General features: G+C 58.2%; 89 protein-coding genes, 1 tRNA gene and 8 pseudogenes (1 of these 98 cut by a window edge). 40 read left to right on the forward strand and 58 right to left on the reverse strand.

Annotated features, from left to right (window positions below):
- The 4 genes from cydB to CUN63_RS27405 all read right to left on the reverse strand — a co-directional run.
- Window positions 1-232, reverse strand: partial view of a cytochrome d ubiquinol oxidase subunit II gene (gene cydB / locus CUN63_RS27395; RefSeq protein ID WP_129444035.1) — the start only. 770 nt of this gene lie to the left of the window's left edge; the window shows 232 of its 1,002 coding nt (coding positions 1-232); it begins with the start codon at window positions 230-232; the stop codon falls past the left edge of the window.
- A 12-nt stretch (window positions 233-244) separates the two neighbouring features.
- Window positions 245-469, reverse strand: a complete 225-nt coding sequence (locus tag CUN63_RS32450) for a cytochrome ubiquinol oxidase subunit I (RefSeq protein WP_306108938.1) — start codon at window positions 467-469, stop codon at window positions 245-247.
- A complete protein-coding gene (locus CUN63_RS27400) occupies window positions 423-1,463 on the reverse strand; it encodes a cytochrome ubiquinol oxidase subunit I (protein WP_256657608.1) in 1,041 nt (346 codons plus the stop codon). The genes CUN63_RS32450 and CUN63_RS27400 overlap by 47 nt, the downstream gene beginning before the upstream one ends.
- Window positions 1,464-1,560: 97 nt before the next feature.
- A complete protein-coding gene (locus tag CUN63_RS27405; RefSeq protein WP_256657609.1) occupies window positions 1,561-2,565 on the reverse strand; it encodes a GlxA family transcriptional regulator in 1,005 nt (334 codons plus the stop codon).
- A 55-nt stretch (window positions 2,566-2,620) separates the two neighbouring features.
- On the opposite strand from CUN63_RS27405, the gene CUN63_RS27410 reads away from it, so the two are divergent.
- The 4 genes and pseudogenes from CUN63_RS27410 to CUN63_RS27425 all read left to right on the forward strand — a co-directional run bounded on the left by CUN63_RS27410 (window position 2,621) and on the right by CUN63_RS27425 (window position 5,119).
- Window positions 2,621-3,400 (forward strand): MBL fold metallo-hydrolase, encoded by a 780-nt coding sequence (locus CUN63_RS27410; protein WP_129445175.1) that lies wholly within the window; start codon window positions 2,621-2,623, stop codon window positions 3,398-3,400.
- A 188-nt stretch (window positions 3,401-3,588) separates the two neighbouring features.
- A pseudogene (locus CUN63_RS32455) lies at window positions 3,589-3,708 on the forward strand (YkvA family protein); the annotation flags it as partial.
- Window positions 3,709-3,766: 58 nt separating this feature from the next.
- A complete protein-coding gene (locus CUN63_RS27420; RefSeq protein WP_129444037.1) occupies window positions 3,767-4,339 on the forward strand; it encodes a carboxymuconolactone decarboxylase family protein in 573 nt (190 codons plus the stop codon).
- A gap of 540 nt (window positions 4,340-4,879) precedes the next feature.
- On the forward strand, window positions 4,880-5,119 hold the full coding sequence (locus CUN63_RS27425; protein ID WP_129444040.1) for a hypothetical protein: 240 nt from the start codon (window positions 4,880-4,882) through the stop codon (window positions 5,117-5,119).
- Between the two features lie 76 nt (window positions 5,120-5,195).
- On the opposite strand, the gene CUN63_RS27430 is transcribed toward CUN63_RS27425, so the two are convergent.
- Genes CUN63_RS27430 through CUN63_RS27440 form a run of 3 tightly spaced genes read right to left on the reverse strand, consistent with a single transcriptional unit; the run spans window position 5,196 to window position 7,098 of the window.
- Entirely contained in the window at window positions 5,196-6,020 is an 825-nt protein-coding gene (locus CUN63_RS27430; protein WP_129444042.1) for a DUF3618 domain-containing protein, read from the reverse strand.
- Window positions 6,017-6,448: a phage holin family protein gene (locus CUN63_RS27435; RefSeq protein WP_129444044.1), complete on the reverse strand. Its 432-nt coding sequence runs from the start codon at window positions 6,446-6,448 to the stop codon at window positions 6,017-6,019. The genes CUN63_RS27430 and CUN63_RS27435 overlap by 4 nt, the downstream gene beginning before the upstream one ends.
- Window positions 6,448-7,098 (reverse strand): hypothetical protein, encoded by a 651-nt coding sequence (locus CUN63_RS27440; protein ID WP_129444046.1) that lies wholly within the window; start codon window positions 7,096-7,098, stop codon window positions 6,448-6,450. The genes CUN63_RS27435 and CUN63_RS27440 overlap by 1 nt, the downstream gene beginning before the upstream one ends.
- Window positions 7,099-7,351: 253 nt before the next feature.
- Between CUN63_RS27440 and CUN63_RS27445 the strand changes: the two genes are divergently transcribed.
- The gene (locus tag CUN63_RS27445; RefSeq protein WP_129444048.1) at window positions 7,352-8,692 is read left to right on the forward strand and encodes an SDR family oxidoreductase; all 1,341 of its coding nucleotides are present in this window, start codon (window positions 7,352-7,354) and stop codon (window positions 8,690-8,692) included.
- A gap of 235 nt (window positions 8,693-8,927) precedes the next feature.
- Here the strand turns inward: CUN63_RS27445 and CUN63_RS27450 are convergent.
- Window positions 8,928-10,510 (reverse strand): annotated as a pseudogene (locus CUN63_RS27450) (thiamine pyrophosphate-requiring protein).
- Between the two features lie 54 nt (window positions 10,511-10,564).
- Window positions 10,565-10,819: a hypothetical protein gene (locus CUN63_RS27455; protein WP_129444050.1), complete on the reverse strand. Its 255-nt coding sequence runs from the start codon at window positions 10,817-10,819 to the stop codon at window positions 10,565-10,567.
- 76 nt (window positions 10,820-10,895) lie between these two features.
- Between CUN63_RS27455 and CUN63_RS27460 the strand changes: the two genes are divergently transcribed.
- Complete coding sequence (locus tag CUN63_RS27460) at window positions 10,896-11,144, forward strand: LysR substrate-binding domain-containing protein (protein ID WP_256657612.1); 249 nt, start codon at window positions 10,896-10,898, stop codon at window positions 11,142-11,144.
- Between the two features lie 567 nt (window positions 11,145-11,711).
- On the opposite strand, the gene CUN63_RS27465 is transcribed toward CUN63_RS27460, so the two are convergent.
- The 3 genes from CUN63_RS27465 to CUN63_RS27475 form a co-directional block, all read right to left on the reverse strand.
- Window positions 11,712-12,302, reverse strand: coding sequence for a cyclodeaminase/cyclohydrolase family protein (locus tag CUN63_RS27465; RefSeq protein ID WP_129444054.1), 591 nt, complete (start codon window positions 12,300-12,302; stop codon window positions 11,712-11,714).
- 247 nt (window positions 12,303-12,549) lie between these two features.
- On the reverse strand, window positions 12,550-12,714 hold the full coding sequence (locus tag CUN63_RS27470; protein ID WP_129444056.1) for a general stress protein: 165 nt from the start codon (window positions 12,712-12,714) through the stop codon (window positions 12,550-12,552).
- A 135-nt stretch (window positions 12,715-12,849) separates the two neighbouring features.
- Window positions 12,850-13,152, reverse strand: coding sequence for a hypothetical protein (locus CUN63_RS27475; protein WP_129444058.1), 303 nt, complete (start codon window positions 13,150-13,152; stop codon window positions 12,850-12,852).
- 229 nt (window positions 13,153-13,381) lie between these two features.
- Here CUN63_RS27475 and CUN63_RS27480 point away from each other — a divergent pair, with 229 nt between their 5' ends.
- Window positions 13,382-14,359, forward strand: a complete 978-nt coding sequence (locus CUN63_RS27480) for a ribonuclease Z (protein WP_129444061.1) — start codon at window positions 13,382-13,384, stop codon at window positions 14,357-14,359.
- 829 nt (window positions 14,360-15,188) lie between these two features.
- Here the strand turns inward: CUN63_RS27480 and CUN63_RS27490 are convergent.
- On the reverse strand, window positions 15,189-15,554 hold the full coding sequence (locus CUN63_RS27490) for a histone-like nucleoid-structuring protein, MvaT/MvaU family (protein WP_129444065.1): 366 nt from the start codon (window positions 15,552-15,554) through the stop codon (window positions 15,189-15,191).
- A 450-nt stretch (window positions 15,555-16,004) separates the two neighbouring features.
- Between CUN63_RS27490 and CUN63_RS32460 the strand changes: the two genes are divergently transcribed.
- Entirely contained in the window at window positions 16,005-16,319 is a 315-nt protein-coding gene (locus CUN63_RS32460; protein ID WP_129444069.1) for a hypothetical protein, read from the forward strand.
- 57 nt (window positions 16,320-16,376) lie between these two features.
- Window positions 16,377-16,841: pseudogene (locus CUN63_RS27505) on the forward strand (transposase); the annotation flags it as partial.
- Between the two features lie 97 nt (window positions 16,842-16,938).
- Here the strand turns inward: CUN63_RS27505 and CUN63_RS27510 are convergent.
- From CUN63_RS27510 to CUN63_RS27525, 4 genes are all read right to left on the reverse strand, one after another.
- Entirely contained in the window at window positions 16,939-17,253 is a 315-nt protein-coding gene (locus CUN63_RS27510) for a hypothetical protein (protein ID WP_129444071.1), read from the reverse strand.
- Window positions 17,250-18,752 carry an IS66 family transposase gene (locus CUN63_RS27515; protein ID WP_129444073.1) on the reverse strand — a complete coding sequence of 501 codons (1,503 nt, stop codon included), beginning with the start codon at window positions 18,750-18,752 and terminating at the stop codon, window positions 17,250-17,252. Before CUN63_RS27515 ends, CUN63_RS27510 begins: the two co-directional genes overlap by 4 nt.
- 18 nt (window positions 18,753-18,770) lie before the next feature.
- Window positions 18,771-19,175 carry an IS66 family insertion sequence element accessory protein TnpB gene (gene tnpB, locus CUN63_RS27520; protein WP_256657613.1) on the reverse strand — a complete coding sequence of 135 codons (405 nt, stop codon included), beginning with the start codon at window positions 19,173-19,175 and terminating at the stop codon, window positions 18,771-18,773.
- Window positions 19,176-19,341: 166 nt separating this feature from the next.
- Window positions 19,342-19,992: a dTMP kinase gene (locus CUN63_RS27525; protein ID WP_129444075.1), complete on the reverse strand. Its 651-nt coding sequence runs from the start codon at window positions 19,990-19,992 to the stop codon at window positions 19,342-19,344.
- Between the two features lie 318 nt (window positions 19,993-20,310).
- Here CUN63_RS27525 and CUN63_RS27530 point away from each other — a divergent pair.
- Window positions 20,311-20,619: pseudogene (locus tag CUN63_RS27530) on the forward strand (GFA family protein); the annotation flags it as partial.
- Between the two features lie 494 nt (window positions 20,620-21,113).
- Here the strand turns inward: CUN63_RS27530 and CUN63_RS27535 are convergent.
- A complete protein-coding gene (locus CUN63_RS27535) occupies window positions 21,114-22,151 on the reverse strand; it encodes a GGDEF domain-containing protein (protein WP_178082682.1) in 1,038 nt (345 codons plus the stop codon).
- Between the two features lie 601 nt (window positions 22,152-22,752).
- On the opposite strand from CUN63_RS27535, the gene CUN63_RS27540 reads away from it, so the two are divergent.
- Window positions 22,753-23,064 carry a hypothetical protein gene (locus CUN63_RS27540; protein ID WP_129444079.1) on the forward strand — a complete coding sequence of 104 codons (312 nt, stop codon included), beginning with the start codon at window positions 22,753-22,755 and terminating at the stop codon, window positions 23,062-23,064.
- Between the two features lie 354 nt (window positions 23,065-23,418).
- Here the strand turns inward: CUN63_RS27540 and CUN63_RS27545 are convergent, their stop codons facing one another.
- The 10 genes and pseudogenes from CUN63_RS27545 to CUN63_RS27585 form a co-directional block, all read right to left on the reverse strand.
- Entirely contained in the window at window positions 23,419-24,831 is a 1,413-nt protein-coding gene (locus tag CUN63_RS27545) for an aldehyde dehydrogenase family protein (protein ID WP_256657614.1), read from the reverse strand.
- A 5-nt stretch (window positions 24,832-24,836) separates the two neighbouring features.
- The gene (locus tag CUN63_RS27550; RefSeq protein WP_129444081.1) at window positions 24,837-25,886 is read right to left on the reverse strand and encodes a homoserine dehydrogenase; all 1,050 of its coding nucleotides are present in this window, start codon (window positions 25,884-25,886) and stop codon (window positions 24,837-24,839) included.
- Between the two features lie 175 nt (window positions 25,887-26,061).
- Window positions 26,062-26,499 (reverse strand): Lrp/AsnC family transcriptional regulator, encoded by a 438-nt coding sequence (locus tag CUN63_RS27555; RefSeq protein WP_129444083.1) that lies wholly within the window; start codon window positions 26,497-26,499, stop codon window positions 26,062-26,064.
- A gap of 22 nt (window positions 26,500-26,521) precedes the next feature.
- The gene (thrC, locus tag CUN63_RS27560; RefSeq protein WP_129444085.1) at window positions 26,522-27,901 is read right to left on the reverse strand and encodes a threonine synthase; all 1,380 of its coding nucleotides are present in this window, start codon (window positions 27,899-27,901) and stop codon (window positions 26,522-26,524) included.
- Between the two features lie 16 nt (window positions 27,902-27,917).
- Window positions 27,918-28,808, reverse strand: a complete 891-nt coding sequence (locus CUN63_RS27565; RefSeq protein ID WP_129444087.1) for a LysR substrate-binding domain-containing protein — start codon at window positions 28,806-28,808, stop codon at window positions 27,918-27,920.
- 60 nt (window positions 28,809-28,868) lie between these two features.
- The gene (locus CUN63_RS27570) at window positions 28,869-30,299 is read right to left on the reverse strand and encodes an amino acid permease (RefSeq protein ID WP_129444089.1); all 1,431 of its coding nucleotides are present in this window, start codon (window positions 30,297-30,299) and stop codon (window positions 28,869-28,871) included.
- Window positions 30,300-30,449: 150 nt separating this feature from the next.
- Window positions 30,450-31,727, reverse strand: coding sequence for a cystathionine gamma-synthase family protein (locus tag CUN63_RS27575; protein ID WP_129444091.1), 1,278 nt, complete (start codon window positions 31,725-31,727; stop codon window positions 30,450-30,452).
- A 484-nt stretch (window positions 31,728-32,211) separates the two neighbouring features.
- Window positions 32,212-32,583, reverse strand: a pseudogene (locus CUN63_RS27580) (acyl-CoA thioesterase); the annotation flags it as partial.
- A gap of 118 nt (window positions 32,584-32,701) precedes the next feature.
- Window positions 32,702-32,779: pseudogene (locus CUN63_RS32820) on the reverse strand (hypothetical protein); the annotation flags it as partial.
- Window positions 32,780-32,912: 133 nt separating this feature from the next.
- A pseudogene (locus CUN63_RS27585) lies at window positions 32,913-33,356 on the reverse strand (IS21 family transposase); the annotation flags it as partial.
- 291 nt (window positions 33,357-33,647) lie between these two features.
- Between CUN63_RS27585 and CUN63_RS27590 the strand changes: the two are divergent.
- From CUN63_RS27590 to CUN63_RS27625, 8 genes are all read left to right on the forward strand, one after another.
- Complete coding sequence (locus CUN63_RS27590; RefSeq protein ID WP_129444095.1) at window positions 33,648-34,784, forward strand: sensor histidine kinase; 1,137 nt, start codon at window positions 33,648-33,650, stop codon at window positions 34,782-34,784.
- Between the two features lie 809 nt (window positions 34,785-35,593).
- Window positions 35,594-36,766, forward strand: coding sequence for a non-hydrolyzing UDP-N-acetylglucosamine 2-epimerase (gene wecB, locus CUN63_RS27595; RefSeq protein WP_371928196.1), 1,173 nt, complete (start codon window positions 35,594-35,596; stop codon window positions 36,764-36,766).
- A 41-nt stretch (window positions 36,767-36,807) separates the two neighbouring features.
- A complete protein-coding gene (locus tag CUN63_RS27600) occupies window positions 36,808-39,021 on the forward strand; it encodes a cellulose biosynthesis cyclic di-GMP-binding regulatory protein BcsB (protein ID WP_129444097.1) in 2,214 nt (737 codons plus the stop codon).
- 12 nt (window positions 39,022-39,033) lie between these two features.
- Window positions 39,034-41,148 (forward strand): glycosyl transferase family protein, encoded by a 2,115-nt coding sequence (locus tag CUN63_RS27605; protein ID WP_129444099.1) that lies wholly within the window; start codon window positions 39,034-39,036, stop codon window positions 41,146-41,148.
- Window positions 41,145-43,688, forward strand: a complete 2,544-nt coding sequence (locus tag CUN63_RS27610) for a bacteriophage N4 adsorption protein A (protein ID WP_129444101.1) — start codon at window positions 41,145-41,147, stop codon at window positions 43,686-43,688. Before CUN63_RS27605 ends, CUN63_RS27610 begins: the two co-directional genes overlap by 4 nt.
- Window positions 43,689-43,696: 8 nt before the next feature.
- Window positions 43,697-44,350 (forward strand): alginate O-acetyltransferase AlgF, encoded by a 654-nt coding sequence (locus CUN63_RS27615; protein ID WP_129444103.1) that lies wholly within the window; start codon window positions 43,697-43,699, stop codon window positions 44,348-44,350.
- A complete protein-coding gene (locus CUN63_RS27620; protein ID WP_129444105.1) occupies window positions 44,347-45,336 on the forward strand; it encodes a twin-arginine translocation pathway signal in 990 nt (329 codons plus the stop codon). The genes CUN63_RS27615 and CUN63_RS27620 overlap by 4 nt, the downstream gene beginning before the upstream one ends.
- Window positions 45,303-46,196 carry a hypothetical protein gene (locus CUN63_RS27625; protein ID WP_129444107.1) on the forward strand — a complete coding sequence of 298 codons (894 nt, stop codon included), beginning with the start codon at window positions 45,303-45,305 and terminating at the stop codon, window positions 46,194-46,196. The genes CUN63_RS27620 and CUN63_RS27625 overlap by 34 nt, the downstream gene beginning before the upstream one ends.
- A 19-nt stretch (window positions 46,197-46,215) precedes the next feature.
- Here the strand turns inward: CUN63_RS27625 and CUN63_RS27630 are convergent, their stop codons facing one another.
- Window positions 46,216-48,825 carry an EAL domain-containing protein gene (locus CUN63_RS27630; RefSeq protein WP_129444109.1) on the reverse strand — a complete coding sequence of 870 codons (2,610 nt, stop codon included), beginning with the start codon at window positions 48,823-48,825 and terminating at the stop codon, window positions 46,216-46,218.
- A gap of 550 nt (window positions 48,826-49,375) precedes the next feature.
- On the opposite strand from CUN63_RS27630, the gene CUN63_RS27635 reads away from it, so the two are divergent.
- Window positions 49,376-54,991, forward strand: coding sequence for a putative Ig domain-containing protein (locus CUN63_RS27635; RefSeq protein ID WP_129444111.1), 5,616 nt, complete (start codon window positions 49,376-49,378; stop codon window positions 54,989-54,991).
- A 359-nt stretch (window positions 54,992-55,350) separates the two neighbouring features.
- On the opposite strand, the gene CUN63_RS27640 is transcribed toward CUN63_RS27635, so the two are convergent.
- From CUN63_RS27640 to nspC, 4 genes are all read right to left on the reverse strand, one after another.
- On the reverse strand, window positions 55,351-56,721 hold the full coding sequence (locus tag CUN63_RS27640) for an HlyD family type I secretion periplasmic adaptor subunit (protein WP_129444113.1): 1,371 nt from the start codon (window positions 56,719-56,721) through the stop codon (window positions 55,351-55,353).
- The gene (locus tag CUN63_RS27645) at window positions 56,714-58,435 is read right to left on the reverse strand and encodes a type I secretion system permease/ATPase (protein ID WP_129444115.1); all 1,722 of its coding nucleotides are present in this window, start codon (window positions 58,433-58,435) and stop codon (window positions 56,714-56,716) included. Before CUN63_RS27645 ends, CUN63_RS27640 begins: the two co-directional genes overlap by 8 nt.
- Before the next feature lie 347 nt (window positions 58,436-58,782).
- A complete protein-coding gene (locus tag CUN63_RS27650) occupies window positions 58,783-60,018 on the reverse strand; it encodes a saccharopine dehydrogenase family protein (RefSeq protein WP_129444117.1) in 1,236 nt (411 codons plus the stop codon).
- Window positions 60,019-60,045: 27 nt separating this feature from the next.
- Window positions 60,046-61,143 (reverse strand): carboxynorspermidine decarboxylase, encoded by a 1,098-nt coding sequence (nspC, locus tag CUN63_RS27655; protein ID WP_129444119.1) that lies wholly within the window; start codon window positions 61,141-61,143, stop codon window positions 60,046-60,048.
- A gap of 239 nt (window positions 61,144-61,382) precedes the next feature.
- Here nspC and CUN63_RS27660 point away from each other — a divergent pair, with 239 nt between their 5' ends.
- On the forward strand, window positions 61,383-62,192 hold the full coding sequence (locus CUN63_RS27660; RefSeq protein WP_129444121.1) for a DeoR/GlpR family DNA-binding transcription regulator: 810 nt from the start codon (window positions 61,383-61,385) through the stop codon (window positions 62,190-62,192).
- 46 nt (window positions 62,193-62,238) lie between these two features.
- On the opposite strand, the gene otnI is transcribed toward CUN63_RS27660, so the two are convergent.
- The 6 genes from otnI to CUN63_RS31780 all read right to left on the reverse strand — a co-directional run bounded on the left by otnI (window position 62,239) and on the right by CUN63_RS31780 (window position 67,794).
- The gene (gene otnI / locus CUN63_RS27665) at window positions 62,239-63,021 is read right to left on the reverse strand and encodes a 2-oxo-tetronate isomerase (RefSeq protein WP_129444123.1); all 783 of its coding nucleotides are present in this window, start codon (window positions 63,019-63,021) and stop codon (window positions 62,239-62,241) included.
- A 102-nt stretch (window positions 63,022-63,123) separates the two neighbouring features.
- A complete protein-coding gene (locus tag CUN63_RS27670; protein ID WP_129444125.1) occupies window positions 63,124-64,584 on the reverse strand; it encodes an SLC13 family permease in 1,461 nt (486 codons plus the stop codon).
- A 189-nt stretch (window positions 64,585-64,773) separates the two neighbouring features.
- Window positions 64,774-65,412, reverse strand: a complete 639-nt coding sequence (locus tag CUN63_RS27675) for an aldolase (protein ID WP_129444127.1) — start codon at window positions 65,410-65,412, stop codon at window positions 64,774-64,776.
- Window positions 65,409-66,701, reverse strand: a complete 1,293-nt coding sequence (otnK, locus tag CUN63_RS27680; RefSeq protein WP_129444129.1) for a 3-oxo-tetronate kinase — start codon at window positions 66,699-66,701, stop codon at window positions 65,409-65,411. The genes CUN63_RS27675 and otnK overlap by 4 nt, the downstream gene beginning before the upstream one ends.
- A 27-nt stretch (window positions 66,702-66,728) precedes the next feature.
- On the reverse strand, window positions 66,729-67,634 hold the full coding sequence (gene ltnD, locus CUN63_RS27685) for an L-threonate dehydrogenase (RefSeq protein ID WP_129444131.1): 906 nt from the start codon (window positions 67,632-67,634) through the stop codon (window positions 66,729-66,731).
- The gene (locus CUN63_RS31780; protein WP_165353289.1) at window positions 67,627-67,794 is read right to left on the reverse strand and encodes a hypothetical protein; all 168 of its coding nucleotides are present in this window, start codon (window positions 67,792-67,794) and stop codon (window positions 67,627-67,629) included. Before CUN63_RS31780 ends, ltnD begins: the two co-directional genes overlap by 8 nt.
- A 241-nt stretch (window positions 67,795-68,035) precedes the next feature.
- On the opposite strand from CUN63_RS31780, the gene CUN63_RS27690 reads away from it, so the two are divergent.
- Window positions 68,036-68,683: an MliC family protein gene (locus tag CUN63_RS27690; protein ID WP_129444133.1), complete on the forward strand. Its 648-nt coding sequence runs from the start codon at window positions 68,036-68,038 to the stop codon at window positions 68,681-68,683.
- A gap of 261 nt (window positions 68,684-68,944) precedes the next feature.
- On the opposite strand, the gene CUN63_RS27695 is transcribed toward CUN63_RS27690, so the two are convergent.
- From CUN63_RS27695 to CUN63_RS27710, 4 genes are all read right to left on the reverse strand, one after another.
- Complete coding sequence (locus CUN63_RS27695; protein WP_129444135.1) at window positions 68,945-70,129, reverse strand: patatin-like phospholipase family protein; 1,185 nt, start codon at window positions 70,127-70,129, stop codon at window positions 68,945-68,947.
- A gap of 88 nt (window positions 70,130-70,217) precedes the next feature.
- Entirely contained in the window at window positions 70,218-71,318 is a 1,101-nt protein-coding gene (locus tag CUN63_RS27700; protein WP_129444137.1) for an AI-2E family transporter, read from the reverse strand.
- Window positions 71,319-71,396: 78 nt separating this feature from the next.
- Complete coding sequence (locus tag CUN63_RS27705) at window positions 71,397-72,032, reverse strand: response regulator transcription factor (RefSeq protein WP_046055223.1); 636 nt, start codon at window positions 72,030-72,032, stop codon at window positions 71,397-71,399.
- A 4-nt stretch (window positions 72,033-72,036) separates the two neighbouring features.
- Window positions 72,037-74,313 (reverse strand): PAS domain S-box protein, encoded by a 2,277-nt coding sequence (locus CUN63_RS27710; RefSeq protein WP_129444139.1) that lies wholly within the window; start codon window positions 74,311-74,313, stop codon window positions 72,037-72,039.
- A gap of 230 nt (window positions 74,314-74,543) precedes the next feature.
- Between CUN63_RS27710 and CUN63_RS27715 the strand changes: the two genes are divergently transcribed.
- From CUN63_RS27715 to phaR, 6 genes are all read left to right on the forward strand, one after another.
- Window positions 74,544-76,166: an acyl-CoA synthetase gene (locus CUN63_RS27715; RefSeq protein ID WP_129444141.1), complete on the forward strand. Its 1,623-nt coding sequence runs from the start codon at window positions 74,544-74,546 to the stop codon at window positions 76,164-76,166.
- A 132-nt stretch (window positions 76,167-76,298) separates the two neighbouring features.
- Window positions 76,299-76,625, forward strand: a complete 327-nt coding sequence (locus CUN63_RS27720) for a DUF485 domain-containing protein (protein WP_129444143.1) — start codon at window positions 76,299-76,301, stop codon at window positions 76,623-76,625.
- Entirely contained in the window at window positions 76,625-78,295 is a 1,671-nt protein-coding gene (locus CUN63_RS27725; protein WP_129444145.1) for a cation acetate symporter, read from the forward strand. Before CUN63_RS27720 ends, CUN63_RS27725 begins: the two co-directional genes overlap by 1 nt.
- A 64-nt stretch (window positions 78,296-78,359) precedes the next feature.
- Complete coding sequence (locus tag CUN63_RS27730; RefSeq protein WP_129444147.1) at window positions 78,360-80,132, forward strand: acyl-CoA dehydrogenase C-terminal domain-containing protein; 1,773 nt, start codon at window positions 78,360-78,362, stop codon at window positions 80,130-80,132.
- Between the two features lie 128 nt (window positions 80,133-80,260).
- A complete protein-coding gene (locus CUN63_RS27735; RefSeq protein ID WP_129444149.1) occupies window positions 80,261-81,529 on the forward strand; it encodes an OprD family porin in 1,269 nt (422 codons plus the stop codon).
- Window positions 81,530-81,688: 159 nt separating this feature from the next.
- A complete protein-coding gene (phaR, locus tag CUN63_RS27740) occupies window positions 81,689-82,237 on the forward strand; it encodes a polyhydroxyalkanoate synthesis repressor PhaR (RefSeq protein WP_129444151.1) in 549 nt (182 codons plus the stop codon).
- Between the two features lie 35 nt (window positions 82,238-82,272).
- On the opposite strand, the gene phaP is transcribed toward phaR, so the two are convergent.
- The gene (gene phaP, locus CUN63_RS27745; protein ID WP_129444153.1) at window positions 82,273-82,842 is read right to left on the reverse strand and encodes a TIGR01841 family phasin; all 570 of its coding nucleotides are present in this window, start codon (window positions 82,840-82,842) and stop codon (window positions 82,273-82,275) included.
- A 255-nt stretch (window positions 82,843-83,097) separates the two neighbouring features.
- Here phaP and CUN63_RS27750 point away from each other — a divergent pair, with 255 nt between their 5' ends.
- The gene (locus tag CUN63_RS27750) at window positions 83,098-85,707 is read left to right on the forward strand and encodes a DUF3141 domain-containing protein (RefSeq protein WP_129444156.1); all 2,610 of its coding nucleotides are present in this window, start codon (window positions 83,098-83,100) and stop codon (window positions 85,705-85,707) included.
- A 24-nt stretch (window positions 85,708-85,731) separates the two neighbouring features.
- Here the strand turns inward: CUN63_RS27750 and CUN63_RS27755 are convergent, their stop codons facing one another.
- Window positions 85,732-86,769 carry an AraC family transcriptional regulator gene (locus CUN63_RS27755; RefSeq protein ID WP_129444158.1) on the reverse strand — a complete coding sequence of 346 codons (1,038 nt, stop codon included), beginning with the start codon at window positions 86,767-86,769 and terminating at the stop codon, window positions 85,732-85,734.
- Window positions 86,770-87,263: 494 nt separating this feature from the next.
- On the opposite strand from CUN63_RS27755, the gene phbB reads away from it, so the two are divergent.
- The 5 genes from phbB to CUN63_RS27780 all read left to right on the forward strand — a co-directional run bounded on the left by phbB (window position 87,264) and on the right by CUN63_RS27780 (window position 92,573).
- A complete protein-coding gene (gene phbB / locus CUN63_RS27760) occupies window positions 87,264-88,010 on the forward strand; it encodes an acetoacetyl-CoA reductase (protein WP_129444160.1) in 747 nt (248 codons plus the stop codon).
- A 57-nt stretch (window positions 88,011-88,067) separates the two neighbouring features.
- A complete protein-coding gene (locus CUN63_RS27765) occupies window positions 88,068-89,246 on the forward strand; it encodes an acetyl-CoA C-acetyltransferase (protein WP_129444162.1) in 1,179 nt (392 codons plus the stop codon).
- Between the two features lie 96 nt (window positions 89,247-89,342).
- Window positions 89,343-91,046, forward strand: a complete 1,704-nt coding sequence (gene phaC / locus CUN63_RS27770) for a class I poly(R)-hydroxyalkanoic acid synthase (RefSeq protein ID WP_129444164.1) — start codon at window positions 89,343-89,345, stop codon at window positions 91,044-91,046.
- Window positions 91,047-91,578: 532 nt separating this feature from the next.
- A complete protein-coding gene (locus CUN63_RS27775; protein WP_129444166.1) occupies window positions 91,579-92,088 on the forward strand; it encodes an antitoxin Xre/MbcA/ParS toxin-binding domain-containing protein in 510 nt (169 codons plus the stop codon).
- Window positions 92,085-92,573, forward strand: coding sequence for an RES family NAD+ phosphorylase (locus CUN63_RS27780; RefSeq protein ID WP_129444168.1), 489 nt, complete (start codon window positions 92,085-92,087; stop codon window positions 92,571-92,573). Before CUN63_RS27775 ends, CUN63_RS27780 begins: the two co-directional genes overlap by 4 nt.
- 10 nt (window positions 92,574-92,583) lie before the next feature.
- On the opposite strand, the gene CUN63_RS27785 is transcribed toward CUN63_RS27780, so the two are convergent.
- The 7 genes from CUN63_RS27785 to fdnG form a co-directional block, all read right to left on the reverse strand.
- Window positions 92,584-92,679 (reverse strand) — tRNA-Sec (locus CUN63_RS27785).
- A 6-nt stretch (window positions 92,680-92,685) separates the two neighbouring features.
- The gene (selB, locus tag CUN63_RS27790; RefSeq protein ID WP_129444170.1) at window positions 92,686-94,593 is read right to left on the reverse strand and encodes a selenocysteine-specific translation elongation factor; all 1,908 of its coding nucleotides are present in this window, start codon (window positions 94,591-94,593) and stop codon (window positions 92,686-92,688) included.
- Window positions 94,590-96,014, reverse strand: coding sequence for an L-seryl-tRNA(Sec) selenium transferase (gene selA / locus CUN63_RS27795; RefSeq protein WP_129444172.1), 1,425 nt, complete (start codon window positions 96,012-96,014; stop codon window positions 94,590-94,592). The genes selB and selA overlap by 4 nt, the downstream gene beginning before the upstream one ends.
- 77 nt (window positions 96,015-96,091) lie before the next feature.
- Window positions 96,092-97,018 (reverse strand): formate dehydrogenase accessory protein FdhE, encoded by a 927-nt coding sequence (fdhE, locus tag CUN63_RS27800; protein ID WP_129444174.1) that lies wholly within the window; start codon window positions 97,016-97,018, stop codon window positions 96,092-96,094.
- Between the two features lie 6 nt (window positions 97,019-97,024).
- Entirely contained in the window at window positions 97,025-97,678 is a 654-nt protein-coding gene (locus tag CUN63_RS27805) for a formate dehydrogenase subunit gamma (RefSeq protein ID WP_129444176.1), read from the reverse strand.
- Window positions 97,675-98,610, reverse strand: coding sequence for a formate dehydrogenase subunit beta (gene fdxH, locus CUN63_RS27810; protein WP_129444178.1), 936 nt, complete (start codon window positions 98,608-98,610; stop codon window positions 97,675-97,677). The genes CUN63_RS27805 and fdxH overlap by 4 nt, the downstream gene beginning before the upstream one ends.
- Window positions 98,611-101,676, reverse strand: a complete 3,066-nt coding sequence (gene fdnG / locus CUN63_RS27815; protein WP_165353290.1) for a formate dehydrogenase-N subunit alpha — start codon at window positions 101,674-101,676, stop codon at window positions 98,611-98,613.
- Between the two features lie 289 nt (window positions 101,677-101,965).
- On the opposite strand from fdnG, the gene CUN63_RS27825 reads away from it, so the two are divergent.
- The 5 genes from CUN63_RS27825 to CUN63_RS27845 all read left to right on the forward strand — a co-directional run bounded on the left by CUN63_RS27825 (window position 101,966) and on the right by CUN63_RS27845 (window position 106,815).
- Window positions 101,966-103,120 carry a MalY/PatB family protein gene (locus CUN63_RS27825; RefSeq protein ID WP_129444184.1) on the forward strand — a complete coding sequence of 385 codons (1,155 nt, stop codon included), beginning with the start codon at window positions 101,966-101,968 and terminating at the stop codon, window positions 103,118-103,120.
- Between the two features lie 177 nt (window positions 103,121-103,297).
- On the forward strand, window positions 103,298-104,155 hold the full coding sequence (locus CUN63_RS27830; RefSeq protein WP_129444186.1) for an SDR family oxidoreductase: 858 nt from the start codon (window positions 103,298-103,300) through the stop codon (window positions 104,153-104,155).
- A gap of 99 nt (window positions 104,156-104,254) precedes the next feature.
- Window positions 104,255-105,598 (forward strand): sodium:proton antiporter, encoded by a 1,344-nt coding sequence (locus CUN63_RS27835; protein WP_129444188.1) that lies wholly within the window; start codon window positions 104,255-104,257, stop codon window positions 105,596-105,598.
- Window positions 105,599-105,785: 187 nt separating this feature from the next.
- Window positions 105,786-106,082: a hypothetical protein gene (locus CUN63_RS27840; protein ID WP_129444190.1), complete on the forward strand. Its 297-nt coding sequence runs from the start codon at window positions 105,786-105,788 to the stop codon at window positions 106,080-106,082.
- A gap of 256 nt (window positions 106,083-106,338) precedes the next feature.
- Window positions 106,339-106,815, forward strand: a complete 477-nt coding sequence (locus tag CUN63_RS27845; protein WP_046055244.1) for a hemerythrin domain-containing protein — start codon at window positions 106,339-106,341, stop codon at window positions 106,813-106,815.
- 159 nt (window positions 106,816-106,974) lie between these two features.
- On the opposite strand, the gene CUN63_RS27850 is transcribed toward CUN63_RS27845, so the two are convergent.
- A complete protein-coding gene (locus tag CUN63_RS27850; RefSeq protein ID WP_129445180.1) occupies window positions 106,975-107,511 on the reverse strand; it encodes a hypothetical protein in 537 nt (178 codons plus the stop codon).
- A 65-nt stretch (window positions 107,512-107,576) separates the two neighbouring features.
- A pseudogene (locus tag CUN63_RS27855) lies at window positions 107,577-107,792 on the reverse strand (cupin); the annotation flags it as partial.
- A gap of 151 nt (window positions 107,793-107,943) precedes the next feature.
- On the opposite strand from CUN63_RS27855, the gene CUN63_RS27860 reads away from it, so the two are divergent.
- A complete protein-coding gene (locus CUN63_RS27860) occupies window positions 107,944-108,189 on the forward strand; it encodes a hypothetical protein (RefSeq protein ID WP_129444192.1) in 246 nt (81 codons plus the stop codon).
- A 9-nt stretch (window positions 108,190-108,198) separates the two neighbouring features.
- Here CUN63_RS27860 and CUN63_RS27865 read toward each other — a convergent pair whose 3' ends face one another.
- The 4 genes from CUN63_RS27865 to CUN63_RS27880 form a co-directional block, all read right to left on the reverse strand.
- A complete protein-coding gene (locus CUN63_RS27865; RefSeq protein ID WP_129444194.1) occupies window positions 108,199-110,118 on the reverse strand; it encodes a PAS domain-containing sensor histidine kinase in 1,920 nt (639 codons plus the stop codon).
- 86 nt (window positions 110,119-110,204) lie between these two features.
- A complete protein-coding gene (locus tag CUN63_RS27870; RefSeq protein WP_129444196.1) occupies window positions 110,205-111,113 on the reverse strand; it encodes a zeta toxin family protein in 909 nt (302 codons plus the stop codon).
- 128 nt (window positions 111,114-111,241) lie between these two features.
- Complete coding sequence (locus CUN63_RS27875; protein ID WP_129444198.1) at window positions 111,242-113,521, reverse strand: ATP-dependent DNA helicase; 2,280 nt, start codon at window positions 113,519-113,521, stop codon at window positions 111,242-111,244.
- Window positions 113,518-115,170: a VRR-NUC domain-containing protein gene (locus CUN63_RS27880; protein WP_129444200.1), complete on the reverse strand. Its 1,653-nt coding sequence runs from the start codon at window positions 115,168-115,170 to the stop codon at window positions 113,518-113,520. Before CUN63_RS27880 ends, CUN63_RS27875 begins: the two co-directional genes overlap by 4 nt.
- Window positions 115,171-115,343 lie beyond the last annotated feature (173 nt).

Raw genomic sequence — 115,343 nt, forward strand, 5'->3', positions numbered from 1 at the left:
AGGCCAGCGGAAATAGTGCCAGGAGGCCGCCGCCACCTAGTACGAGCCACGTTTCATTGGCATCCCAAATCGGCAAAATAGTCACTGCCATGGCACGTCGCTGCTTGCTACAGCGGGTAAGACCAAGCAGTACGCCTACACCAAGATCAGTGCCATCCAGTAGCACATAGCTCATCACTGAGAACGCCAAGGCCGCCGCAGAAAGTAGTGTTATCCAGTCATTGTCCAACATGGATTCATGCCCTTAGGAATCACCTGTCTCGTCAGCCAGGGTTGACTGTGGCCCGGCCTCGTCTTCGTGCGGTGGTTCACGCAGTATTCGCAGAAGCACCCATAGGCCAACGCCGAATATCAACAGGTAAAACGACAGGATGAACCATGTTGACTTAATCACCTGCTGTCGAGACACCGACGAAAGACCGTCAGTGGTGCGCAGCAGGCCATAGACGGTAAAGGGTTGGCGACCCACCTTCGGTCACTACCCAGCCACTCAGCATCGCCACAAATCCAGCCGGGGTCATCAGCACACACCCTCGGAGCATCCAACGCGCTGCGTACAATCGTTGCCGCCGTCGCAATACCAAACCGGTCAGGCCCTGTCCCAGCATCAATAGGCCTAGACCGACCATGACGCGAAATGCAAAGAACACCGCAGGCACCGGCGGGATGTCCTCAGGAGGGAATTCGTCCAGCGCGGCGATAGTGCCACTCAGGTCGTGCCGCAAGTACAGCGACGCAATGCGCGGAATAGCCACTTCCCAATGGTTGCGCCGCGCGGTCATGTCAGGAATGGCAAACAAGCGTAAAGGTTCGCCCGCTCCTTCAGCTGGGGGAGTCCAGGAGCCTTCGATGGCGGCCACCTTCTGCGGCTGAACCTTAAAGCTGTGCTCACCATGAAGATCTCCCACGAGAATTTGTACTGGTATAAGCACCACAATCGCCCAAAGCGCCATTGAGTATGTAAGCCGAGCTCGCGGATTCTCAGGTGCACGTAACAGCTGCCAGGCGCTGATACCGGCTACCAGCGTGCCGCTGCTGAGCAGTGCCGCCAACGTCATATGCACGAGTCGATAAGGGAACGATGGATTGAAGATGATTGCCCACCAGTCGTCGGCTATGAAACGCCCATCTGTGGCAATGGCGTAACCAGCGGGTGTATGCATCCAGGAGTTGGCTGACAGAATCCAGAACGCACTGATCAGTGATCCGAGCGCCACCGCGCAAGTGGCGAAGAAATGAATACGAGGGCCGACCTTCTTCAACCCGAAGAGCATGATGCCAAGAAAACCAGCCTCTAAAAAAAAGGCGGCAAGCACTTCGTAGAACATCAAGGGGCCGAGGATATCTCCCGCCTGAGTCGACAACCGCGACCAGTTGAGACCGAACTGATACTCCAGAATCAGTCCCGAAGCAGTGCCCACCGCCACATTGACGGCTAATACCTTCAACCAGTAACGATACACATCCAGGTAGACTTTTTACGTTAAGGGAGCGACAGATTTCGAAACAGAATGCAGAAGCGAAACTTTGACTAGACACTTAATAAAGACCCTACTTAAATCAATAACGACCAAACTTCTGTCGGTATTCCGCTGGCGTTAAGCCAGTCAACTCTTTGAACATTCTCCGCAAATTGGAATCACTGCTGAAACCAAGCTCTAGGCTGATTGTGCTGACGGTTGATGACGTCAACGTGAGGCGTTCGCTGACCTGGTTTAATTTTATAAGACGGGCATAGGCTGCAACCGCTAGGCCGGTTTCTTTTTTGACCTTGCGCGCTAGAGTGCGCGCGGACATTCCGAGGTTATCCCCCAATTTGTCCACTGTAAGTTGTTCAGCCGGCAATTGCTCAACGAGGACAATTAGCTTACGCAATAACCTGTCGGGCTGTTCCATTAGGCTTATTGTCTGAAAGGCGGTGTGAACGACTGCCGGGCGTGGTAGCACCATCAACTTGATGAGGTCTCGAAAAATTTCAGAGCTGACATTCTTTTCGATTAGCGCCTGGGCAATGGGTAGATATCCGTTTACGCCTGAAGCTGTGGCCGTTCTCTGATTAATGATGCAGGTCTGCTCGCTTTGCCAGCGCACCTTTTTATAGCGTTGAGCCATTGTCTCCACGAGCCACCATGTAATCGTCGCCGCCTGATCATTTAACTGACCGCTCGCTGCAAGTAGACAAACCCCCGTGCAATAACTCAAAAGCGTGCATCTTTTGGCACGATTCGATAGCGCTGCCACCAAGGGCGAGTGAGCTACCAACACCGTTTCAACCTCCTGCGACGACTCTGCCCAGAAACCTGGAACTAGGATGGCGTCCAGCTCGTCGCTGTCGAGGGACTCTGTCGCCTGCAACGTTACGCCATGCGCACATTCAACTGACCCGATCTGCACCGCAACATAGACAGTCTCAAACAGATCATGACCTGTACGCCGATTCGCTGCGTACAGAAGGTCAGCGAATGCAAACAACCCCGCAGGCATGCAGTTGGAGAAAAGGAGCAGTCCAATTCGTAAGGTTCTGGGCATGGCTGAAAATGAATCGATTATGGCTAATTTCGCCATTATGGCCTCAGTATCGAATTGGCACCATGAGATCTCTTTCCAGGAGGGTTTTATGATGAAAATTCAACAAATTCGAAATGCCACAATCATTGTCGAAATTGGCCTCTATCGTATCCTTGTCGACCCAATGATGGCGCGAAAAGATGCGCTTCCGCCGTTACGATTATTCGGCGCCAGGCAGCGTAACCCAATCGTCGAATTGCCGGATTCAACCCCGGCTGTTCTCAATGCGGTAACCCACTGTCTAATCACCCACTGCCAAAAGGGGCACTTCGACCACTTGGATCGAGCAGCTAAAAAATGGCTTCGCGATAGACAAATTCCAGTGATCTGTTCACCGCACGACGCGCCTCATCTTGCAAAGCAAGGCCTAAACATCCAGCCGCTTCCTGAAAATCATGAGCAGCCTAATCTCTTTTTGGGCGGAACGATTCGTACAATCAAATGCACCCATGGGAAAGGCCTGATAGGCAAATTGATGGAGCACGGTGTCGGTTACTTTATCGAAATGCCAGGCGAACCCAGCCTATATCTGGCTGGCGATACAATTCTCACGCCGACCATAAGGGATTTCGTGCTACATCATCAGCCACAAGTCAGCGTAGTACCTGCTGGAGGCGCACAATTTGATTTTGGTGACGATATTATCATGGGGATTGACGAGGTCGTTGAATTCACCCGGTTGAAACGCGGAACGGTGGTAGCCAATCACATGGAGGCGGTCAGCCATTGCCCGGTAACTAGACCTGCGCTCGCTAAAGCAGGAAAACTAGCCGGTATTGACCAGCGCTTGCGGATCCCAGCAGATGGCGAAATTATGGAGTTCATGTTTTAACTAATAGCCATCGTGAGGTGTGTCCACTAGCTTGTATGCCGGCACGAATTTAGAAACTTCTTGCGGATGCTACGAAAATTGGCACTGATAGGGACGGTGTCAAAATGGACGGCATCCTCGAACACCTGCGGAGCCGGGCCAAGAATCTCAAGCGCCAAACCATTGTTCTCTGATTTTGTTATCAGGTTCCACTAACGCCTTGGCTGCCGAAGTGCATTTCCGTGTTAGTCGTGGCCTACTCGTTGAGTCCAATCGACCTTGTCCCCGATTTCATTCCTGTCCTCGGGTATCTGGATGAGGTTGTCATTTAAATACTCTGGCTACCAATTAAAAGACCAATCAGTCTATATTATGAGGAACATTTACATGCTTTCTGAATACCAAATGACGCTGCCAGCTATTGAACTGGAGGCCTCCGAAGGCCGAGCAAAGGACGTTTTGACCAAAGGTAAAGCACAAGCAGGCGTTCTCCCAAACATGTACTCCCACATGGCGAACTCGCCTGGCCTGCTGGAGACATACCTGGAAGGCTATTCAGCCTTCCGTAACGAGTCAGGTTTCACATCGGCGGAGCAGGAGTTGATTTTTTTGGTTATCAGTCGCGAAAACGGATGCGAATACTGTGTCTCGGCTCATAGCGCTATTGCCGATATGAAGTCAGGGCTCACCCCGCAAGCCACCAATGCGATTCGTGACAACACGGAGATAGAAGATAAAAAACTCTCGGCATTGGCCGCGTTCACGCGTGTGATGTTCCATACCCGGGGGTTGCCCTCTAAGTCAGACGTTGAAGCATTCCAGGGGGTCGGCTATGGCGAACGGCAAATCTTGGAGGTCGTTCTGGCGATTGCGATAAAGACGTTGAGTAATTATTCCAATCACCTCTTTCATACCCCTCTAGACAAGATCTTCGAGGGCAGGGCTTGGCAGCAGGAATAACCGCTTCCGGAAATTTGAGCTCGCTCTGCTTCTTGGCGATCATCCCAAGAGAGATGGTCGTAAGCACTGCACGCGGTCTCCCTGGCAGCTCAGACCGTGCTAAGTGGCCTTCTCAGGTACCTTCCTCATACGGTGATGAGGCTAGGCTGTAACAAACGAAATTCCAACGACGTCCATGTATACCTTGGCTTCATGCAGGATCGCAGATCGTCTGCACCGCTTCGCGCTTTCTGGCGATGCTAACGCGGTCAAGGTTGAAGATACCTGCAAATATGTTTCGACGTCGGACAGCTTGCACCAATTGTAAACCTTCAGCTCGGCAGTCTCTCGCCTCACTTTGTTGCCACTTTTTCGGCGGCATCAGTATTTTAATTTGGCGACACTGCCACCGACTCAGCAACGATAGTTGTTGTTCTCTTCATTCAATTGGTAATCGAGGTCAAAGCGAATGAACGACCGCCGACAGTCAATGTGAACGCCTAAAAAAGCTCGAACTCGCACCGTTGTATCCAATGTGTAGGTCTATGGAGGTAAAGCGACATGAATAATGATGACCGTGATAACGACTTCGAATCAGAACCAACGTCCGATGCCCCACCCACCGATACATCGGGAAAACCCGTGAATGTGGTCGAAAGAGATTTACAGGACGCGGACAGCGACACCAAAGGAGTCGATGAAACCATTACGCCATCTTCTACCCGAACCAAGGAACAAGAGGTTGAGGAACTCAATCGAAAAACAGCGGAGATAGAACGTAAGGTTGCGGATGGCAACTAGCAGCAGGCTTGAAGTATGTTTGACCAAATGAGAAGCGGGAGGTCAGTGTCAGACCTCCCGTCGTTCAGTCAACCTTTTATGAAGTACCCAATCCTCGAGATTGATCGGCCGGCGTCTCGGATGCTGCCCGGAGCTCCCCTTCCGGTTTCACGTCTACGTCTGAGTGATCAGTCGTTTTTGTCACCGTATCGCGCACCGCATCAAATCCCTCCCTCGCCTGTTGTTTTACCTTGTCGGCCAGGCCTGCGCTGGTCTTGCCCATATAGCGTTGCTCAGTCTCCGTCGAAGGCAATACCGCCCCCAACATCGCCCCTAACGCGATACCTGCAGCGGCTACCATCAGAGGCTGCTGCTTCAGCAACTGGCTGAATTGATTGCTCATCACTTGTGTACTGCGCACCAAACGGTCGCTGGCGTCATGAACGGCATGGCTGATGTTTTCGGTGGCAGCCTCCAGGTTGTCCCCCAGGCTCGCAGCTTTACCTTTGACGGCCTGGTACCCTTCCTTGAACGTGTCGGCGGTCTGGTGCAAATGGTCACGCGCGCTGTCGATGCCGTCGGCCAGCCCATCGGCCCATTCTCCGACTGTGTTCTGATCCGGGCCGGCGCGATAACCAGGGCGAGGGGTTGGCGGACGGTTCTGGCTCATCATCAACCACAACAATCCAACCGACGTCAGTACCGCAGGAAGGGGATTATTTCGAACGCTGGTGCCCAGGTTGGTCAGGAATGTCGTGCCGTTGCTCTGCATCAAAGACAACGCCTGATCGAACACCTGACCCGGCGTGAATTTGCTTTCTAGGGCATCAACGATGTTGCCGATACTCGCCCGCTGCGCATCGATTTCACGCTCGATAGCCTCTGGGCTTTTCTGCGACTCAGTTTCGAATTCACTGTTCATGAGACTTTCCTCCGCAGCGCTTCCTGGTCTTTGCTCAAGGCATCTAGCGTGCGATCAGGCTTGAAGTGGGACGGCTCGAATTGTTTTTTCCCGGACTGCAGCATGGCGAACCCTACGATCATCACCACGACACCGACAATCAGGGCTGCCAACCACGGGGCTAGGACAGTGCTCAGGCCATAGACGGCGGACATCAATAAGATGATGAACCCTGCCATCAGCACAATCACACCACCCGCGACACCGGCAATGCCTGCTTTGAGCGTCGTAAGGCTCGCCTGAAGCTCTGCTTTGGCCAAAGCGAGTTCCTTGGTGAACAGCGCAGGCACTTCACGGGATAGCTGCCGTATCAACCCGACGACCGAAGCGTCGGGATCAGGCACAGGCACTGGTCTTGAGCCCGGAAAATCTGGATCATCTCTGTTCATCACAGTGCTCCTTTGACGTTTGTTGAACCGGGTGTCGAGTTCGTTGCGAAGTCCAAAGGATGATCATGCTCATTCGGTGAAGGCGGGGTGATGCCAGTGGCCAGGCCGGGGCTTTGATCGGTGCGAGATGGAACGGAGGTTTCATAGGGTCGTTGAGCGCCAAAACCACCTGACGGAGGCATTGAGTTACCTGCTGCTGGATCGCTGGTATCAGTGAATGTCGCCGCAGGCGAGCTCCCTGCTTTCAGGAAGCGCGATAGACCAAAACCCAGCGCAACACTGCCGGCGATGAAGAGTGCAGGGTTGTTACGCGCGAGGTCGGCGGCGTCATGAAGCAGCTGTTCGGCACTTTTTCCACGCAGATTGCCCGCCAGGCCACTCATGGATTCAGCCATGTCTGCAAGGTAATCGGACATGCCGAGCGTGTCCTTGCTTTCGATCTCGGAAACGAAGGACTTCGCTCCTTGGGCCAGCGCCTCTATCTGGTCTGCTGCCGTGTCGCGGTATTGTCCAAACTGCGCGTCTGCTTGCTGCCTGGCGTCGCCAAGCGCCTCAGTAACGTTTTCTTTCAAGTGTTCGAAGTTCTGCTCTGTCCCTCCGGAGTTGGGTTTATCTGGCTGACTTCCGGTGGTGCTGTCTGAAGTATTCATGTCGTCCCTCGCCTTCTGGATGAAAAAGCGTTATCAGGGTTCGCCACGAAGTGCCCGCAGCCCCCCCTCATTTCAGATGACGGAGCAGCGTTATAGGGAGTTCCAATGAAATGATGAGCGATGCAACTTCTCCCTAGATGCCGAAGGATAGAAAGACTGCCCCATCAATCTGTACGCCTTTGGGTCATTTCGATGGAACATTGTTTACAACCCGTCCTCTATCGCAACACCAGCCGAACCTGAGGATGTCACCATGATTCACTCACTAACCGGTATGAAGCCAGGCGAGCGTTACGCCGTCGAAAGCCTCGAACGCACTCGTAATTTTTCAGGCTTCTTTCTCGATGGAAAGTATTACCTGGAGCCCGAGTTAATGACCGCCGTCGGGTGGCTGGAAGGTCAGCAATTTTTGTATGACGAACTTGACCCTTTAGGTGAACCAGTGTTTCCAAATCGGGTCGCTGGCACCATCGAAGACCTGACATTAACCTTGGCCGATGGTGCACGTCTGAAGTTGAACCAGGTGCGCTATACCGCCCAAGTGGATCCCCCCACACAAGGAATCAACGCCACCCCTGATCTTTACCGTCGCAAGGCGTCTGGGCCACTCTGCGACAAACTGGTGGTCATCACCGGGGCATCAAGCGGCATAGGTCGTGCGGCGGCACATGCGTTCGCCAGCGAGGGCGCCCGTCTGGTGCTTGGTGCTCGTGATGAAACGGCGCTTGCTGAAGTCGTCGAAGAATGTGTTTCACGCGGTGCGACGGCCCTGGCAGTTCGCACTGATGTGACAAACAGCGAACAGATGCGAACGTTGGCCGATCAGGCTGCCGCTTTTGGGGACGGTCGCATCGACATCTGGATCAACAATGCAGGTGTCGGTGCGGTGGGCAACTTCGAGGAAACACCTCTTGAGGCTCATGAGCAGGTGCTGCAAACGGATCTGCTCGGTTACCTGCGAGGAGCCTATGTGGCTTGGCCCTATTTCAAGGCGCAAAAACGGGGTATTTTGATCAATACCCTTTCACTCGGGAGCTGGGTCGCACACCCCTACGCAGCAGCTTACTCGGCCAGCAAATACGGTCTGCGGGGTTTGAGCGAAGCGTTACGTGGTGAGCTGAATGAGTATCCTGATATACATGTCTGCGATTTCTATCCAACCGTCATGGACACACCGGGATTTCGTGACGGGGGTAATTTCACCGGTCATGCCCTTAAGCCACCTCCACCCATTTATGATCCGCATCTCGTCGCCCAAGGTATGGTTGCCTGCGCGTTACGTCCAAGGCCGAGTACCACCGTGGGAGGAGCAGCCACGATGGCGCGACTAGCGCATTTTTTGGTGCCCGGCTTTCCCCTTCTATATGGATGGCTGACTCGTATGGGCCTGGAACACAGCCCACAGTCGGCATCGACATCAGGCAACCTTTTCGCGCCGCCAAGCGGTCAACGTCGCATTGAAGGTGGCTGGCGCGCAGCCAAGCGGAGACCTTCCATGCTATTGGCAGTCGGCGCAACGCTATTAATTGGCGGAGCTCTGTTTGCGCTTTATCGTCATGGACGGCGCGAACGTGCTCTCTACGAAAGAGCATGATTAGAGTCATGGAACCTGCTGGCATTATTTGAGAAACAGCAGGCCGCACGTTCACACCTGGATCCAATCGCGAGATGATTGGCTCACAAGCCTATGAGTCATCGGCATTTTGCGAGGATTTCCGAAATTCCAAGGTAAACAATCGACTCATCAAGTCTCGCGACATTTAGTGCTTCGCCCGATGTCTCCGAACGCAAAAACAGCTGGCAGGCATCCCTGACAGCTGGAGCGTTACTTACTTTTTGGAACCTCCAGTCATTACAGCCCCAAAAATCTGCTTGGCGGTTTGCACAATGACGCCAGCTTCATCCGGATCGCCTTGCAGCAAGGTCGAGGCAAATTTCTTCGCCTGCTCAAGTTTGATATGCGGCGGCAGTGGTGGGACATTCGGGTCAGTCTTGAATTCGATCAGATCCACTTCGGACTTTGCCACTGCCGCCAATATATGGCGACGGTAATCAACTCGGCCATGTTGCTCATCTGCATTGCGCCATCGCCGACCAGGGCAATCACTGTGCGTTTCGGGTGAGCGAATTTCGCTGCAATCGCATACGGCACGGCGGCGCCCATGGATGCCAGGCCGCCGGAAAGCGAACACATCATGCCGCGCCGAATCTTCAAGTCACGCGCGAACCAGTTAGCGCACGACCCTGAGTCGCTGGTGATGATGGCGTGTCCAGGAAGGCGTGGTGAGAGTTCGTAAACCACCCGTTGCGGGTTGATCGGATCAGCCTTGGCCAAGGCGCGTTTTTCCAACGTTTTCTCCCAGGTGGCGCGCCAGCCTTCGACCTTTTTACGCCACTTGCGTGGGGTCTTGTGTTCCAGCAATGGCAGCAGCGCCGCCAGGGTCTCGGCCGCATCGCCCACAAGGTTCACCTCCATCGGATAGCGCAGGCTCAACATGTCAGGTTGAAGATCAATCTGGACACCGCGCGCCTGGCCTTCTTTAGGCAGAAATTCGGAATAAGGGAAGCCTGAACCGATCATCAGCAAAGTGTCGCACTCAGTCATCAACTTGTAGCTGGGCTCGGTGCCGAACAGGCCGATGCTGCCGGTGACCCACGGTAAATCGTCGGGCAGTACCGCTTTACCGAGCAAGGCCTTGGCGACACCAGCGCCGAGCTTCTCGGCAACTGCAATGACTTGATCGGTCGCAGCCAACGCGCCAGCGCCAACGAGGATGGCGACTTTTTCGCCGGCATTCAGCACATCCGCTGCTCGCTGAAGATCCGCCTCATACGGAACAACCCTCGGTTTGCTATCACCGACGCCTGAATGAACGGTGCCGTGTTCCCTGGCGGGCGCCTTGTATTCGGCTTCCTGCAAGTCATTGGGCAAGATCAGCGCGGTCACCCGACGCTCGCTAATTGCGGTACGCACCGCCCGGTCGATCAAGTGCCGGACTTGCGATGGCGTCGAGGCTTGTTGCACGAATGCACCAGCTACATCCTTGAACATAGACAGCAAATCCAACTCTTGCTGATAGTGGCCCCCAAGTGCTGCACGCGCTTCCTGGCCGACGATGGCCAACACCGGCATGTGATCCATTCGCGCATCGTAAAGCCCCGTGATTAAATGCGAAGCGCCGGGGCCAGAGGTCGCAATGCATACGCCCAGCTCTCCCGTGAACTTGGCGTGAGCGGAGGCCATGAACGCAGCCATTTCTTCATGCCGTGCCTGAACGAATTCGATTTTGCCTTGGGCACGACTCAGCGCCCCAAAAACACCGTTGATACCGTCCCCCGGATAACCAAAAATCCGCGTTACGCCCCATTGGCTGAGTCGCTCAACCAGAAAATTGCTGACTGTCGTTGTCATTAATCCTCGCCTTTCGCCTATGCGTAGAGTCGCTGCTGGAACGACAGGTGAAGCTCAGCCAACCTTGTCGTTGTCCTGTTCGGGCGTTTCAATGCCAAGCTCTTCTTCGGGGGCTTCGTGCGGGTAACCAGGTAACCCCCGGGCCTCATTCGGCCCTTGACGATGGCCTGGCGAATTCCTTTTCTTATCCCTATCCGTGGTGGCATTCGGATCTTCATTACGGCCAGCCTGGCCTAGCACGCAGCCGTCGTCATTGGGGTTGTCCAGATCCTTGATGGGTTTGTCCTGAGTAGTAGATGGGGTTTTCATAGATGCCTCCAATGCAAGGTTATGAGACTCTTTGGAGACACGTTCGGCGCCAGAGTGCAGCTCAATCAGCAGTAGCTTGATAGCATTGCTTCATCTGGTGCATGACGGACGCGGTTTCGCTTGCGTGCCGGATTTTGCGGTCAAGGATGCCCTGGCTGATGGGAGCCTCAGATCTGTGTTGGATTCGTACATGACCCGCACCACTGTTTTCCAGATTCTTTGGCCTAGCAGTAAGCAAATGTCTCCGAAGGTGAGAGCGTTTGTAGACTTCTTTGTAGACTTCTTTGTAGAGCTCGGAAATCACCTCGTAACGAGTGAAACGTGAAACGTGAAACGTGAAAAATGATTCGCCCCTCCCCTGGGCTATCAAGCGGTTGAGTAGGATGCTGACAAGGTGCATGTCGTAGGTTTTTAGTATTTGCTGATGCCGGTTTCGACCGGGAAGATCGTGACCTAAAGTAATCCATCCAGCTTTTTTGACGGACTTCTGGTTGCTCTAAAATCAAAAGCCAGCCGCGACTACGTCGCAAAAAAACGATCCATCCTTGCCCTGCGGGCAAAGCCGCCTTCCGCCCTTCCCTGCCATTTACTTCCTTTTAAATTTCCTGAGACAACGACAGAGGCAAAAGCAACGGCGAAGCAATCGAGTCGATTGCCCTAAAGCCGTTGGCTATTGGAAAAAGCGGTGTGATGAAGATCCCTGCTTTTTGTTTGGAATCAAATATAATAACTCCGTCGCTTTTTTTTGATTTCAAGGGGGCTCGCAAACTATTTTTTCAGGGGCATGGCTTCTAAGCCTCCCCTAACAGTTCGTGACCTTCACCCTGCTCTCAACGATCTCGCTAGCCGTGGAGGCTCTGTATCGATTTGAACAGGCGTTTTGGCTACGTGCTCACGCCAAGAGCGGTTTGTCCTCACGCCAGACGCGAGCTAGCGCTTCATCGGCTTTTCGCTGAAGGTCGGATCGGCTATGAACAAGATCAGTTCTCCTAGCGGACGGTTTGAGCTGTTCAACGTCCGAATCGACATTCAGCAGTATTGCCGAGAGGCTTGCGTACATGGTTAAGACGGCGGCGACCACATCACAGTGCAAGAATGGCTTCACACAGGGTAAGCCTGTCTCCGCAAGTTCGATGCCTTGAAGGCAGCATCTCGCAGCAGCGAGTGCACCTAAGGTAATTTCCAGTGTTCGCTGTTGACTGTGACCTTGAGAGTCAACCGCAGGCTCTTTGATAAAAGCACTGAACGTTCGAATATCGTTGTCGGCGTGGGCCTTCATGACGTCCATCAGTTGCTCCACCTCATAGATGGTCTTTTTCCGCTCGTCCTCCAGGTTACAGGCAGCAGATTTTCGTAGCGCCATGAGGAGAAGCGCAAGCCCGAAGCTGGCACAGACGCATAACGTGGCACCGCAGCTTGGTACCGAAGTATCGGCCGCAATTTTGTCTCGAAAAGACTCGAGGCTTGATGACCAAATGCTCATCCGCAGCACATCCTTTAAGGCAGGGTATGACTAATTGGGTAGTCGCTCTTCATCTACTGGGCCCGGCGTAACCCTGTCTCTGTCACCCGCCGGTTCCTCTTCCCTACTGACGTGCTCTTCGTCCGTCCCCTCACCGAAGTCCTGCTCATTCAACTGATCTCGGTAGTTCTTCTCTGGTTCGTTGTCTCGCCCTGCTTTATGAGGATACCGACCTGCTGACATAGGCATGACAGCAGGTCAGCTGTTATCACCGTTCTCCGCGCGTCCCGCCATGACTATGTTGCCCGCCGATTCGAGCTTTCTCAGCCTTGTCAGTTGCGACATTGGCATTAGGCTCGCTTTTGCGCCCCGCCTCTTTGACTTTTTGAGGGTCATCGGAAAAGCCGTGATGCGGTTCTTGTCGTTTGGTCATGGCTGATCTCCTTAAAGCAAAAAATAGTTACCTTCATTTGAGGCGGCACCATAAGCCTTCGCCCAGTTGACACGACCAACGGGAATTAGCCGCCGCCATAATGAAAAAAGCCTCTTCAAATGCGACTACTGCGGCTCAATCAACGCGGTCATTGTTCTGTTTCGGTGTTTCAATAACCGTTTCCGTTTCACCGTTCGGTTGCCGCGCAGGCGGTATCGAGGGTGCCTGATCATTTTCTGAGTCACTTGGGTAGCCGGGCAAGCCGCGCGCATCTTCCGGAGTCAGAACATTGCCCGCAGAGTCGCTTTCGTGATCCCAGTCGGTAGTCGCATTTGGATCTTCGTCGCGACCGGCAGTGCCCAAAATGCAGCCATCATCATTCGGATGGCTCGAGTCATTTTCTGGCAAATTTTGAGTGCTGGTTGAATGCGGTTTCATAGGGGGGCTCCAATGCGGAGTAGTGGGTCTTCTTTGGAGTAACCCAGTGCATCCAAGTGCAGCGCAAGGGACAAACGGTGTGGGTATCCGCTTCAGTACCCACCGGAACTGAAGAACACAGAGCCAAATGCCCATTTCAGCCTGTCGAAGACATAAGAGTGGGAAAAAGGATTTTTTCGGCGCTTCACTCGCTGCCTGATTATCAGATCACTTTAAGAAAGGGTCGGCCATGGATCTCGTATTTCTCGGTACTTCAGCAGGCGTTCCGACCCGAAATCGAAATGTGAGCGGCACCGCTTTGCTCGAGTCCGCAGGCAGAGGTTGGTATCTGATCGATTGTGGTGAAGCCACTCAGCATCAACTGTTGCGTACTCCATTGTCTTTACACGAGCTTCGAGGATGCTTCATCACGCACGTTCACGGCGATCATTGCTTCGGCCTACCCGGCTTGCTGGCCAGCGCCGCCATGTCGGGACGTCTCGAACCACTACATATAGTGTTGCCGGTTGCCCTACATGCCTGGTTGCGTCTAAGCGTGACTGTAAGTGAGTCCTACCTACCCTTCGAGTTGCATCTGCATGCGAGCGAAACCTTTGAGGGCTGGCGAAATGGCAATGTTCAAGTCAACACCGTTGTCCTCTCCCACCGAGTCCCATGTCATGGCTATATATTTTCCGAGGCCACCCCTGACCCACGATTGGATGTGCAACGCCTCGAGACAGATGGTGTCCCCCGAGGCCCTCTTTGGGGAGAGCTGGCGCATGGACATGATGTTGAGCATGCTGGACAGATATTTCGTTCCAATCGTTATTTACGGCCTGCCCGACCAGACCAGCGCATCATCATTTGCGGCGATAACGATTCCCCCGAACTATTGACGGAGGTGGCGCCTGGCACAAACGTGCTCGTGCACGAGGCGACCTTCACTCAGCCTTTAATCGATCGCACGCGGACGACTTATGGACACAGTAGTGCCGCTGCTGTGGCGCGTTTTGCTGAGTCGGCACGCATCCCAAATCTAGTGCTTACCCACTTCAGCGCGCGCTATCAATCCAACCCCAAACTTAGCCCGTCCATTGATGATGTCCGCGAGGAAGCAGCGGCACACTTCACCGGCGAGTTGATCCTGGCGGATGACCTGCAACGCTACCACCTGGGTCGGGACGGTCGCCTGAAGCCTGCCATCGGCCGCTTGTCGCGATGCTGATTACTATTTGTAATCAGCGCCGCGCTTGCAAATCAAAATGAGGGGCCGTGCAATGAAGTGGAGCTCAAGCCTTCCGCCGGCACCCCGACCCCAGCCGAGCCCTGAGCGCTTTTGCTGAAGCAGTATGGAAGCAAAAAGCGGGTGAAATTCATCGAACGATAACCGCGTGCTCGTGCTCGTGCTCGCATTCACTGATGAGTCCAACCGAATTACGTTCCAGTCTCGGCCCTGAGAGATAGAGCCGCAATCTGCTGTCATAAATTGTCTCAGCTGAACCTTGCGCTGGTATTGAAATCGTCGTGCCTTGGCGGTACTTGTAGGACACCATTCGTTAGCAGGAAGCGCACCATGGGGCCCAGATTCAGAGTGATTGAAACCACCAGACTAGAGGATGGCAACAAGCGATATAGGGTTGTAGATCTGGTTGAGGGAGGCTCAGCGAGCAAACACGGTGTGTTTGAGGTTAGAGCTGAGGCAGAGACTGTTTGCTCGACATTGAACACCGAGCATAAATGGCCGACTGAGATAGGGATGCGTCGTGCCGCACCGGTTAGCTCTCAATGATCTACACGATTATCGAACCTGCTTTCCAACTCTATTACCCGGGGGCGCAGACGAATGCCTCCAGGTCTCCGAGAGCTTATTACCTCATTACGTGGCCTCGTCCTCCTAGAGGCAGAAAGGCTCTCTGAGAACTCAACATGCTGAAGACGTTTGACACGAACTCTGCTACCTCATGCAACAGATAACGCGTCAAGTCGCTGATTTGAAGCAATGAAAGTCCGCCAACAAAAAGGCCCTCGAAGGGCCCTTTTGTACTCAAATCAACTTACTTGGCCAGCCAAGACTCTACGGTGTCGGAGCCATACTGAGTTTTCCATTCCTTCAGTGTTTTGTGATTGCCGCCTTTGGTTTCTACGACTTCGCCGGACTCAGGATTCTTGTAAACCTTCACCTGGCGAGGCTTGCGAGTGCTGCTCTTCGACTCAGCAGTGGGTGCGCGACGACCTGCCTTTGGATCAAGTAGGTTGACGATGTCTTTTAAGCTGAAGCCGTACTTCGCCAATAAGGCACGGAGCTTTGTTTCGAATTCGATTTCAGCCTTCAAGCCCGCGTCACCTTTGAGGGCTTCGAGTGCTTGAAGCTGTTCAGCTAGGTGTTTTTCGAGCTGACGGAACTCTGCGAGCTTGGACATGGGAAATCTCTCCGTGATTGTTATTCTAACGTTACACCAAAAACTCCAATTTGCATGAAGCGAGGTGCGTTTACTTTACTCATTAAGTCGTCTCCGTTGCAGGATTCGCACTTGAGCAAACGTCCATTAATAGACATTTGGCGACGAGTGAAGGTTCGTAATATCGCAACAGAACATTGGTGTGATGGCGCCGCATCTGACTCTGATTTGCGGAACGGAATTGTCAGCGGTGGTGTCGTTTGTATTAGACACCTTGGTGTCGAAATCCCGTTCAGATAAAGAGGTAGTTTTCATGAACAATATCATCTACATCGTTGGGGCAGTGGTGATCGTCCTAGTCATCCTGTCGTTTGTCGGCCTTGTATAGCCTACCCCAGCTGAAACCCATTCTGGTGACGCCGCTAGCGGTTCAGTCCGAGCTAAACCACGGTACTCAGAGGAGTTTCAGACATGTATCCGACGACTCCTGACGGTCGCTACTTTGTGGTCAAAGGACAGCTGTGGCGTTGCACCAACCCATCGTTAAATGAAGATGTGCGACAGCGTCTTGTCGACGAACTCATGGAAGCGCGACGTGAGGTAAAGGCAGCGAAAGCCTCCGGCGATCCTGGGCAGCTAAAGTTGGCCAGGGCGAGCGTCCAAACAACTAAGGTGGCGCTCGGGGAGCGCGGGCCGGTTTGGTGGGACGACGGTAGCCCTGACTTCAATACATGTCAGGTCGCCAATACACCCTATGCCGACTGGTATCCCCCGGTGTCAGGATAGTTGTCGCCTCTCCGGTTTTTCCTGAAAAAGCATATCGGGGGCGGAAAGAGACTGGTCGTGCCGTACTATTCACCAGAACGCAGAGCCGCAGTAGTCAAAATACTGCTTCCCCCACTGAGCCTGTCGATGGCCGAGGTTTCGCGGCGCGAAGGGGTCAGCGAAATGTCTTTGTCCAACTGGCGCAAACAGCTCAGTTCTGAAGGAAGTGCAGTGTTCGAAAACAAGCCGTTGGCCGAGAACTGGTCAGCCGAAACCAAGTTTGCTGTCGTCCTTGAAACGGCCGGTTTGTCCGAGATCGACCTGGGCAAGTATTGCCGCCGCAAAGGCCTTTACACCGAGCAAATCACTGCCTGGCGACAAGCCTTTATCGCCGGCCAGAAGTCGGTAAAAGCCCAGCAAAAAGAAGACCGGGAACAGACTCGCAAAGAAAAGAAATGCATCCAGGAACTTGAGCGCGAACTGCGCCGAAAAGACGAGGCGCTCGCTGAAACAGCTGCGTTGTTGGTGCTGCAAAAAAGCTCAACGGTAACTGATCCATAAACCCCACCTATCCAAACAGGCGGCGTCTGAGGTGGGGAGGAATCAAATCATGCTGGCGCGGAGGCCATTCGCGGCGCAGCTACTTCATTTTTTGTGGCTTGATATCCACCACCGTGCCCGCTTGTACGTTTTTGATCGGTGAAAGCAAGTGCGGCGAAATATTCCAGCGTTGGCTGGTGTCGGTTACCACTGTGACGGTCTTGCGGTTGAACTTCATGACGGTACCGGACAGGCGCTCACCACTGGGTGAGTCGAAGCTTACCCGTGCTCCTGGATGGAACTGCATCATCGATTTATGAGCTTCCAACGACTCCAGCATCTTCAGCCGTTCGATAATGTGATGATTCAATGTCACTAACTCATCGACACTCAGATGATCAATATTGATACTCATGATGCCCTCCAATTCCAGGGTAGTAGCGCTTCAACGTCTTCAACCGACTCAGCCTGCGGTAATCGCTCCAGTACATGGCGCAGCCACGTATAGGGCTCCTGGCCGTTTGCCTTGGCGGTCTCGACCAGACTGTAAATCTGCGCACTGGCTGCGGCGCCCTTGAGCGTATCGCTGAATAGCCATGCTTTGCGACCGATCACAAACGGTTTGATTGCTCTTTCGGCGGCATTGTTGTCGATCGGTAAAAAGCCAGCCTCTATATAACGCTCCAGCCGGCTCCAGTTACTGGCCAAATAACCCACGGCCTTGCCCAAGGCACTTTGTGATGTGACCTGGGGATGAGTTTTCTCCAGCCAGTTTTTTAACTGGCTGAGCACCGGCAAGCTCTGTTCCTGGCGACCGGCAAAACGCTGTTCATCGGTCATCTCTTTCAACCCACGCTCGATGCCGTACAACTTGTTGATCATCGCCAGCGCAACATCGGCTCGACCGGTTTTGCCCTTGGGCTGCACTTTTTGCGCATCGACAAACTTGCGCCGTACATGGGCCATGCAGGCCAAACGCTCGATACCCGGCTGCGCGCCAAAAGCGTTATAGCCGGCGTAATCATCGGTCATCAGATAGCCGCGATAGTCGGCGAGCAGCCGCAACGGCACCTCCTGCGCTCGGATGGTGGTGTAGTCAAACAGGATGACTGGGCGCTCCGGTGGGCCACTGGCTTGTACCCACATCCAGGATTGGCTGGTCGGGTCTCGGTCTGGCTCTTTCAGCACCTGCACTCGCGTTTCATCGCAGTGAACAATCGGACTCTCCAGTAACCGATCACGCATCAGATTCAGCAGTGGCTGGAAGTGTTCGCAGCACTGGATCACCCAGCGCGCCAAGGTATGACGCGGAATATCGACACCGTGACGAGCGAGGACTTTTTCGAAACGGTGCAGCGGCAGGCCATCGACGTACTTGGTGGTCAGCAGCATCGCCAATACGCTGGGGCTGGCCATGCTTTTTTCGATCAGTTGCGCGGGTTTGTCGGCGGTGACCGGTGCTGTTTCGCAGCCTCGGCAGCCGTAGACCTTGCGGATATGTTTGATCACCCGGATCTGCATCGGCACGATCTCCAGCTGTTCGCTGGTTTCTTCACCGATGGCGTGTTTGCGGCAACCGCAAGCGCAGGTCAGTTCGTGCTCGGAGAGTTCGTGGATGACCTCGATGCATGGCAAGTCAGCCGACAGTGGCTTGCGTTTGCCACGGCGCTTGGTCGGGGCGACAACTTCTCCGTCAGCTTCAACGGGCGCTGGCGTGTCGATACTTTCGGCTTCATTAAACAGCAGCAGTTGTGGCGTCGCCGGATCAGCGGTTTGCTCTGACTTGCGCCCGAACAGGCGCTGACGAAGTAGCGCATTCTCTTCTTCAAGAAGAACGACCTTCGACTGCATCTGAGCAAGTAATTGCTTGAGCGCAGCCAGGTCATCGGGAAGGTTGTCGGGCATGGAAATCATGGCCCGGATTATACCCAATCAAGCAACGAATCGCGGCGTCAAAACCTGATGAGGACGATTGCGCCAGAGATCAAAACCGTCGAGCAGCCAGTTCAGTTCCTGAACCGTCAGCACGATGGCTTCGTCGGTGGCATCGGGCGAGGTTTTGAAACGCTCAGACTCCAGGCGCTTGAGCCAAAGGCAGAAGCCGTTGCGCTCCCAATAAAGGATTTTCACTCGATTACGAGGGCGATTCAGAAAGACGAAAAGCACGGGGTCGAATACCGCTACCTTGATATCCAGCTCGACCAGGGCCGCGAGGCCGTCGATGGATTTTCGGAAGTCCACGGGCTTGGGGTATAGGTACACTTTTTCGACTTCGGCGTCGGGACGCATCATGACGGACTGGCTCCAGAAAGAAATCGGGAGCACAGCATCGGACATCAGGTTTCGGCTTGGAATGTGGGCTTCATGGAGCGCTTACCCAAAATCGGCCACCGCAACCATTCAAACCGGATGAAAAAATAACTCTATAAATCATTAGCTTATCTAACTTTGCACTTTTCGTATTTTAGTTCGGTGGTTCTCTTGTACTCATGAAAAACGAAGCTCATGAACACAAACCGGCGCAGCGAACTTCGCCTACGGGGCATCGAAGGACTCTATAGATCTCAGAAATCACCTGCATCGTTGCGTCTTCGATCGTTCCTTCATTACGGCATAAAACCCAGCCGTGATCTGCAATCGCTCGCTCGAACGCCTTGGTACAAGCAACTTGTTCTTCCAGCGTATGGATCACGGTACTGCTCAGCCCACGCCGTCGTGCCGCTGCCCTCGCCCATGAAACATCAGGGGCGGTGACAACCCCGACATGCAGGTCTGGCACTCGCACATTTCGATCAATGTTCAACTGTAGAATCTCTGCAAACGGGACTATCCGGCGAAACGCGGCATCAGACGGGTACCAGCGATCGATCAAGATGATGCTGTCTGGTGGCTGTTTAGACAGCACGTGCCGGGAAATCCAGGTACGGCTATCAGCAAAGCGCTCACAAACCTCCAACTCCAAATCCCGGGTGGGATTTCTGACGAGTTTGTTAACGAGGGTCATTGTTTCACCCCTAAAGGGATCGCTTTTTCTCTCGCAAAGTCGGATCACCTTTTTGTTGTCTGCCCTCAGTACTTTCGTAACGGCTTCCAACAGTGTGGTTTTGCCGGCTCCTTTGGGCCCATCTAGAGAAACAAACAGCGGACGATTCATTCTTCACATAACGATTGATATACGGTTTTTTTGCCCGGTTCGTTCGCTGGAACCGCTTGGCGCGACTACGCGAATCGAGTGGAGGGTGCTTATAAACAGACATTGACGAACACTCTAACCTGATTTCTGACTGAAAGGTTTCAGAATCCAGGGTTACAGCCCCTTATGAACATCGGTCATCGCCCATCTGTTCAATTATGTGTCAGGGTGGAACTTCTCCACAGGAACATTTAGTGGCGCTCTACTTGACGGAGGCAACAGCTCGGCCCCAGGCACGTTCGTCTAGAACCCTGAAACGGAGAAGCCAACGTAAGCACCTTGAAACCTCACCCCGCACTGGACAACGGTATCTAACTTGCCGCCGCGAATTTCACAGGCGGCACCCTGCAATGCCTGTGTGCGACCGACAAGGTCGAGGTCAACATCGACGCACAAACCCTGCATAACCACGCGTGCGGCTGCAGCAAATGCTGGAAACCACAAAACGCGACATTCGCCGTCATCGCCGTGGTGCCTCGAGATAAGGTCAGCGTCATTGCCCACGGCGAAAAACTGGAAATTGTCGACGAAACCGCCACCATCCAGCGGCACGCCTGCAAGCAGTGCCACGCCCATCTCTTCGCAAAAAACAACGATATGCGCCCCCTACCTTGCCTAATTCCTGAGGTTTGAGTCCATTGCAGCTCAACAGCGCGGACGTAAACACCAGAATCACCGAATCGCCTAAAAGCGACTTTGCAATCATCCGCACAACCAACCCGGCTCGTTGGGGCTGTGACGTTCACGTCACCATTGCAGGATGATCAACACCATGAAATCAGGCTAATCCCGGCACCATCAAACGCCTACCGAATGCTCCAATCGTCCAATGAGATCAATGACGGCTTGGGTCTCTACACAGTGCAAGCGAACCGCTTGTAAAACACAAAAGGGGATACCTTGGTCGTGGAGGCCTGGCGCCGCGTGAAGGCCGCCCTATCGTTGCCCAAATATCTGTTTGAACAGTCTCGACGGGGTCATATTTTTTGATTGATGAGTCCATACCCACCTCAAGGGGCTTCAATTATCCAATGATGATCCTGTGGAGCTATGTGATTGCAGCAAGAGTCCGAACGCCAGTTTCAATTCACTCGGTTGCGCCCGCTGCGCTTGGCTTGGTAGAGGGCATCATCGGCACGAATCAGAAGGCTTTCCACATCGTCACCTGCTTTGGCGAGGGCGACACCAAAGGACGCAGTTACAGTGTCTAGCACCTCATTCGTGCCACGAACCTTGATCCGCAGTGCCTGAATTTTTAAGCGCAGCTGCTCAGCAAATGTATGAGCACTGGTGAGATCAAAACACTCGTGCAGGACTACACAGAACTCTTCGCCACCATAGCGTGCCGCCAAGGCCTGAGGCGGGATTGAGTTCCGTAACACCTGACCAACATGCTCAAGTACCCGGTCGCCCAAAGGATGGCCATACCGGTCATTGAACTGCTTGAAATGATCGATATCCAGCATGACCAATGCCACCCCGTGAGGCGTGTTGATCAATGCATGCTCCAGCAAGCGAGTGAAGGTAGCTCGGTTCAACACCTTAGTCAGCCCATCCAAAGATGCCGCCAGCTGGGCTCGCTCGAGCTTGTCTCTCAGACTCTTAATTTCATTTTGCGCTGTGTGCAGCTGGGAGAGGAAAAGCTCTTGCTGATCCTGCATGACCTGGGTGCTCTGTTGCAGCTCGCTCAGAATGGCAGGCAACCTCTTGTCGACCGGCTCCGCGAGCATTTCCATGCAATGACCAAGACTGGCTTGAAAGTTGGCACTGCCATTCACGCTACGCGAGACATTACGCTCCATGTCGTCAACCAGATTGATCGCTTGTTGTTGCCCTGCGCGCGCCTCCTCCAATTCGTTACGAATGATGTAGTCGCGGAAAAGCTTCGTAGCGGATTCTGGAGGGAAACAGTCGAAGTCTTTGACCACCCTGTCCAGATGGCGATTAAGCTCTGGCTCCTGACCTTTGCTGTAGGTGTACCAGAGAGCATAGTGCACGGGATTTGGTGGAATGTTGTGACGCACCATCAGTGGTACGGCCTGCTTCAGCAGAGCCGCCGCCTCGCGGGAGTCCTCTGGATACAGCGCTAGGGCAGTCGCACGCGTCTCTGATTGGCTCATAACGTCACTGTGGTTGGTTTTTATTGGCATATATGAATTCGGGGGGCAGCATATCCTTACGTACACCAAGCAGCCATACATAAGTTCATCTGCAAGATGTCCAGCGAGGCGACTGCGAGCGCGGACTATCCATCACCGTTATGCCTCTGGATAGCACCCAACTGACTTGTGAATACCATTTTTAGCCTTGTAACTAGCATAGTTAGCAAGGCGTGATAGTCGGAAACTCACGATCAAGGAGATATGGCTTTCAATCACCTTTATCACATTGCCATTCTTATGCGTTCAAGCCGATCCAGCCAGGGATACCCGCGTAGAGGCCAACCCCAATGATCAGCACCCTGAAAATCGAAAAAGGGTCGTAGCTTTGTACTCTCTCACTGCCTGCGTTCCCGTCGATTACGGAATCATCCCAGGCATGTTCCCAATTTGACACGATCGCCGTGTTGGAAGAAATTGATGATCCGCCTCCTCTCTTCGACCTTAAATCCTTTGGCTGTATCTGCAGCCCAAATTTTCGACACGATCGATTGGATGTTCCCCAACCGGCCACTGGCCCAGTCGATTACTGGGTGCCTGGTTTCCTAATAGGAGTGACAAATTGCTGAATCGGCCCGACAAAGATGCGCTACGTGCGATGCTGGAATCGCAAGTACAAGAAAAGCTACAGCACGACCCTGATGCGGTAACGACTTATGCAGCACAGCCTGAACCCGAACGAAAGCCATACACCAGTAAACCCACGGTTCAGGACAAGGCATTTCACAGGGAACTCGATCAGATGCGTGCGGATGCTGAAGCCGGAGTGATACATAAATCAGTGCGCGAGCCAATGGACGATGGTGAGTCTAGCCTTGCGCTCAATGATTACCCTGGCTTGAAAGAGGCAGGCTCTGCATCAAATCAGTGGTGATGTTTAGCGCCTGTGCTGCGGTAATCGGCGCCTAGCCGCCCTCCTCTTATGCAAGCTGTCGACGCATGGTCAGGATGGCTGGAAGCGCTCGCGGCGGGTCTACTTACGCTTGCCGGCATACTCGGCATCGGCGAAGGACATCTGTTTCATCTGGGCTCAACCGTTCTGTTCATGTGAGAAGCGTATTTCACCAAACCTGGAAGTCTTTTTCAGAGTTTCTCTTAGACTGCCTAATGAACTCCGCAGTAGGCTCTATTCTCATGCGAGTGAAGACTCCACATTCAGCAAAACGCATTGGGGCGGTGACAAAACCGACCCAACGCCATACGACCCGATACAGTTGCCGCGCATCGACTAGCGCAACGTGTTCAAGCACACCACCTTGGGCTGAGTCATTTCCTCATAGGCAAATCGCACGCCTTCCCGGCCCAGGCTACCGTACTTCGAACCGCCAAACGGCATCGCATCGAAGCGGTAGTCGGAAGAGTCGTTGATCATTACCCCTCCGGCTTCGATCCTTCGTGCGGCGCTCATCGCCGTTGCCAGATCATTGGTGAAGATCCCCGCATGCAGGCTGTATTCGGGTTCATTGGCCAAATCGATGGCTTCGTCGAAAGACTCAAAGCACTGCAATACCACCACCGGAGCGAAGACTTCATTGCGCCAGAGTCGACTGGCGTGATCGACATTTTCCAATACGGTGGCGGCATAGCACGATCCTTCACGCCGATGGCCACAGAGCAACGTGGCGCCCTCTTGCATGGCGTCGTTCACCACTTGCTCGGCATTCTGCGCGGCTTGCGCAGTAATCATGGGGCCGATATCGGTATCGGCCAGTAATGGATTGCCGACCACAAGCGCACGGGCTCGACTGACAAAACGCTCTCGGAACGCTTCATAAATCGACGCCTGAATCAGCAAGCGCTGGGTGCCTACGCAGTTCTGCCCCGCGGCCCAAAACGCTCCGGACACACAACTCTCGACAGCCGCCTCAAGGTCGCAATCGCCCATGACGATTACCGGCGCATTGCCGCCCAGATCCATAGCCAGTTTCTTCAACCCAGCCGTGCGGGCGATCTGCTCTGCGGTGACGAAACCGCCGGTGAAGGAAATCATCCGTACCTCACGGGCGGCGACTAACGCCTTGCCCAGTTCCGCGCCGCCGGTGGCCACTGTAACCACTGATTCAGGCAAGCCCGCTGCGACCAGATAAGACACCAGTTTAATCGCCGACAATGGCGCGAGCTCGGATGGTTTGAGAATCACCGCGTTACCGCCCGCAATGGCCGGTCCGAGTTTATGCGCCACCAGGTTCAACGGATCGTTGTACGGCGTGATCGCAACAATAAGACCCAGAGGTTCACGGGAAAACCAGCCCTGACGCGATTCGGAACCTTCATAAGCGTCAAAAGGCACCACCTCCCCGGCGTTGCGCCTGGCCTCCTCGGCCGACAGCTTGAGGGTGTTGACGCAACGCTTGACCTCCTTTTCCGCCTGTTTGAGGGTCTTCCCGGCCTCGTCGACGATCAGCCTGGCAAACACATCGGCATCACGTTCGATGTTGATTGCGGCTTGCTCCAGAATTCGAGCCCGACGATGACGCGCTAACGCGGCGCACGCTAGTGCACCGCTGCGTCCCGTCTCCAACAACTGCGGAACTTGCGACGCACAGACATTTGTTACGCTGCCGATGACGGAACCGTCATAGGCGTTAAAGACTTCAATGGGCGGCTCCATGACATTTAGAACCAGGCGCGATAATTTCACAGGCGTTACTCCTGGTTGCGTGCAATGGATTGATGAATGCTGATGATGTCGGAGAGCAGCGCAAACGCCGTTTCCGTACGCCCGGCTCCCGGCCCCGAAATTGTCACCGCACCGAGCAGTTCGCTGGTAAACGACACCGCATTGGTCGCACCGCCAACACTGGCCAGCGGATGGTCATTGTTCAACAGCCGCGGTTCGACATTGGCACTGATCGAGCCGTCGGCATGGCGCACTGCCGACCCGATCAGCTTCCAGCGAGCGCCGTCCTGCCGGGCTTTTTCGATGTCGCCAAGGCTGAGGGATGAAATGCCGCTGCACGTGACGTCGCTGACAGTGAGCTTGGCATCCAGCAGTTCGTTGGCCAGGATCACCACCTTGAGGCGCACGTCATGCCCCTCGACATCGGCTGTCGGGTCGGCTTCGGCGTAGCCCAGTTCCTGAGCCTTGACGACGGCCTCGGCAAACCTAAGGCCGCCTTCCATACTGGTGAGCACGAAGTTGGACGTGCCATTGAGAATGCCTTCAAAACCGACAATGGAACTACCGGCCAGCGCCTGCTTGGCCAGACGAATGACTGGCGTGCCACTCATCACCGAACCTTCGTACTCAAACGCGACGTTGTTGCGTCGAGCCAGTGATTTGAGCTCGCTACCGTGCAAGGCAATGGGTCCCTTGTTGGTGGTGACGACATGCTGGCCACCCTCTAGCGCCCAACGGCAGAACGAAGTTGCCGGCTCACCGTCTACCGGGTTGGTAAAGGTGGCTTCAACAATGATGTCCGCTCCGGAATCCTTGATCACCGCTTCATTGAGGGCTATGACATCGCCACCCGACAGTTGCGCCATTGCACCTTTGACTGCCGGTAATTGGGCAAGCACATTGGCGTCCAGCCCTTCGCGGCCAATCACCGAACCAAGAAACAAGTCAGTCACACCGACAATTTTCAGGGTGAAACCCAATTCTGTCTTCCACTGTTCGTTACGTTCGGCAATCAGTTGAGCCAACGCCCGGTTAACACCGCCAAATCCAACCAGCGCCAATTTGTATTCAGTCATTTTGTTATGCCCCTGATCCAGGTGATGGGTTGTTGAGTACTAGGTTAGGGGTGAGGCCAGGGCAGTGAAATAGGCCAATTTGCTCTATTTTGTGGGCGTTTTGACCAGAGTCAGAGCAAAGCTTCAGGCGTAAAAAAAGCCAATACAGGTTGGCTTTTGGCTGCACTAAAAACGGCTACACGACAGACGACAATACGAAGGAAGTCACCGTGTTTTCCACGCCGGGCAATGCGGCAATTTCGGTCCAAACCTTGTGCACCCGCTGTGGGCTAGCCGCGCCGACCCGCAGCATCAGGTCGAACTCGCCGCTCATCACATCGCACTGGAGGACTTCTGGAATTTCCCGCAGCGCTTGCAGTACATCTGCGCCACGCATCCGGTCGTAGCGGTAAACGAAAATCACAGCGTTGATGTTCGAAGCGGCTTGTCGTCCCTCCCCGGTTTTCACCGTATATCCCTGTATTACCCCGTCGCGTTCAAGTCGTTCGATGCGCTGACGTACCGCATTGCGTGACAGGTTGACCTTGGCTGCCAGCTCGGCATGTGCAGCCCTGGCATTGAGCTGTAGTTCCGCGATGATGTGTTCATCGAGAGGGTCCAGAATTCGCTTCACTTGGCCTCCTGTTTCCGCGCCATCACAGCGCGCCGAGCAGCTCATGGATGGTGTCTAGGTCGTCCGGCTCAATCCGGTAAACCTGCGCCTGCCCTTGCGTCGCGACCCCAGGTTGCGGCCTCGCGACACTGATGCCCAACTCGCCAAGCAGTGCCGCCGACTTGACCGGTGAGATTTCCCCCAGAGTCACCATTGGCGCCACCAGGCTTCGACGATACAACCTGGCGGCGAGGACGCCGGTGGCAGTATGCGGATCAATCACGTATCCGGTGTCGCGATACAGCGAAGTAATCTCCGTCAGCGTCTGCTCATCACTGACCGCGTAGGAGTCGATGATCATCCGCGCCTGCAACCAGAACTCGTTGGCAATGACGATCTCGCCGCTGGACTCGAACCCCTCCATCAGGGCACACACCGCCTGGTCGTCACGCCCGTATAACTCCCAAAGGAACCGTTCCAGATTGGAAAAAATCGACAGGTCCATGGCCGGTGACAACGTCTTGTTGGCTCGTGACCTGCTGTAGTAGTTCTTCTGAAACAACTGATGCAACGCATCATTCTGGTTGGTTGCAACAATCATCTGGGTAATCGGCAGGCCCATTTTTTGTGCGATGTAGCCTGCATACACCTCGGCAAAACTCGCCGCTGGTACGCTGAAACCGATCGGACGTTGACCACCGCCCAGTTGCAACACGGCGTGGAAGTAAAACACCAGTTGCGCCAACACACTGACCCAATTACTGGAGTTGAAACCGATCACCTCGTACTGCGCATACGGCCATTGTCGCAGCAGCCGGGTGACAATGGTCTGGCATTCGTCGAAGCTGCCATTCACTGCGAACTGATGAACCCTTGGGTGCGCGGCTGCTTGCAGATGCTGGAGTTGGTCCCGAGGCACGCCCGCCTCCGGGTAAAACACCATCACCAGGGTGTCCTCGCAGTGCTTGAACGCCTCAATGGCGGCCAGCCCGGTATCGCCGTTGGTGGCGCCGATCACCACCCCGCGACGCCCACGCTTGCGCAGAAAATACGGCACCAGCCGCGCCTGCAACTGAGCGGCAAAATCCTTCGAGGAGCGAGTCGGCCCGTGGAACAGCTCCAGCACCCACTCGTTACGATCGACCTGATGCAAAGGTGCAAGGGAACGATGGCTGAATTGGCTGCCAGCTTCTTTGAGCAAGCGCTTGAGGTCTGTCTCGGGGATCGACTCACCCACAAACGGACTGATCACCCTGTAAGCCAGTTCGTCATAGGGCAGGGTCGACCAGTTGGCGATGTCATTCGATTCAAACAGCGGCAGTTCGAGCGGTACGAACAGCCCACCGTCGTCGGCAATTCCAGACAATACGACCTGTTCGAAGTCGACCTGCACAGTCGAATTTCGGGTACTCACATAACGCATGGTTGGCTCCGGCCATTCATTTGAAACGATGTGCCTGCTCGACAAGCCAGGTGGAAAATTTCACCGCGTCGGGGTGCTGCTCGGCCCCGGAACCGCGCACAAGGTAAAAAGACTCGCTGGCTTCAATACGCAGGGTAAAGGGTTCGACCAACCGTCCGTCCTGAAGCATCTCCTCCACCATCGAGGACCGCGCCAGGGCAATCCCCTGCCCTAGCTCGGCCATGCGCAAAGTGGAGATCAATGTGTCGAACTGCATACCCGTCGAGGAGTCGACGGTATCCGCACCGACCATGTTCAACCAGTAACCCCAACCCTCTTCGTAACCCAAAACATGCAACAGCGGATGGTGCGACACATCAGCGGGTACCGTCAGCGGTGACATCGCCATCAGGTCCGGCGAGCAGACCGGGAACAGCGTGTCCCAGCTCAGGCGCTGCGACACAAGGCCGGGCCATTGACCGTGGCCCCAGCGAATTTCCATGTCATCCTCACCGTCCAGTTCCTTTACCCAGATATTGCTTATATATCGGATATCGACATGCGGATGCGCCTGGCTAAACCCCGCCAGCTTGGGCGCCAGCCAATGCACGAAAAACGCCAGGCTGCCGCGCACCTTGATCGGCCGACGTTTGTGCTGGCCGAAAATTTCGTTGGTCCCCACTGCCAGTCGCGTGATCGCATCCTGCACCACTGGCAGATATGCCTGGCCTTCCTCGGTCAGTCCCAAGCCGCGTGGCAGGCGTTTGAAGAGCGCCACCCCAAGATGGCTCTCCAGTTGGCGGATCTGCTGACTGACCGCCCCCTGGGTCAAAAACAGCTCTTCGGCGGCATGGGTGAAGTTCAAACAGCGGGCAGACACCTCGAATGCCCGCAGCCAGTTCAATGGGGGTAGCGTCTTTTGCTTCATGGCTTGAACCTCTTGGACGCCCCCTCCACCGAGCACGCTTGCCCATCCCGTCGACGCTGACTAGATCGCGTCGGACGGTTGTGGCAAGGGGACAACCGACAAGCGTCGCTCGCGGCTTTTACGGGTAATGTAATACACGAAATAGCGCCAGGCGATGAATGGCAAACCGAAGTACAACGCCACTCGCTGCTCCGGATCGAACGCAATCCCCACACATGCCAGACTGCAGCAGACCAGCGCTCCCAACGGCACCCATGGATAACCCCGGACACGGAATTTCAAGTCGCGGATGTCACCGCCGTTGGCCACAAAGTGACGGCGAAAAGCAATCTGGCTCGCGGCTATGCTCATCCAGACCACAACGACCGCCAATCCGGAGATCGACACCAGCGCCAGATAGATAGTGTCGGCGGCAAACACGCTGCTGAGCAACGAGGCAGCACCACCCGCCATGCTGACGATAATGGCGTTGAGCGGCGTACCCATGCGAGTCAGGGCCGAGAACCGCTTGGGCAGATGACCCTGATCACTCAGCGTCCAGAGCATCCGTGACGCGGCATACAAACCGGAGTTGGCGGCTGACAGCAAGGCACTGATGATCACAAAGTTCATGATGTCTGCCGAATACGGAATCCCAATGTAAGTGAACACAGTGACGAATGGACTCTCGACGAGACCGGCCTGTTCTCGGGGCAATAGTGTCGCAAGGACGAAAATGGTCCCCACGAAAAAGATCGCCAGGCGCAGCACCGTCGTGCGAATGGCACGCGGTACGTTGCGCTGCGGGTCCTTGGTTTCCCCAGCGGCAATACCGATCAATTCAGTGCCGGAGAACGCAAAAGACACCGCCAGCAACGTCATTGCTATCGGCATGATTCCGGTAGGAAAAAGTCCTTCGCGAGTAAAGTTGCTCAACCCGATACTGTGGCCCTGCTCGATGTGCAGCAGACCGAGAATTGCGCCACCGCCGATCATCAGAAACACTATTACGGTCACCACCTTAACCAAAGATAACCAGAACTCGGTCTCAGCGAACAGACGCACCGAAATCACATTGGTCAGAAACACCAGGCCTGCAAACAAGGCACTCCAGATCCATACCGGTGTATCCGGGAACCAACGCGCCATTAAGATGCCAGCAGCGGTGAATTCAGAACCGATGGCCACCGTCCAGGTCAGCCAATACAACCAAGCCACGGTATAGCCGGTTCCAGGCCCGAGATAACGGGTGGCGTAAGTACTGAATGAACCGGTTTCCGGCATCTGCACCGCCAATTCGCCCAGGCACATCATCACCATATAAACCATGAGCGCGCCGATAATGTAAGCGATCACCGCTCCCAAGGGACCGGCCTGGTTAACCGTGTACCCGGACGTGAGAAACAGCCCGGTACCAATGACGCCGCCTAATGCCAACATGACAATATGCCGTGTCTGCATTTCCTGTTTAAAACCGGAATGTGTATTAAGTTGTTCTTCTTTTATGGACATGGTTGTTCTCATGAAAGTTATTAGGGCACGAATTAACGTCTGCGATGATTGACTCGGCAGAGTAAAAACAGATCGCCACTAAGTTTTATTATTATTCCACTTCATGAACGCCCCACTCACCTCCTTGCAGTGAGGTTTTACGCTAATGCTTCAGTTTGTAATTTCGGCGCAACCTTCATTGATTGAAAGCTGCGTATTTGATTGTGCGGGTTCGTTGCCAGACCCTCTGACAAATGCGAACGCCTGTTTCAGGTCGTCGAGCAGATCGTCGGTGTCTTCGATGCCGACAGATATCCGCACCAGCCCTTCTGAAATACCCAGGGCCAGTCGTTCCTCCTGCGTGTTCTCGACATGGCTGGTGGTTCGCGCGGGACCGTAGATGGTTTCCACCGCACCGAGATTGCCAGCGCAGTGGGCGAATCGCAGTCGTGGCAAGAGCACCTTCACCGTGTCCATGCCGCCCGCCACAACAAAGCTGACGATTGCACCGAAGCCGGACATTTGCGCGCACGCCACCGCATGATTCGGATGGCCGGGCAAACCGGGATAATTGACCGACTCCACCAACGGTTCGACGCAGAGGTACTCGGCCAGTACACGGGCACTGTTTTGCTGCTGACGCATGCGCAGCACCAGGGTTTTCATACCGCGAATGATCATGTAGGCAGAGAACGGGTCAAGCGCTGCACCGTTGATTTCCCGGTAATGACGAACCTTGGCCATCAGCGATTCACTACCGCACACCAGGCCGCCCAGCACGTCGCCATGGCCGCTGAGAAATTTGGTGGCACTGTGAATGACCACATCCACCCCCAGCCCCAGCGGGTTCTGATTCAACGGCGTGGCGACGGTGTTATCCGCCACCACCGTGGCACCGACACGCTTGGCTGCAGCCACCAGACGCTCGATATCGAGTATTTTCAGCGTCGGGTTGGTCGGCGTTTCCAGGTACACCAATTGGCAACCTTTGGCGATTTCACGTTCGATTTCTTCGTGATCGAACGTCTCGCACAACGTCACGTTCACACCGGTGCGTGGCAGGAATTCTTCGAAAATCTTGTTGGTGCCGCCGTAGCTGTCCTTGGTCGACACCACACGATCGCCATTGGCCAGGAAGGTGTAAAGCACACTGCTGATCGCCGCCATTCCGCTGCTGAAAGCCACGGCTGATTCGGCCAGCTCCAACTCGCGAATCTTTGCCTCGAGAGTCTCGACTGTCGGGTTGCTCATGCGGCTGTAAATAAATCCAGGGGCCTTGCCCAACGCCACGTCGTACCAGACATCAATGTCGTCATAACCGTAAGCGGCACTGACCACGATCGGCGTTTGAGTCGCATTGTAGGGATGCCTGACTTGCTCCCCGCCCCACACTGCGCGGGTTCCCGCACCGGCATTTACAAACCCTGCGTTGCCTGGTTTTTTATTCATTAAGACTACTCGCACTGAGGGTGGCGAATGTTGAGTCACTCACCGGATCTGACGGCCAATATAGTGAAAAGCAGCGCCTCCGAGAAACGATGTTATAGGTGCCAAAGGGCCGCTTTTTTTAATGGCTGTGATTGCGTGAGGGTTAAGCAAATTGCAGTCTTTCGACAGGTGCGCGAGATATAAACGTCACCTTGAGGCAATCAGCCAAGTTGTTTGCTGCGCAGAACCAGTGGCCCTCCAGGACGGCCAAGGAAGCTGAGAATCTGGAGGGTAGGAGAAGTTTCAGGGCATATCGCAGTGGACGAGTCTGGCTCCTTAATCGTTGATCTCATGAACGTGGTGCCAATGAATGATAAAAACGGGCAGAGGAAACCGATATTGAGTTTGACACGTCGAGTTCGTCGATGATGGAGTATCGCTGTCGAATGGAAAGCGGATTAATCGCTGACCATTGTTATTAACGCAACGTGCTGGGCATTGGTCATCAATCGATCTCTTCCACTTGGAGACCTGCCGGTGATCCGAGCAGCGGCTCACGCACAATCATTGCATTTCGTAGCGCCTGACACGGGATCGCCTTGGTGCCGGCCTGAACATCGTAAAACACACAGGTTACAGCCCCTTCGCCACACAGTTCGCCGTTCCATATTGCGTACTCTTGCACGAAGCTAGTACTCCCTATCCGCTTGAGACGAGTGGTTATCAGGGCCTGTTCACCCAGTAACATCGACTTGTGATAGGTGAACTCGACCGAGCGCACCACCAGTCCAATCCCGCCCTGTCCTGGAAAATGACCGGCCACCAGTGCGAAATGACGACTACGCGCCTCCTGACACCAGTCTAGGTAGATCAAGTTGTTGACATGGCAGACCCGACCACCACCTGAGTTGTCTTGTTAATCATCTTCTCTTCTCGAACTAACTCTTGAATGGCTCACCGGTAGGGCTGGCAAGAGGCCAGACCTTCACGCCAGCCGCGGTCCGCTTTTGTGACTGCAGCGCGTACGCGTCCTGTGCCTCCCGACTGATGTCATAACGACGCGCCACCAGCTGGTGGCATAACAAGAACTTTTTCCATGCATGTTCCGCAGTCTCTGCCGGCACCGCTCTCGAGCGTCGCCGCCATGTTCTAGGATACCGAGGGCTTAACCAAGTCCGTGACATGGCCCCGTCCAATATGCAGCTACATGTGGGACACCTGGATGCGTCGGAACAGGCCGCCAATCAGAAGACCTTCTTCGCTCCAGTCGAACTGAAAGGCCTCTGCGAGTGCGAACGTCAACGGTACAAAGGCGCGCAAAGACTTGCCTTGCTCACCTCGCCACGAGCGTACAAACGCTGTGAGCTGGCTGTAGCCGCCGTCGTAACCCTCGGCCTTGATCTGCTCAAAGAGTGCTGTGGCGCTCCTGCGGTTGTGCTTTGCCCGAAACGAATCGGCCTTGAGCGCCTGCTCCAGCGTCTCGTGAAATGGGCTGAGTTTGCTGAAGGCTGCGCACCGCTGGTACGCCGGCTGAGTAGCTTCGGGCGCTCTGACCCATTTCCGTATGGTGTTTCTCGACAGCCCGGTTCGCTTGGCTATCTGATGCAGCGACAGCATGTGGCGAAAATACATGCGCCGAATTTTGCCCATCATTTCCATGCTGATCACCCTGTGTTCTCCTGCTCAAAAATTGAGCAGAAGCAGTTGAACACCTGGGTCAGTTTTAAGTCGGCAGAACAGCCTTTACTGGGTCAGTTTTCGGTCAGCGGCAACACTTGATGCACTAGTAAAGCGCAGGGGGGCTGAGATTTTGCGTTGGTAGCGCAGGCTCTCGATGTAGACAAACCATGCCAGGCGGCCGAATCGATGCTCTAATTCAGCTTGTGCTGTTTCGTTCCCGTTTTCGACCTCGATTACGACTCCATAATCAGGATCACTGGCATGCGCCTATCTGACTTCATCATCAAGAACCTTGAGCCAATTCTCCAAGCTTGGGAAGACTTCGCAAGAACCATTGAGGTCCCCGGCGAAGCACTGAACCCCAAGGCTCTACGGGATCACGCCGAACAGATGCTGCGTGCAATAGCGATAGACCTGTGCACCTACCAGTCTGCGCAAGAGCAAATCGCCAAGGCCCAGGGTAATGCTCCTATGGAGGAGCTGGAAACCCCTGCGGAAACCCATGCAGTAACGCGTTTAATGGCGGGGTTCACGCTGGATCAAATGGTATCTGAATATCGAGCGCTGAGGACAAGCGTACTCAGTCAATGGCTGGGGCAGATGAAGGCAGGGACAGTTTTGGAAGTGGACGATATGATTCGCTTCAACGAAGCCATAGACCAGGCGCTCGCTGAGTCTATTGCTAGCTACTCGCGTGTAGTGGAGGCCTCACGCAACGTTTTTTTAGGCATCCTTGGCCATGATTTGCGCACGCCACTGGGGGCTATTTTACTGGGTGCCGATGTTTTGCGGCGCTCGGATGAGCTGGGGGCGCGGGAGACTAAAATTGCATCGGGGATATACACCAGCGTAAGTCGAGCTAGCCGGATCGTTGGCGACTTGCTGGATCTAACCCGCTGCCAAATGGGCCCTGGGATTCCCATCAAAAAGGAAGACATCGACCTAACGCCACTATGCATACGAATAGTTGAAGAGATCCGCACTTTTCATTCAAGCGCGGATATTGTCTTCAAAGTGGGGGCGTCGGCTCGCGGTGAATTCGATGGCGCCCGCATGGAACAGGTGTTTTCCAATCTGCTCAGCAATGCCGTGCAGCATGGTGATCTGCGTTTCCCGATTAAGGTTTCACTGGCGGTATCTGACAGCAGCGTCGTGTTCGTCGTCCATAATCTCGGCGAGCCTATCCCGGAGGACATTCTGCCCTTCATCTTTAACCCCATGGGACGTTTCTCTCAGCACGCGTCTCTTGATCTAGGTCCTAGCACTGGCCTTGGCCTAGGTCTGTACATCGCTTCCGAGATCGTGGCTGCGCACTTGGGGACTATAGATGTGACTTCCGACAGAGAGCGCGGAACCACTTTTCTCGTAAAAATGCCTATAGGGGGATTAACAACGTAAGCAGGGCAACCACACCAACTCGGTAGCAATTGGGATACTTCGATTGCTCTGCTGTATGTGTCAGTATCGGTCTACGCTATTTGGTGAGGACGACAATAAATACGGAGAGCACAATCTACGCACCGGCATTTGTCGGCCAAAAGCTGCGGTGCATCACGGATCCAATATGTCGGCGAAGTTTTTTCCAAATTGAATATCCCTAACGCTACTAATGCGCAGTGTCGCATGCGTAAAAAAGCTACTGCCCCACACAAGTCTTACTTCAAGACGACAATATTCAGGCGTCATTTTAGTGACCGCCACAACTATTACCCCGAGGGCGTGTCGATCTACTACGTAGACCGCGACCATTACCACCAATGAGTAATTCAATCGCACTGACGAACGGACTAAAATTATAAAATAACAAGAAAAAACAACAAGTTGGATATTAAATAATAATCTAAAAAAACCGCTCACAAATTACAAGAAACCAGAAAAGACCGACCACAAATATAAAAGTTCCAAGCTTGATTATTTAATTAAAAAACAGATATAACACTTTAAAATATTCGCCTTCGATGCTAATAATCCGGCCAGTTCCGGGTTTCCCCAGGCGACACATACCTCACATGAAGTGAACATCAGATCTCACACTGATTACCCGGCCTTTACTAAATTCAAACAACGCTAGCTTGCTCAAGTTTCAATAAAACTTGGGCCAGCTATTGTGCTGCGCACTAAAACTGCGCAAGGAAGACATCATCGTTCGCCATCATTCAAAGATTAAAATTCTTTCGATCTTCGGTACCCGTCCGGAAGCCATCAAGATGGCGCCTTTGGTCAAAGCCCTCGCTGCGGAACCTGGCATTCATTCGCAGATATGCATCACCGGCCAACATCAAAGCATGTTGAAACAGGTGCTGGATCTGTTTGACCTCAAGGCCGATTACACCCTTGATGTGATGACGCCGCACCAGACGCTCAACTCGTTGACCGCGGCGCTTTACGGGGCGATTGACCCCGTGCTGGAAATGACCCGCCCGGACCGGGTGCTGGTACATGGCGACACCACTTCGGCCATGGTTGCCTCAATGGCTGCGTTCCATCGACGCATTCCGGTCGGTCATGTCGAAGCCGGGCTGCGAACCGGTGATATCTACAGCCCCTGGCCGGAAGAAATGAACCGCCGCTGCATCGACCTCGGTGCGGACATGCTGTTTGCGCCGACCCACGAGTCGCGCCAGAACCTGCTCGACGAACGCCTGCAGGGTCGCACCTTCGTGACCGGCAATACGGTGATCGACGCGTTGCAGATGACAGCGCGACGTATCGAGCAGGACGCAGACCTGCGTGCAAGCCTGGACCGGCAGTTCTCGTTCCTGCAAACCGGCCGCAAGGTGCTGCTGGTCACCGGGCATCGCCGGGAAAACTTCGGCGAAGGATTCCTCGATATCTGCGAGGCCTTGAGCCACCTGGCCCGACGCGCTGATATCCAGATCGTCTATCCGGTGCATTTGAACCCCAACGTCCTGGGCCCGGTCACCGAGCAGTTGGGCGATCTGCCCAACGTGCACCTGATCAATCCGCTGGACTACCTGGCCTTTGTGCGCCTGATGCAACGGGCGCATGTGATCCTCACTGACTCCGGTGGCGTGCAGGAAGAAGCACCGTCCCTGGGCAAGCCGGTGCTGGTCATGCGTGATGTGACCGAACGCCCGGAAGCTGTCGCGGCGGGCACTGTGCGCCTGGTCGGCACCTCGCCGGACTCGATCATCGCTGGCGTCAACGCATTGTTCGATGACGACCTGCTGTGGCGCCGATGCTCCCAGGCGGCCAACCCTTACGGCGATGGCAAGGCCAGTGCGCGCATCGTCGATGCCCTGATGGGCCGCCCGGTCGATGATTTCGTCGTGGCCGGGCAACCCTTGCCCAAGTTTCTGCACTACCCGTCAGCGGTGCCTGTGCCCGAGAAAAACTACCCGGCTTTTACCTCTCAATAAATCAAACCGCTCCTCCCCTTATCAGCTCGAGATCTACCTGAATGAAGTCTTTCGTTGCCATCCATACGGGTGCGCTCAGCGCCCTTGCCTGTGGTGTGAGCCTGCTCGCGCTCATGCCGACCTTTGCCTTGGCCGCGGACAGCCCGCTCACCCAGGCGATCAACCGGCTCAACGCCGACACCCGACAAGAGCGTGAGATCCGCTTGAGCGATCTGGGGATCGATGCACCGATCATCCTCGGCTCCACCGATGCCCGCCGCGAATTGTATTTGCCAGTGCCGGCGGGTGTGCCGTTGACGGATGCCACACTGAATTTCGACGCCAGCTACCTGAATGGTGAAGGCGGTCGCAACACATTGCTGCTGTCGCTGGACGGCTATCCCGTGCGCGCCGAAGGGCTCATCGAACCACAGGGCAACGCAAGCGCCACACTGGGCGTGGACAAGAAAGCGCGTGACAACGGCTCGCTGCGTCTGGGCATTGCCTGGTCGTCAGTCGTGTCCCGTGTGTTGTGCGAAGACGAACGCGCGATCGGCAATGTATTGCGTATCGAACCGGACACTCGCCTCAATTACAGCTATGACGCCAGCCAGTTACAGGACGTCGGTGCTGCCTGGACGGCATTGCCTGGCAAACCGGGGATCATGGTCGCGCCGGGCACCTTGTCCGCCGACAGCTACGATGCGGCCTGGCGTCTCGGTGTGGCACTGGAGCGGATTGGCAAGCACAGCCGCGTTCTGCCCTTCCCCGCCGTACAAGACACTGTCGACCTGACCGGCCTGCGCATCCCGGCCGAACTGCAGACTATTCCAGCGTTCGCCAGCCTTAACGGCAAAGGCTCGCACGTTCTGGCGAACCCAGCGCAAATCGGTGCGCTGTTGATGTTGGGGCAGACGCCGAACGTCCAGGCGGATCTGGCAATCAACGACCCGCAACTGCTCAAAGCCGTCAATGAATCGCTGGACGCGCTGCAGAGCCAGATTCAAGGCCTCGATGCCACAGCCGCCAACGCCTTCGCGCAATGGCGTGAGCGGCATATCAATGCAGGTCTGGCCGCCACCGGCACTGACAACGTGCGCCTGGCATTGCTGGGCACCCGCCCGGTGCTGATGATCGCGCCGCAAGCAACCGGCAAGGCGCTGGCGCTGTTCAGCACTGCCTGGAACGCACTGGCACGCAGCCGCCAATTGACGGTCAGCGAAGCACAAATGCCATTGAGCGCCGACGGTCGTGTGGCCTTGTCGCGCCTGGGCGGAAACCCCGACGCCATTGAAGTGCTGGCCAAATCCGATTGGAGCACCTCGTTCCCTCTGGGTAGCGTGGCCTACGACGGTCGCCTGCCGGTGAAGGCGGTGGTCGATGTGTCTGCCGCCCCCGGTGCCTCTGACACCGCGCCGGTGGCCTCGCTGTTTCTCAACGATTACCTGATTGGCGCGCAACAGCTCGTGGCCAACGGTGAACAGCAACGCATCGAAGCACGTATCCCGCGTTACGCCCTGGGTTCGAAGAACGTGCTGCGCGTGTCGTTCCAGCGTCAGCCGGTCAGCGATCGTTGCCTGGAAACGCCACAGGCCTTCCCGGTCTCGGTGCTGCCGACCAGCCACATCGTGCTGGAAAAAACCGCGCTGGCTGATGACTTCTCCGGCATGGCCGCGCGCTTTGCCATGGACACGCAAATTCTCGTACCACAGGCCTACCTCGATCATCCGGCGAGCAGCTTGCCGCAGGTGATTTCGGTGGCTGACGCCGCCGGTGTTTCGCCGCTGCGGGCGCAACTGAACGTCAGCGCCGACCCAAAGGTTTCGGTCACGCCGGACAAAGCCTTTCTCGCCTTCGAGCTGCCGGTCAAGGACAGCAAGGAATCGGTGCAGGTCGATGAGCAGGGTCGCCTGCGCATCAATCACAAGGAACAGGTGTTATTGGACGTGCATCCCCTCAACCACCTGGCCTCGTTGCAAGTGGTGGATGCCGGCGGCCAGCATGGTCTGGTCTATCGCGCCCTGGGCAATGACGCGCCACGCTTCGCCAAACAGATTCTGCTGACCCGCGGCGACGTGGCCATCCTCGGTGACAACGGTGCACTGACCACCTTCGACACCCAGGACCCAAGTGGCAGCCAATTGATCGACAACGAAGAACCCAAGGGCCTCGACGCCTGGCGCAAGCCGTCGCTGTTGTGGCTGATTCCGGGTGGCATCCTGTTGGTCCTCATCCTGTTGCTGGCTGGCCGTAGCGCCCGTCGCAATCGCCAGTAACGGAAACTTTCGATGACGTCGCTTTATTGGCCCTACTGGCTGGCCCACTACTACAGCTTCCTGGAGATCTCGACCATCGTGGTCGCGGTGCTGATCCTGATCTCCAGCCTGGACGATCTGTTCATTGACCTGTGGTACTGGTCTCGCCGCCTGTTTCGCAAGTTCACCGTGGATCGCAAATACCGGCCACTGACCGCCGAGCAGTTAATGGCCCGGGATGAACAGCCGTTGGCGATCATGGTCCCAGCCTGGCTGGAATATGACGTCATCGCACCGATGATCGAGAACATGGTGTCGACTCTGGATTACCAGAACTATGTGGTCTTCGTCGGCACCTATATCAATGACCAACGCACCATCGATGAAGTGGAACGCATGCGTCGGCGCTACAAGCAGCTGCATCGCGTGGAAGTCCCGCATGCCGGGCCGACCTGCAAGGCCGACTGCCTGAACTGGGTGATCCAGGCGATCTTTCTGCACGAGAAAACCCACGGCATGACCTTCGCCGGCGTGGTGCTGCACGACAGCGAAGACGTACTGCACCCGATGGAGTTACGCCTGTTCAACTACTTGCTGCCGCGCAAGGACATGATCCAGTTACCCGTGGTTTCACTGGAGCGCAACTGGTACGAATGGGTGGCCGGCACCTACATGGACGAATTCGCCGAATGGCATGGCAAGGATTTGGTGGTACGTGAAAGCATGACCGACACGGTGCCGTCTGCCGGGGTCGGCACCTGTTTCTCCCATCGTGCCTTGCGCGTACTGGCCGGGGAAACCCAGAACCAGCCGTTTAACACTGACAGCCTCACCGAGGACTACGACGTCGGCGCACGCCTGGCCAAGGTCGGCATGAACGCAATCTTCGTGCGCTTCCCGGTGCAGTTTCGCGTGTTGCGTAAATCATGGTTTCGCAAACCTTACGAATCGACCCTGAAGATGCCGTTGTGCGTGCGGGAATTCTTTCCCGATACCTTCCGTACCGCGTTCCGCCAGAAAGCCCGCTGGACGCTGGGCATTGGCCTGCAAGGGTGGGAGCAAATGGGCTGGAACGGCTCGCTGGCCAACCGTTATCTGCTGTTTCGTGATCGCAAGGGCGTGGTGACGGCGTTCGTCAGCATCATCGCCTACGTGATTCTGGTGCAGCTGCTGGGCCTGATCATCCTGCGCCAGAGTGGCCTGTGGGACGTGAGTTTCCCGACACCCTTTGAAACCAATGGCTTTATCCGTTACCTGCTACTGGCCAACGGTATCGCGCTGGCCTGGCGGATCGCGCACCGCTGCTATTTCACCACCGTACTGTACGGCTGGCAGCATGGTTTGCTGTCCATCCCGCGCATGGTGGTGGGCAACTTCGTCAACTTCATGGCCGCATCACGCGCCTGGCGCATGTTCCTGGTCGGCAAGGCGCTGAACCGCAAACTGGTGTGGGACAAGACCATGCACGACTTCCCGTCCACCGACCTGGTGGCTGCCGCACCGCGCAAGCTGGGCAGCGTGTTGCTGTCCTGGCAGGCGATCAACGATGCTGACCTGCAAAGCGCCCTCGCCGAACAGAAAAACCGGCACATGCCCTTGGGGCGGATTTTGCTCAGCAACGGCTGGCTGGACGACGAGACGCTGGCTGAAGCCATCGCCTTCCAGAACGATCTGCCACGGGTATTCGATGTGGCCGCCAAGGCACGGGACTCGATCCTGACGCTGGACGATGAGTTCGCCCTGCGCTGGCGCGTGGTGCCGCTTGGCTTGAATGCCGACGGCCGCGCGCAAGTCGCCGTCGCCAGCCCTCTTCCGGCCGAAGGTCTGCAACAGGTCAGCGATGAACTGGGCAGCGAACCGGTGCAGCTGATTGCCCGTGAAAGCGAAATCGTCGCGCAATTGCGTCAACTGAATGTGCGTGAAGGCCAATCCGTGCCAGATGCCCGCGCGCCACTGCTGGGTGACTTGTTGATCGAAATGGGCCTGCTGGATCGCGACGTATTCAATCGCACCATGTTGCAGTACCGCCCGCAGCGTCACGGACGCATCGGCGACTATCTGGTCGACAGCGGCGTGCTGCCCCGCTCCACCATCGAAAAGGCCGTGGCGCGTCAGCACAGCCACTACCCTGCGGAGCTTCCGGCATGAACCGCCCCTTCCTGACCCTGATGGCCACGGGGCTAAGCCTGTTACCTGGGCTTGTTCATGCCGAGACGCTGCCCCTGCCGTTGACCGGCCCGGCCTTTGAAACTGCCAACGAGGCGTACAGCGCGTACGAGCGTAAAGATTACGACCTGGCCATCGCCAAGGCCCGCGAAGCGTTGCGTCAGCGGGCTGATATCACTCGCTTGAACACCTTGATTGCACTGGCACAACGCGACAAGGAACAGCGAGACCATCCCAAGCGCTACCCGCAATCACGTCAGGCCCCAGGCTTCGGCGCCGCGGCCCAGGCGTTCAAGGCCTATGATCGCGATGACTTCGGCGTGGCTGCCCAAGCGGCACGCAAAGCCATCGCCCAAGCGCCCAAACGCATGGATTATCGACTGCTGCTGATCGAGTCGTTGCAACGCCAACAACATCTACAGGAAGCGGATCAAGCCACCACCCAGGCCCTCGCGGTGTTCCCGGACGACGATACGTTATTGATGCGTCGCGAAGCGATTCGTCGTCAACTGGCGGCGCCGCTGGCGGTTCAGGGCTATCGCGCCCTGGACCAAGGCAATGCGACCCTCGCCATTGACGAAGCCCAAAAAGCCGTCGCCCTGTCCCCGGAAATCGGCGCCAATCAGCAATTGCTGATCAGTGCCCTGCTCGCTGCCAGGGATTACCGTGGGGCCGAACAGGCCGCGTCAGGCGCTTTGGCACAAGACGATGGGGAAATCGCTCCGTGGATTCTGCGCAGCTACGCCCTTGATCGTCAGGGCAAAACTCAGGCCGCCCAGGCTGACCTGAATCACGCCCTGGCCATCGATGGCCTGCTGGAAGCGGAAATTCGTGACATTCGTTTCTTCGCCGCGGACGCCGCACTGGCCCATGGCGAGCCTCAGCAGGCGCTCGATCATCTGCAGCCATTGGCCGACGATGAAGGCGGCGAAGTGGCCCGCCGACGTACCGCTGCCCGAATGGCGCTGCGGCAGAAAAACAACGGCTTGAACGCTGTCGCCCACTTTCCGGCACCGGCCTTGAACTGTCAGGAAAGCGCCTTCGGCCTGGTCTGTGATATCTGGCCCGGTAATCAGCGCGACGGCGGAACCGACATGGCCGCCCAGGCCTACGCGGCGTTGGCCCGCAAAGACCCCGCGACAGCGGTTGCCCTGGTGAAAGAAGCCATTGCCCGCGCGCCACAGAATCCGGCGTACCACCGACTGCTGGTCAGCGCCCTGAGTGATCAGAAACGCGTGCCCGAATCCATCGCGGCGGCCAGTGACGGTCTCAAGATCAATAGCGATGATGCCCGCCTGCTCGCCCAGCGCGGTCGTTTGCGTCAGCAATCGGGTGACGATGCCGGGGCGCGCAAGGATTTTACTCAAGCCCTGGCCCTCGGCAGCCTGCCCGCTTACGAAGAAGCCAGTCTGTATGCCGCACTCGGCCAGCGTCGAACCGCACGCGAACGGCTGCAACAAGCGCGGGACACGGGCGAGCTGGAATCGATGAGCGACCTGCAGATCGCTTATTTGTCGGTCCAGGCCGGCGACGATGACGGTGCCCACACTTCGTTCCGCAAGGCCGATGCCGACACCCGACTCACGCCGACAGCAACGCAGGATGCGGCCTACACCGCCATGCGGGTCAATGACGACGAGCAAGCCGTCACCTACTTCAAGCGCGTCATCGACGCAAAAAATGCCGATAAACTCGACATATCCCCACAGCAACTGTTCGACACCCGTCGCGCGGTGGCCGATGTGTCGCGCACCTGGGGATTGACCAGCACCACCAGTTATCGCGGCAACAGTTCAAGCAGTGGCCTGAGCTCAGCGCCGAGTAGCGGCAGCAACAGCAATGACAGCCTGCAGAACAGCACCGAGCTTTCCTGGCGTCCTTTGGGCTATCGCAACGCACGTTTTGTCGAACTCTACGGACGCATCACCGACACGCTGTGGAGCAAGAACGGCGATTCGGATACCGGTTTCGATGCGCTGCAAGGCGCCGTGGGTGTCCGGGTCAAACCCTTCACATCGCTGAACGTGATGGCCGCCGTCGAGCGTACATTCCCCTTGGGATCGTCGGACGTCGACGGTGACTGGCTGGTGCGTCTGGGCTACGGCTCAAGCATCGGGACCGATCTGCGAGTGGATGCCTCCAGCTGGTGGACCTCGCAGTTGTTCGCTGAAGCCGGTCATTACGTCAACGACTCGCGCGACTACTTCAACAGCGAATGGCAGGTGGGTCGCAGCTACGCCATCGGCGGCACAGGCTCGCGCTGGGTGAGTTTCCCCCATGTCGTGGCCGCGTTCGACTACGACTCCAAGATGAACAGCAAGACGGACACCGACGGCAGCACGGACTCATCATCTGGCAAGGCCGGCGGCGTTGGTATCGGTAACAACGTCCGGTACTGGTTCCGTGAAGATGCGTACAACGCCCCCCGCTCGTATGTGGACTTTTCTCTGCAGTACCGCGTGAAGGTGCTGGGCGATGACCGCGCTCAAGGCGTGTTCGCTCGCCTGACCTATTCCTATTGAGGACTTGCATGAACGTTCGAATGTGTTTGTGGCTAGGTCTTGGCCTGCTCTCGACAGGCGCACAAGCTGCCTCGGAAATCGCCCAGCTGTACGCGCCCAAATTGCCCGAAGGCTCGGCGTATGTGCGGGTGGTCAATCCCGGCGATACCGCCATGCAGGTTCGTATTGAGCAAGGCGCGACCTTTGCCCTTTCCGCCCAGAGCACGGTGGCCAGTCCCTTCCAGGTCGTGGACTCGCGGCAGCCGCTCAAGCTGACCATCAATGGTCGCGAGATAACAGGCCTGAGCGCACCGAAAAGTGCGTGGGTCACGCTGATTCTCGACAGCGATCCGGCACGGGCGCCACGCCTGGTCATCGACCCGCCGCTGCGCGGTAAAGACCTGCGCGCCGAGCTCAGCGTTTATAACCTGAGCAGCGGTTGCGAAAAGGCTGAAGTCAAACTGGCCAATGGCGCCCCGGTATTCACCCAGCTGCCGTTCAACGGACAAGCCCAGCGCACGATCAACCCGGTGCAGGCGACGTTGGTTGCCAGCTGCAATGACAACGCCAGCCCGCCGTTGAAGCTGGCGCCCTTCAAGGCCGGCGATCGTTATAGCCTGTTCCTGATCGGCTCCCGCCAGGCCCCTCGCCTGATTGGCCTTGTCGACCAGACCGCCCCATGAACCTTCAATCCAAACCCGATCGTTTTACCCGTCGGTTGTCGATGTCCGCCATGATCGCTGGCCTGCTGTCGAGCCTGTCAGGCACCGGCGTTCAAGCGGCGTCGGCGGTGATCACCGGCAACGGCGGCTGGTTATTCCCGGCCTGGGAAAGCCTGAGCAAAGTCGACAACACCGGCACTGCCCGCAGCATTGCACTGGTCAAAGAACTCCAGCAGCAACTTGAACGCGAACATATCGGGCTGGTAGTGCTGGTGGTGCCGATGAAAGCGCCGTTTTATGCCCAGCGGCTGCCCGCCGATCAACCCTTGAACGTCGCCGTGATGCAGCGTTATGACCACCTGCAAAACGACTTGGCCCAAGCAGGTCTGACCACGCTGAACATCAAGCCAATCCTGCATCGGACCGAGCAAGGCAAACAGACCGCGTTTTACCGCGCCGACTACCACTGGACAGCCTGGAGCGCCGAAAACACCGCCGACTCCACGGCGCAACTGATTACCGAGCGCTACCGTCTGCGAGGTGACCCCGGTGGTGGCGCGGTGCTGGGCCAATGGTTCGACAGACGCGCGTTCGGCGACCTGGCCAGTAATTTTCTGCCAGCGATCAAGCGCAAGGCGATTGGTCGCGACATCTACACCGTTCGCCATCAGGCCGAAAACGACTTGCTGATCGACGATGCGCCGGCACCGGTCCAAGTGATAGGCAACAGCTTTGTCCAGCCTTACCTGGGTTTTACGCAGAAGCTTTCAAATACCCTGGACCGTCCCGTCGCACTGACCTGGAACCCCGGCGACGTCGGTCCGTGGGCTACGCTGCTGCAATACCTGGAGTCGGCGGATTTTGCCGAACACAAGCCGCAAGTGATCGTCTGGCAATTCAACGAGGGCCAGTTCCACCTTGGCCCTGATGCGGCAGCCAACTGGAACGCCAAAGGCGTCACCTCGCTGAGCCAATGGCATCAACGCATCAAAAAGGCACTGCCGTGAAAATCTTCGGCTACACCGCCAGTCGCGCGACCGTTGCTGCTCTGTTGCTTGCCGTCACCGTCGGCGCAGGTACCGGCATGCTCTACGTGACGAAGACCAAGGCCCTGGACCCGGGGATTGTCGGCATCGTCTGGCAGCCGGATAACAAGACCGTCGGTATCAGCGGACACTGGGAAAAACTGGGCGCGCGTGAGCTGCTGGTGCAATGGACAGTCGTGGACGATCAGGCCTTCGTTCCCGGTACCGGCCTGCCCACCGTACCGGTGTTGCCCGATTGGGCGCGCATCGCCAAGGCACCCTGGGCGCAGGACGTGATCCTGGGGCTGGCGGGTTATTTCAGCGAGAACCGCTCTCGGGACAACATCGAAGAACTGGCCACGGTCTCGGAGCGGATCGCCAAATTGCCTACGCCGTTACACGTGACCGGCTGGTATTTCCCGGCTGAAGTCGACCCCAGCTGGACCCGCGCCAAAGACCTGCCCGCCCTGCTGGTCAAGCTGCCGCGACCGTTGTGGATCAGCGTTTATGACGGTGCCAATATCGGCCCCGTCGCCACCGCCGAATGGCTCAAGCAATGGCTGCCGGATGACATCGGCGTGTTCTTCCAGGACGGTGTTGGCGTCTACGCCCGCACTGCACCGGTCGCGCGAACCTACGCCGACGCCCTGCGCCAGCGTCTGGGCAATGACCGTGTGCGGATCATCGTCGAAGCCTTCCGCCCCAACTTTGGTGGCGGCTTCCGCTCCGCGACCGCTGCCGAGCTCAAACCGCAACTGGCGGCCTATGACGGATATCCGCTCTACCTGTTCGACGGGCCGCACTACGTGACGCCAGAGTTGGTCGAGCAATTGGTGCAGTAAAGCGTGCGCAGCTGACGTGTTAACTTTCAGCGTGAGCGCTTTCGGCCAGCGCTCGCAGCCCTGAATGCTTCGCGTGGACGCCAATCAAGTGTCCAATCGCCTGCGCATCCATGGGCCGGCTCAAGAAATACCCTTGAACCTCATCGCACCGCGCATCCTGCAACGCCTGAAGTTGCTCGATCGTTTCCACCCCCTCTGCCGTGACTGTCAGCGACAGGGCCCTGCCCAGCCCGACGATGGCCTCGATGATCGACTGATCATCACCGCTGGCGGCCAGCCCGGAAATAAAGCTGCGATCGATCTTCAACCCATCGAAAGGAAATGAACGCAGGTAGCTCAATGACGAGTACCCAGTGCCGAAATCGTCCATTGCCAGGCGGACACCCAAGGCCTTCAAGTCGTGCATGATCTGCAGCGCGCCCTTGGCGTCGTCCAGCATGACATTCTCGGTCAATTCCAATTCCAGCCGGGCCGGATTCAAACCGGTCTGCGTTAACACCGCCTGAACCCTGGACACCAGTTGCCCGCGCTGAAACTCTGTCGGCGACAGGTTCACCGATACAAAGAGTTCTTCAGGCCAGGTCGACGCGGTCCTGCAAGCGGTGTGCAGCACCCAGTTGCTCAGCGGCAGAATCAACCCGGTTTCTTCCGCTATGGGAATGAAAACGTCGGGCGCCAACAGCCCTCTCACCGGGTGCTCCCAACGTACCAGCGCTTCGGCACCGGCCATGACCCTGCCTGCAATCTGATAGCGCGGCTGAAAGTGCAGACGCAACTCATCATGTTTGATCGCGTGACGCAGATCGCTTTCCAACTGACGACGATCGAGGATTCGAGCGTTCATGTCGCCCGCGTAAAAACGCCAGGTATTGCGTCCTGCATCCTTGGCTTCATACAACGCGATGTCGGCATAGCGCAGTAACTCATCGGCCAGGGTGGCGTCGGCCGGTGCCATGGCAATGCCGATGCTGGCACTGATAAACACCTCATGCTCATTAATCTGCAACGGCTGTTCGATGCAGTCGATCAGGCGCTGGCACAGGTGCTCGACCTCATCCTGAGAAACCATATTCGCCACCACCAGCACAAACTCATCGCCACCGATTCGCGCGACCAGGTCATCGGAGCGCAAGCACTGCCCCAACCTTTTGGAGACCTCGTTGAGCACTTGATCGCCTGCGGCATGCCCGAGCAAATCATTCACCGGTTTGAAGCGATCGAGGTCGACGCTGAGCATGACCAACGGATCACTCAGGGTCGGCGCAGCCTTGAGTTTGCCATCGAGGAATTCCTGCATACGGGCGCGATTCGCCAGGCCCGTCAGCGCATCGTGTTGCGACAGGTATTCGATCCGTCGGCGGGCCGCCACTTCTTCGGTGATATCGCTGGCCGTGCCGCGATAGCCCAGCCCCTCCATCTCCCGCACGGAAAGACGGAAAATCCTGGCTTGCCCGTCCCCTGACAGATAGCTGCATTGCAAGATGGCGTTGGCCCGTCGCGAGTGGTTTTTCAACCACTGGGAAAGCGGGCCCTGATCAGACACCAGCAAGTCATCGATAGGACGACCAAGACACTCGGCCCTGCGCAGTCCCGTCACGGTTTCGAAGCGCTCTGACAGGTAGGTGAAGCGCAACCCGGTATCGATTTCCCAAATCCAGTCGGAGGACGCTTCGGCGACATCACGAAACCGCGCCTCACTGGCCGCCAATGCCGTGCGACTGACCTGCAAGGAGGTGTAACTGGCATCCATCACTTGCGCAGCCGCCGTGGTACGCCGCTGAAAAAGCCAGGTCATCAGTCCGATAATCAGCCCCGCTATACCGACCAGAGGCAACACCACGGTCATCAACCGATACCCCGGCTGCGCCGGTGTCCACTGCAGGGTGCCCGCCGTACCGGTTTCCCCCAGACGCAAAAACGATGTGCCGAGCGCTGCGCTATCACCTGAGGCCACGCGCAATTGAGCAATCCCGAAATCACTGGCCATGCTACTCAATCGGGCAGCATCGAGCCTGGAGACGAACAACAGTATTGAGGCTGGCCTGTCATCCGTTTCGACCTGGGGGTTGGTGCCAGGCGTCAGGGGCGCGGCAGCGACCAACACCGGGGTGCCGTCGACATCGAGAAACGCCTTGATGGGTGTTTCGCTTTCGACATCGATGCGTGCACGTTCGATGAGCGCGGTGATGGGTTGTTTCAACCAGTCTTCAGCGGTGACCGATTCCAGCTGCCCATTGATGACCGAGTACACCGTACGATCGGTCGGATCGATCACAAACACGCCCTCAAACCCGAAATCCTCAAACAGCGACGAACCGGCATTCTGGCGGACAAATGCCCAGTCGGTATCCACCTTCCTGTGCAGGTGCTCATAGGCATCGCCCCAGAATGCGTAATCCTTGATCGTCAAAAGAACCGACTTCTCCAGGGCCTGCACGGCCTTTTCCGTATAAAAGCGACTGCGGCGCTCGGCGTCCTGGTTTTGCTCGAAGGCGATGTAAACAATCAAGGTGCTGGCCAACAGGAAGATCGACAACAACAGACAAGAGAAGCCCGTCAAAGACATGCGGGTCAGGGAAAGATTGGAGGTTTGCATCTGCGGCAGAGGGTCGAGAGGCTTGTTTTTCATAGGGCTTCCAGGCGGTACAACGGCTACGGGCTAGCACAGGAGACGACGCAGGCGTTAAAACACATGCGTTGAAAATGCTCCCTGAGTCGAAGTGATTCCTCGCATTCAGCCCCGGACTGTTGGCAGGATCAGTCCGTAATGTACTTGTTGAACTTATCGGCGCGAATGTCGATGCCTTGACCCGCTATCGCCTTCAACCGCTCAACGGTCGAGTCTTGCGAGACAAGCCAATTCTGAAGGTTCAGTTCAATTTTTCTTTTTGCGGCAGCTGGGCTTTCGAGCGCGACGCCGGCCTGATGGAAAAAGGCTTCTCGATCTCGACGTCGATAACCGCGGAACCCGTAAGAGTGGGCTTGTTCGCTTACTGAGCGGGCGTCAACAGAACGTTATTGTCTCGAAATACCTCACAACCGCTGATCAGTTAGTGCGGTTTTTTGACACCTCCCCGATATGTGGTCACAACTTTTGCGCTTCGTTGGGCCCTAACACCGTGGCTGTCGATGGAATATTGGCATCTTCCGAGGTTTTAGCCCGATACGGAGATAAGCTCATGATTTTCAATGTTCAAAATTTTGGCGCCAAAGGAGATGGCATCACAGACGACACCGCGGCAATACAAAGTGCGATTGATGCAGCGGCCGCCGCAGGTGGGGGGGAGGTGTATGTGCCGACCGGAACTTATATCGTTTCGGGAGGCGAGGAACCCTCCGACGGTTGCCTGATGCTCAAGAGCAACGTCTACCTGAACGGCGACGGCATGGGCAAAACCACCGTCAAAGTGGCTGACGGCTCCGACACCAAGATCACGGGTGTCATCCGCTCGGCCTATGGCGAGGAAACCCACGACTTTGGCGTCAGCAACCTCACCATCGACGGCAACCGTGACCACACCACCGGCAAGATCGACGGTTGGTTCAATGGCTTCATCCCCGGCCAGGAAGGCTACGACTCCAACGTCACCCTCGACAGCGTCGAGATCAAGGATTGCTCCGGGTACGGTTTCGACCCCCACGAGCAGACCGTCAACATGGTCATCAAGAACAGCGTGTCCCACGGCAATGGCCTGGACGGCTTCGTTGCTGACTTCCTCAGCGACAGCACCTTCGAAAACAACGTCGCCTACGACAATGACCGCCACGGTTTCAACGTCGTCACCAGTACCCACGACTTCACCCTCACCAACAACGTTGCCTACAACAATGGCGGCAACGGCATCGTGGTGCAGCGCGGCAGCGAGAACATCCCCTCCCCCAGCAACATCACCATCACCGGTGGCGAGGTGTACGGCAACGGCGCCGAAGGGGTGCTGATCAAGCTGTCCAGCGAGGTGACCGTCAGCGACGTCGACATTCACGACAACGCCAGCGCCGGGATCCGCATCTACGGCAGCAACCACGTCGAGATCATCGACAACACGCTCAACAACAATTCCCTGGGCAACCCCGTACCGGAAATCATCATCCAGTCCTACGACGACACCCTGGGCGTGTCCGGCAAGTACTTCAACGGCAGCGACAACACGATCCAGGGCAACATCATCAGCGGCAGCAACCTGTCGACCTACGGTGTTGCGGAGCGCAATGAAGACGGCACCGACCGCAACGCCATTATTGGCAACACCATCAGCCACACCAGCAAGGGCGCGACGCTGGTCTATGGCGACGGCAGCTACGCCAGTGCCACGGCGCCGATGACCACCGTGCAAGGTACGGCTGGCAACGACACCCTGCTGGGCAGTGCCGCCAGCGAGATTCTCTACGGCGCAGCCGGCAACGACACCATCAATGGCGGGGCCGGCGGCGACATTCTGGTGGGCGGTGCAGGCACCGACAAACTCACCGGCGGTACCGGCGCCGATACGTTCCGTTTCGTCGCTCAGTCCGACAGTTACCGCAACGCAACCGCAAGCTTCGATGACACCATTACCGACTTCGACGTCACCCAGGACAAGATCGACCTCGCCGGCCTCGGTTTCACGGGTTTGGGCAATGGTCGTGGCGGCACCCTGCAGGTCAGCTACAGCGCCAGCAACGACCGCACCTACATCAAGGACTACGATGCCGACGCCAGCGGCAATCGCTTCGAGTTGATTCTCTCGGGCAACCTCGCCAGCACCCTGACCGCCAGCAATTTCATCTTCAATCACGTGGTCACCGGCACCAGCGGCAGCGACTCGCTGCTGGGTACCGATTCGGCGGACACCCTGCTCGGCCTCGCGGGTAACGACAGCCTTGGTGGCGGCGCGGGCGACGACAAGCTCGACGGCGGCGCCGGCATGGACACCCTCACCGGTGGTGCCGGAGCGGACACCTTTGTGTTCTCCAATCGCATGGACAGCTACCGCAACTACAACACCGGCGGTGCCAACCTTAGCGACGTGATCACCGATTTCGATATCAGCGCCGACAAGATCGACCTCTCGGCCTTAGGTTTCACCGGCTTGGGTGATGGCAAGAACAACACTGTGTCCCTGGTGCTCAACAGTGCCGGCACCAAGACTTACATCAAGTCCCTGGCCGCCGACGCCGATGGCAACCGCTTTGAAGTGACGCTGAACGGCAACTACGTCGACAAGCTGACCAGCGCCAATTTCGTCTTCGCCACTTCGCCAACGGTCAACCATGCGCCGGTGGTAGCAACGGCGTTGCTGGATCAAAACGCGACCGAAAACACCCCGTTCAGCTACGTGGTGCCGGCCACCAGCTTCACCGATCCGGATAACGACAGCCTCAGCTACATCGCCAAACTGGCGAATGGCAGCTCCCTGCCCAGCTGGCTGACATTCGATGCAGCGACTCGTACGTTCAGCGGCACACCCAGCGATACCGCATCGGGCACTTACTCCATACAAGTCACCGCGACTGATGGCAGCAACGCCACCGTCAGCGACAGCTTTACCCTCGCCGTGCAGGACGTGCCCGCCTCACCCACTGTGATCAATGGCACGCCGAACAACGACACGCTGACCGGCACCGCTGCCAACGAACAACTCTTCGGTGGCGCCGGTAACGACACGCTGAATGGCGGCGCGGGCAACGACATCCTGGTCGGTGGCGCCGGGGTGGACAAACTCACCGGTGGCGCGGGTGCCGATGTGTTCCGCTACACCTCGACACTCGACAGCTACCGCACCAGTTCCACCAGCGTCAGTGACCAGATCCTCGATTTCGACGTGGCCGCCGACAAGATCGATGTCTCGGCGCTCGGCTACACGGCCCTGGGCAATGGCCTGAACGGCACGCTGCAAGTGACCTACAGTGCTTCGAGCAACCGCACCTACCTCAAGGATCTCACCGTCGACGCGAACGGCAACCGCTTCGAATTGTCGATGGCGGGCAACCTGGTGAGCAGCCTGACGGCGAGTCATTTTGTTTTCGCCGGCCAGAACGCACCCAGCAATGTAGCGCCGGTGGTGGCCATTCCCCTCCTCGACCAGAACGCCACCGAAAACACGCCGTTCAATTACACCGTCACCCATGACAGCTTCACCGACGCCGACCAGGATGCGTTGACCTACACCGCGACCCTCGCTGACGGTAGCGCCCTGCCCGCGTGGCTGAGTTTCAACGCGGCCAGCCTGACGTTCACCGGTACGCCGATCAGCACGGCGTCGGGCAATTACAACGTACTGGTCAAGGCCACCGATCCTTCAGGAGCGTCGGTCAGTGACAGCTTCGCCCTGGCGGTGGCCGATGCGCCCGCCAATACCATCGCCGGCACCAACAATGCCGAAGCCCTCAACGGCACGGCGGGCGCGGACCTGATCCTCGGCCTCGGTGGCAATGACACAATCAAGGCCGGCACCGGCGCGGACATCGTCGACGGTGGCGCCGGACGCGACTCGCTGTACGGCGGCGACGGGGCCGACACCTTCCGCTACACCAACGTGCTCGACAGCTACCGCGACTACGACACCGGTGGCGTCACGGCCACCGACACGATTTATGACTTCACCGCGGGCGTCGACAAGATTGATGTGTCAGGCCTGGGGTTTCTCGGCCTCGGCGATGGCAGCAATGGCACGTTGTACATGACCCTCAACGCGGCCGGCGACAAGACCTACATCAAATCCGCCGAGTCCGACGCCGATGGCAATCGCTTCGAAATCGCCCTCAATGGCAACTACCTCAACACGCTGACCGCCAGTGATTTCGTGTTCGGCGAGCGCGCCCAGCAGGACATCCTCTACCTGCCCACCCTCGGCCAATCCAATGCGCGCCTGCTGCGCATGACGGAGGACGACAATCAGTCCGGCACCTCGATGCTGGTCGAAGACCTGGACCGCTACACCCCCTATGACGTGCGCAGCCAGTTCACCGACGCCGATGGCAACGGCATCGACATCGCGGTGGGCGGCAGCACGGTCAACGGCCTGTCGACCATGAGCGCCGAGGAACTCAAGTTGTGCTGGTGGTTGACCGACACCAATCAGCCCGGGGCTGCGCTGTTGCGTGCCGTCGCGTTGCTGGGGGACCAGCGTACCGAACTGCAATCGATCGATAACGTCACCATGGGCATCATTTGGGGCCAGGGCGAGGAAGCCGCCCAGGAGATCGGCCGTGCCACGGACAAAACAGCGGCGGCCGCTGCCTACAAGGACGCGACCCTGAAGGTGTTTGATTACCTGCATACCCAGTTCGGCAGCTTCAGCGTGTACATGATGGAAACCGGTCACTACCAGGAGGATGCGGCGCGCGCCCGTGGTTATTCGCCAGAGAAGATTGCCTCCATCGTCGAGGGCGTTGGCTATGTCCGCGCCGTCCAGGAATCAATCGCCGCCGAGCGTGCTGACGTCAAGCTGGCGGTGGACTACACCGACCTGCCCTTGCGCTACGAAGTCGATCCGCTGGTGTATCCCGACGACGTCTGGCACCTGCACGAGGAATCGGCGGAAATCGTCGGCCAGCGCCTGGCCGACTACATCGCCGATGACCTTGGCTTTCAAGGCAACCCCAGCGACAACAACAGCGCGCAGGCGATTTTCGACAACGCTCAAAACCAGGGCGGGATGATTTCCGGCACCGATCAGGCAGATACCCTGGTGGGCAGCTCGGGCAACGACACACTGGATGGCGACCTGGGCGCCGACTCCATGACCGGTGGCGATGGCAATGACATCTATGTGGTCGATAACGCGTCCGACAGCGTGGTGGAAACCAACACCTCGCCCTCGCAGATCGATACGGTGCAGGCCTCGGTCAGCTGGACCCTGGGCGCCAACCTCGAGAATCTGGTGCTGACCGGCGTGTCGGACATCGACGGCACCGGTAATGAGCTGCGCAACTTCATCACCGGCAATGCCGCCGCCAACGTGCTCAATGGTGCCGCAGGGGCCGACAGCATGAGTGGTGGCGATGGCAACGACACCTACTATGTCGACAACGCCGATGACACCGTGATCGAGACCAACAGCAATGCGGTGCCTGGAGGGATCGACAGCGTGCACAGCAGACTGGCGGCCTATACCCTCGGCAACAACGTCGAGCGTCTTTATATCGATAGCACTGGCGCCGCCAATGGCACGGGCAACGCGCTGGACAACACGCTGTTCGCCGGAGCCGGCAACAACGTGCTGGACGGGCGCGATGGCAATGACACGGTGTCTTTTGAACGCGCCCTGTCCGGCGTTACCGTAAACCTCTCGACGTCAGCGCAACAAAACACCGTGGGCTCCGGGCTCGACACCTTGAAATTCTTCGAAAACCTGACGGGAAGCGCCTACGCCGACAGTCTGTCGGGCAACAGCGCAGCGAACGTTCTGAACGGTGGTGCGGGCAACGACACGCTGGTGGGCGGTTCGGGCGATGACCGGTTGATCGGCGGCGCAGGCACCGACACGCTCACCGGTGGCACTGGCGCGGATACCTACGCGTTTGGTGCGCTGTCGGACATGGGCGTCGGCGCTTTGCGTGACGTGATCAGCGGTTTCAAGACCACCGAGGGTGATCATCTGGACCTTACCGGCCTGGACGCCAACCCGCTGACCGCCAACATGGACGCCTTCACCTTCATCGGCAGCAACGCCTTTGACCCCGCCAACGCCACCGGCCAACTGCGCTTTGCCGATGGCATTCTCTACGGCAGTGTTAACGCCGACGCCACCCCCGAGTTCGAAGTCCAAATGGTGGGCGTCAAGGAGCTGCACGCCAGCGACTTTACAGCCTGACGTCTTATGGGAGCGAGCTTGCTCGCTCCCATAAGGGATTTGCAGTGCCCGAAAAACCAAAGACCACCACAGACCCTAATGTCAGTCAGTTAAGCCGCACCCCGATCCTTGTAGCAGCTGGCGAAGCCTGCGTTCGGCTGCGAAGCAGTCGTAAATCCTGAACCCACGGTTTAACTGACACACCGCGGTGACTGGTTTTACGACTGCTTCGCAGCCGAACGCAGGCTTCGCCAGCTGCTACAAGGATCGCGTTGCGGCTTAACTGATTGGCATTAACCACAGACCCAATCACAAACGACCGTGTGCCGATTACACGGTCGGGTCATTGAGGCGCGAGGCGTCGTACGCAGCGATCCTGGTCATTCCTCTTTGAACGCCGCAAGCAAGCGTTCACGCAAAGGTTTCATCAGGTAATTCATAAAGGTGCGTTCCCCCGTCACCACCGTGACATCGGCGAGCATGCCGGGGCGCACCAGCAGGCCGGCGGCCTGCAGCGAGGCGACGGTGTCGGCGGGAATTTCGACCTTGGCGGAAAAGTACGGCTGGTGCGTCTGTTCATTGATCAACTGGTCCGCCGACACCGTAGTCACCGTGCCGGTGACCGTCGGCGTATCCACCCGTTGCAGCGCGGTGAAATGCACATGCACCGGCAGACCCGGGCGCAACTTATTGGCCATCAGCGGCTCGAAACGCGCGGTGATCGCCATCGGCGCATCCAGCGGCACCACTTGCATCAGGGTTTGGCCGGCCTGCGCAACGCCCCCGACCGTATGAATGTTCACGTCCATGACCTGCCCGGACACCGGCGCACGGATCGCACCGTTGTCGACTTCAAACTGCAAGGCACGAATCTGATCGGCATAACCTGCCGCCTCGGCAGAGACCTCGCTGAGCTGGGTTTCGGCATCGCGGCGAAATTCCTGCTGCGCCTGCAAGGCCTTGAGCCGGCTTTCATTGATCGCCTGGCGGGTCCTGCCGACATCGCCCACCCCGGAGGAAATCTGCCCGGCCAATTGGGCTGCGTTGCGTTCGGCCTCGAAGAGTTTGTTGCGCGGAATGTAGCCTTCACTGGCCAATCCACGCAGGCCTTCCAGCTCTTGCTGCTGGAAGCGCATCTGCGTGTCGTAGTTGCGCTTGAGGCCTTCGTAGCCTTGCAACTGCTGCTGCAATGCCGCGGCTTCGTGTTCGATGATCTGCAAGCGGCTGCCCAGTTCTGCGCGGCGGGTCAGAAACAACTGGCTCTGCAAGGCCATGGCGGCCTTGACCCGCGGCTCGGCGGCATGTTCCAGCAGTTCAGCGGGCCATTGAATGTCGGCTGAGCCCAGGCGCTCGGCAATCAACCGCGCCTCGACGCTGCGATCGTTGAGCAACTTGCCCAACGTCACGTCCCGTTGCGACTGCGCCTGCACCGTATTGAGCTGCACCAGCAACTGCCCCTGGGTGACGCGGTCGCCATCGCTGACCAGCAGCTTTTCCACTACCCCGCCGACCAATGACTGCACAGCCTTGCGTTCGCCCGCCACCACCACGGTGCCACTGCCCACGACACCCTGGTCGAGTGGCGCGAGGCAGGCCCAAAGCAGGAAGCCGCCCAGCGTCAGGACCAGGAAACCCAGACCATAGCGTGCTGCCCCCCCGGCGTCGGTATTGGCGCAGGGCAGCGTTGTGGCGCCGCGCACGCTCGGCCGTTGCTCGCTGTACGTTTGTGTTCCGGGGGTCAGATCACGCATCTTTGCCAGCCTCCCTGACCGCGGCCGGTCTTGGCCCCGGCATCAATGCTTTGAGCACCCGGTCCCGTGGACCGAATGCTTGTTGAGTGCCGTCCTTGAGCACCAGGATGTGATCGACCACCGCCAGCACATTAGGCCGGTGGGTAATCAGCACCACGGTGCTGCCAGCAGCCTTGAGCGCACGGATGGCCTGCACCAGCGCCTGCTCCCCGGCTTCATCGAGGTTGGAGTTGGGCTCATCGAGCACAATCAGCGACGGGCGCCCATAGAGCGCGCGAGCCAGGCCGAGACGTTGCTTTTGTCCACCGGACAAGCCAAGCCCGCCGGGGCCCAGCGGCGTGTCGTAACCCTTGGGGAACCTCAGGATCATCTCGTGAATGCCGGCGTGACGCCCGGCGGCGATGATCTTGTCGGCGTCCTGCTCGCCAAAGCGGGCAATGTTGTCGGCCACACTACCGTCGAACAGCTCGATGTCCTGCGGCAGGTATCCAAGGTGCGGGCCCAGGGCGTCGTGGGACCATTGACTGATCTCGGCGTCGTCCAGGCGCACCGACCCGCCCATGGCCGGCCATACCCCGACCAGCGCCCTGGCCAGCGTTGATTTACCACTGGCGCTGGGGCCGACGACGGCGAGTACATCACCTTTGGCCAGGCTGAAATTGATGCCCCGCAGGATCGGTTGCGTGGCGCCGGGCGGGCCGACATACAACTGCTCCAGGCGCACTGCCCCGGTGGGCGGAGGCAAAGGCATGCGCAGGCGCTCGCGCGGATGCTGGGCAAGCAGTTGACTCAGGCGCTGGTAGCTCTGGCGGCCGGAGTTGAATTGCTTCCACGAGCCGATGGCGATTTCCACGGGCGCCAGGGCACGCCCCAGCAGCAGCGACATCGCAATCATCATGCCCGCCGACAATTGGCCTTCAAGCACCAGCAACGCCCCCAAGCCCAGTGCCAGCGACTGTCCGGAGATGCGCACGAAACGGGTCATCGAAGTGATACGCGCGCCGCGGTCGCTGGCATGGGCCTGGGCGGCAATGATGCGTTGCTGCAGCAGGCTCCAACGCTGGCGCAACGGCCCGAGCATGCCCAGGGCCTGGATGACTTCGGCATTGTGAAACGTGCTGTTTACATAGATCGACGACTGCACGCCCAGGCGATTGGCTTCGCCCAAGCGTGTGCGAGTCGACAATTCGCCCCACAGCGCCAGGCCGATCAGCACCAGGGCCAGAACCAGCGTCAGTACGCCGAACCATGGATGAAAGATGAACGCCACCAGCAGGAAGATTGGCAACCACGGCGCATCGAGCAAGGCGATCAGGCCCTGGCCGGTGATCAACTGCCGCAGCGTCGCCAGATCGATGAGCACCTGCGCCGGGTTGGCGTTGTGCTCGCGCAGGCTGCGAGCGAAGGCTGCGTCGAAAATCCGCTCGCCCAAGGCATCGTCCAGCCCCGCGCTCATACGAATCATCACCTCGCCGCGTGCCCACTCGATCAGGGCGCTGAACATGAACAGTCCCAGGGCGATCAAGGTGAGCATGAACAAGGTGGTTTCGTTGCGGCTGGTGAGGACCCGGTCGTACACCTGCATCATGTAGAGCGACGGCACCAGCACCAGCAGGTTGATCACCCCACTGAACAGCGCCAGCGACCAGAACACCCGGCGATAGCTTAATAAAGCGGCATCAATGTCATGACGCGGATCGAGAAGCAAACCCATAGAGTGTCGCTCGCAAAAGGAAAAGTCGGTTCAAGACGCAATCCATCGCGAACGTTTTGCCCTAAGGCATGGAGAAAACACTAAACGTAGCTGGATGCGCCGCAATCAGAGACGGTCCTTGTCGCTACAGGCGCCAATTACTGACCACGCAACCAGGGGTTAGTGCCGGTTCGACGGGCTGGGGTTCAATGTGGGTGACGGGCGGGAATGCTGGAGGCAGAGTTCTTGATCTCGTCCTCAACAAGCCCAACACAATACGCACAAACCAAAACGCCGCTCAAAGAGCGGCGTTTTTGCGTATGGAGCGGGAAACGAGGTTCACCTGTATGTTGCGAGCCTCAAGCGTTTCAGCTCCAGGGACGATCTCCATTCTCGTCCTTGATGCGGGTCGGCAGGCCCATCACATCCAGCGCCTTGAGGAACGGCTCAGCCGGAAGTTCCTCGACGTTGGCCATGCGCTGCACGTCCCACTCGCCACGGGCGACCAGCAGGGCTGCGGCCACGGGCGGCACGCCTGCGGTATAGGAAATGCCCTGGCTATCAGTTTCCGCGTAAGCGTCTTCATGATCAGCCACGTTGTAGATGAACACTTCGCGCGGCTGACCATCCTTGGTGCCCTTGACCAGATCGCCGATGCAGGTTTTGCCGGTGTAGCCGGGCGCCAGCGAGCTCGGATCAGGGAGCACGGCCTTGACCACTTTCAGCGGTACGACTTCCAGGCCCTCGGCGGTCTTGACCGGTTGCTCGGAGAGCAGGCCGAGGTTCCTGAGCACGGTGAACACATTGATGTAGTGCTCGCCGAAGCTCATCCAGAAACGCACGTTGGGCACGTCGAGGTTTTTCGACAGCGAGTGCACTTCATCGTGGCCGGTCAGGTACAGGTTCTGCGCGCCTACGACCGGCAGATCGTCGGTGCGTTTGACTTCGAACATGGTGTTGCTGGTCCACTGACTGTTCTGCCAGCTCCACACTTGTCCGGTGAATTCGCGGAAGTTGATTTCCGGGTCGAAATTGGTGGCGAAATACTTGCCATGGGAACCGGCGTTGACGTCGAGAATGTCGATCGAATCAATGCGGTCGAAATACTGTTGTTGCGCCAGTGCTGCATAGGCGTTGACCACACCCGGGTCGAAGCCCACGCCGAGAATGGCGGTAATGTTCTTCTCTTTGCACTCTTCGAGGTGGTTCCACTCGTAGTTGCCATACCAGGGCGGCGTCTCGCAGATTTTGCCCGGTTCTTCGTGAATGGCGGTGTCCAGATAGGCCACGCCGGTATCGATGCAGGCGCGCAGCACCGACATGTTGAGGAAGGCGGAACCGACGTTGATGACGATCTGCGATCCGGTTTCGCGGATCAGCGCCTTGGTCGCTTCCACATCCATGGCGTTCAGCGAGAAGGCCTGGATATCGGCGGGCACTTTGAGGCTGCCCTTGGCCTTGACGCTGTCGATGATGGCCTGGCACTTGGAGATGTTGCGCGACGCGATAGCAATACGACCGAGTTCATCGTTGTGCTGCGCGCACTTGTGGGCCACCACCTTGGCGACACCTCCTGCACCAATGATAAGCACGTTCTTCTTCAATTTCTCTCTCTCTCCTTCTCTGCCAGCTTACGAAAGGCTGGACATGTAGTCGTTGTAACCAAACTCACGAACCACCTCGACGGTACCGTCGAGTTGTTTCACCACGATGGACGGCATTTTCAGGCCGTTGAACCAGTTCTTCTTGACCATGGTGTAACCCGCTGCGTCGATGAACGACAGCCGATCCCCGATAGCCAAAGGACGATCAAATTGATACTCACCGAAAATGTCTCCGGCCAGGCAGGATTTGCCGCACACCATGTACGTGTGCTCGCCCTCGCTGGGCGCCAGCTTCGCATTCAGGCGATAGATCAGCAGATCGAGCATATGCGCTTCGATGGAGCTGTCCACAACCGCCAGGTGCTTGCCGTTGTAGAGGGTGTCGAGCACGGTGACTTCCAGCGAAGCGCTCTGCGTAATGGCCGCTTCGCCCGGCTCCAGGTAGACCTGCACGCCGTATTTTTGCGAGAAGCTCTTGAGGCGCGCGCAGAACTCGTCCAGCGCGTAGCCTTCGCCAGTGAAATGGATACCGCCACCGAGGCTGACCCACTCGACCTTGTGCAGCAAGTCGCCGAAGCGTTCTTCGATAGTGCACAGCATCTGGTCGAACAGGCCGAAATCACCGTTCTCGCAGTTGTTGTGGAACATGAAGCCAGAGATCTGCTCGATGACCTGCTCGATCTTCTCCGGGTCCCACTCGCCCAGACGGCTGAACGGTCGCGCAGGGTCGGCCAGCAGATAATCCGAGCTGCTCACCTGCGGATTGACTCGCAGGCCGCGCACCTTGCCGGCCGAAGCCTCGGTGTAGCGCTGCAACTGACCGATGGAGTTGAAGATGATCTTGTCGCAGTTGTCGAGCATCTCCTCGATCTCGTCGTCGGCCCAGGCCACGCTGTAGGCATGGGTCTCGCCAGCGAACTTCTGTCGACCGAGCTTGAGCTCGTAGAGCGACGACGACGTGGTGCCGTCCATGTATTGCTGCATCAGGTCGAACACCGACCAGGTGGCGAAGCACTTGAGTGCCAGGAGCGCCTTGGCCCCGGATTGTTCGCGCACATAGGCGATCTTCTGCATGTTCGCCAGCAGCTTTTGTTTATCGATGAGGTAGTACGGTGTTTTGATCATTTCGAGGCGCCTCCGGCAAGGCCAGCCAAAAAAGGATGCGCATTGTGCCTTCACTGGCTACATATCGAAAGAGCAGGAAGCACTGTCCACGCGAATCGTGGCTCAATTTAAGTCCCAGGCACCCAGCAAGCCAGAGTGACGGTCTTTGCCCCCAGGCCCCGTCACATCGCCGCGCTACTGATCCCGCCACAGATTCGCTACTATGTTTGACCGTCAGCTTTCCTCAATCTGGAGCCCGTATGCCTACTCAAAAGGACATCGCCGCCGAAAGCGGCGCACCGATGATTCCTGAACAGCGCCGTGAATTGATGCTGCGACAGTTGCGCAAGCATCAGGTGCTGAGTGTTCATCAGTTGATGGAAATGTTCGACTGTTCGCACATGACCATACGTCGCGATATCGCGTTGCTGGAGCAGGAAGGTCGTGCTTACTCGGTAACGGGTGGGGTGCGGATCGCCAGCCAGCTCCATAGTGAGCCCAGCCACCAGCTCAAGGCGGTGGTCGAGTTGCCACAGAAGCAATCCATGGCCAAGCTCGCCGCCCGGCTACTGCATGCCGATATGACGATCTACCTGGATGCGGGAACCAGCACACTGGAAATCGTCCCCTACATCAAGGCGCTGTCCGGCATGACCGTGGTGACTAACGACTTCGGCATTGTCCAGGCGCTGATCGAAGCCCCCCATGTCACGGTGATTCATACCGGCGGGCAGCTGGATCACTCCAATCAATCGTGCGTCGGCGGCCTGGCGGTTGCCACCCTGCGCCAGGTCGTCACCGACATCGCGTTCATATCGACCAGCTCATGGGATTTGCGTCGCGGCCTCACCACGCCTTCGGCCCTGAAGGTGGAGGTGAAACAAGCCGCGATGCAATCGGCCTCGCAAGTGGTGCTGGTGGCCAGCAGTTCGAAATACGGCACATTCAGCATGTACAAGATTGCCGGGCTAGAGCAGTTCGACATTATCCTCAGCGACGACGCGTTGACCCCGGCCGCGGCCGATGGCATTCGCAAGCAAGGTGTCGAACTGTTGTTGCCGTCTGACTGAAACGACGGGCTCCGGCAGCGTCCGTCGCCCCCCTCCTCTGTTGCGCTTAGCGCGCCTTCCAGTCCCGTAGCCATTGCAAGCCGGCCGAAGTATTGCCACGCGGCCGATATTCGCACCCTACCCAGCCGTCATAACCCAACTGGTCGATCAACTCGAACAGATAGGGATAGTTGACTTCTCCCAGGTCCGGCTCATGCCGGTCTGGCACGCCGGCGATCTGGATATGGCCGATACCGTCGAAGTCCCGACGCAGTTTGGTGGCCAGGTCGCCCTCGACGATTTGGCAGTGATAACAGTCGAACTGAACCTTCAGGTTACTGGCGCCTACTTCCTTGCAGATGGCCTGGGCCTGGTCCTGCCGGTTGAGGAAAAAGCCCGGCATGTCCCGCGTATTGATCGGTTCCAGCAGCACCGTGATACCGACCTTGGCCGCCCGGGCGGTGGCATAAGCGAGGTTCTCCAGGTACACGCCGTGATGCCGTGGGCGATCGCTTTCCGACGGCAACAGCCCAGCCATCACATGGATACGTGAATTGCCCAACACGCCGGCGTACTCCAGGGCGCGATCAAAACCACTACGAAATTCACTCTCACGACCCGGTAACGACACCGTGCCCCGCTCACCCGCCGCCCAATCACCGGGCGGCGCGTTGAACAGCGCCTGCACCAGGCCGTTATCGCTCAAGCGTTGCTGGAGCTCTTCAGCGCTGTAGTCGTAGGGAAACAGATACTCCACCGCTTCGAAACCATCGGCAGCCGCGGCGGCGAAGCGATCCAGAAACGCATGTTCCGGGTAGAGCATGCTGAGGTTGGCAGCAAAACGAGGCATGGTAGCTCCTATAGATGGCTTTTGTAGGAACACGGCTTGCCGGCGAAGGCGATCTCAAGGACGCATCGCCGGTAAGCCGTACTCCTACAGGTCGACAGTTCGTTAGACAAATGGCCAGATCAGCAGGGTAATACAGAAACCCAAGGTGCCGAGCAAAGTGGTCAACACCGTCCAGGTGCGCAAGCCGTCGGCCACGTTCAGCCCGGACAGCTTGGTGAAGATCCAGTAACCGGCGTCATTGATATGGGACATGGCCAACCCGCCACCGCCCATGGCCAGGCACAGCAGGGCCATGTGGTTCGGGGTGAGATTGAGGGTCGCAATCAGCGGGCTGATGATGCCGGCAGTGGTCACCAGCGCCACCGTCGTCGAGCCCTGCACCGCGCGCAACAGCAGGGTCAGCAGAAAGCCCAGCGCCAGCACCGGCAGACCGGTGGTGCGCAGCATATCGGAGACCACGGCGCCGATTCCGGTATCCACCAGCACCTTGCCAAACACCCCGCCGGCACCGGCAATCAGGATCACCATGGCCACACCGGGCAAGGCCGAGCCGATCACATCAGACACCTGAGTCCGGCTCCAGCCCCGACGCGAACCCAGCAACCAGGCACACAGCAAGGTGTCGATCAGCAGCGCCACCAGCGGCGCGCCGAGCACGGTCATGATGCCGCGCAGGGTCGATTCGGCAGGCAGCAACGAGGTGGACAGCGTTCCCAGCAGAATCAGAATGATGGGCAGCAGGATCAGGCTGACGATCAAACCAAACCCTGGTGGGGGTGCCGGCGGCAACTTGGAAACGATGCTGCTGGTGGACTCTTCCAGGCCCATGTGCGACACGGCCACAGCCGCTCGCTCAGTGCTCTTGTCGTTGCCATTGGACCAGGCGGCCAGATCCTCGTTGGTGACATGCGGGCCATAGACCTCGGCACGAATATCGTCGGTCATCGGGTACACCCGACGGGTCATGCGCCCGGCCACGCGGTAGCCGACATAGCAAAGGAACGCGGTTAGCGGCAGACCGAACATCAGCACACGGCCCAGGTCCGCGCCCAATTGACTGGCAGCGGCCACGGCGCCCGGGTGTGGCGGCAGAAAGGCGTGTACGGTCAACAAGGCCGCGCACATCGGCAGTGCGAAGACCAACAGCGGCTTACGCGCACTGCGCGCAATGCCATAGGCCAGCGGCATCAGGATGATCACGCCGACCTCGAAGAACACCGGCACCCCGACCATGAAACCGGCAATCGTCAGCGCCAGCGGTGTGCGCCGGTTGCCGAAACGAGCAATCAGGGTCTTGGCCAGCGCCTCGGCACCGCCGGAGAGTTCGATGATCCGCCCGATCATCGCGCCCAAGGCAATGATGATCGCGATATGGCCCAGGGTCTTGCCCATGCCGCCTTCGATGGTCGCCACCAGATCGGCCGGTTTCACCCCGGCCACCAGCGCCACCAGAATGCTCACCAGCATCAACGCTACGAAGGGTTGGAACTTGTACTTGAGCACCAGGAACAACAACAGCGCGATGCCCACCCCTGCGGTAATCATCAGGACTAACGGGCTCATTTCAGAACCCCTCCACGCCGGGTAAACGAAACGGTTCTGCCACTGAATCTGAAAATGCCGCAGTGAAGGTGAGTCATGCTTGGATTTCCTGTTGTTATTGTTTTTTCAGGCAAGCCGGGTCCGTCGAGAGTCGCTGCGCGTCTCATGTACAGGGCCTGCTGTATCGATTTGTCGTGTTAAGCCAGCGCTTTACCAGGTCGCGCCGAAGGTCTCTCGCAACTCGTCCAAAGCCGCCTGGTCGAGAGGTTCCGGTTTGGGATCGCTCATCAGCCAGAGCCGTGCAGTTTCCTCAAGCTCCTCCAGGGCGTAATTGGCCCTGGACACCGAACTCTCCCAGACCACCGGGCCAAGCCGTTCGAGCATCACGCCACGAACACTATTGGCCAGCTGCGCGACTTGCTCGGCAACCTTCGGCGAACCGGGTCGCTGGTAGCCAATCAACGGGATATGTCCGACTTTCATGACCTGATACGGCGTCAGCGGCGGCAGGATGTCGTCTGCCTGCCAGACACCGGCCAGCGTCAACGCCACCAGATGGGTGGAATGGGTATGCACCACGCCGCCGACACTCGGGTTGCGGTCGTACACCTGGCGGTGCAGCGCCAGGGTCTTTGAAGGCCTGTCACCGGACACCCATTCGCCAGCCAGATTGACCTTGGCGATGGTCGCCGGGTCGAGACGCCCGAGGCAGACATCGGTCGGCGTGATCAACCAACCGTCATCCAGGCGCGCGCTGATATTGCCGGCGCTGCCGACGGTATAACCGCGCTGGTAAAGGCTGCGGCCAACCTCGCAGATTTCTTCGCGCAGGGCGTTTTCGTTACTCACTGAGCACCTCCCGCGAGTTGGCTCAAGGCTTTGCTGAAGAAGTCGCGGCCACCGAAGTTGCCCGATTTGAGTGCCAGCGCCAAAGGTTCGTCAGTATTGCTGACGGTCGCCGGCACACCCGGATCGATCTGCGCGCCGATCTGCAGCAGCTGTACGCCCAACGCCTGAACCACAGCGCCCGAGGTTTCTCCGCCGGCGATCACGAAGCGGCGCACGCCGCTCTGGCGCAGACCTTGGGCAATTTCGCCAAAGGCGTTTTCTACCAGACTGCCAGCCTGCTCGACACCCAGTTGCTGTTGCACCGACTTGACCTCATCCGGTGAGCTGGTGGCGTAGATCAATACGGTTTGTTCGTTATCACGGGCGAAGGTCAAGGCTTGCGCCACCACCGGTTCACCCGCGGCCAAGGCCAACGGATCAATCCGCAAGGCCGGCCGCCCGGCTTCGAGCCAGGCCGCCACTTGTCCATTGGTCGCGATCGAAGCACTGCCGGCCAACACCACTTCCCCGCCGAACACCGCCGGGAGCTTTGAGGCATCGAGGTCGCGCAGCTTGCCAGCGCGACGGAAATTTTCCGGCAACCCCAGCGCCAGCCCCGAACCACCCGTCAACAACGGCAGATCGGCGCAGGCGGTGCCGAGGGTGTACAGATCGCTGTCCGACAAGGCATCAGCGATGGCCATGCCGACACCTTGAACCCTCAGCTCTGCGATTCGCGCACGCACCTGCTCAGCGCCGCGGGCAATGGTGTCGTAACGCAACAGGCCGACATTCAGGCCAGTCTGCGATTGCAGGACCCGAACCAGGTTGGCATCGGTCATCGGCGTCAGCGGGTGATGCTGCATGCCCGACTCGCTGAGCAGTTGATCCTGCACAAACAAGTGGCCGCGAAAGATTGTCCGGCCATTCTCCGGGAACGCCGGACAGGCCAGGGTGAAGTCGCTACCCAGTGCGGCCAGCAGCGCTTCGCTGACCTGGCCGATATTGCCGGCCGCGGTGGACTCGAACGTCGAGCAGTATTTGAAGAAGATCTGCTCGCAGCCTTGTTCGCGCAGCCAGGCCAGCGCTGCGAGGGACTGTTCGACCGCTTCGGCGACAGGAATGGTGCGCGACTTCAGGGCAATGACGATCGCATCGGCGTCAAGCCCGGCAGCAACGTCTGCGCTCGGGATTCCGATGCTTTGCACGGTACGCATTCCGCCGCGCACCAGCATGTTGGCAAGGTCCGTGGCACCGGTGAAATCGTCGGCGATGCAGCCCAGCAGCGGGCGTGCGGTGGAGGTAGTCATGGGGTGTTCCTCAAACGGGCTCGGGCTTCAAACGGACTGGGGCTTGGCAGTCGGCAATTCGATGCCCGGGAAAATCTTGATCACCGCCGAGTCGTCCTCACGGCCGAAGCCGGCACTGGACGCCTGCATGAACATCTGGTGAGCGGTGGCCGACAGCGGCAGCGGGAATTTGCTGGCCCGGGCGGTATCCAGTACCAGGCCCAGGTCCTTGACGAAAATATCCACCGCAGACAACGGTGTGTAGTCGGCCTTGAGAATGTGCGGTACGCGGTTTTCGAACATCCAGGAATTACCGGCGCTATGGGTGATCACCTCATACAGCGCATCGGCATCGACCCCTTCGCGCAGGCCCAGCGCCATGGCTTCGGCAGAGGCGGCAATATGCACCCCGGCGAGCAGCTGATTGATGATTTTGACCTTCGACCCCAGGCCATGAACGTCACCCAGGCGATAAACCTTGCCGGCCATGCCCCCCAGGATTGACTCAGCCTTGGTATAGGCGTCGGCCGGCCCCGAAGTCATCATGGTCATCTCGCCAGCGGCCGCCTTGGCGGCGCCACCGGAAATCGGTGCATCCAGATACAGCAGGCCCAACGCGGCCAGGCGCTGGCCCAGATCCACCGCGTAAGTCGGGGCTACGGTGGCGCAGCCGATCACCAGACTGCCCGGCCGCAGTGCGGCCACGGCACCACCCTCACCAAACAGTACGGTTTCGGTCTGCTCGGCGTTGACCACCACGGTCACTATCACGTCGCACTCAGCGGCCATGTGCGACGGCGAAGAGCAAGCCACGCCGCCCTCCCCGGAAAATTGTTCAGTCACCGCAGCCCGCACATCACAGGCATGCACATTGAAACCGCTGCGCAACAATGAGCGGGCGATGCCCAGGCCCATCGCGCCCAGACCGACAACACCGACATTCTTGTTATTCATGGGGTACTCCAGAGGAAAGCAGTGACTGCTTGCGCGCCTGCAAGGCGCAGACATTGGCCGCGTTGTAGAGAGGGCTGCGGTAGACAGGATCAGCGCCGAGCGGATGAACCCGCTGAGGGGCGCTGTCATTCAGCACATGAGTCGGGATCTCGTCGAACATCAAGGCAATCCTGTTTTTGTCGTGTTATCAGGTTGTCATACCGGCTGGTGGAGATCATCCACCAATGATCAGATTATGTGACGTATTTTTTCTAGATAACATTTTTTAACATCGCCAGGAGTGGCAAGTTTTGAGCACTGACTTACACTGCGATACACCCAATGCGAACGAATGAATGTCCAACAGATCGATAGGTTCCATGGCAATCCGGGGATCGCGTAATGATCTGGGTGAAGCCAACATGAAAACGGTCACGACCCTTTTCACCTGTCTGCTCGCTGCCAGCGTTTGCGCGGCGACGAGCACCTGCGCAAATGCTGCGTCGTTCAAGACCAGCTTCGACTGCGCCACGGCAAGGGCATCCGTCGAAAAGCTGATCTGTCGCGATCCGCAACTGGCGCAGATGGATATCGAACTGACGCGACTTTATCGCCTGGCGCTCACGGATGAACGTTCAGAACCGCGGCCAGACAAAGTCTTGATCGACCAGCAGTTCTGGATCGACTCCCGTAATCAGTGTGCGTCCACGCCTGAGCCCAAGGCGTGCACGATTCGAAGTTATGCCGAGCGCGCGCACCAGCTACGCCAGGGCTCGGCCATTGTGAGAACCAAGGATCCAGACAGTCTCACCGAAGGCCCCTTGGCTTTTCGTTGTACAGGATTTAGCTCACTGATTGCCGCCACCTTCTTCAACACGCAGCCAGGTGTCGTGTACCTGAAATGGGCGAACACCTCGATCACCCTGAGCCAGGTGCCGAGTGATTCGGGAACCCAATACACTGGCAAGGATTCCCAGGGGAGCTACCGCTTCTGGCAAGACGGCAACGGGGTGATTTTCCAGAAGCCAGGCTCAGGGGCAATGAGTTGTACGGCCGAGCCGGTCAGCTGATTTCTCTGGGGCAAGTGCGGAAAATCAAGCGCCGCTTTTCCAATATTTCAGCCGCGACACTTTTGTAGCAGCTGCCGAGCCCGCGAGGCTGCGTTCGGCTGCGAAGCAGTCGTGAGTCCGGCTGACGCGGTATGCCTGATGTACTGCAATGACTGATTTTACGACTGCTACGCAGCCGAACGCAGCCTCGCAAGCTCGGCAGCTGCTACAGATCGCGTTACGGCTTAACTGACTGGCATTAGGCAGAGCGTCGGCCCTCTCTCACGTACTCGGCGATTTATGCCACGGATACCCTTTCGCGCTGAGTTGAAAGGCGTAATCGAACAAGCGCTTCATGTACTCGCCATCAAATCTATGATTGCGAGAAATATCAAAATCGGAGCCGATGTACGCCAGATTGAAGTCCGCCCCATCCTGCTGTGCAATTCGGTAAATCCGATCCAGATCGCTGATCCCCTGAGTCTGGATCAATGCGCTGATGGCGCGACCGCCGATGCTCAAGGTGCGGCGCTTGGTTCCGGACCACTGCAACTCCAGTTTGCCGTTGCGAATGACATAGAAGTGCCGTTCATCACGCAAACGCGCCCCGGACACGCGGTTCAGCGCCATCACGGTGCCGGGTGGGTAAAGGAACACCTGAGTCAAGACGCCTCCGTCCACGTGCATCTCCTGAAACTGATGGCCGTCAACCTCCACATCGATCATGACGGGTGAGACGGCGCCGGGAATACTCATCGACGCGATCATGATGTTGCGAAACAGGTCTAGCGCGCCCGGTGCCTGGCTGGAGGCAATAGCGCCCATGTTCCAGGTGACCGGGCGTCCTGAATCAAGGTCGGTGGTGCCGATCATCAGCAGTCGTCCTTTGGCGTATTCCGACGCGATCGCCGCAAGAACCTCGGCAGTGACGTGCTGTGCAATCAGCCGCGACAGTGGCTTGCTGTGCGCCATACCATCGCTGGCAAGACGGGTCAGCACATTGCGCGCATGGAAAATGTCTTTTGGACCGACTGCATTGCAGATACCCAGAATGACACCGTCGTACTGGGGCCCCAGGTAGGCAAACGGGGCGACCAGGGCGCCAGCGCTAATGCCGGTGACGACTTTGAACACGGGACGAGACCCATGCAGGGTCCATCCCGCAATGATGCCCCCCGCGAATGTGCCTGCGTCGCCGCCGCCCGAAACGGCCAACATGCTTGCCAGCGGCAGGGTGTCACTGGGCATCCCTGCGCTGGCGAGCGCCTCAGCCTCTCGAAGGTTGGCTTGACTCACATCCCGAATGAACGGGGTCAGATCCTGGTCCAGCCAGTAGCGAGCATCTGGAATGTCAGGGATGAGCGCTTTTTCGGTTAACGTTGGCGGCACCGCATCTCGGCGTTGCAGGCACGCTTGACGCAACATGTTCAGCGTTGAGGCGCTAGGCCCGAGCAGGAATGTTTTCAAAACGCCTCCTCCGGCCCCTGCAAGATCCCGTCTGCCAATGTCAGGGCGAGTGTCTGAACACCTTTCATGCTAGCGCAAGCCCGGGCAGTCATAACGTCCGCGGGACGTCCGGTCTGTTCTGCGGCTGATCCTCCACCCATTGCCAGAACAACTGATAGCCGACCGCAAGCACCACCGGGCCGATGAACAGACCGAGGATACCGCTGGTGACCATGCCGCCCAGCGCACCGATCAACACCACCGGCATCGGCACATCGACACCGCGCCCCAGCAGCAAGGGCTTGAGTACGTTATCCACCAGGCCGGCAACGAACACATAGATGGCGAAGACGATGGTCGCCGTGCTGGCCCCTTCGGTGGCGAACACAAAGGCAATCACGGGCAGCGTAATCAGCGTCGCCGGTAATTGCATGATGCCGAGCAGCAGCACCGCCAAGGCGAGCAGACCGGCGCCGGGGACACCCTTGATCACGAATCCGATGCCCACCAGCAGCATCTGGATGAAGGCGATGCCGACCACCCCCAGCGCGACCGCACGGATCGTTGCGGTACACAGTTCGGCGATTTTCGGCCCCTTGGCCGGATCGCTGACGCGTGAAGCGATCTGTACCGCACTGCGCCTGCCGCTCTCGCCATAGGCCATGAAAATGCCGGCGATGATCAATGCAAAGACAAAGGTGAGGAACCCCATGCCGACGCCGGCCAGTTTGCCCAGGAAACTCAAGCTGAAATGTTTTATCTGCGGCAGGTACTTCGCTGCCAGGTCGGGAAGATCGGTTGAGGCCTGCAGCCATAAAGCAGAGACAGACTTGCCCACTAACGGCCAGTCAGCGACTGAATCAGCGGGTGGCGGAATATGGAAGTTGCCGTCCCTCACGGTGGTCATGGCATGCGCGACCGAATCGGCAATCGAGGTGACCAACAGATAGATCGGCACCATGAGCACAACGATAGCGATCAGCACAATCAGCGCCGCAATGCGGCCGTCTTTCTGACCCAACGGCCCTTTGAGCCGCACTTGCAGTGGATAAAGGGTGATCGCCAGGATCAGCGACCACAGCATGAGGTCGCGGAACGGGCTGAAGATCTCAAAGCAGAACAGCACCAGTACGGCAATCAGCCCGGCACGGATCAAAACATCGAGCAGACTGCGTGTGAACGCCTTCTCGGAGCTGGAGGTGGGCACCATTGCTGCCTCCTTGCAGATCGCTGCAGAGGGATGAGATGGGTTAGCCCAGCATAGTCGCTCAATGGAAAACGCGAGCAATCACCGCAGCTTCAGCGGATCGACCAGTTCAGCGGCGATGGCCATGCCCACCAGGTCCGGCAAGGTATTGGCCTGCATGCGTTTCATCACCCGAGAGCGATACAGATCGACGGTTTTTGCGCTCACGCCCAGTTGCTCAGCGATCTCTCGGGTGGTGTACCCCTGAACCAGCGGCAGCAAGACATCGCGCTCCCGTGGGGTCAATGTCAGCAAGCGTGCCTGCAAGGCTTCATGACCCTGATTGCCCGAGCGGTTTGCTGCGCAGTTGCTTAGCGCCTGTTGCACGCTGTCCAGCAGCAATTGCTCGTTATAGGGCTTCTCGATGAAGTCATGGGCGCCTGCCTTGAAGGCGCGAACCACGATCGGCACATCCGCGTGCCCGCTGACGAAAATGATCGGCAAGTTCAGCTCACGTGTGCGCATTTCTTCCTGCACGTTCAAACCGCCCATGCCGGGCATGCGAACATCGAGCAACACGCAGGCATCGAGCGTGGCATCACAAGCACTGAGAAACTCCACGCCACTGGTAAACGGCAAGGCCTTGAGCCCTACCGATTCCAATAACCAGACCGTTGAGTCGAGCATGCCTTGATCGTCGTCGACCACATACACCACGTGCTCCGTCACACCTGCCATTACGTTATTCCTGTTGTTGTTTTGTTGGGCCGGCCAGCGGCAAACGGCAGCACATCAGCAGCCCGACAGCTTGGCGTCGGGCCTGCAATTCGCCACCGAAACCTTCGATGATGCTGCGGCTCATGGACAAGCCAAGCCCCAGGCCATCGGCCTTGCTGGTATAGAACGGGGTAAATATCTGCTCCAGTTCGGGCTCGCTGACGCCCGGTCCCTGGTCTTGCACACTGATTTCCACGGTGGCAGCACCGCCCTGCCCCGCAGCCATCACGATCAGGGAAGGTTGCCCCGGATGTTGTTCGCGGTTGGCATCGATGGCATTGCGCAACAGATTGAGCAGCACCTGCTCCAGCAGCACCCGGTCGGCATAAATCGGCGGCAGATTATCCGGCAGGCGATCCTCGATTGTCACTTGGCAATTGCTCGCTTCCCAGGCACACAAGCGCACGGCCTCGCGGGCGACATCGGTGAAATTCAGGGCCTGCATCCGGCGTTGTCCCTTGCGTAGAAACGCCCGTAAACGTCTGATCACTTCTGAAGCATGCGTGGCGTGATGGGTAATGCGCTCTAGCCCCTGCGCCACTCGGGCGGCGGCCTGGGGATTGGAATCCAGCGTCTGTAAATAGCGCTGGCTGGCATTGGCGTAATTGACCACCGCCGCCAGCGGCTGGTTGATTTCGTGAGCGATGCCCGAGGCCAATTCACCCAGGGTGACCAACCGCGCGGTGTGGGCCAGTTCGTCCTGATGGCGGCGCTGTTGCACCTCACGCAGTTCACGCTCGGTCATGTCCCGCGCCACCAAGGAGTAATAGCGCTCGCCGCCGGCCGAACGGTGCGCCAGCAACACCAGCGATACCGGCACTGAAGTGCCGCCACCCGGTGGCTGCAATCGCGCATCGGTGCTCCAGACACCGTCGCGTTCGGCGCTGCTCCAACCATCACGCTGCAGACGTGTCAGGTCGCCGCTGGCGAACAACGTCGCCAGGGCCGGCATCGGCTGTTGCTCGTCGATCCCGAGGATGCGCCGAGCAGCAGGATTGAGATAAGTGACCTGCCCCTCGGAGTCGATGAACAACACCGGATCGGTGTTGGCCTCGACCACCTCCGCCAGACGCCGCTTGTTCTCCTCGGCTTGCACCCGAGCGGTAATGTCCCGGGACACGCTGACCACTTCAACCACCGTCCCGGTGTAGGTTTCACGAATCGCCCGGCTTGCGGTTTCGAACCACAGGTAATGCCCGTCTCGATGACGAATGCGATACGTCATTGTGTGATAACCGTCCTGCTCCAGAGCATCCCGCGCGCGCTGCACCAGGCTGGCCAGGTCCTGACCATGGAACAAGCCCTGGGCCATTTGCCCGCGTAACTCTTCCGGCCAGTAGCCAAGCAATGTCCAGGATGCGGGCGATGCATCCAGAAAGCGCCCGTCCGGTGTGTGTCGGGAAATCAGGTCAGTGGTGTTCTCGATGATCAGCCTGTACAGCCGCCGTGCCGTGGCGGCTTCACGCTCGGCCAGCACTTGTGCCGTGGCATCGCGGCAACGGGCGAGCACACGGTTGTCCTGGGGATCGGGGATAAACGTCCAGATCAATATTTGCGCTTCGAACTGGGCTTCGACTCCCTCGATAGCGCGTTGCTGGTCGAGGCAGGCACGGACCAGCACCCGGTGATTGACCGGCAAAAAGCCCAGCACATCGGTCAGCGGTTTTTCGGCGAGCAGTGCCAACAGCGCGGCATTGAATTCCAGCGGCCGGCCCTGTGCATCGAGCAACAGACTCGGTTGCGGATCGTGGCCCAACAGCGGCGAGCCGCGCAGCATACCGTTGACGCTGTTCAGCAACGTCGTCAGCAAGTCCTGCACCCACCCCAGCCAATCAAGACTCACGCCCTCGCACACTTCCACCAATAACAACCCCGGCTGCCCCGGTTGCAAGGCCAGATCAAACACCTGGCCATGGCTGATAGCCGCCCGGCGCAGTCGCCCGGCCAACCAGCAATCGAGTTGCCGCACTTGCGTCAGGTCCAGCCGCCCCGCTTCGACCAGCCGATTAAACAGCAACTGATCGCTGGCCAGCGAAGGGTCGCCCAGCCCCGGTGGAAAATGCTGGGCGGCGCCCTCGTGGCTGTAAATCCGCGCATTGGCTTGCCAACTCAGATAAACCGCCCGGTGCACCTCAGGGCAATCCTGCAGCGCCCGGCACAACGCATCGGCCCGGGCGGCCAGCGACACGCCCTCGCGCTGCAGGCGCAACCAGCTGTGCAATCGAACGGGAGTCAGGGTCATCACAGGTCCGCTACGTTGGGGAAGCCAAGGATATACCGGCCTTGGCGGTGTCACTGCATTCATTTAGACCTGCCAGAAGAAAATATAGCACATATCCTATATGTCGTAGGTTGTACTTCCATATCGGTAGCTGAATGTTATATAAAGCAAGCCGGACATAAAAGGTGCCCTCAGCGGCGACGCTGCAAGGTCACCTATAGAGCTAACAATCAGCCACCGAGTACCCGTACATGTCGATCTATGAACAAGGGCTAGGCCCTGCGGCTGTCAATCATATTGCCTTGTCTCCGCTCAGCTTCATCGAGCGCACCGCCAGCGTTTATCCGGACTACCCCGCCGTCATCCATGGCTCTATCCGCCGCACCTGGGCGCAGACCTACACCCGCTGCCGCCGGCTGGCTTCGGCGCTGGCCGGTCGCGGCATCGGCAAGAACGACACGGTGGCCGTGATGCTGCCCAACATTCCCGAGATGCTTGAAGTGCACTTCGGCGTGCCGATGATTGGCGCGGTACTCAACCCGCTCAACGTGCGTCTGGATGCCGAAGCCATTGCCTTCATGCTGCAGCATGGCGAAGCCAAGGTGCTGATCACCGACCGCGAGTTCCATGATGTGATTCACGCGGCGATCGGCATGCTGGATCACCCGCCGCTGGTCATCGACGTCAATGATCCGGAATACGGCGAAGGCCAGGCAGTCAGCGATCTGGACTATGAAGCGCTGTTGGCCGAAGGCGACCCAGCCTTCGCCTGGCAGTGGCCGGCGAACGAATGGCAAGCCATCTCGCTGAACTACACCTCAGGCACCACCGGCAACCCCAAAGGCGTGGTGTACCACCATCGCGGTGCGTACCTGAACTCGTTGGGCAACCAGATGACCTGGGCCATGGGCAACCACCCGGTGTACCTCTGGACCCTGCCGATGTTCCATTGCAACGGTTGGTGCTACCCGTGGATCATCACTGCCATGGCCGGTGTGCATGTGTTCCTGCGCCGTGTCGATCCACAAAAAATCCTCACGCTGATCCGCGAGCATCAGGTCACCCATCTGTGCGCCGCGCCGATCGTGCTCAATGCCTTGGTCAACATGCCGGAATCGGCTAAAGCGGCGATCGATCACCCGGTCAACGCCATGGTCGCCGGTGCCGCGCCACCGGCCAAAGTGATCGGTGCCGTGGAAGAAATGGGCATCAAGGTCACCCACGTGTATGGCCTGACCGAAACCTATGGCCCGGTGACGCTCTGCGCCTGGCATGCCGAATGGGATGAGTTGCCGCTGGACGAACGGGCGCAAATCAAATCCCGTCAGGGCGTGCGCTACCCGACGCTCGAAGGCGTGATGGTCGGCGACTCGAAGACGCTGGAGCCGACCCCGCGAGATGGTCAGACCATCGGTGAGATCTTCATGCGCGGCAACACCGTGATGAAGGGCTACCTGAAGAACCCGACCGCCACGGCCGAAGCGTTCGAAGGCGGCTGGTTCCACACCGGCGACCTGGCGGTGTGTCATCCGAACGGGTACGTCGAGATCAAGGACCGGCTCAAGGACATCATCATTTCCGGCGGCGAGAACATTTCCACCATCGAACTGGAAGGTGTGCTCTATCGCCATCCAGCCGTCATGGAAGCGGCCGTCGTCGCCCGCCCTGATGAGAAGTGGGGCGAAACGCCCTGCGCCTTTATCACGTTGAAGGCTGATCACCAGGACGTTCGTGAGGCCGACATCATCAGTTTCTGCCGCGAGCATCTGGCCGGTTTCAAAGTCCCGCGCACAGTGGTTTTCACCCTCCTGCCGAAGACTTCAACCGGCAAGATCCAGAAGTACGTTCTGCGCGACAGGGCCAAAGCGCTCTAACCGAATCCACGTTGTACCCGTCAAGCGGCCGGTGTTTTTACCGGCCGCTTCGGGCTCGTGCAGGCCGGATTCGGCTCTGCCCTGCCCTTAAATATCCAAAGCATCGATAACAACAACAAGATGGAGCCACCCATGATCGACATCCATTCAACCGATACCCAACGCTGTGAACGCATTCGGTCCAACCCGAAATTCCTTCAATTGGTGAGCAGCCGTTCGCGCCTGGCCTGGTCACTCAGTGCTGCGGTGCTGGGTACTTACTACGCGTTCATGCTGGTGGTGGCGTTTGCCCCGCAGTGGCTGCATGCGCCACTCACCGAGCATCGGATGTTGACCCTGGGCATGCCGGTTGGCGCGGCGATCATCATATTTTCCTGGCTACTGACCGGTTGGTACGTCTACAGCGCCAACACGCGCTTCGATGCACTGGGCGCCGCCATTCTTGAGGAGAGCAAGTAATGAACCTGCTCCGTAAACTTCTCCTCGCCGCTGCCGGGCTCTTGCCGGCCTCCGTTGTGCTGGCTGCACCCGCGCTGGGTGCGGTGGAAAAACAACCGCTCAACCTGCATGCGATCGGCATGTTCTTCGTCTTCGTGCTGGGCACGCTGGCCATTACCTGGTGGGCCGCGCGGCAAACCAAATCCACGTCGGACTTCTATACCGCGGGCGGTGGGATCACCGGGTTCCAGAACGGTCTGGCGATTGCCGGCGACTACATGTCCGCCGCCACGCTGCTGGGGCTGTCCAGCCTGGTGTTCGCCAAGGGTTACGACGGCTTCATCTATACCATCGGCTTCTTCGTCGGCTGGCCGATCATCACCTTCCTGATGGCCGAGCGTCTGCGCAACCTGGGGCGCTACACCTTTGCCGACATCGTGTCCTATCGACTGGACCAGAACAAAGTGCGGATCTTCGCTGCGTTTGGTTCGTTGACGGTGGTGTGCTGCTACCTGATCGTGCAGATGGTCGGTGCCGGTCAGTTGATCAAATTGCTGTTCGGCCTCGACTACCCGGTAGCCGTGGTGATCGTCGGCGCATTGATGTTGGTGTACGTGATCTTCGGCGGCATGATCGCCACCACCTGGGTGCAGATCATTAAGGCTGTGTTGCTGCTTGCCGGCGGCACGACTCTGGCGTTCATGGCCATGTCGCAATTCGGTTTCAGCTACGAAACCCTGGCCACCAAAGCCGTCGAAGCCCATGCCAGCGGCTGGAACATCATGGGCCCCGGTTCAATGCTCGCCGACCCGATCAACACGGCTTCGATGTCGCTGGGCCTGGTGTTCGGGATTGCCGGTCTGCCGCACATTCTGATGCGCTTCTTCACCGTGCCTAACGCCAAGGAAGCGCGTAAGTCGGTGTTCTACGCCACCGGTTTCATCGGTTTCTTCTTCCTTGTTGTCTGCACCCTGGGCTTTGCCGCAATGGTGATCATCGGCACCGACCCGCAGTACTACGTTAATGGTGAAGTCGGCGGCGCCTTGATTGGCGGCGGCAACATGGTCGCCATGCACCTGGCCAAAGCGGTCGGTGGCAACCTGTTCTTCGGTTTCCTCTCGGCCGTGGCCTTCGCCACCATTCTTGCGGTGGTCTCCGGGCTGGCCCTGGCCGGTGCCTCGGCGATATCCCACGATCTCTACGCCACGGTGTTCAAGAAAGGCAAAGCCAGCCAGAAACAGGAAATGCGCGTGACCCGCATGGCCACCGTGGGCCTGGGCATCATCGCGATTCTGCTGGGCATTCTGTTCGAGAAGATGAACGTCGCGTTCCTGGTGGGCCTGACCTTCGGCATCGCCGCATCGACCAACTTCCCGGTGCTGATCATGGCCATGTACTGGAAAGGCTTGACCACCAAAGGCGCGATCATCGGCGGTTTCGCCGGCCTGATCTGTGCGCTGGTGCTGGTGATCCTCTCGCCAGCCGTCTGGGTCACCGTGCTCGGCCATGCTCACGCGATCTTCCCGTACGACCACCCAGCGCTGTTCTCCATGCCGCTGGCGTTCTTCGTGATCGTCGTGGTGTCGAAACTCGACCGCAGCGTGCGGGCCGACAAAGAGCGTGACGCTTACGCCGACCAGTTCGTTCGCGCCCAGACCGGCCTGGGTGCCGCCAGCGCTTCCAGCCATTGATAGAGAGGGCACGGCCTGCTAAAGCGGCGCCGTGCCCATCGCACAACCTTTTGAGGTTCACGTTATGCCCGAATTCAACGCCCCGCTGCGCGACATGCGCTTTGTGCTGCATGAAGTGTTCGACGCCCCGGCCCTGTGGGCACGCCTGCCGGCCCTGGCCGACAGTGTCGATGCCGCCACCGCTGACGCCATTCTTGAGGAGGCGGCCAAAGTCACCTCGCACCTGATTGCGCCATTGAATCGCAGCGGCGACGAGGAAGGCGCCCAGTGGGTCGATGGCCAGGTCAGCACGCCAATCGGTTTCAAACAGGCTTATGCCACCTACATCGAAGGCGGCTGGGTGGGTCTTTCCGGTAATGCCGATTTCGGCGGCATGGGCATGCCGAAGATGCTCGCCGTGCAGTTCGAAGAAATGCTCTACGGCGCCAACTCCAGTTTCGCCCTGTATTCAGCGTTGAGTTCCGGTGCCTGCCTGGCACTGGATGCCCACGCCAGCGACACCCTGAAAAACCTCTACCTGCCGCCGATGTACGAAGGCCGCTGGGCCGGTTCCATGTGCCTGACCGAGGCCCACGCCGGCACCGATCTGGGGATTATCCGCACCCGCGCCGAACCTCAGGCCGACGGCAGCTTCAGCATCACCGGCAGCAAGATCTTCATCACCGGTGGCGATCAGGACCTGACCGAAAACATTGTCCATCTGGTGCTGGCCAAACTGCCGGACGCACCGGCGGGGCCGAAAGGCATCTCACTGTTCGTAGTGCCCAAAGTACTGGTCAATGCCGACGGTTCCCTCGGCGATGCCAACGCCGTGAGTTGCGGATCGATCGAACACAAAATGGGCATCAAGGCCTCGGCCACCTGTGTGATGAACTTCGACGGCGCCAGCGGCTGGCTGGTTGGCGAGGCCAACAAAGGCCTGGCGGCGATGTTCACCATGATGAACTACGAGCGCTTGTCCATCGGCATTCAGGGCATTGGCTGCGCCGAAGCGTCCTATCAGAGCGCCGTGGCTTACGCCCGTGAACGTGTGCAGAGCCGCGCGCCGAGCGGTGCTATTGCTCCGGACAAAGTGGCTGACCCGATCATCGTCCACCCCGATGTGCGTCGCATGCTGCTGAGCATGAAAGCCATGACCGAGGGCGGCCGTGCGTTCGCCAGTTATGTCGGGCAGCAACTGGACCTGGCGAAGTTTTCCGCTGACGACAAGGAGCGCGACAGCGCGCAAACCCTGGTTGCGCTGCTGACGCCAGTGGCCAAGGCGTTTTTCACCGACACCGGCCTGGAAAGCTGCATCAACGGCCAGCAAGTGTTCGGCGGCCATGGCTATATCCGTGAATGGGGCCAGGAACAATTGGTCCGTGACGTGCGCATCGCGCAGATCTACGAAGGCACCAATGGCATTCAGGCCCTGGACCTGCTCGGACGCAAAGTGTTGGCCGATAACGGCGTCGCGCTGCGCCAGTTCACCGGCGAGATCCGTCATTTCGCCCATCAGCCTGACGCGCCCTACTCCGCTCAACTGTTCGATGCCGTACAGCGTCTGGAAGACCTGAGCGACTGGCTGCAGGATCAGGCTACGACCAACCGCAACGAAATCGGTGCCGCTTCGGTGGAGTATTTGCACCTGTTCGGCTACGTCGCCTACGCCTGGCTTTGGGCGCGCATGGCTCAGGTTGCCAAGCAAAAGCTGCACGAAGACGAAGGGTTTTATGGCGCGAAAATCGCCACCGCCGACTTCTATATCCACCGCCTGCTGCCGCGCATTTTGAGTCTGGAGCAATCCATCCGCGCAGGCAGTGCCTCCTTGTTTGGCCTGAGCGCCGAACAGTTCTAACGATTGAACCGCACGCGGCGCCACGCTCCTGTCTTTTCGGCGTTCGCGTTTTTTATCGATAAGCCCTCGCCCACCTGGCGAGGGCCGTGGGACCTGTCTTTCCATAATAAAAACAAAGGGGCTTCACCATGGACCGCAACACCCGCACCCTCGCTACCCGACTGTTGCTGGCCGGCGGCGTCATCAGCCTCTCGGCCCCCGCCGCTGCTGACTTCGTCAAAGACAGCAAGGCCAGCCTTGAGCTGCGCAACTTCTATTTCAACCGTGACTATCGCCAGGACAACGCCGCCCAATCCAAACAAGAGGAATGGGCACAGGGCTTCCTGCTGCGCTATGAATCGGGATTCACCGACGGTTTGATCGGTGTCGGTTTCGATGCCATTGGACTGGTCGGCGTCAAGCTCGACTCCAGCCCTGATCGCGCAGGCTCCGGCCTGCTCAAACGCCACCGCGACACGAGTAAAGGTGCTCAGGACGAGTACGGCGAACTGGGCCTGACCGCCAAAGTGCGGGCTTCAAAAAGTACGCTGAAACTCGGCACGCTGCTGCCGAAACTGCCGACGATACTGGCCAACGATTCACGGCTGTTGCCACAAACCTTCAAGGGCGGTCAGTTGACGTCGCTGGAACTCGAAGGCCTGACCGTGGATGCCGGGCGACTGACCCAGGTCAATCAGCGCGACTCCTCGGACTACGAGGACATGGGCATCACCCGGACCGGCGCCAAAGGCATCATCACGCGTCATGCCGACAGCGACAGCTTCGATTTCGCCAGCCTGAACTACAAATGGACCAGCAACCTCGCCACCGGTTACAGCTACGGCCATCTCGACAACTTCTACAGCCAGCACTTGGTCAACCTGACCTATGTGTTGCCGGTGACGACCGGCCAGTCGCTGAAGACGGATCTGCGCTTCGCCCGCTCCACGGACGACGGTGGCAGCAATGTCGATAACAACGCCATCGGCGCGATGTTCACCTACTACCTTGGCGGGCATGCGTTGGGCCTGGGTTACCAAGGTATGAGCGGCGACACCGGCTACGCCTACGTCAACGGCACCGATGCCTTCCTGGTGAACTTCGTGCAGATCGGCGACTTCGCCAGCAAGGACGAAAAGTCCTGGCAGGCTCGCTACGACTACAACTTTGCGGCCATTGGCGTTCCGGGGCTGACGTTCATGACCCACTACCTCACCGGCGACAATATCGATCTGGGCGGCAATCGTCCGGAAGGTAAGGAATGGGAGCGTGATACCGACATCGGTTATGTCGTGCAGAGCGGGCCGCTGAAGAATGTCGGGGTGAAATGGCGTAACGCGACGGTGCGCTCGACCAATTTCGGCAGCGACCTGGATGAAAACCGTTTGATCGTCAGCTACACCTTGCCGATCTGGTAAGTAGATCAAGAGATCGCAGCCTGCGGCAGCTCCTACGGGGTACGCATTCCTTCTGTAGGAGCTGCCGAAGGTTCGGGCCGCGTTCGGACGATCTTTTGATTCTGCCCTTAGCCCCTCCCTCCCAACACCAAACCGCTTCAGTGGCCAGAGTAGGTTAAGATGCCTGCAAACCAGGCCCGCCGCGAGACGCCCCGCATGACTGATACCACCCCCCGCCTGATCAAGAAGTACCCCAATCGCCGACTGTATGACACCCACACCAGCAGTCATTTGACGCTGGCGGACATACGCCAGTTGGTGGTCGACAAAATTGCCTTTCAGGTGGTCGATGCCAAGAGCGGCGAGGACCTGACGCGCAGCATCCTGCTGCAAGTGATTCTGGAAGCCGAAAGCGGCGGTGAGCCCATCTTCACCACCGAAATGCTGCTGGGGGTTATCCAGTTCTACGGCCCTTATCAGGGCGTACTCGGCAGTTACCTGGACAAGAGCATCCAGACAGTCATCGACATCCAGTCCCAGACCGGCGCGCAATCGTCCGAAGCCTGGAGCGACTTCATGCATCAACAGGCCCCGGTGATGCAGGACCTGATGCGCCAATATGTCGACCAATCCAAGGCGTTGTACCTCAATACCCAGAACCTGTTCGGCATGTTTGGCGGTAAACCCGGCACCGATAACGGGCCGAAAAAAAATGGCGATGGGGAATAAACCCATCGCCATTGGTGCCGCTTACTTGATGCGACTTACTTGTTACCGCTGGTAGCCTTGGCGCTTGCTTCTGGAGCAGCTTTGGTGGCCGCGGCAGTCGCTGCGTCGAAACCACTCTGAGCCACATCGGCAGCCTGTTTTACGGCTTTCTGTGCGCTTTCGAACACAGTACCGGCATTCGCCAGGCTCGACTTGAACGCTGCCACAACAGGCTCGGAGCCGGCCGGTGCATTCTTGCTGATGGCTTCAACGAACTCTTGCACCTGTTGGGTGCCCGCTTCGACTTGACTCGAGGTCAGTTTGGCGATGTCCGACTGAGTACCGACGATCAGCGCTTGGACCTGACGGTTGAATTCAGCTAGACGTTCAGTCTGTGCACTTGGCTGGGTGAAAGAAGCCTGAAGCTCGGCGAAACCTTGTGGATCACGGACGGCCAGCAGCTTGCGAACACCTTCGAAGTGCTCTTCGGTGGAGTCGCGCAGTGCCTTGAACTGCAACTGGCTGAGCTGTTCAACGCTGGCGAAGACTTTGCCGCTGATTTGCTGCAAAAGATCGAGGTTGGCTTTCTGAGCGGTTTGCAGTTTTTCCGAATTGAAAAAAGACATGCTTGAATCTCCTGGTACTGGAAGGCCCTGATGGACCTGAGGACGCGATAGCGATCCGGCCAGTCATCGCGTTAGCCTTGATATTGCAGTGCACAAAACTATTTGGCAACGTCTATTTTTGTGCGGTGCAAAATAAACTTTGCTCATGCCCTCCCTATTCGCTATAAACTCCAGGCTATCGAACGGCCGGCCTAGTCCTCTTTAACTAAAGGGTTCAGATGCGCAGGTTGCCATGCATAGCGTCAGGAGATCACGATGGGTCAGGAAGTTAATATTGCGCTGCAAGATGAAAAGCTCTCCGAACCCGCCGGCTTGTTCGAGCACCTCAATCATCTACAACGACTTAATACCCGTAACGTCCTCGACGCCGTGCAGAAGCGCCAGGCAAAAACCTTCGCGCCTTTAAGCCTTGGGCAACTCCGACAGCCAACGCCTGCTGACTGGCAGGAATACTTCACGGACCTCGGCCAACGCAGCGTGTTGTTTTGGGACACCTTGCGTCAGCGCGGCGACAACACCCTGGCCCACGAACGCGCCGGGTATCCGCTGCTGCTCAAGTTCAATCATGAAACGCTGGTCGCCGGTGAAGACCTGCCTCGCCCGGTCAATTACTCGTTGTTGCAAATCCTCGGCGGTCCCGGACAACAGATCGACAGCAAAAAACAGCCGGTGATCATCATTGACCCACGCGGCGGCCACGGCTCGGGGATCGGCGGTTTCAAACAGGATTCGGTCATCGGCGAGAGCCTGAGAGCCGGCCACCCGACCTACTTCGTCTCCTTCAGCCACTCGCCCCGCCCTGGGCAAACCCTCGCCGATATCAGCGAAGCCCAGGCGCGGTTCATCGAAGTCGTCAGCGCCCGACATCCCGACAGCACCAAACCCGTGGTAATCGGCAACTGCCAGGCGGGCTGGGCCTTAATGGGCCTCGCGGCCACCCGGCCGGAGCTGCCGGGGCTGATCATCGTCAACGGTGCGCCGTTGTCGTATTGGGCCGGCGTCAATGGCCGCAATCCGATGCGCTACACCGGCGGTTTGCTGGGCGGTGGCTGGATGGCGCGCCTGGGAAGCGACCTTGGTAATGACCGTTTCGACGGCACCTGGCTGGTCAGCAATTTCGAAAACCTGGACCCGGCCAACACCTATTGGGGCAAGTACTACCACTTGTTCAGCGAAGTCGACAGCGAGGCCGCACGCTTTCTGGATTTCGAACGCTGGTGGGGCAGCCCGACCCTGCTCAATGGCGAAGAGATCGAGATGATTGTCGACGACCTGTTCATCGGCAATCGGCTGTCCGGCGGCCTCGGTCGCAAGAGCAGCGGGCTTGATCTCAAGCTGATCGAAGTGCCGGTGGTGGTGTTCTGCTCGTATGGCGACAACATCACCCCCCCGCAACAGGCACTGGACTGGATCTCCGACGTCTATCCAAGCGATCTCGCGTTGCAAAATGCCGGACGCACCATCGTGTACCTGCGGCACGCGAGCATCGGTCACCTGGGCATCTTCGTGTCCGGTGAAGTGGCGCGGCGCGAGCACCGTGAATTGCTCGGTGCGGTCGATGCGATCAATGCGCTGTCAGCCGGGCTGTATGAAATGCTGATCGAAGACCTGCCGGAGAATTCGGCGACGCCGTATGCCGTGCGTTTCGAACGCCGGCGTATCGCCGACATCCATGGCCAGGTGCAGCCGCCCCGTGATGACGATCGCGAATTTGCGCTGGTCCAGCGCGCGTCCGACATCAACAACAGTGTGTACGACGAATTCATACGCCCGTGGTTGCGCCAGCTGATCAACGAACCGAGCGCCGAAATGCTGCGCAGGGCGCACCCTTTCCATCAGCAACAAGTGGCCTGGAGCAGTTTGAACCCGGCGCTTTGGTGGCTGGCAGGCAGTGCCGCCCAAGTGAGCAAGGATCGCCATCCCGCCAGCCAGAACAACCCGTTGCTGGTCTGGCAGGAACTGCTTTCCAACCAGGTGCAGGACGCCTTGAACGGCTATCGGGATCTGCGCGATGCGGCTCAGGAAATGTGTTTCTACGGCGTGTATGGCGTACTCAATAGCCTCACCGGCAATGCACCCGGGCGAAATTTGCAGGAACATGCCGAGCAGCACGACAAGGCTTTGATCGAGCGCTTGCAGGATGCCCTGCCCCTTGGCGGCCTGATGGAAGCCTTGATACGGATCCTGTTCCTGCTGGGCCGCGACAGCGACACGTCGGGCAAGGAAAGCGTCGAAAAATTGATCCTGCAACTGCAGGTGCTGCTCCAGGACTACAGTGCCAAACCGCTTGATTTGCGCGAAACCCTGCGCCTGCAAAAACTGCTGGTCGCCACCCATCCGCAAGAAAGCCTGCACAGCCTGCCCTTGATGCTTGCCGAGGTCGAAGAGCGCCAGCAAGTGCTGGCGGCCGTCGCCAATTTGCTGCCGGAACTGCTGACCAGCGGCGCAGACAACCCCTTCTGGCGTGAGCTGCACACGCTGCTGGACGTGCCGCTGCCGGGTTTCAGCCTGACCCAACCACCCGGTGAATCCGATGCCATCGAAGAGAAAGTCCCGGCGATAGCTCCAGAGACGGTCAAGCAGGAAGCCCCAGTGGTCATCCCTGAGCCAATCAAGCAGAAAGCCCCGGCGGTAACCCCAGAGCCAATCAAACAGAAAACCCCAGCGGTAATCCCCGAACCAATCAAACAGAAAACCCCAGCGGTAATCCCCGAGCCAATCAAACAGAAAACCCCAGCGGTAATCCCCGAGCCAATCAAGCAGGAAAAAACCGCAGTGACCCCTGACCCCGTCGCCAAGGTTGCGAGTCCAGTGCGCAAACCTGCCAAGGGCAAGAAAGGCGTGAAAAAACCTCCGGTGAAATAACGTTGAACGCTGACGAGGACCGCGTCAGACCGGCGCGGCCTCCTCGATTTCAAGCGATTCATCGGCCCGATACTGACCGGGTGTCATGCCAAACCAGCGGCTACAGGCTTTGTTGAAGCTGCTGTGATCATGAAAACCAAGGAGATAGGCGACATGCTTCATGTTGAAGTGAGAATGACGCAGGTAAAAATCGGCCAGTTGCCGGCGCACCGCGTTCTGCACATCCTTGAATTGCGTCCCTTCTTTTTCCAGCGCGCGTTGCAGCGTCCGCTTGCTGATGTTCAATGCCGCCGCGATCGACTCCATGTCGCACTGTCCATGGCCCTGACTCAAGCGCTCGGTAAGCAGCGCGCGAATCCTGCCGACGATGCAAAAACCAAACAGCAGGTCCAGTTGCGCCTCGGCAAAACTGTCATGCAGCACTGCCAACGCTTCGTTGGCCATGCTCAACGGACGGAGCAGCTCCTGCCCGTCAAACAAAATGCTGTCGTAAGCCGCGTCGAAACGCAGGTCGCAGCCAAACAAACGTCGATGCTCGGTGGTGTCTTCAGGTTCGGGATAGCTGAACTCCACGCTCAAGGGTTGCGGTGAGTTGCCGCCCGCCAGCTTACGGCAGAAGCCCAGCAATGAAGCCAGCGCTGCATCGGTGTATTGGCGAGGTTTGACCGAGCCTTTTTGTTGATGATCGAGGCCGGAAAGTCGGTAATTCTGCTGTTCCGATGTAAAGAAAAGACTGAATCCAGTGCCGATCAACGGACTGAAACGGACCAGTCTTTCAAGGGCTTTTTTCAGATTCAGGCTGGACATCATGGTGTAGCCGACGATCTGAAAGCTGCCGGGGTGGAAACTTCCATAGGCCCTCAAGCCAATGTGCGGATCACCCGAGGCCTGAGCGGCCAGATCCCATAGTCGATAGATAGCCCTTCGCTCGCAAAACGCTCCTGGTTTGTTCGCGAGCTTCATGTCTAGTTCAGCCTCCTGACACAGACTGGCAACATCCAGTCCTTGAGCTAAGAGCGTATTTACCAGCACGCTGGCATAGCCTGAACTCATTCTATACATGGCGTCCTCAATGACCTGTGGAACCGAACATCCTGTCCGGAGCCATGACTGATCTGCGATGAATCAAATACTAACGGGTGGTTCAGTTGCCAATATTGATCCCAGTATAGGTACTCCTGACTTTTAGCCACTATTTCAGGGCATTCGTCTCACCCTGTAGCAGCTGCCGAGCCCGCGAGGCTGCGTTCGAGCCGGGGTCGCGCTCGACCGAAGTCCTCGCAAATCCGGCGTACGCGGTTTGGCTGAAAGACCACGGTGTCCGGTTTTACGACTGCTTCGTCCGAACGCGGCCCGAGCCGAACGCAGCCTCGCAGGCTCGGCAGCTGCTACTCGAACGCTTCGAGGCGACGACAGCAGTGTCGAATAGTTCTATTTCATTTCGTGCATGGCACCGTTGGACACCAGACCGTCACCTCTCAACACTTCCGCACACCCCGTCTATGCCGAACAATCCCCCCATCTTGCAACGCAAAATACAAAAAGGAAGAGAGCATATGAAGTCGCTTGGTCGTATTGCGTTGGTCACGGGTGGTATGGGTGGGATTGGCACTGCGATAAGCCAACGCCTGTACAAGGAAGGATTCAAGGTCATCGTGGGCTGTAGCTCAGATTCCTCCCGCAAGAAAGAATGGATGGCGAGCCAACTGGAGGCGGGTTATCAATTCGAATGCATCTACGGCGACATCACCGATTGGGAATCAACGCGCAAAGCGTTCGAGATGGCTCGCGAGCAGTACGGCCCGATCGATGTATTGGTCAACAACGCCGGCATCACACGTGATGCTTCCTTTCGCAAACTGACGCCCGAAGACTGGAACGCGGTCATCGGCACTAACCTGAGCGGCCTGTTCAACACCACCAAACAGGTGATTGAAGGAATGTTGGCCAAGGGTTGGGGACGGGTCATCAACATCTCATCGATCAACGGTCAGCGCGGCCAGTTCGGCCAGACCAACTACAGCGCGGCCAAGGCCGGCATCCATGGTTTCACCATGGCCCTGGCCCGGGAAGTGTCCGGCAAGGGCGTGACCGTCAATACCGTCTCCCCAGGCTACATCCAGACCAGCATGACCGCGGCCATCCGCCCGGACATTCTCGACACCATGATCGCGGCCACACCGGTCGGGCGCCTCGGCCAACCTGAAGAAATCGCTTCCATCGTGGCCTGGCTGGCTTCCGATGAATCAGCCTATAGCACCGGGGCCGACTTCTCGGTCAACGGCGGCATGAACATGCAGTAGACCTGTCAGGGCAAGGATGCCCTGCTTCCGCTCGACAAAATCTTAATGAGGTCACGCATGAACGAAGTCGTAATCGTTGCCGCTACTCGTACCGCCATTGGCAGTTTCCAAGGTGCCTTGTCCGCGATTCCAGCCACCGAACTGGGCGCGGCGGTCATTCGCCGTTTGCTGGAAGAGACCGGTCTGGACGGCTCGCAGATCGATGAAGTGATCCTCGGCCAGGTACTCACCGCAGGCTCGGGGCAAAACCCGGCACGCCAGACGGCGATCAAGGCCGGCCTGCCCCATACCACCCCTGCCCTGACCCTGAACAAGGTCTGCGGCTCGGGCCTCAAGGCTGTCCAGCTGGCGGTCCAGGCCATCCGTTGCGGCGACGCCGAACTCATCATTGCCGGCGGTCAGGAAAACATGAGCCTGGCACCGTATGTGCTGCCCAAGGCCCGTACCGGTTTGCGTCTGGGTCATGCGCAACTGCAAGACAGCGTGATTCAGGACGGTTTGTGGGATGCTTTCAACGACTACCACATGGGCATCACCGCCGAGAATCTGGCAGAGAAGTACAGCCTCAGTCGCGAAGACCAGGACGCTTTCGCCGCGGCCTCGCAACAGAAAGCCGCTGCTGCCATCGAAGCGGGTTACTTCAAGCGTGAAATCACCCCGATCCTGATCCCTCAGCGCAAAGGTGAGCCGCTGGTCTTCGACACCGATGAACAGCCGCGTCCGGACAGCACGCTGCAAGCGCTGGGCAACCTCAAACCCGCGTTCCAGAAAAACGGCAGCGTGACCGCCGGCAACTCCTCGACCCTCAACGATGGTGCCGCCGTGCTGTTGCTGGCCAGCGCCGCCAAGGCCAAGGCCCTCGGCTTGCCGGTTCTGGCACGCATCAAGGCTTACGCCAGCGCTGGCGTGGACCCGTCGATCATGGGCATCGGCCCGGTGCCGGCCACCCGCTTGGCATTGACCAAAGCCGGCTGGAGCCTGGACGACCTCGACCTGATCGAAGCCAATGAAGCGTTCGCCGCGCAATCACTGGCAGTCGGCAAGGAACTGGGTTGGGACACCAGCAAAGTCAACGTCAATGGCGGCGCGATTGCCCTGGGTCATCCGATCGGTGCATCGGGTGCGCGGATTCTGGTGTCGCTGTTGCATGAGCTGATTCGTCGCGACGGCAAAAAAGGCTTGGCTACGTTGTGCATCGGTGGCGGCCAGGGCGTCAGCCTGGTCATCGAGCGCTAGAAACACAGGAGTGTTTGCTTAAGTTGCTGACGCGGCGCCGAAGTCCGGCGCCGCGGTTTTTTTCTACCCGGTTTACGTAAGTGGGCAAGGAGTTCCATGGACAACAACGCGCATACCTTCAACACCTTCTGGTCAGGCCAGGTTCCGTTCATTGCCTCCTTTGCAGTGCAACAATTACGTCTCTGGGTCAGTAGCAATCCGTGGTTTACCGGCCAGGAATACAACGAGTGGTTTGACCTGCCGCACGGCACCCTGGACAGCCTTCAATCGGATTACCAACAGCAATGGGGCGAACTCGGCCAGCAACTGCTGACCGGTCAGCCATTCAGCTTCGACGATCGACGTTTTTCCAGCGGCAACTGGAGCCAGCCACTGTTCGGCTCCCTCGCCGCCTTTTATCTGCTCAACGCAGGGTTTCTGCTGAAGCTGCTGGACACGTTAGCGATCCCGGACAAAAAACCGCGCCAACGCCTACTCTATCTGGTGGAACAAGCCATCGCCGCCGGGGCGCCGAGTAACTTTCTGGCCAGCAACCCCGATGCGCTGCAACGTGTCGTCGATACTCAGGGAAGCAGCCTCCTCACCGGCCTGTTGCACCTGGCCAGCGACCTGCAAGAAGGCAAGATGCGCCAGTGCGACGCCGGCGCCTTCAAAGTCGGTGTCGATCTCGCCAACACCCCCGGCGAAGTGGTGTTCGAGAACGAACTCTTCCAGCTCATCCAGTATTACCCGCAAAGCGAAACCCAGTACCAGCGTCCGGTGTTTGTCGTGCCGCCGTCGATCAACAAGTACTACATTCTCGACCTGCGCCCGGACAACTCGATGGTTGGCCATTTGTTGAAACAAGGGCACCCGGTGTTTCTGATGTCGTGGCGCAACTTCGACCAGGAGCACGCTGGCACCACCTGGGATGACCTGATCGAAACCGGCATCATCAAAGGCCTGCAAGTGACCCGCGAAATTAGCGGCGAGCAGCGGCCCAATTGCGTCGGCTTCTGCATCGGCGGCACCTTGTTGAGTTCGGCGCTGGCGGTCCTGGCGGCGCGCGGCGACCGCGAGATTGGCAGCGTGAGCCTGTTGACCACCTTCCTCGACTACCTCGATACCGGCCCCATCGACATCTTCGTCGACGAACAATTGGTGGCCTACCGCGAGCGCACCATCGGCGGCCAAGATGGCCCCATCGGCCTGTTCAAGGGCGAGGACATGGGCAACACCTTCTCGCTGCTGCGCCCCAATGACTTGTGGTGGAACTACAACGTCGACAAATACCTCAAGGGCCAGAAACCGATCCCTCTTGACCTGCTGTTCTGGAACAACGACAGCACCAACCTCCCGGGCCCGATGTATTGCTGGTATCTGCGCCACACCTATCTGCAGAACGACCTGAAATCCGGTGAGCTGGACTGTTGCGGGGTCAAGCTGGACCTGCGCGCCATCAATGCTCCAGCGTACATCCTCGCCACCCATGACGATCACATCGTGCCGTGGAGAAGCGCTTACGCCAGCACCGAGTTGCTCTCCGGGACCAAGCGTTTTGTGCTGGGCGCATCAGGGCATATCGCCGGGGTGATCAACCCGCCGGCAAAGGAAAAACGCCACTACTGGACCAACAACCGGGTCACCAAAAACCCGGAAACCTGGTTCAAGAACGCCCAGCAACATTCCGGTAGCTGGTGGAATGACTGGTTCGTCTGGCTGGCTGAACAGTCCGGCGAGCGCCAGCCCTCGGTGCTGCATACCGGTAACGCGCAATACCCGGCGATTGAGTCGGCGCCTGGGCGTTATGTGATGCAGTGATCGACAACCCTGCACGGCGAAAAACTCGGCTCTGTGGTAGTGCCATTTCAGCAACAACGCCTGTTTTGTAGCAGCTGTCGAGCCTGCTAGGCTGCGTCCGACTGCGAAGCAGTCGTAAACCCTGTGTATGCGGTGCGTCTGACGCACCGCAATGTCTGACCTTGCGGCTGCTACGCAGCCGGACGCAGCCTCGCAAGCTCGACAGCTGCTACAGCGCCGAACGGGGTGAAGCAGCATTCCGGCAAGCCCCCTCGCCACAGAGGATCGTGACTACTCAGATGGAACGCGCGATCTTGACTGTGTGGATTTGGCGCTAGCGCGGGTCCCACAAGTGGTGTCGAAAATCAAAAAATAGAGGATTTGTCCCACAAGTTTTTCGGGTTGGCCGTCGGACGCGCGACGTTTAACGTGGTGGCTCAAGTCAGGCAAGAGAGAGAGCGTCTGGCGCCCGGCAGGCTTGGTCAAACTCAATTGCGCAGGTTGCGACAGTTGGCGCTATGATTACGTCAAATGTCGTATGGAGGTAATCGGTATGCCCGCCGCGAATCAAGCAGACAAGCCTGCCGTCAAATCCACAGGAAAAGCAGTCGTAGCGACGGAGACAAAAAGTGTCACGCGAAAGCCGACTGAGGTGCTGTTACATGGCCGCGAAGGTGATACGCGCATGTTGATCATCCGATACACAAAGGAAGGCTTTGACCTGAGCGACGTCAGGGACATGCTTTCTATATCCGATCTTTACATGGCGCACGGCCTTGTTCAGCGCATTACAGGGAAGTCCCTCAGGACTGTCCAGCGCTTGGCGAAGGAGACCAAACCAGTGCGGCTAAACCAGCAACAAAGTACAGTCGCCTTCCAGTATGCGCAGGCCCTGGAGCACGCCATCAACGTGTTTGGCAATCAGCAGTTGGCTGAGGATTGGTTGAAGAAACCCTGCAAATACCTGGACGGAAATATCCCGCTGGAGCTGATCGACAACTCGCTTGGCTTCCAGGTAGTCGAGGACTATTTGACCCGGATTGAACACGGGGTTTATCAATGAATCCTCTGCCCTGGGATGGGAAGTGGCACGCTTGGCGCCTTGACCGCGAGGTCTTCAAGGACACGTGGGACAGTGGCATTGGTGCGCAGCAATCCGGTGGTCGTTGGAACCCTCCCGGCCGCCGGGTTATTTACGCTTCGGCCGACCCGTCCACTGCCATTCTGGAAGTCGCAGCCCACGCAGGCTTCGATACGCTGGATATGGTGCCTCACGTGTTGACGTGCTTCGAAGTGCTGGATTCGAATTTCATCAAGGTTGTTCAGCCCGATGATGTGCCGAACCCAAATTGGCTCATCCCGTCTCAACTCTCGCCCAATCAGCAGCTGTTTGCTGATGAGCTACTGGCCAAGCATCCCTTTCTGCTCATCCCGTCTGCGGTTACCCGTCATTCGTGGAATCTATTGGTGAGCTGCGACTTGGCCGCGGATCAATTCAAACTTGTTTCTCAGGAACGCTTTGGGCTGGATACCCGGTTGCTCAAGTGAAAGGAAAAATTGGCGGAAGGCAGCCGGAGTCGAACCTGCCCGGGAACGGATGCCGTCCCCAACCGGGTTTGAAGCCCGGCCGCGCCACCGGGCGCGATTGCCTTCCTTGAAGTCAGTGGTCGGTGCCTTGGGCCAAGGCATTGTCGAGGCGGATATGGCGCTTGTCGCCAAACCGTCGCGTCAGGCCGATCCGGTCGAAGTATTCGAGAATCTGGATGCTGCGCTTGCGACCCAGGCCCACTGCATCACGAAACGCCGTGACCTGAATCACCGGGTTTTGCGCGGCCAGTTGCACAAGCATAGCCGCCAATCGGCGGATCATCGTATCGGTGTAGAACAGGTCACGGACGACTTGATGCACTAATCCCAACCTCGCCATTTTGCACAGCAGCAAGCGCACGGCCGCCTCGTCATGGTCAAGGTCACGCACCCACAGCGGATCAAAACCAGCCTGTTCGAACAACGGTTGCAAGTGTTGCCACAGGGCTTCGTCGTCTTCGCTCAAACGCACCTGATGATCGGGTAAATGCAGCCATGGCCCGCTGGCGGCAATGGCCCCGCTGGCGAGTAACTCGTCGAGCAGGCTGATGAACGTCGGACGGTCCAGCGCTGTGCCGGTGAACCGCCGCAGGCGATCCCGGTCCGGGCCCATTTGATCCGGTTCCAGTTGATGAAAGCGTGCGAGGTGTTCCAGCAATGGTGCTTTCAGTGCTTCCCAGCGGACAGCACTGAACAGTAATGGACCTTGGCGGGTGTCGATCAGGCGCACGTCATCGGGCAAAAACCACGTGTTGCGGGGGCGGTTGAACTGACGCTCCAGACGCTGCGGATCGAGCCCGGTATCGCTGTTGGCCAATAACGCCGGCAGGCTGTCTTCCAACTGATTGCATGTGGCGAGGGCGTGTAGCTGCGCCAGCCGCTCGGGGCTTCGGCGTTGTCGGGTCGGTGCAAACGGGTCGAGCACCCGCGCGCCGCCGAGGGTGCGTTGGGCGCTCTGGTCACGCAGGATCAACGGATCGCCCTTCACCGCCTGCACCGGCGCATTCAGCAGCAGTTGCGCAAACATCCGTTCACCCGGCGCCAGGCGGGCGCCTTCCAGCAACGCCACCCGCCCGGTCACATCCTGAGTCCCCATGTGAACGTGCACAGGTTGGAAGTGCTCGAAGGCTTTCGGTTCGCTGGCTAACAATTGCAGGTCGACATCCACTCGCTGGGTCGGCGCGTACAGCCACTCGGCCAGCAACCAGTGACCGCGATGAATCTGCTCCAGGGCCAAGCGTTCGGCACTCAGGTTCAACGCGACTCGCTGTCCGGCCATTGCGACTTCGGCGGCCCGGTTCTGTGCATGCAGGCCGCGCACACGCACGGGTTTGCCCTGCGGGCCGAGCATCAGCGTATCGCCCACTGCTACCACGCCAGACAACGCAGTGCCGGTCACCACGATACCGACGCCGGCCACGCTGAAGGCACGATCGATCGCCAGGCGAAAACCACCGGTGGTACTGCGTTGAACGACTTCACGCTGCGCCTTGAGCAAGGCTTGTCGCAGGGTCTCGATGCCCTCCCCGGTCACACTCGACAGCGCAATCAGCGGCGCGTTGGCATAAGGCCCCGGTGCCAGTAATGTCTGGATCTGATCGCGAACGGCTTGCACTCTGGACGGTTCGACGCGGTCGCATTTGCTGATCGCAACCATTGCCCGAGGGATGCCCAGCAGTTCAACGATGGCCAGGTGTTCGCGGGTTTGCGGCATGACGCCGTCGTCGGCCGCGACCACCAGCAACACCAGATCAATGCCCTGAGCCCCCGCCAACATGTTGTGGGTGAAACGCTCATGACCGGGCACATCGATAAAACCGGTCAGGGGCGCTTGCGGTTCCAGCGCCGCGTAAAGGTAGCCGAGGTCGATGGTCATGCCGCGTTCACGTTCTTCCCGGCGACGGTCGCCGGCCTGACCGGTCAGGGCCTGGAGCAAGGCGGTCTTGCCGTGGTCGATGTGCCCTGCGGTGCCGACGATCACTCTGCGGCTCCTGCAATTTGATCGAGTTGCGCCAGCCACGCCGGCTCATCGTCCAGTTGCCGCAGGTCCAGCCACAACGCATCGTCATCAATGCGCCCGAGCACCGGAATCGGCAACGCACGCAGGGCCGCCTCCAGACCGTGCAACTGCCGCCCGCGAAGACGTTTAGACGCGTTCGGTCGCAGGCATAAAGCCGCACTCGGTAATCGCGCCACCGGTTGGCTGCCGCTGCCGATCATGCTCAGCGCAGGTACCGCGCTGACGCTCCAACCATCGCCCAAGACTTTGGCCAGCGTGGGTTGCAGGCGCTCAGCCTGAGCGAAGATGTCCGCCTGGGGCCGGGTCAGCAGGCGCAAACTCGGCAACCGCTCGGCCAGTCGATCAGGATCGCGGTACAGGCCCAACACCGCTTCGAGGGCGGCCAGGGTCAGTTTGTCGACCCGCAAGGCGCGCTTGAGTGGATTCTTCTTGATCTTCGCGATCAGGTCTTTGCGGCCGACAATCAACCCGGCCTGGGGGCCACCCAGTAACTTGTCGCCGCTGAAGGTGACGATGTCGGCGCCATCGCTCAGCGCCTGGCGCACCGTCGGTTCGGCGGGCAAGCCCCAGCGCGTCAGGTCCAGCAGGCTGCCGCTGCCGAGGTCTTCAAGCAATGGCAAACCGTGTTTATGCGCGAGTTGCGCCAACTCGGCGGTCGGCACCCGAGCGGTGAAGCCTTCGATGTTGTAGTTGCTGGCATGGACGCGCATCACCAAACCACTACGGGGGCCGATGGCCGCCTCATAATCGCGGGCATGGGTGCGATTGGTGGTGCCGACTTCGTGGAGCCTGACCCCGGCTCTCGCCATGATGTCGGGAATGCGGAAGGCGCCGCCGATTTCGATCAGTTCGCCCCGGGAAATGATGCCTTCCTTGCGCGCGCCCAGGCTGTTGAGCGTCAGCAACACCGCTGCGGCGTTGTTGTTGACCACCGTCACCGCCTCGGCGCCAGTCAACTCGCGGATCAGGCCTTCGATCAGGTCATCACGGTCGCCGCGCTTGCCGCTGTGCAGGTCGAATTCCAGATTGAGTGGATAACGGGCCGCCCTCTGCACGGCGTCGATGGCTTCCTCCGGCAACAACGCTCGCCCCAGATTGGTGTGCAGCACTGTGCCGGTGAGATTGAACACCCGGCGCACGTTGCTGCGATGCTGGGTGGCCAGGCGTTCACCCGCCCTGCCCGCCAACACTTCAGGCGTGATCTCAATGGCGTCGAGTTGCCCTGAAAGCACCTGTTCACGCAAGTCATCCAGCAATTGCCGCAAATTCGCCAACAACGCGTCACGCCCATAACGCTCGGCCAGCGGTTGGCAGGCGGGATGGCGCAGCAGACTGTCGATGGAAGGCAGCCGCAGAGTTTGGCTGGCGGATCTGGAGGACATCAGGCGCTCCTGATTACGAATGATCGTAGCGCCTGAGTGTAGCCGCTGAGTTTAAAGGCAGAGCTCAAAGGGGTAGCTCAGCCACCTCCGGGTGCAAGCAGAAGATTAGGCGCTGGACGCTGGTAGCCTTCCTGCTCCAGGCGCATGTCGAGCAGCAGGCTGGTCAGGTCGGTCGAGAGCGCTTCAGCTTCGGCGTCGTTTTCCAGGTAAAGCAGTTTCAGGTAGCTGCCGCAGCCAGGACAGACCTCCGCGCGTAACGGTGCCTGATTGGCGGCGTAGCGGTCGTCATCGAGGCTGACGTATTCAAGGCCTTTGCTCTGTTCGCAATACACGCATTTGACCCGCACAACATGCCATTCGCAGGCACACAGCGAGCACACCAGATACCGCAAGCCGTTGTACTTGCTGCGATGGCGAATCACCCCGGCCATGGCCGGCGAACCGCAGGCCGGGCATTGGCTGAGACTGTCGCCGGGTTTCAGCGCAAGGTCCGGTGTACTCAGCAACCAATGACTCCAGGCCACCTGCAACGCCGCGCCGAGAAACGGCACCACGGCGGCGGGCAGCATGGTGAACTGGCCGCTGACCAGCGCAATCGCCCAGGCCTTGAGTTGCCCGACGTGGGCGCTGCGCAAGGTCGCCACGGCTTTTTCCACAGCAGGTTGCGGTGGTGGCTGGTAACGCTGCAATAGAGTTTCGAGGTACGGCAGCCAATGGTCCTCGCGCACCAGACTGTCGGCGGCGAACGGCGGCAAGCCGTGTTGCTGGCACACGCGCAGGCGTTCGGCATCGGGCATGGCGGCCACGGGTGGATCGTCCATCAGACCCTGCTGCACGTGGCATAGGCCGGTCACCAGCCGCAGGTAATCGGCCAGTGGATGGCCGACGACCAGACGCTCCAGGCGCAAGGCGCGCAAGGTGAACAGGTTTTTCGGAGGCAGGTAGAGAAACGGCGGTGAACTCGCCGCCGCTTCGATCTCGCCAGGCTCAAGAATCGTCGCCAAGGGGGGTTATCCTTTTTTGCTGATCGGCCGGTCGGGGTGCTCGTCGCGGGTCACTTCGCGGTACCACAGTTCATGGTGTTTTTTCGCCCAGGCGCGGCTGACCCAGCCATGCAACATGGCGTTGACCGAGCCTTTGATCCAGATGCCGGCGTAGATGTGAACGATGATGCTCAGCACCAGGATTAAACCCGCCAACGCATGCAGCAGCATGGCCCAACGAATGCTGGTGATGCCGAAGTACTCGCTGAAATACTCGCGCCAGATCACCAGCCCGCTGAACAGCAGCACCAGCATGCAAATCAGCAAGGTCCAGAACAGCAGCTTCTGCCCAGGGTTGTACTTGCCGATGGGCGGCACGCCCTCCTCCTCATTCTTGATCACCCGCCCGACTCGCCTCAGCCACAGCCGATCGTTGGTGATAAAGAAGTTCGCCCGCCAGAAACGGATCACCAGCCCAAGGAACAGCACAAACATCACCACGCCCATGAACGGATGCAGGATGCGCGTCCAAGGCCCGCCGCCAAACAGGTTGCTGAGCCAGAACAACGCCGGATGAAACATCGCCAGCCCCGACAGTGCCGCCATGAAAAACAGAATCGCCACCAGCCAATGGTTAGTGCGCTGGTTTGATGTGTAACGAAGGATGGGTTTGTCGTTCATGGCCTGTCCTCCCCCTTCGGATCATAGGTATGCACCGACGGATCGATTTCATGCACGGCGGGATCGGGGATGCTCGGGTGTTCGTCCTCCTCGACCAGCTGCGGCCCGATGCGCACGTAGTGGAAGAACCCGGCCAGCACCGCCAAGCCCATGGCCAGCAACCCCAAGGGTTTGCTCACGCCTTTCCACAGTTCCACCAGCGGACTGATGGTCGGGTGGTCCGGCAGACCGGCATACAACCGGGGCTCATCGGCATGGTGCAGCACATACATCACGTGAGTACCACCGACGCCTTCCGGGTCGTACAAGCCTGCGTGTTCGAAGCCACGGCTCTTGAGGTCGACGATCCTTTCGGCCGCGTGTTCTTTCATGTCGTCCTTGGTGCCGAACACTATGGCGCCCGTCGGGCAGGTTTTTACGCAGGCCGGCTCCAGCCCCACCGCCACCCGGTCTGAGCACAACGTGCATTTATAAGCCTTGTGATCCTTTTGCGAGATTCGCGGGATATTGAACGGGCAACCGGTGATGCAATACCCGCAGCCGATGCAATGGTCCTGGTCGAAATCGACGATGCCATTGGCATGCTTGATGATCGCTCCCGGGCTCGGGCACGCCGCCAGGCAACCGGGCTCGGCGCAGTGCATGCAGCCGTCCTTGCGAATCAGCCACTCCAGATTGCCGGCGTCGGTTTCGTGCTCGGTGAAGCGCATCAAGGTCCAGGTTTCTGCGGTCAGGTCCTGAGGGTTGTCGTAGGTGCCGAGGTTGTGGCCGACCTCGTCGCGCAGCTCGTTCCATTCCGAGCAGGCAACCTGACATGCCTTGCAGCCAATGCACTTGGTGGTGTCGATCAGCTTGGCCACTTCCTCTTGATTGCGCACCGAGGACGGGACGGTCGTGGTGGCCGAACGGGCGATGATGTCTTGGCTGGCCATTTAGACTTTCTCCACGTTGACCAGGAATGACTTGGATTCCGGGGTCTGAGTGTTGCCATCGCCGAGGAACGGCACCAGGGTGTTGGTCAGGTAACCGTGGCGCGTGAGCCCGGTAAAGCCCCAGTGCAGCGGGATACCGATCTGGTGCACCACCTGATTGTTGACCTGCAGCGGACGAATCCGCTTGGTCACCACCGCCACCGCTTCTATATGTCCGCGCTTGGAACTGACACGGACCCGGTCGCCGGCCACGATGCCTTTCTCCTTGGCCAGCACCTCACCAATCTCGACGAACTGCTCGGGTTGGGCAATCGCGTTGAGCTTGCAATGCTTGCTCCAGAAGTGGAAATGCTCGGTCAGCCGGTAGCTGGTCGCGGCATATGGATAGTCCTTGGCCACGCCTAAGGAATCCCACACCGAATCGAAGATCCGCGCCGCCGGGTTGCTGGTGGCTTTCTTGTTTTCCGGGTGCAACGGGTTGATGCCGATCGGCGTTTCGAACGGTTCATAGTGCTCGGGGAAAGGTCCTTCATTCATCTTGTCGACGGCAAAGAACCGCGCCACGCCTTCGGGGTTCATGATGAACGGATTCATCCCGGCTTCCGGTGGCGAGTCGGCCTTGAAGTCCGGCACATCGGTGCCGCCCCAGACTTTGCCGTTCCACCACACCAGACGTTTTTTCTCGTCCCACGGCTTGCCTTGCGGGTCGCACGAAGCGCGGTTGTAGAGAATCCGTCGGTTCGCCGGCCAGGCCCAGGCCCAGCCCTGATGTTGCTTCATGCCATACGGATCGCTGTTGTCGCGCCGGGCCATCTGGTTGCCCGCCTCAGTCCAGCTGCCGCAGAAAATCCAGCAACCGGAAGCGGTGCTGCCGTCGTCCTTGAGCTGGCCAAAACCGGCCAGTTGCGCGTTGCCCTTGATCGCCGCGCCGGTAGCGTCAGTGAAGTCCGTGGTGGCATAGCCGTTGATTTCCTTGGCCAATTCTTCCGGCGAAGGCTCCTCGGCAATTTTGTACGGCCAGGACAGTTTGAGGATCGGCTCGGCATAAGCGCCGCCGTTGGCTTGGTAACGCTGGCGCAGACGGATAAACAGCTCGCTCATGATCCGCACATCGGTGCGCGCTTCGCCGGGGCCGTCGGCACCTTTCCAGTGCCATTGCAGCCAGCGGCTGCTGTTGACCAGCGAGCCGTCTTCTTCGGCGAAACAGGTGGTGGGCAGGCGAATCACTTCGGTCTGGATGCCAGCGGTTTCAACGTCGTTGTACGGCCCGACATTGCGCCAGAACTCCGAGGTTTCGGTGGACAGCGGGTCCATTACCACCAGCCATTTCAACTTGGCCAGCGCCGCCATCACCCGGTTCTTGTCAGGCAACGCGGCGATGGGGTTGAAGCCTTGGCACAGGTAGCCGTTGACCTTGCCCTGGCCCATCAGGTCGAACACTTTGAGGATGTCGTAGTTCGGGATGTCCAGTTTCGGCAGATAGTCATAAGCCCAGCGGTTTTCGAGCGTGGCATTCGCGCCGTACCAGGCTTTCATCAGGCTGACGTGGAACTTGCCGTAGTTTTGCCAATAGGACAGCTGCCCCGGACGCAACGGTTTTTGCGTGCGTTTGACGATGTAGGCGTCGTAATCCTGCTCCGCATCCTGCGGCAAGGTCATATAGCCCGGCAGCGAATTGGACAGCAAACCGAGGTCGGTCAGCCCCTGGATGTTGGAGTGCCCGCGCAAGGCATTGACGCCCCCGCCCGGCATGCCGACGTTGCCCAGCAGCAATTGCACCATGGCCGCGCTGCGAATGATCTGCGAACCGATCGAATGCTGCGTCCAGCCCAGCGCATAGAGAATCGTCATGGTCTTGCCCGGTTGCGAGCAGGTGGCGATTTCTTCCCAGATCTTCTGCATGGCATCCACCGGCATGCCGCAAATCTGGCTCGCCAGTTCGATGTTGTAGCGGCTGTAATGCTGCTTCATCAATTGATAGACGCAGTGCGGGTCTTGCAGGGTCGGGTCGACCTTGACGAAGCCGTCTTCACCGAGTTCATAACCCCAGCCGGACTTGTCCGTGTAGCTGCGTTTGGCCGCGTCGTAGCCGCTGAAGATTCCGTCCTCGAAGCCATAACCGGCTTTGACGATGAACGACACGTCGGTATAGGCGCGCACGTACTCGTGCTGGATCTTGTCTTCAGTCAGCAGGTAATTGATCAGGCCGCCCATGAAGGCGATGTCAGTGCCGGTGCGAATCGGCGCGTAATAGTCGGCCACCGAGGCGGTCCGGGTAAAACGCGGATCGACCACGATCAAGCGTGCCTTGTTGTGCGCCTTGGCTTCGGTCACCCATTTGAAGCCGCACGGGTGCGCTTCTGCTGCGTTGCCGCCCATCACCAGGATCAGATTCGCGTTGCCGATATCGGTCCAGGTATTGGTCATGGCACCACGGCCGTACGTCGGGGCAAGACTTGCCACCGTCGGGCCGTGTCAGACACGCGCCTGGTTATCGAACCCCAGCATGCCGAGACTGCGAACAACCTTGTGGGTGATGTAACCCGCTTCGTTGGACGCCGCCGAGGCCGCGAGGAAACCGGTGGTCAGCCAACGGTTTACCATTTGGCCCTGGGCATTCTTCTCGATGAAGTTGGCGTCGCGGTCGGCCTTCATCAAGTCGGCGACGCGATCGAGCGCTTCATCCCAGGAGATCCGCGTCCACTCGGTGGTGCCAGGTTTGCGCACCTCTGGGTATTGCAGACGACCGGGGCTGTGAATGAAGTCCAGCAAGCCGGCGCCTTTGGGGCACAGGGTGCCGCGGTTGACCGGGTGGTCGGAATCGCCTTCGATGTGGATGATGTTTTGCGCGACGTTCTTGGCGGCATCGCCCTGGCTGTACATGATCACGCCGCAGCCGACCGAGCAGTACGGGCAGGTGTTGCGGGTTTCATGGGTGTGGGCAAGCTTGAAGTGGCGCACCTGCTCGGCGAAGGCAGTCGCGGGGGCCATGCCCAGCGCGCCGAGGCTCGAGCCAGCAAGGCCGATACCAGCGACCTTGAAGAACTGACGACGGTTGAGGTCCATCGTGCACTCCTGTCAGGGGGAGACCCGGTACTTTTGCCGGGTTTTTCTGGACAATCACGGTTGTGGCAGTCTGGCTGCCGACATTTAAAACTGTAGACAATGTTAGAACTGACTGTGTGAAAACCGACCATCGGGCAATACCTTGTGGGAGCGAGCTTGCTCGCGATGGCGGCGGGTCATTCAACATCTATGCAAGCTGAGCCACCGCTTTCGCGAGCAAGCTCGCTCCCACAGGGGCTTGGCGTTTATCATGACTGTCGGATTTACCCTGCCCTTTATGAGACTGAGCATGACTTTCGATTTTGATCAGGTGTTCGACCGCCACAACACCGGCAGTACCAAATGGAGCCGTTACCAGGCCGACGTATTGCCGATGTGGGTGGCCGACATGGACTTCTCCGCACCGCCGGTGATCATCCAGGCCCTGCAAAAACGTCTGGAACACCCGATGCTCGGCTACAGCGTGGCCCAGGATGACTTGCGCGATGCCATCGTCGCTGACCTGTGGAACAAGTACGCCTGGCGCGTATTGCCTGAGGAGCTGATTTTCTTGCCGGGCGTGGAGTCGGGTTTCAACATGGCGCTGAATGCGCTGGTCCAGCCGCAGCAGAACGTCGTGGTTCAGGTCCCGAACTACCCGCCGCTGCGCCATGCGCCGGGGCACTGGGGTTTGAACAAGGTTGAACTCGAATTCGACGCGTTGGCGGACGGCACTTACGCCACGCCACTCGATGCCCTGAACCAGGCGCTGACCGGTGGCGGTGCGCTGCTGCTGAGCAACCCGCACAACCCGGTGGGCAAAGTCTTCCCGCGAGAAGAACTGCAAGCGGTCGCCGACATCTGCCTGGAGCAGGATGCCTGGATCATCTCTGACGAGATTCATGCCGAGCTGTGTTTCGACGGGCGCGTGCACATTCCGACGGCTTCCCTGAGCCCGGAAATCGCCAAGCGCACCATCACGCTGATGTCGGCGAGCAAGGCCTACAACATTGCCGGGCTGAAGACGTCTTTCATGATCATTCAGGACTCGGCTTTGCGTGCAAAGGTCAACCACGCCCGCTGCGGCATGGTCGACAGCGTCAACCCGTTGGGCATGGAAGCAACGCGCGTCGCCTACAGCGAAGGCGGCCCTTGGCTGGCCGGGTTGAAGGCGTATCTGCAAAGCAATCGGGATTATCTGGTGGAAGCGGTCAACACACGACTGCCGGGTGTGACCATGAATATCCCGCAAGGCACGTATCTGGCGTGGCTCGATTGCTCGGCGCTGGGACTGGATAACCCTCAGCAGTTTTTCCTTGAGCAAGCCAAGGTCGGGTTGAGCCCTGGTCTGGATTTCGGCGATGACAGCAAACAGTTCGTGCGCCTGAACTTCGGCTGCCCACGGGCATTGCTGGAAGAAGGCATTGCGCGGATGGAGCGTAGTTTGCTCAATCGCAAAGCCTGAATCCAGATCAAAAGATCGCAGCCTTCGGCAGCTCCTACGCGAAATTGCGTACACCCTGTAGGAGCTGCCGAAGGCTGCGATCTTTTGATTTTTCGCGACATGAAATCCAACCGAACTCAAGGCAAAACACCAGGGTCAACCCTTTGACTCTTCTGCCTTGCGAACGGAGATTTCCCAATGACTGCCTATCCCAAACCACCCTTCCCGAAGCAGGCCCAGCCAGTCCCCGGGTCCCAAAAGAAAATGGACCCGTACCCCGACTGTGGCGAACAAAGCTACAAGGGCTCAGGCCGACTGGACGGCAAGATCGCCCTGATCACCGGTGCCGACAGTGGCATCGGTCGCGCGGTAGCGATCGCCTTCGCCCGTGAAGGCGCGGATGTCGCCGTCGCCTACCTCAATGAACATGAAGACGCGCAGGAAACCGCACGCTGGGTCGAACAGGCCGGCAGGCAGTGTCTGTTGCTTCCCGGTGACCTGGCGCAGAAAGCGCACTGCCAGGCCTTGGTGGACAAGACGGTCGAACGCTTCGGCCGGATCGATGTGCTAGTTAACAACGCGGCGTTCCAGATGACCCACGAACACTTCGAGGACATCCCGGACGAAGAATGGGTGATGACCTTCGACGTCAATATCACCGCCATTTTCAGGCTCTGTCAGGCCGCGTTGAAGCACATGAACCCCGGCAGTTCGATCATCAACACCAGTTCGGTCAATTCAGACATGCCCAAACCCACCCTCCTGCCTTACGCCACGACCAAAGGTGCGATTGCCAACTTCACCGCTGGCCTGGGGCAGATGCTGGGGCCGAAGAACATTCGGGTGAATTGCGTGGCACCGGGGCCGATCTGGACGCCGCTGATTGTCTCGACCATGCCGGATGAAGAAGTGCAGAACTTTGGTGGGCAGACGCCCCTCGGCCGGCCGGGTCAACCGGTGGAAGTGGCGCCGATTTATGTGTTGCTGGCCTCGGATGAGGCCAGTTACATCACCGGGCAACGGTACGGGATTACCGGCGGCAAACCGATGCTTTAAATTGAACCTGCCGGCATTTCCAGAACTCCACATTTTATGGGCCCTCCTTTGGCGGGCCTTTCGATATCTGGAGCAGCACGCACCCGACGAGTACCGAGCATGAGCTTCATTTTATGGGTGGCGGTGTTGGGTGCCGTGCTGCTGACACTGGCACTGACGTCGTCGTACCTGCGCTGGATGCCGGTGACTACGTCGGCGGTATGCCTTGTGCTGGGTGTGGCGATCGGGCCAGCGGGGCTCGGGCTGTTGAAACTGGACACCGATAATGCGTCCACCTGGATGGAGCACCTGACGGAAGTCGCAGTGCTGTTTTCGTTGTTTGTCTGCGGTTTGAAGTTGCGCTTGCCGTTCAAGGATAAAAACTGGCGCATTGCCTACGGGCTGGCCGGTCCGGTCATGGTGCTGACCATTTCCGGCGTCAGCCTGTTGCTGCATTACGGTTTCGAATTGTCCTGGGGCGCGTCCGTGTTGATCGGTTCGATTCTGGCGCCCACCGACCCGGTGCTCGCTGCCCTGGTACAAGTCAACGACGCCCGGGATGATGACAGCGTGCGCTTTGGGCTGTCGGGTGAGGCCGGGCTCAATGACGGGATCGCCTTCCCGTTTGTCATCCTCGGCCTGCTCCTGGTGCAGCACGACGGCAACCCCGGCTGGCTGAGCGATTGGGTGCTACGCAGTCTGTTGTGGGCAGTCCCGGCCGGTTTGCTCACCGGCTACTGGATGGGACGCGGTATTGGCCGCCTGACCTTGTTGATGCGAATCCAGAATGACGACAGCACCCTTTCCCCGAATGATTATCTCGCCCTCGCCTTGATTGCCCTGGCTTATGTCGGGGCCGAGTCGATTCACGGTTACGGCTTTCTGTCGGTGTTTGCCGCCGGTCTGGGCTTGCGTCACGAAGAAGTCAAATCCACGGGCGACGACGAACTTCCCGCAGAGCATCTCGTTCAGCCTGTTGTGGGACATCAGAACGTCGAGCCACAAGACGCCGTTCATGGCGATACCGAGAACCTTGAAGACACCCAGGTCGCGGCGGGAATCATGATGGGCGACATGCTTGCCTTCGGTAGCCTGGTGGAACGGGCCATGGAAGTCTTTCTGGTAACGCTGCTCGGCGTGGTGCTGATGGCGCATTGGGACTGGCGTGCGTTGCCGATCGCTGGCGTGTTGTTTTGCCTGATACGACCGCTGAGCGTCATCGCCATGCCTTGGGGCAATTTGCTCAACGGGCGCCAGCGAATGTTGATTGGCTGGTTCGGCATACGCGGCATCGGCAGTCTGTATTACCTGTTTTATGCCCTGAACCACGGGCTGGGCGCGTCGATCTCAACACTCTGCATGGATCTGACCTTGTCCGTGGTCGCGCTCAGCATCCTCATCCACGGGATCAGTACTCAACCGATCCTGGCTCGATATGAACAACATAAAAAACAGGATATTTGATTTGAGGTCTGTGCGTTCAGGGTCGGAATTATCGAATTTTCACGTTCATAAATTTGAAATTCTTCGCGACCCGGCCAGTCACAACTCTAATCCCGCCCGGCTTTTGCACGGAGGGACTTGCCAGGTTCGGTTCCCCTGCGGCGTCGATACCTATCAACAGGAACCTTGAGAAAATCAGGTGCTGGTCATGATTCACTATTCCACCTCCGAAGAAATCAAAGCCTGCCGGGCCTTCGCCCTGGAACGTAATTGTCAAATGTTTGAAGACGCCCAGGCACTGAGCCGCAGCGCCTGGGCGTTACTTGAGGTGAGCGACATGGATGTGGAACGGTTTGATCGCTATCAGGCCATGCGCAGGAAGGCCGACTTGAAGTTCGAGGAAGCGATCGAGCACTTGCGGCTGCTCAACGAAGATTTCCCGCCTGTCTCGATGTCCACGCAAAACGCTCATCGTTTGCTCCAGCACCCCGAATCCCGAGCCTGAACTTGAAAAGCCCGGGCATAGTCGCCGGGCTTTTTATTGTCTGGAACATTAATGCTCCCCTGCGAACTGCATGAGTCAATTTCCGGACTCATGCAGGCTGCATGACCGCAGTTCGCCATCAGTCACTTCAACTTATTGTTTTATAAACAAGTTATCGCACCGGCAAACCGGCACGACAAATGCTCAAGGACAATGAGCGACTTTCGGCCTTGAGACCGTTCGCGCTCACCCCCTGACTCGTTGGAGAGACTCGACCATGAACGCCATAGACCTGTTGAAAGCAGACCATGAACGCGTAAAAGGCATCCTGACCCAATTAAGCGAATCCACCGAACGTGGTGTTAAAAAACGCGGCGAGTTACTGGCCAAACTGGAAATGGAGATCGCCATCCACACCCGTCTCGAAGAGGAGGTCTTGTACCCGGCGTACAAGAAGGCTGGGGGCAAGGAACAGGACGTCATGTATTACGAAGCCAAGGAAGAACATCGCACCGTAGATTCGCTGGTGCTGCCAGACCTGAAAGTCACCGATCCGTCCACCCCGGAATTCGCCGGTCGCGTGAAAGTGGTCAAGGAACTGCTGGAACATCACATTGAAGAGGAGGAAACGGAAATGTTTCCTCAGGCCAAAAAGCTGTTGGGTAAAGCCACCCTGGAGGAATTGGGCGCACAGATGGAAAGCTTGAAAGCCCAATACAAGAAAGAAATGAGCGCAGCCAATCTGGCGGCTTGATGCTGGTGGCGAGGCAGCAAAAGGCCCGGCATATGCCTAATGCTGGTCAGTTAAGGTGCAAAACCTGTGGGAGCGAGCTTGCTCCCACAGAGGTTGCGGTGTTCACCCCCTTAACTGACCGGCATTACGGCATATGCCGGGCCTTTTTTGTTGTTCGGTTCACGCGCCGGGGTTGGTCACCTGGATATAAAACGCGTAGCTCCCCAGCAGCACCCAGAAGGAGGCGAAAATCCATGGCGTACGCACCGAAAACAACAACGACTTGCGATACCCCTTATGGGACGATTCCATCTCACTGAACAGCGGCGACTCATCGTAAGCGAGGCCCATCAAGGGTTCGCTGCGCAACAACTCACTCTGCTTGAAATGCCAGTGATCGATGATGTCGTATGCCGCGCGAATCCCCGGCCAGGCGTTGAGCGAACTGAGCAGCCCCAATAGCGCCAGGAATGGCGGCACCACCAGGGTGAAGAGTTTTCCCCACTCGGGGTTGAGGTTGGACATGCAGGACGCGAAGGCAATCACCAAAAACGATTGCGCCGCCAGGTAGGCGTCGGTGCGATTGGCCAGAATGCTGGTTTCGTACTGGATTTCCCGGCGGTAGAAATCCAGGCGATCTTTGGGTGAGCCGAACATCTTCGCATTGTGTTCGGTCAGGCTTTCTTCGGTCGGGGCTTTGGTCAGTATTCTTGGCACAGGAGGGGCACGCACGGGGTAGGAAACGTTTAGAAGAAACGTCTACTGACAAGTTCAGCCGGATTTCAACGCGCCCTCCAGGCACCCATCAAGGCACCCTCGCCGCCATACACAGGATCGGCCAAGGGAAGTGGAACCTTGGCAATACGAGCAACGGACTGGTCGTGAGTCGTCGGGTCCGGACGCTGAATGTCATACTTTTCCTGGCCTTTTGGATAGGCACCAACGACCAGAAAATCACTGCTCTGGTCCAGGCTGCAGTGCCCGGTGCCCGCCGGCATAGGATGGCTCATGGCGGGAGTGCTCCAGGACGCTGTTAAAAACTCTGAGCCACTCGATGGCGAAAAATTCAAAGGCATCGTGAGGCAAAGCCTCGAACGGTGCCTCGTCACTGTGGTCCCTCACATAAGGGTCTGACATTAAGGAATGGGGATGGATTATCTCGATTGGGTGCAATGGCCAGCGATGCTGATCACGGTGCTGGCGGCGTGGTTGATCGGCTCGCAAAACCCCAGACGCAGGGTCTCGGGTTTCATCTGTTTTATTGTCAGCAATGTTTTATGGGTGATCTGGGGTTACCACACTCAAGCCTATGCACTGATCGTGTTGCAGTTTTGTCTGTGCGCCATGAACGTGCGCGGCTTCAAGAAGAACGCGGGATCCGCCGCCGAACATTGAGCTCGCTGGTCATTTCATGGCCGTGGCGATGATCTCCACCAGATTCAGTTGGGTAAAAGGTTTGGACAGGCGCGGAAGTCTGGTTGCGAAACCTTCCAGGCGCTCGGCGTAACCGGTGGCAAGGATGATCGGCAGGTCCGGCTTCATGGTGCGGATAGCCTGCGCCAGTTCCGCGCCACTCATCTGGGGCATGGCCATGTCAGTGATGACCAGGTCAATCGCTGACTCACTGTCGAATACTTTCAGCGCTTGCGCCCCGGACGTCGCACTGATCACCCGATGCCCCAGGTCTTCGAGTAACAGGCAGGTACTGGTCAACACCAGGCTGTCATCATCCACGACCAACACGCATAGACGGTGCATCGGCGGTGCGGCCTCCTCGGTAACGGGCTTGGCAACCGAACCAGTCGTGGCGATGGGTATCCACAGTTCGGCGATCGTGCCTATGTCCTTCTGGCTCTTGAGGACGAATCGTCCGCCCAGTTGCTCGATGTAACCATGCACCATCGAAAGTCCCAGCCCCGTGCCTTTGCCAACGCCTTTTGTGGTGAAGAACGGGTCCATTGCCGAAGCGAGTGTGGCGTCATCCATGCCCTCCCCCGTATCGCTGACACTCAGGCAGACATAACGGCCTGACAGCAGGGATAGCTGCGGTTGATCCCAGGTTTCTTCGGTCTTGGCACTGATCACGATTTTTCCGCCATGGGGCATTGCATCGCGGGCGTTGGTCACCAGGTTCAGCACCGCCAGCTCAAGCTGATTGACGTCGGCCAAGACCGGTTCCAGTTCTCGCGAAAAGCGGGTTTCAAGTACCACGGAAGGCCCAAGCGAGCTGCGCAACAGCCCGATGATCCCTTGCACCAGCGCCGGTATCTCGACGGGTTCGGCTTTGAGCTCCTGACGTCTGGCAAAAGCCAGCATGCGTTGGGTCAGAGAGACGCCGCGCAAGGCTCCCTGAGTGGCGTTGTCCACCAATCGGGTGATTTTCGGATCGTCCCCCACGCGTTTGCGGACGATTTCGAGATTGCCGAGGATGACGGTCAGCAAATTGTTGAAGTCGTGGGCAATGCCGCCGCTGAGTTGGCCGATGGCCTGCATCTTCTGCGCCTGAAACAGCGCTTCGCGGGTTTGCTCCAGCACCTGCTGAGCTTGTGCGGCTTCGGTGATATCACGGGTGATCTTGGCGAAACCGAGCAGCGTGCCGGTTTCGCCCCAAATCGGATCGACCACGACATTGGCCAGGAACCGCGTACCGTCCTTGCGCACGCGCCAGCCTTTGTTTTCGAATCGCCCCTCACGTATTGCAATGTCCAGGGTCCGTTGTGGGGCGCCGGCCTCGCGGTCTTCCGGGGTGTAAAACATCGAAAAATGCTGGCCGATAACTTCTTCGGGCAAATACCCCTTTATTCGCTGAGCCCCGGGATTCCAGTTGGTCACGCGACCATCCGGGGCGAGCATGTAGATGGCGTAGTCAGTGACGCTTTGAACCAGCAGGCGGAACTGCTGCTCGCTTTGCTTGAGGACTTCTTCGGCCATTTTGCGGTCGGTCAGGTCGCGGGTAATCTTGGCAAACCCTAGCAACTTGCCCGACGGGTCGAGAATCGGATCAATGACGACGTGGCACCAGAAATGCGTGCCGTCCTTGCGAACCCGCCAGCCTTCCCCCTCGAAACGCCCCTCCCTGATCGCCGTGTCCAGCGCTCGCTGGGGCAAACCGGCACGGCGATCCTCTTCGGTATAGAAACGCGAAAAGTGCTGGCCGAGTATTTCGGCTTCTTCATACCCCTTGAAACGCTTGGCGCCAGCGTTCCAGCTGGTAATGGTTCCATCGGGATCAATCATGTAGATTGCGTAATCAACGACAGCATCGATCAACAATCGAAAACGGCTGTCCTCGATGGCGCTGGCTTTTTCTCGACCCTCGCTCATTGATTCCTCACGGCACTGTTGTGTTTCTGGAGTATGCGGCAAACCACAAAATTGGAAAGTCAGATAAACGACTCTCGTCGTACGTGTTATCGATTCACGTGTTTGACGATGTAGGCGTACAGATCGTTGTAGACGAAATTCGGAACATGCGAAGCATGAGTCGCAATCTTGCACAGTGCCAGATGGCACTCTTTGACCACTTCGTCGCGATCGCTCACCGCGAAGACATGGTTGTCGATGATGCTGGAATAGACGCTGTACGCAAAATCCACCTTGGTTGTCGTTGTGGTGACGGAGCCGTCGGCAGCTTTGGTGTAGGTACTCTGGGCAATCAAGGTCCGCTCGTTCAACACGCCGAACCCGCGTTCGTACACATTGATTTGCGAGCCGCTAACCGCCTTTGCAGCCGTCTCGAAGGCCAGGATGATCGCAGGCGCATAACTCATGCTGGCATTCAGCTTCGATACCGTGAGAAACCGTTCCATTTTCTGGTCTTCAAGGCTTTTGAACGCTCGTTTAATGCTCGACACATGAGCAAACTCTTGAGTGCAGCCAACGATGTGAGTCTCGAATTGATAGCCGGCGGCGGTCGCCGAAGTCGAAAAAGCAACGAAATCGACACTGTCGAACGCACATTCCATGATGATGTTGAATTTATCCGTGAAGGCCTGCGTAAAGATCTTCCTACTGACTTCACGAACAAATGCCTCGGTATGCTCATACGCATGCAAGACGCCAAGTTTGATCATCTCTGTGTATTGGGGGTGTTTCTTGCGGTAGTCGGGCAGGTAAAGGCGAACATAGTTTTCGTAGCGTTTTGAAGGCAGCAGGTTCTTTTCCAGCAGATAGGTTTTGCCTGACCCTTGCAGCCCGGCAACGACCAGAATTTTTGGGGTTGCCTCGGCCGTGATGCCGCTGAACAGTGTCACTTTTATTTCATTGAATGCGGCGGTGACTTGCTCAGGGGTGTACGTGTATTTCGGTGCTACTGACATATCTTGATTTCCTTATCAAAGATTCAGCTTGAAAGTGATGACTGGCTCTTTGAATAAAGACGGCATTCACTGATTGTTCAAACGGGCCTTTCTTTCAAGATATGTCGATGTTTTTAAAGTAAAAAATCCTACTCGACAGCGTGCAAAATCCTCGGAGCAATCGACCACCAGCGCGGCAGTAACTGCTTGACCTTGCTATCGCCAAACCGGTCATCGATCAACATCACCACCCCTTGATCCTGCTGGGTGCGGATCACCCTCCCCGCCGCCTGCACCACTTTCTGCACACCGGGAAACAGGTAGGTGTAGTCATAACCGGCGCCGAAAATCGCCGCCATGCGCTGTTTCAACTGCTCGTTGACCGGATTGAGTTGCGCCAGTCCGAGGGTGGCGATAAACGCTCCGATCAGCCGCGCGCCCGGCAAGTCGATGCCTTCGCCAAAAGCCCCGCCCAACACCGCGAAACCGACGCCCTGACTCTCGGCGGTGAACTGATCAAGAAAGTCCTGTCGCTGCCCTTCCCCCATGCCCCGGGACTGCGACCACAGATGGATGTGTGGATGTTTCTCGGCCAGCAACTGCGCCACTTGCTGCAAATAATCGAAGCTGCTGAAAAACGCCAGGTAATTGCCGGGACGTTGGCTGAACTGCCGGGCAATCAGCTCGACGATCGGCGCAAGGGAAGACTGGCGATGGACGAATCGCGTAGAGATCTGGCTGACGATGTGCACTTGCAGCTGATCGGCGTGAAATGGCGATTCAACGTCTATCCACACCGTGTTCACCGGCGTGCCGAGCAAATCGGCATAGTAGTGGCGAGGGCTCAGGGTCGCGGAAAACAGCACGCTGCTGCGTGCTGCCGTCAAGCGCGGGCGGATGAAGCCGGCGGGCACCACGTTGCGCAGGCACAGCTGCGACAGGTTGCGCTGGCGGTCGAGGTCGCGCTTGCTGATGTCGAACAGAAACTGTTCATCAAAGAGCTCGGCCACCCGGCAAAATTGCAGCATGTCGAAATAGAAGTTCTGTAACGCTCCGTCCAGGCCTTGCGGATGATCGTTCAGGTAGTCGCCGATGCTCGCGCTGCACGATAACAACGCCTGGAGCAGTTTTTCCGGCGCCTTGTCATAGGCCTGATAGGCGCCGAGTTGCAGGTTATGCAGGGCATTCCACTCACGGTTGACCCGCTGCAAGGGTTTTTTCAACGCCTCGGGTGCGGTTTTTCGTACACCGTTGAGGGTCGATTGGTCGAGGCTGGCGCTGTACATCTGCCGGCCACGCTCCACCAGGTTGTGCGCTTCGTCCACCAGCACCGCGACTTTCCAGTTATTGGCCTGGGCCAGCCCGAACAGCAGCGCGCTGAAATCGAAATAGTAGTTGTAATCGGCGACCAACACGTCTGCCCAGCGGGCCATTTCCTGGCTCAGGTAGTAGGGACAGACGTCGTGTTGCAGGGCGACCTCGCGCAAAGCGTTCTGGTTCAGCAGGGACAACTTGCTGGCCGCCTGGCGAGCGGCGGGCAAACGATCATAAAACCCCTGGGCCAGCGGGCAGGATTCTCCGTGACAGGCTTTGTCCGGATGCTCGCAGGCCTTGTCCCGGGCGATCATTTCGAGCACCCGCAAGGGTGGCGCGTCGGCGCTGTCGAGGATCACTTGCGCGGCGTCCAGCGCCAGTTTGCGCCCCGGGGTTTTCGCCGTGAGGAAGAACACCTTGTCCAATTGCTGCGGCGCCAGGGCCTTGAGCATGGGGAACAGCGTGCCGACCGTCTTGCCGATCCCCGTAGGCGCCTGAGCCATCAAGCAACGACCGGTGCTGACGGCCTTGAACACCGATTCCGCCAGATGGCGTTGCCCGGGTCGAAAGTCGGCATGGGGAAACGCCAGTTGTTGCGCGGCCCGATTACGCCCTTCGCGATGAGCCATTTCCTGCTCGGCCCAGAGCAGGAACAAGGCGCAATGTTGTTCGAAGAACAGCCGCAATTGCGCGGCGCTGAAAGCCTCGACCAGGCAGGTTTCCTTTTCATTGACGATGTTGAAGTACACCAGGGCCAGATTGATCTGCGCCAGCTGCAGTTTCTGGCACATCAACCAGCCGTAAATCTTCGCCTGCGCCCAGTGTAGCTGACGGTGGTTGGCCGGTTGCTTGCTCAAGTCGCCGCGATAGGTTTTGACTTCTTCCAGGCAATTTTGCGCGGGGTCGTAGCCGTCGGCCCGGCCCTTTACCTTTAACGTTTGATACAGGCCTTCAAGCGCGACTTCACTCTGGTAGCCCTCGCTGCGCCGGGACGCCACCGTACGGTGGCCGACAATCCCTTCCAGCGCCGTCGGCGAAGGCGTAAAACGCAGGTCGAGGTCACCGACCTTGGCGGTGAACTCACACAGCGCCCGCACCGCGATGCTGTAACTCAAGCGCTCTGCTCCGCCCATTGCACGTAGCAGACGGCAATCGGCATCTGGTGCTCATGGCAGAACTCGAGCCAGCGCAATTGATTGTCTTGCAGGCGATCACCGGGGCCTTTGACTTCGATCATCCGGTAGGTTTTGTCCTGCGGCCAAAACTGGATCAGGTCTGGCATGCCGGCGCGATTGGCCTTGATGTCCAACAGCAGTCGATTGAACCAGTGCTTGAGGTGTTCGGCCGGCAGGCAATCGAGTGCCTGATCGAGCAATTCTTCGCTCAGTACACCCCAGAACACGAAGGGCGACTGCACGCCCCACTTGCTGGCATAGCGTTCACGAATCGTCTGGCGGTAACGCCCGTCATCGAGTTCAGACAGGCAACCCTGGAACAGCTCCGCGCGGCGCGCGTGAAAGTCCTCATTGAGCAGATCCACCGGCCCACGCTGGAACGGGTGGAAAAACGCCCCCGGCAACGGCGCGAAAATCGCCGGCCAGCACAGCAGACCGAACAGCGAGTTGATCAGGCTGTTTTCGACGTAATGCACCGGTGCCGACTCTTGCGCCAAATGCGCCTGAACGTAAGACTCCACCGACAACGCCGGGTCGGTTCTGGGCAGTTGCAGGTCCAGGCGCAGCATCTCCCGTGGGGACGAGCGCTTTATCACCGGCCCGCCCAACTTGCGCCGCAGCCTGGGCAGCACACGCAGCAATTGTTGCTGTTCGGCGGCACTTTCCGGCGATTGCTCCACCGCGGCGGCCAGGTCCATGGCCAGCTGATATTCACCGCAGCGCTCCAACACGCGAATCAACCGCAGGCGCGCGCCGGGATAGGCACACTCGCGGTAGATCGCCAGTGCGGTAGAGAAATCCGCCATGCGCTCGCAGTGCTGACCTATCTGGAATAACAATTTGCCGCGACGTCGTTGCAGCCAGGGATTGCTCAGCGCCAGCCCTTTTATCTGCTCGACAATGCCGTCCACGGCTTCGCCGGCCTCGAAATGCTGCTGACACTCATGAAGGAAGAGGCAGGCGTCCACGTCGTCACGGCTGCGCAGGCCTCGGGAGTCGGCGCAGAACTCGACTTTTTCATAGGTAAAGATGCCCAGGTCAGCTAGCACGAACTCGGACCAGTCCTGGTACAGATTGCCGAAAAACATCAAGCGCAGGCGGTCGCACAGGCCCATGATGGTCAGGCTGAACAATCGGTCATCCAGCGACGGGCACCACTGGCCGAAGCTGTGAGCCTGAGGAAACTGTTCGCTCAATGCGGGCAGCCAATCGGTCTTTCTTCCTTTTGGTTGATCGATGGTGGTGCCAAAACACTGGAGAATTTCGGCCTTGAGCAACACCTCGAACAGCGCTTCGATCGACAGCGGCGATTGTTCATCGATCCAGCCCAGCGTCAGCAGTGGGCCGGCGGCGATGGCGATGTCGCCGATTTCGACGTAATGCAGCTTGCTCGCCCGGAAGTGACTCCCCTTGCGCATCACCATCCTGACCAGCAGCGCCCTGGACTCACGGGGCAACCGCTTGAACTCGCGAATGAAGTGTTGCTCTTCGACGCTCAGCACATCGGCATAGCGATGCTCAAGCCAATCAAGCACTTGCATGAAGTTGTTCAAGTAGTAGAACGGATCGTCGAGAGGGTTTGCAGTCACAGGAAAAAGGCCATGGCGAGCGAGTACTGGTTATGCGTACAGATACCAGCTACGCCCTGCCCGGTGCAAACGGAAAAGGATCAGCGGCGGCGTTATTCGGTAATTTTTCGGATGGCTATGAACTTTCTGCCGATCCATCGCACCAACCGCGTTAGAGGTACAGTGACGATTGA

It is taken from the genome of Pseudomonas sp. ACM7 (assembly GCF_004136015.1).
GTDB lineage: Bacteria > Pseudomonadota > Gammaproteobacteria > Pseudomonadales > Pseudomonadaceae > Aquipseudomonas > Aquipseudomonas frigoris.

Bases quoted from the DNA above. Each gene is read 5' to 3' on its own strand.
- phaR (WP_129444151.1), top strand. From the start codon at position 81,689: ATGCCTGCAAACCAGGCCCGCCGCGAGACGCCCCGCATGACTGATACC.
- CUN63_RS27870 (WP_129444196.1), bottom strand. From the start codon at position 111,113: ATGTCAGTAGCACCGAAATACACGTACACCCCTGAGCAAGTCACCGCC.
- CUN63_RS27465 (WP_129444054.1), bottom strand. From the start codon at position 12,302: ATGAGCATTTGGTCATCAAGCCTCGAGTCTTTTCGAGACAAAATTGCG.
- CUN63_RS27765 (WP_129444162.1), top strand. From the start codon at position 88,068: ATGAACGAAGTCGTAATCGTTGCCGCTACTCGTACCGCCATTGGCAGT.
- CUN63_RS27575 (WP_129444091.1), bottom strand. From the start codon at position 31,727: ATGAATAAAAAACCAGGCAACGCAGGGTTTGTAAATGCCGGTGCGGGA.
- CUN63_RS27430 (WP_129444042.1), bottom strand. From the start codon at position 6,020: ATGAACAGTGAATTCGAAACTGAGTCGCAGAAAAGCCCAGAGGCTATC.
- CUN63_RS27670 (WP_129444125.1), bottom strand. From the start codon at position 64,584: ATGAGCCCGTTAGTCCTGATGATTACCGCAGGGGTGGGCATCGCGCTG.
- CUN63_RS27720 (WP_129444143.1), top strand. From the start codon at position 76,299: ATGATCGACATCCATTCAACCGATACCCAACGCTGTGAACGCATTCGG.
- CUN63_RS27780 (WP_129444168.1), top strand. From the start codon at position 92,085: ATGAATCCTCTGCCCTGGGATGGGAAGTGGCACGCTTGGCGCCTTGAC.
- CUN63_RS27640 (WP_129444113.1), bottom strand. From the start codon at position 56,721: ATGCGTGATCTGACCCCCGGAACACAAACGTACAGCGAGCAACGGCCG.
- CUN63_RS27710 (WP_129444139.1), bottom strand. From the start codon at position 74,313: ATGACCCTGACTCCCGTTCGATTGCACAGCTGGTTGCGCCTGCAGCGC.
- ltnD (WP_129444131.1), bottom strand. From the start codon at position 67,634: ATGAATAACAAGAATGTCGGTGTTGTCGGTCTGGGCGCGATGGGCCTG.
- CUN63_RS27835 (WP_129444188.1), top strand. From the start codon at position 104,255: ATGAGCTTCATTTTATGGGTGGCGGTGTTGGGTGCCGTGCTGCTGACA.
- CUN63_RS27605 (WP_129444099.1), top strand. From the start codon at position 39,034: ATGACGTCGCTTTATTGGCCCTACTGGCTGGCCCACTACTACAGCTTC.
- CUN63_RS27825 (WP_129444184.1), top strand. From the start codon at position 101,966: ATGACTTTCGATTTTGATCAGGTGTTCGACCGCCACAACACCGGCAGT.
- CUN63_RS27470 (WP_129444056.1), bottom strand. From the start codon at position 12,714: ATGACCAAACGACAAGAACCGCATCACGGCTTTTCCGATGACCCTCAA.
- CUN63_RS27515 (WP_129444073.1), bottom strand. From the start codon at position 18,752: ATGATTTCCATGCCCGACAACCTTCCCGATGACCTGGCTGCGCTCAAG.
- CUN63_RS27525 (WP_129444075.1), bottom strand. From the start codon at position 19,992: ATGAATCGTCCGCTGTTTGTTTCTCTAGATGGGCCCAAAGGAGCCGGC.
- CUN63_RS27445 (WP_129444048.1), top strand. From the start codon at position 7,352: ATGATTCACTCACTAACCGGTATGAAGCCAGGCGAGCGTTACGCCGTC.
- nspC (WP_129444119.1), bottom strand. From the start codon at position 61,143: ATGATCAAAACACCGTACTACCTCATCGATAAACAAAAGCTGCTGGCG.
- CUN63_RS27635 (WP_129444111.1), top strand. From the start codon at position 49,376: ATGATTTTCAATGTTCAAAATTTTGGCGCCAAAGGAGATGGCATCACA.
- fdxH (WP_129444178.1), bottom strand. From the start codon at position 98,610: ATGGCCAGCCAAGACATCATCGCCCGTTCGGCCACCACGACCGTCCCG.
- CUN63_RS27625 (WP_129444107.1), top strand. From the start codon at position 45,303: ATGGCATCAACGCATCAAAAAGGCACTGCCGTGAAAATCTTCGGCTAC.
- CUN63_RS27660 (WP_129444121.1), top strand. From the start codon at position 61,383: ATGCCTACTCAAAAGGACATCGCCGCCGAAAGCGGCGCACCGATGATT.
- CUN63_RS27410 (WP_129445175.1), top strand. From the start codon at position 2,621: ATGAAAATTCAACAAATTCGAAATGCCACAATCATTGTCGAAATTGGC.
- CUN63_RS27440 (WP_129444046.1), bottom strand. From the start codon at position 7,098: ATGAATACTTCAGACAGCACCACCGGAAGTCAGCCAGATAAACCCAAC.
- CUN63_RS27610 (WP_129444101.1), top strand. From the start codon at position 41,145: ATGAACCGCCCCTTCCTGACCCTGATGGCCACGGGGCTAAGCCTGTTA.
- CUN63_RS27550 (WP_129444081.1), bottom strand. From the start codon at position 25,886: ATGACTGAATACAAATTGGCGCTGGTTGGATTTGGCGGTGTTAACCGG.
- CUN63_RS27615 (WP_129444103.1), top strand. From the start codon at position 43,697: ATGAACGTTCGAATGTGTTTGTGGCTAGGTCTTGGCCTGCTCTCGACA.
- tnpB (WP_256657613.1), bottom strand. From the start codon at position 19,175: ATGTCCGATGCTGTGCTCCCGATTTCTTTCTGGAGCCAGTCCGTCATG.
- CUN63_RS27630 (WP_129444109.1), bottom strand. From the start codon at position 48,825: ATGAAAAACAAGCCTCTCGACCCTCTGCCGCAGATGCAAACCTCCAAT.
- CUN63_RS27455 (WP_129444050.1), bottom strand. From the start codon at position 10,819: ATGAAAACCCCATCTACTACTCAGGACAAACCCATCAAGGATCTGGAC.
- thrC (WP_129444085.1), bottom strand. From the start codon at position 27,901: ATGCGTTATGTGAGTACCCGAAATTCGACTGTGCAGGTCGACTTCGAA.
- CUN63_RS27510 (WP_129444071.1), bottom strand. From the start codon at position 17,253: ATGAGTATCAATATTGATCATCTGAGTGTCGATGAGTTAGTGACATTG.
- CUN63_RS27475 (WP_129444058.1), bottom strand. From the start codon at position 13,152: ATGAAACCGCATTCAACCAGCACTCAAAATTTGCCAGAAAATGACTCG.
- CUN63_RS27565 (WP_129444087.1), bottom strand. From the start codon at position 28,808: ATGAAGCAAAAGACGCTACCCCCATTGAACTGGCTGCGGGCATTCGAG.
- CUN63_RS27805 (WP_129444176.1), bottom strand. From the start codon at position 97,678: ATGAACGACAAACCCATCCTTCGTTACACATCAAACCAGCGCACTAAC.
- CUN63_RS32460 (WP_129444069.1), top strand. From the start codon at position 16,005: ATGTATCCGACGACTCCTGACGGTCGCTACTTTGTGGTCAAAGGACAG.
- CUN63_RS27730 (WP_129444147.1), top strand. From the start codon at position 78,360: ATGCCCGAATTCAACGCCCCGCTGCGCGACATGCGCTTTGTGCTGCAT.
- CUN63_RS27645 (WP_129444115.1), bottom strand. From the start codon at position 58,435: ATGGGTTTGCTTCTCGATCCGCGTCATGACATTGATGCCGCTTTATTA.
- CUN63_RS27690 (WP_129444133.1), top strand. From the start codon at position 68,036: ATGAAAACGGTCACGACCCTTTTCACCTGTCTGCTCGCTGCCAGCGTT.
- CUN63_RS27590 (WP_129444095.1), top strand. From the start codon at position 33,648: ATGCGCCTATCTGACTTCATCATCAAGAACCTTGAGCCAATTCTCCAA.
- otnK (WP_129444129.1), bottom strand. From the start codon at position 66,701: ATGACTACCTCCACCGCACGCCCGCTGCTGGGCTGCATCGCCGACGAT.
- CUN63_RS27490 (WP_129444065.1), bottom strand. From the start codon at position 15,554: ATGTCCAAGCTCGCAGAGTTCCGTCAGCTCGAAAAACACCTAGCTGAA.
- CUN63_RS27860 (WP_129444192.1), top strand. From the start codon at position 107,944: ATGGATTATCTCGATTGGGTGCAATGGCCAGCGATGCTGATCACGGTG.
- otnI (WP_129444123.1), bottom strand. From the start codon at position 63,021: ATGCCTCGTTTTGCTGCCAACCTCAGCATGCTCTACCCGGAACATGCG.
- CUN63_RS27535 (WP_178082682.1), bottom strand. From the start codon at position 22,151: ATGAGCCAATCAGAGACGCGTGCGACTGCCCTAGCGCTGTATCCAGAG.
- selA (WP_129444172.1), bottom strand. From the start codon at position 96,014: ATGTCCTCCAGATCCGCCAGCCAAACTCTGCGGCTGCCTTCCATCGAC.
- CUN63_RS27845 (WP_046055244.1), top strand. From the start codon at position 106,339: ATGAACGCCATAGACCTGTTGAAAGCAGACCATGAACGCGTAAAAGGC.
- CUN63_RS27735 (WP_129444149.1), top strand. From the start codon at position 80,261: ATGGACCGCAACACCCGCACCCTCGCTACCCGACTGTTGCTGGCCGGC.
- CUN63_RS27705 (WP_046055223.1), bottom strand. From the start codon at position 72,032: ATGGCAGGTGTGACGGAGCACGTGGTGTATGTGGTCGACGACGATCAA.
- CUN63_RS27725 (WP_129444145.1), top strand. From the start codon at position 76,625: ATGAACCTGCTCCGTAAACTTCTCCTCGCCGCTGCCGGGCTCTTGCCG.
- CUN63_RS27600 (WP_129444097.1), top strand. From the start codon at position 36,808: ATGAAGTCTTTCGTTGCCATCCATACGGGTGCGCTCAGCGCCCTTGCC.
- phaP (WP_129444153.1), bottom strand. From the start codon at position 82,842: ATGTCTTTTTTCAATTCGGAAAAACTGCAAACCGCTCAGAAAGCCAAC.
- CUN63_RS27700 (WP_129444137.1), bottom strand. From the start codon at position 71,318: ATGGTGCCCACCTCCAGCTCCGAGAAGGCGTTCACACGCAGTCTGCTC.
- CUN63_RS27775 (WP_129444166.1), top strand. From the start codon at position 91,579: ATGCCCGCCGCGAATCAAGCAGACAAGCCTGCCGTCAAATCCACAGGA.
- CUN63_RS27570 (WP_129444089.1), bottom strand. From the start codon at position 30,299: ATGTCCATAAAAGAAGAACAACTTAATACACATTCCGGTTTTAAACAG.
- CUN63_RS27420 (WP_129444037.1), top strand. From the start codon at position 3,767: ATGCTTTCTGAATACCAAATGACGCTGCCAGCTATTGAACTGGAGGCC.
- CUN63_RS27405 (WP_256657609.1), bottom strand. From the start codon at position 2,565: ATGGCGAAATTAGCCATAATCGATTCATTTTCAGCCATGCCCAGAACC.
- CUN63_RS27425 (WP_129444040.1), top strand. From the start codon at position 4,880: ATGAATAATGATGACCGTGATAACGACTTCGAATCAGAACCAACGTCC.
- CUN63_RS31780 (WP_165353289.1), bottom strand. From the start codon at position 67,794: ATGTTCGACGAGATCCCGACTCATGTGCTGAATGACAGCGCCCCTCAG.
- CUN63_RS27435 (WP_129444044.1), bottom strand. From the start codon at position 6,448: ATGAACAGAGATGATCCAGATTTTCCGGGCTCAAGACCAGTGCCTGTG.
- CUN63_RS27840 (WP_129444190.1), top strand. From the start codon at position 105,786: ATGATTCACTATTCCACCTCCGAAGAAATCAAAGCCTGCCGGGCCTTC.
- CUN63_RS27750 (WP_129444156.1), top strand. From the start codon at position 83,098: ATGGGTCAGGAAGTTAATATTGCGCTGCAAGATGAAAAGCTCTCCGAA.
- wecB (WP_371928196.1), top strand. From the start codon at position 35,594: ATGGCGCCTTTGGTCAAAGCCCTCGCTGCGGAACCTGGCATTCATTCG.
- CUN63_RS27480 (WP_129444061.1), top strand. From the start codon at position 13,382: ATGGATCTCGTATTTCTCGGTACTTCAGCAGGCGTTCCGACCCGAAAT.
- CUN63_RS27755 (WP_129444158.1), bottom strand. From the start codon at position 86,769: ATGTATAGAATGAGTTCAGGCTATGCCAGCGTGCTGGTAAATACGCTC.
- phbB (WP_129444160.1), top strand. From the start codon at position 87,264: ATGAAGTCGCTTGGTCGTATTGCGTTGGTCACGGGTGGTATGGGTGGG.
- phaC (WP_129444164.1), top strand. From the start codon at position 89,343: ATGGACAACAACGCGCATACCTTCAACACCTTCTGGTCAGGCCAGGTT.
- CUN63_RS27865 (WP_129444194.1), bottom strand. From the start codon at position 110,118: ATGAGCGAGGGTCGAGAAAAAGCCAGCGCCATCGAGGACAGCCGTTTT.
- CUN63_RS27830 (WP_129444186.1), top strand. From the start codon at position 103,298: ATGACTGCCTATCCCAAACCACCCTTCCCGAAGCAGGCCCAGCCAGTC.
- CUN63_RS27620 (WP_129444105.1), top strand. From the start codon at position 44,347: ATGAACCTTCAATCCAAACCCGATCGTTTTACCCGTCGGTTGTCGATG.
- CUN63_RS27715 (WP_129444141.1), top strand. From the start codon at position 74,544: ATGTCGATCTATGAACAAGGGCTAGGCCCTGCGGCTGTCAATCATATT.